This is a genomic window from Paenibacillus chartarius (genome assembly GCF_042432825.1).
Lineage (GTDB): Bacteria > Bacillota > Bacilli > Paenibacillales > NBRC-103111 > Gordoniibacillus > Gordoniibacillus chartarius.
On the sequence record NZ_JBHLWN010000077.1, the window covers coordinates 172,885 to 286,595 of the forward strand.

At 55.6% G+C, this 113,711-nt stretch carries 122 protein-coding genes, 1 tRNA gene and 1 pseudogene (2 of these 124 only partly in view); 21 read left to right on the forward strand and 103 right to left on the reverse strand.

Features of this window, described 5'->3' with window-relative positions:
- On the forward strand, positions 1-1,142 hold the 3' portion of the coding sequence (locus tag ACFFK0_RS20490; RefSeq protein WP_377472201.1) for an S-layer homology domain-containing protein. It extends 466 nt beyond the left edge of the window; 1,142 of the gene's 1,608 nt are visible here — the last part of the coding sequence; its start codon lies off the left edge, out of view; the stop codon is at positions 1,140-1,142.
- Positions 1,143-1,302: 160 nt separating this feature from the next.
- Here ACFFK0_RS20490 and ACFFK0_RS20495 read toward each other — a convergent pair.
- Both ACFFK0_RS20495 and ACFFK0_RS20500 read right to left on the reverse strand, forming a co-directional pair.
- Positions 1,303-1,836 (reverse strand): annotated as a pseudogene (locus tag ACFFK0_RS20495) (transposase); the annotation flags it as partial.
- A 286-nt stretch (positions 1,837-2,122) separates the two neighbouring features.
- Entirely contained in the window at positions 2,123-2,596 is a 474-nt protein-coding gene (locus tag ACFFK0_RS20500; protein ID WP_377472202.1) for a MarR family winged helix-turn-helix transcriptional regulator, read from the reverse strand.
- Positions 2,597-2,910: 314 nt separating this feature from the next.
- Between ACFFK0_RS20500 and ACFFK0_RS20505 the strand changes: the two genes are divergently transcribed.
- A complete protein-coding gene (locus tag ACFFK0_RS20505; protein WP_377472203.1) occupies positions 2,911-3,855 on the forward strand; it encodes an NADP-dependent oxidoreductase in 945 nt (314 codons plus the stop codon).
- 283 nt (positions 3,856-4,138) lie between these two features.
- Positions 4,139-5,062, forward strand: coding sequence for a LysR family transcriptional regulator (locus tag ACFFK0_RS20510; protein WP_377472204.1), 924 nt, complete (start codon positions 4,139-4,141; stop codon positions 5,060-5,062).
- Here ACFFK0_RS20510 and ACFFK0_RS20515 read toward each other — a convergent pair.
- Positions 5,059-5,877, reverse strand: coding sequence for a carbon-nitrogen family hydrolase (locus ACFFK0_RS20515; RefSeq protein WP_377472205.1), 819 nt, complete (start codon positions 5,875-5,877; stop codon positions 5,059-5,061). The two genes, ACFFK0_RS20510 and ACFFK0_RS20515, sit on opposite strands and share 4 nt — an antisense overlap.
- Before the next feature lie 228 nt (positions 5,878-6,105).
- Between ACFFK0_RS20515 and ACFFK0_RS20520 the strand changes: the two genes are divergently transcribed.
- The 7 genes from ACFFK0_RS20520 (at position 6,106) to mtnB (ending at position 13,673) form a co-directional block, all read left to right on the forward strand.
- On the forward strand, positions 6,106-7,287 hold the full coding sequence (locus tag ACFFK0_RS20520) for a pyridoxal phosphate-dependent aminotransferase (RefSeq protein WP_377472206.1): 1,182 nt from the start codon (positions 6,106-6,108) through the stop codon (positions 7,285-7,287).
- Between the two features lie 475 nt (positions 7,288-7,762).
- Positions 7,763-8,860, forward strand: a complete 1,098-nt coding sequence (gene proB / locus ACFFK0_RS20525; protein ID WP_377472207.1) for a glutamate 5-kinase — start codon at positions 7,763-7,765, stop codon at positions 8,858-8,860.
- Between the two features lie 60 nt (positions 8,861-8,920).
- Positions 8,921-10,168, forward strand: a complete 1,248-nt coding sequence (locus tag ACFFK0_RS20530; protein WP_377472208.1) for a glutamate-5-semialdehyde dehydrogenase — start codon at positions 8,921-8,923, stop codon at positions 10,166-10,168.
- A 23-nt stretch (positions 10,169-10,191) separates the two neighbouring features.
- Positions 10,192-11,052, forward strand: a complete 861-nt coding sequence (proC, locus tag ACFFK0_RS20535) for a pyrroline-5-carboxylate reductase (protein WP_377472209.1) — start codon at positions 10,192-10,194, stop codon at positions 11,050-11,052.
- 43 nt (positions 11,053-11,095) lie between these two features.
- Complete coding sequence (locus tag ACFFK0_RS20540; protein WP_377472210.1) at positions 11,096-12,343, forward strand: 2,3-diketo-5-methylthiopentyl-1-phosphate enolase; 1,248 nt, start codon at positions 11,096-11,098, stop codon at positions 12,341-12,343.
- An 8-nt stretch (positions 12,344-12,351) separates the two neighbouring features.
- The gene (locus tag ACFFK0_RS20545; RefSeq protein ID WP_377472435.1) at positions 12,352-13,017 is read left to right on the forward strand and encodes a 2-hydroxy-3-keto-5-methylthiopentenyl-1-phosphate phosphatase; all 666 of its coding nucleotides are present in this window, start codon (positions 12,352-12,354) and stop codon (positions 13,015-13,017) included.
- Positions 13,014-13,673 (forward strand): methylthioribulose 1-phosphate dehydratase, encoded by a 660-nt coding sequence (mtnB, locus tag ACFFK0_RS20550; RefSeq protein ID WP_377472211.1) that lies wholly within the window; start codon positions 13,014-13,016, stop codon positions 13,671-13,673. The genes ACFFK0_RS20545 and mtnB overlap by 4 nt, the downstream gene beginning before the upstream one ends.
- Positions 13,674-13,741: 68 nt before the next feature.
- On the opposite strand, the gene ACFFK0_RS20555 is transcribed toward mtnB, so the two are convergent.
- Complete coding sequence (locus ACFFK0_RS20555) at positions 13,742-14,638, reverse strand: TIGR01777 family oxidoreductase (RefSeq protein ID WP_377472212.1); 897 nt, start codon at positions 14,636-14,638, stop codon at positions 13,742-13,744.
- 235 nt (positions 14,639-14,873) lie between these two features.
- Here ACFFK0_RS20555 and ACFFK0_RS20560 point away from each other — a divergent pair, with 235 nt between their 5' ends.
- Both ACFFK0_RS20560 and ACFFK0_RS20565 read left to right on the forward strand, forming a co-directional pair.
- Positions 14,874-15,494 (forward strand): DUF47 domain-containing protein, encoded by a 621-nt coding sequence (locus tag ACFFK0_RS20560; RefSeq protein WP_377472213.1) that lies wholly within the window; start codon positions 14,874-14,876, stop codon positions 15,492-15,494.
- 18 nt (positions 15,495-15,512) lie between these two features.
- Positions 15,513-16,520, forward strand: a complete 1,008-nt coding sequence (locus ACFFK0_RS20565) for an inorganic phosphate transporter (RefSeq protein ID WP_377472214.1) — start codon at positions 15,513-15,515, stop codon at positions 16,518-16,520.
- 332 nt (positions 16,521-16,852) lie between these two features.
- Here ACFFK0_RS20565 and ACFFK0_RS20570 read toward each other — a convergent pair whose 3' ends face one another.
- A complete protein-coding gene (locus ACFFK0_RS20570) occupies positions 16,853-17,401 on the reverse strand; it encodes a TetR/AcrR family transcriptional regulator (protein WP_377472215.1) in 549 nt (182 codons plus the stop codon).
- A 207-nt stretch (positions 17,402-17,608) separates the two neighbouring features.
- Here ACFFK0_RS20570 and ACFFK0_RS20575 point away from each other — a divergent pair, with 207 nt between their 5' ends.
- The gene (locus tag ACFFK0_RS20575; RefSeq protein ID WP_377472218.1) at positions 17,609-18,658 is read left to right on the forward strand and encodes an NAD(P)-dependent alcohol dehydrogenase; all 1,050 of its coding nucleotides are present in this window, start codon (positions 17,609-17,611) and stop codon (positions 18,656-18,658) included.
- Positions 18,659-18,773: 115 nt separating this feature from the next.
- Positions 18,774-19,997, forward strand: coding sequence for a multidrug effflux MFS transporter (locus ACFFK0_RS20580; RefSeq protein WP_377472219.1), 1,224 nt, complete (start codon positions 18,774-18,776; stop codon positions 19,995-19,997).
- A 325-nt stretch (positions 19,998-20,322) separates the two neighbouring features.
- On the opposite strand, the gene ACFFK0_RS20585 is transcribed toward ACFFK0_RS20580, so the two are convergent.
- From ACFFK0_RS20585 to ACFFK0_RS20620, 8 genes are all read right to left on the reverse strand, one after another.
- Complete coding sequence (locus ACFFK0_RS20585) at positions 20,323-21,063, reverse strand: DnaD domain-containing protein (RefSeq protein WP_377472220.1); 741 nt, start codon at positions 21,061-21,063, stop codon at positions 20,323-20,325.
- A gap of 29 nt (positions 21,064-21,092) precedes the next feature.
- The gene (gene asnS, locus ACFFK0_RS20590) at positions 21,093-22,394 is read right to left on the reverse strand and encodes an asparagine--tRNA ligase (RefSeq protein WP_377472221.1); all 1,302 of its coding nucleotides are present in this window, start codon (positions 22,392-22,394) and stop codon (positions 21,093-21,095) included.
- A gap of 80 nt (positions 22,395-22,474) precedes the next feature.
- On the reverse strand, positions 22,475-23,728 hold the full coding sequence (locus ACFFK0_RS20595; protein WP_377472222.1) for an acetate/propionate family kinase: 1,254 nt from the start codon (positions 23,726-23,728) through the stop codon (positions 22,475-22,477).
- Positions 23,725-24,600: a 3-hydroxyacyl-CoA dehydrogenase family protein gene (locus ACFFK0_RS20600; RefSeq protein WP_377472223.1), complete on the reverse strand. Its 876-nt coding sequence runs from the start codon at positions 24,598-24,600 to the stop codon at positions 23,725-23,727. The genes ACFFK0_RS20595 and ACFFK0_RS20600 overlap by 4 nt, the downstream gene beginning before the upstream one ends.
- A gap of 211 nt (positions 24,601-24,811) precedes the next feature.
- The gene (locus ACFFK0_RS20605; RefSeq protein WP_377472224.1) at positions 24,812-26,323 is read right to left on the reverse strand and encodes an AAA family ATPase; all 1,512 of its coding nucleotides are present in this window, start codon (positions 26,321-26,323) and stop codon (positions 24,812-24,814) included.
- On the reverse strand, positions 26,316-26,849 hold the full coding sequence (locus tag ACFFK0_RS20610) for a hypothetical protein (RefSeq protein WP_377472225.1): 534 nt from the start codon (positions 26,847-26,849) through the stop codon (positions 26,316-26,318). The genes ACFFK0_RS20605 and ACFFK0_RS20610 overlap by 8 nt, the downstream gene beginning before the upstream one ends.
- Before the next feature lie 196 nt (positions 26,850-27,045).
- On the reverse strand, positions 27,046-27,540 hold the full coding sequence (locus ACFFK0_RS20615) for a cell wall elongation regulator TseB-like domain-containing protein (RefSeq protein WP_377472226.1): 495 nt from the start codon (positions 27,538-27,540) through the stop codon (positions 27,046-27,048).
- A 9-nt stretch (positions 27,541-27,549) separates the two neighbouring features.
- Positions 27,550-28,848, reverse strand: coding sequence for an amidohydrolase (locus ACFFK0_RS20620; protein ID WP_377472227.1), 1,299 nt, complete (start codon positions 28,846-28,848; stop codon positions 27,550-27,552).
- A gap of 144 nt (positions 28,849-28,992) precedes the next feature.
- Between ACFFK0_RS20620 and ACFFK0_RS20625 the strand changes: the two genes are divergently transcribed.
- Positions 28,993-29,613 (forward strand): DUF47 domain-containing protein, encoded by a 621-nt coding sequence (locus ACFFK0_RS20625; RefSeq protein ID WP_377472228.1) that lies wholly within the window; start codon positions 28,993-28,995, stop codon positions 29,611-29,613.
- 70 nt (positions 29,614-29,683) lie between these two features.
- Here ACFFK0_RS20625 and ACFFK0_RS20630 read toward each other — a convergent pair whose 3' ends face one another.
- From ACFFK0_RS20630 to ACFFK0_RS20695, 14 genes are all read right to left on the reverse strand, one after another.
- Positions 29,684-30,301, reverse strand: coding sequence for a redox-sensing transcriptional repressor Rex (locus ACFFK0_RS20630; RefSeq protein ID WP_377472229.1), 618 nt, complete (start codon positions 30,299-30,301; stop codon positions 29,684-29,686).
- A complete protein-coding gene (locus ACFFK0_RS20635) occupies positions 30,288-33,170 on the reverse strand; it encodes an ATP-dependent DNA helicase DinG, 3'-5' exoribonuclease type (RefSeq protein ID WP_377472230.1) in 2,883 nt (960 codons plus the stop codon). Before ACFFK0_RS20635 ends, ACFFK0_RS20630 begins: the two co-directional genes overlap by 14 nt.
- Positions 33,171-33,239: 69 nt before the next feature.
- The gene (locus tag ACFFK0_RS20640) at positions 33,240-33,860 is read right to left on the reverse strand and encodes a tetratricopeptide repeat protein (RefSeq protein ID WP_377472231.1); all 621 of its coding nucleotides are present in this window, start codon (positions 33,858-33,860) and stop codon (positions 33,240-33,242) included.
- 100 nt (positions 33,861-33,960) lie between these two features.
- Positions 33,961-34,344, reverse strand: a complete 384-nt coding sequence (panD, locus tag ACFFK0_RS20645) for an aspartate 1-decarboxylase (protein ID WP_377472232.1) — start codon at positions 34,342-34,344, stop codon at positions 33,961-33,963.
- 6 nt (positions 34,345-34,350) lie between these two features.
- On the reverse strand, positions 34,351-35,226 hold the full coding sequence (gene panC / locus ACFFK0_RS20650) for a pantoate--beta-alanine ligase (protein WP_377472233.1): 876 nt from the start codon (positions 35,224-35,226) through the stop codon (positions 34,351-34,353).
- Positions 35,227-35,243: 17 nt separating this feature from the next.
- Complete coding sequence (gene panB / locus ACFFK0_RS20655; protein ID WP_377472235.1) at positions 35,244-36,101, reverse strand: 3-methyl-2-oxobutanoate hydroxymethyltransferase; 858 nt, start codon at positions 36,099-36,101, stop codon at positions 35,244-35,246.
- A gap of 327 nt (positions 36,102-36,428) precedes the next feature.
- Complete coding sequence (locus ACFFK0_RS20660) at positions 36,429-37,397, reverse strand: biotin--[acetyl-CoA-carboxylase] ligase (protein ID WP_377472236.1); 969 nt, start codon at positions 37,395-37,397, stop codon at positions 36,429-36,431.
- A gap of 46 nt (positions 37,398-37,443) precedes the next feature.
- Positions 37,444-38,844, reverse strand: a complete 1,401-nt coding sequence (locus tag ACFFK0_RS20665) for a CCA tRNA nucleotidyltransferase (RefSeq protein ID WP_377472237.1) — start codon at positions 38,842-38,844, stop codon at positions 37,444-37,446.
- Positions 38,845-38,867: 23 nt separating this feature from the next.
- Positions 38,868-40,037: an N-acetyl-alpha-D-glucosaminyl L-malate synthase BshA gene (bshA, locus tag ACFFK0_RS20670; RefSeq protein ID WP_377472238.1), complete on the reverse strand. Its 1,170-nt coding sequence runs from the start codon at positions 40,035-40,037 to the stop codon at positions 38,868-38,870.
- A gap of 39 nt (positions 40,038-40,076) precedes the next feature.
- On the reverse strand, positions 40,077-40,775 hold the full coding sequence (bshB1, locus tag ACFFK0_RS20675; protein ID WP_377472239.1) for a bacillithiol biosynthesis deacetylase BshB1: 699 nt from the start codon (positions 40,773-40,775) through the stop codon (positions 40,077-40,079).
- Between the two features lie 35 nt (positions 40,776-40,810).
- Entirely contained in the window at positions 40,811-41,239 is a 429-nt protein-coding gene (locus ACFFK0_RS20680) for a methylglyoxal synthase (RefSeq protein ID WP_377472240.1), read from the reverse strand.
- 19 nt (positions 41,240-41,258) lie between these two features.
- Positions 41,259-42,062: a 4-hydroxy-tetrahydrodipicolinate reductase gene (dapB, locus tag ACFFK0_RS20685; protein ID WP_377472241.1), complete on the reverse strand. Its 804-nt coding sequence runs from the start codon at positions 42,060-42,062 to the stop codon at positions 41,259-41,261.
- A gap of 38 nt (positions 42,063-42,100) precedes the next feature.
- Entirely contained in the window at positions 42,101-42,625 is a 525-nt protein-coding gene (locus ACFFK0_RS20690) for a tetratricopeptide repeat protein (RefSeq protein WP_377472242.1), read from the reverse strand.
- A 60-nt stretch (positions 42,626-42,685) separates the two neighbouring features.
- The gene (locus ACFFK0_RS20695) at positions 42,686-43,027 is read right to left on the reverse strand and encodes a nucleotide pyrophosphohydrolase (protein WP_377472244.1); all 342 of its coding nucleotides are present in this window, start codon (positions 43,025-43,027) and stop codon (positions 42,686-42,688) included.
- A gap of 121 nt (positions 43,028-43,148) precedes the next feature.
- Between ACFFK0_RS20695 and ACFFK0_RS20700 the strand changes: the two genes are divergently transcribed.
- A complete protein-coding gene (locus ACFFK0_RS20700) occupies positions 43,149-44,018 on the forward strand; it encodes a YitT family protein (RefSeq protein ID WP_377472245.1) in 870 nt (289 codons plus the stop codon).
- 104 nt (positions 44,019-44,122) lie between these two features.
- Here the strand turns inward: ACFFK0_RS20700 and ACFFK0_RS20705 are convergent, their stop codons facing one another.
- From ACFFK0_RS20705 to ACFFK0_RS20755, 11 genes are all read right to left on the reverse strand, one after another.
- A complete protein-coding gene (locus tag ACFFK0_RS20705) occupies positions 44,123-45,001 on the reverse strand; it encodes a sporulation protein YpjB (RefSeq protein ID WP_377472246.1) in 879 nt (292 codons plus the stop codon).
- 63 nt (positions 45,002-45,064) lie between these two features.
- Positions 45,065-45,727, reverse strand: a complete 663-nt coding sequence (locus tag ACFFK0_RS20710; RefSeq protein WP_377472247.1) for a DUF1405 domain-containing protein — start codon at positions 45,725-45,727, stop codon at positions 45,065-45,067.
- A gap of 81 nt (positions 45,728-45,808) precedes the next feature.
- On the reverse strand, positions 45,809-46,696 hold the full coding sequence (locus ACFFK0_RS20715) for a c-type cytochrome (RefSeq protein WP_377472248.1): 888 nt from the start codon (positions 46,694-46,696) through the stop codon (positions 45,809-45,811).
- A gap of 19 nt (positions 46,697-46,715) precedes the next feature.
- On the reverse strand, positions 46,716-47,387 hold the full coding sequence (gene qcrB, locus ACFFK0_RS20720; RefSeq protein WP_377472250.1) for a menaquinol-cytochrome c reductase cytochrome b subunit: 672 nt from the start codon (positions 47,385-47,387) through the stop codon (positions 46,716-46,718).
- A 20-nt stretch (positions 47,388-47,407) separates the two neighbouring features.
- Positions 47,408-47,938 carry a QcrA and Rieske domain-containing protein gene (locus ACFFK0_RS20725; protein ID WP_377472251.1) on the reverse strand — a complete coding sequence of 177 codons (531 nt, stop codon included), beginning with the start codon at positions 47,936-47,938 and terminating at the stop codon, positions 47,408-47,410.
- Between the two features lie 238 nt (positions 47,939-48,176).
- Positions 48,177-48,614, reverse strand: a complete 438-nt coding sequence (locus tag ACFFK0_RS20730; protein ID WP_377472252.1) for a DUF2487 family protein — start codon at positions 48,612-48,614, stop codon at positions 48,177-48,179.
- Between the two features lie 97 nt (positions 48,615-48,711).
- Positions 48,712-48,900, reverse strand: a complete 189-nt coding sequence (locus ACFFK0_RS20735; protein ID WP_377472255.1) for an IDEAL domain-containing protein — start codon at positions 48,898-48,900, stop codon at positions 48,712-48,714.
- A gap of 131 nt (positions 48,901-49,031) precedes the next feature.
- On the reverse strand, positions 49,032-50,168 hold the full coding sequence (locus tag ACFFK0_RS20740; protein ID WP_377472256.1) for a hypothetical protein: 1,137 nt from the start codon (positions 50,166-50,168) through the stop codon (positions 49,032-49,034).
- A 98-nt stretch (positions 50,169-50,266) separates the two neighbouring features.
- Complete coding sequence (locus tag ACFFK0_RS20745) at positions 50,267-50,842, reverse strand: histidine phosphatase family protein (RefSeq protein ID WP_377472257.1); 576 nt, start codon at positions 50,840-50,842, stop codon at positions 50,267-50,269.
- Between the two features lie 82 nt (positions 50,843-50,924).
- On the reverse strand, positions 50,925-51,548 hold the full coding sequence (locus ACFFK0_RS20750) for an anti-sigma factor family protein (RefSeq protein ID WP_377472258.1): 624 nt from the start codon (positions 51,546-51,548) through the stop codon (positions 50,925-50,927).
- Positions 51,545-52,135 carry an RNA polymerase sigma factor gene (locus ACFFK0_RS20755; protein ID WP_377472259.1) on the reverse strand — a complete coding sequence of 197 codons (591 nt, stop codon included), beginning with the start codon at positions 52,133-52,135 and terminating at the stop codon, positions 51,545-51,547. Before ACFFK0_RS20755 ends, ACFFK0_RS20750 begins: the two co-directional genes overlap by 4 nt.
- A 349-nt stretch (positions 52,136-52,484) precedes the next feature.
- Here ACFFK0_RS20755 and ACFFK0_RS20760 point away from each other — a divergent pair, with 349 nt between their 5' ends.
- A complete protein-coding gene (locus ACFFK0_RS20760; RefSeq protein ID WP_377472260.1) occupies positions 52,485-52,982 on the forward strand; it encodes a cysteine dioxygenase in 498 nt (165 codons plus the stop codon).
- 245 nt (positions 52,983-53,227) lie between these two features.
- Here ACFFK0_RS20760 and ACFFK0_RS20765 read toward each other — a convergent pair whose 3' ends face one another.
- The 50 genes from ACFFK0_RS20765 to ACFFK0_RS21010 all read right to left on the reverse strand — a co-directional run bounded on the left by ACFFK0_RS20765 (position 53,228) and on the right by ACFFK0_RS21010 (position 95,321).
- Entirely contained in the window at positions 53,228-54,316 is a 1,089-nt protein-coding gene (locus ACFFK0_RS20765; protein WP_377472261.1) for a prephenate dehydrogenase, read from the reverse strand.
- A gap of 44 nt (positions 54,317-54,360) precedes the next feature.
- Positions 54,361-55,461 carry a histidinol-phosphate transaminase gene (hisC, locus tag ACFFK0_RS20770; protein ID WP_377472262.1) on the reverse strand — a complete coding sequence of 367 codons (1,101 nt, stop codon included), beginning with the start codon at positions 55,459-55,461 and terminating at the stop codon, positions 54,361-54,363.
- 153 nt (positions 55,462-55,614) lie between these two features.
- Positions 55,615-56,421, reverse strand: coding sequence for a tryptophan synthase subunit alpha (trpA, locus tag ACFFK0_RS20775; RefSeq protein WP_377472263.1), 807 nt, complete (start codon positions 56,419-56,421; stop codon positions 55,615-55,617).
- On the reverse strand, positions 56,418-57,623 hold the full coding sequence (gene trpB / locus ACFFK0_RS20780) for a tryptophan synthase subunit beta (protein WP_377472265.1): 1,206 nt from the start codon (positions 57,621-57,623) through the stop codon (positions 56,418-56,420). Before trpB ends, trpA begins: the two co-directional genes overlap by 4 nt.
- Positions 57,620-58,306 carry a phosphoribosylanthranilate isomerase gene (locus ACFFK0_RS20785; protein WP_377472267.1) on the reverse strand — a complete coding sequence of 229 codons (687 nt, stop codon included), beginning with the start codon at positions 58,304-58,306 and terminating at the stop codon, positions 57,620-57,622. The genes trpB and ACFFK0_RS20785 overlap by 4 nt, the downstream gene beginning before the upstream one ends.
- A gap of 10 nt (positions 58,307-58,316) precedes the next feature.
- The gene (trpC, locus tag ACFFK0_RS20790) at positions 58,317-59,108 is read right to left on the reverse strand and encodes an indole-3-glycerol phosphate synthase TrpC (RefSeq protein ID WP_377472268.1); all 792 of its coding nucleotides are present in this window, start codon (positions 59,106-59,108) and stop codon (positions 58,317-58,319) included.
- Positions 59,098-60,147, reverse strand: a complete 1,050-nt coding sequence (gene trpD / locus ACFFK0_RS20795) for an anthranilate phosphoribosyltransferase (protein ID WP_377472269.1) — start codon at positions 60,145-60,147, stop codon at positions 59,098-59,100. Before trpD ends, trpC begins: the two co-directional genes overlap by 11 nt.
- 11 nt (positions 60,148-60,158) lie before the next feature.
- Entirely contained in the window at positions 60,159-61,718 is a 1,560-nt protein-coding gene (gene trpE, locus ACFFK0_RS20800; protein ID WP_377472270.1) for an anthranilate synthase component I, read from the reverse strand.
- Between the two features lie 290 nt (positions 61,719-62,008).
- Positions 62,009-62,386 carry a chorismate mutase gene (aroH, locus tag ACFFK0_RS20805; protein ID WP_377472271.1) on the reverse strand — a complete coding sequence of 126 codons (378 nt, stop codon included), beginning with the start codon at positions 62,384-62,386 and terminating at the stop codon, positions 62,009-62,011.
- A gap of 3 nt (positions 62,387-62,389) precedes the next feature.
- A complete protein-coding gene (aroB, locus tag ACFFK0_RS20810) occupies positions 62,390-63,484 on the reverse strand; it encodes a 3-dehydroquinate synthase (protein WP_377472272.1) in 1,095 nt (364 codons plus the stop codon).
- Between the two features lie 26 nt (positions 63,485-63,510).
- Positions 63,511-64,668, reverse strand: coding sequence for a chorismate synthase (gene aroC, locus ACFFK0_RS20815; protein ID WP_377472273.1), 1,158 nt, complete (start codon positions 64,666-64,668; stop codon positions 63,511-63,513).
- A 167-nt stretch (positions 64,669-64,835) separates the two neighbouring features.
- Positions 64,836-65,000, reverse strand: coding sequence for a hypothetical protein (locus ACFFK0_RS20820; RefSeq protein ID WP_377472274.1), 165 nt, complete (start codon positions 64,998-65,000; stop codon positions 64,836-64,838).
- Positions 65,001-65,071: 71 nt separating this feature from the next.
- The gene (locus tag ACFFK0_RS20825; RefSeq protein WP_377472275.1) at positions 65,072-65,854 is read right to left on the reverse strand and encodes a CheR family methyltransferase; all 783 of its coding nucleotides are present in this window, start codon (positions 65,852-65,854) and stop codon (positions 65,072-65,074) included.
- A gap of 150 nt (positions 65,855-66,004) precedes the next feature.
- Positions 66,005-66,448: a nucleoside-diphosphate kinase gene (gene ndk / locus ACFFK0_RS20830; RefSeq protein WP_377472277.1), complete on the reverse strand. Its 444-nt coding sequence runs from the start codon at positions 66,446-66,448 to the stop codon at positions 66,005-66,007.
- 75 nt (positions 66,449-66,523) lie between these two features.
- Complete coding sequence (locus ACFFK0_RS20835; protein WP_377472278.1) at positions 66,524-67,498, reverse strand: polyprenyl synthetase family protein; 975 nt, start codon at positions 67,496-67,498, stop codon at positions 66,524-66,526.
- Position 67,499: 1 nt separating this feature from the next.
- A complete protein-coding gene (locus ACFFK0_RS20840) occupies positions 67,500-68,378 on the reverse strand; it encodes a menaquinone biosynthetic enzyme MqnA/MqnD family protein (protein WP_377472279.1) in 879 nt (292 codons plus the stop codon).
- Positions 68,371-68,976 carry a UbiX family flavin prenyltransferase gene (locus ACFFK0_RS20845; RefSeq protein ID WP_377472280.1) on the reverse strand — a complete coding sequence of 202 codons (606 nt, stop codon included), beginning with the start codon at positions 68,974-68,976 and terminating at the stop codon, positions 68,371-68,373. The genes ACFFK0_RS20840 and ACFFK0_RS20845 overlap by 8 nt, the downstream gene beginning before the upstream one ends.
- The gene (locus tag ACFFK0_RS20850; protein ID WP_377472281.1) at positions 68,973-69,845 is read right to left on the reverse strand and encodes a UbiA-like polyprenyltransferase; all 873 of its coding nucleotides are present in this window, start codon (positions 69,843-69,845) and stop codon (positions 68,973-68,975) included. Before ACFFK0_RS20850 ends, ACFFK0_RS20845 begins: the two co-directional genes overlap by 4 nt.
- Before the next feature lie 5 nt (positions 69,846-69,850).
- Positions 69,851-70,588, reverse strand: coding sequence for a demethylmenaquinone methyltransferase (locus tag ACFFK0_RS20855; RefSeq protein ID WP_377472282.1), 738 nt, complete (start codon positions 70,586-70,588; stop codon positions 69,851-69,853).
- An 11-nt stretch (positions 70,589-70,599) separates the two neighbouring features.
- On the reverse strand, positions 70,600-71,460 hold the full coding sequence (locus tag ACFFK0_RS20860) for a heptaprenyl diphosphate synthase component 1 (protein ID WP_377472283.1): 861 nt from the start codon (positions 71,458-71,460) through the stop codon (positions 70,600-70,602).
- 94 nt (positions 71,461-71,554) lie between these two features.
- A complete protein-coding gene (locus ACFFK0_RS20865) occupies positions 71,555-72,094 on the reverse strand; it encodes a hypothetical protein (RefSeq protein WP_377472284.1) in 540 nt (179 codons plus the stop codon).
- 104 nt (positions 72,095-72,198) lie between these two features.
- Positions 72,199-72,423 (reverse strand): trp RNA-binding attenuation protein MtrB, encoded by a 225-nt coding sequence (gene mtrB / locus ACFFK0_RS20870; protein WP_377472285.1) that lies wholly within the window; start codon positions 72,421-72,423, stop codon positions 72,199-72,201.
- A 65-nt stretch (positions 72,424-72,488) separates the two neighbouring features.
- Positions 72,489-73,427 carry a phosphatase PAP2 family protein gene (locus ACFFK0_RS20875; RefSeq protein ID WP_377472286.1) on the reverse strand — a complete coding sequence of 313 codons (939 nt, stop codon included), beginning with the start codon at positions 73,425-73,427 and terminating at the stop codon, positions 72,489-72,491.
- Positions 73,428-73,618: 191 nt separating this feature from the next.
- Positions 73,619-73,691, reverse strand: a tRNA-Pro gene (locus tag ACFFK0_RS20880).
- Between the two features lie 202 nt (positions 73,692-73,893).
- Positions 73,894-74,172: a non-specific DNA-binding protein Hbs gene (gene hbs, locus ACFFK0_RS20885; protein WP_377472287.1), complete on the reverse strand. Its 279-nt coding sequence runs from the start codon at positions 74,170-74,172 to the stop codon at positions 73,894-73,896.
- A 193-nt stretch (positions 74,173-74,365) separates the two neighbouring features.
- A complete protein-coding gene (gene spoIVA, locus ACFFK0_RS20890; RefSeq protein ID WP_377472288.1) occupies positions 74,366-75,844 on the reverse strand; it encodes a stage IV sporulation protein A in 1,479 nt (492 codons plus the stop codon).
- A 292-nt stretch (positions 75,845-76,136) separates the two neighbouring features.
- Positions 76,137-76,892 (reverse strand): YphF family lipoprotein, encoded by a 756-nt coding sequence (locus tag ACFFK0_RS20895; protein WP_377472289.1) that lies wholly within the window; start codon positions 76,890-76,892, stop codon positions 76,137-76,139.
- A 236-nt stretch (positions 76,893-77,128) separates the two neighbouring features.
- A complete protein-coding gene (locus ACFFK0_RS20900; protein ID WP_377472290.1) occupies positions 77,129-77,470 on the reverse strand; it encodes a 2Fe-2S iron-sulfur cluster-binding protein in 342 nt (113 codons plus the stop codon).
- A gap of 67 nt (positions 77,471-77,537) precedes the next feature.
- Positions 77,538-77,831: a 2Fe-2S iron-sulfur cluster-binding protein gene (locus ACFFK0_RS20905; protein WP_377472291.1), complete on the reverse strand. Its 294-nt coding sequence runs from the start codon at positions 77,829-77,831 to the stop codon at positions 77,538-77,540.
- Positions 77,832-77,850: 19 nt separating this feature from the next.
- The gene (locus tag ACFFK0_RS20910) at positions 77,851-78,030 is read right to left on the reverse strand and encodes a DUF2768 family protein (RefSeq protein WP_377472292.1); all 180 of its coding nucleotides are present in this window, start codon (positions 78,028-78,030) and stop codon (positions 77,851-77,853) included.
- A gap of 208 nt (positions 78,031-78,238) precedes the next feature.
- Complete coding sequence (locus ACFFK0_RS20915) at positions 78,239-78,520, reverse strand: stage VI sporulation protein F (protein WP_377472293.1); 282 nt, start codon at positions 78,518-78,520, stop codon at positions 78,239-78,241.
- A 77-nt stretch (positions 78,521-78,597) separates the two neighbouring features.
- Positions 78,598-79,653, reverse strand: coding sequence for an NAD(P)H-dependent glycerol-3-phosphate dehydrogenase (locus ACFFK0_RS20920; RefSeq protein ID WP_377472294.1), 1,056 nt, complete (start codon positions 79,651-79,653; stop codon positions 78,598-78,600).
- A gap of 13 nt (positions 79,654-79,666) precedes the next feature.
- On the reverse strand, positions 79,667-80,290 hold the full coding sequence (gene plsY, locus ACFFK0_RS20925; protein ID WP_377472295.1) for a glycerol-3-phosphate 1-O-acyltransferase PlsY: 624 nt from the start codon (positions 80,288-80,290) through the stop codon (positions 79,667-79,669).
- Between the two features lie 50 nt (positions 80,291-80,340).
- A complete protein-coding gene (der, locus tag ACFFK0_RS20930; protein ID WP_377472296.1) occupies positions 80,341-81,663 on the reverse strand; it encodes a ribosome biogenesis GTPase Der in 1,323 nt (440 codons plus the stop codon).
- A 126-nt stretch (positions 81,664-81,789) separates the two neighbouring features.
- Complete coding sequence (locus ACFFK0_RS20935) at positions 81,790-81,978, reverse strand: capping complex subunit for YIEGIA (RefSeq protein WP_377472297.1); 189 nt, start codon at positions 81,976-81,978, stop codon at positions 81,790-81,792.
- Positions 81,975-82,895 (reverse strand): YIEGIA family protein, encoded by a 921-nt coding sequence (locus ACFFK0_RS20940; RefSeq protein ID WP_377472299.1) that lies wholly within the window; start codon positions 82,893-82,895, stop codon positions 81,975-81,977. Before ACFFK0_RS20940 ends, ACFFK0_RS20935 begins: the two co-directional genes overlap by 4 nt.
- A gap of 1 nt (position 82,896) precedes the next feature.
- Positions 82,897-83,520 carry a YphA family membrane protein gene (locus ACFFK0_RS20945; protein WP_377472300.1) on the reverse strand — a complete coding sequence of 208 codons (624 nt, stop codon included), beginning with the start codon at positions 83,518-83,520 and terminating at the stop codon, positions 82,897-82,899.
- A 61-nt stretch (positions 83,521-83,581) separates the two neighbouring features.
- Positions 83,582-84,637 carry a type 2 isopentenyl-diphosphate Delta-isomerase gene (gene fni / locus ACFFK0_RS20950; protein WP_377472301.1) on the reverse strand — a complete coding sequence of 352 codons (1,056 nt, stop codon included), beginning with the start codon at positions 84,635-84,637 and terminating at the stop codon, positions 83,582-83,584.
- Positions 84,638-84,666: 29 nt separating this feature from the next.
- Positions 84,667-85,977, reverse strand: coding sequence for a 30S ribosomal protein S1 (gene rpsA / locus ACFFK0_RS20955; protein ID WP_377472303.1), 1,311 nt, complete (start codon positions 85,975-85,977; stop codon positions 84,667-84,669).
- 136 nt (positions 85,978-86,113) lie between these two features.
- A complete protein-coding gene (locus ACFFK0_RS20960) occupies positions 86,114-86,692 on the reverse strand; it encodes a lysophospholipid acyltransferase family protein (protein WP_377472304.1) in 579 nt (192 codons plus the stop codon).
- A gap of 2 nt (positions 86,693-86,694) precedes the next feature.
- Positions 86,695-87,375 carry a (d)CMP kinase gene (gene cmk / locus ACFFK0_RS20965; protein ID WP_377472305.1) on the reverse strand — a complete coding sequence of 227 codons (681 nt, stop codon included), beginning with the start codon at positions 87,373-87,375 and terminating at the stop codon, positions 86,695-86,697.
- A gap of 113 nt (positions 87,376-87,488) precedes the next feature.
- Complete coding sequence (locus tag ACFFK0_RS20970) at positions 87,489-87,743, reverse strand: hypothetical protein (RefSeq protein ID WP_377472306.1); 255 nt, start codon at positions 87,741-87,743, stop codon at positions 87,489-87,491.
- Positions 87,744-87,805: 62 nt separating this feature from the next.
- Positions 87,806-88,459, reverse strand: a complete 654-nt coding sequence (locus ACFFK0_RS20975) for a flagellar brake protein (protein WP_377472307.1) — start codon at positions 88,457-88,459, stop codon at positions 87,806-87,808.
- Positions 88,460-88,627: 168 nt separating this feature from the next.
- Positions 88,628-89,980 carry a germination protein YpeB gene (gene ypeB / locus ACFFK0_RS20980; RefSeq protein ID WP_377472308.1) on the reverse strand — a complete coding sequence of 451 codons (1,353 nt, stop codon included), beginning with the start codon at positions 89,978-89,980 and terminating at the stop codon, positions 88,628-88,630.
- A gap of 216 nt (positions 89,981-90,196) precedes the next feature.
- Positions 90,197-90,358: a hypothetical protein gene (locus tag ACFFK0_RS20985; protein WP_377472309.1), complete on the reverse strand. Its 162-nt coding sequence runs from the start codon at positions 90,356-90,358 to the stop codon at positions 90,197-90,199.
- A 47-nt stretch (positions 90,359-90,405) separates the two neighbouring features.
- Complete coding sequence (gene prsW, locus ACFFK0_RS20990; protein ID WP_377472310.1) at positions 90,406-91,104, reverse strand: glutamic-type intramembrane protease PrsW; 699 nt, start codon at positions 91,102-91,104, stop codon at positions 90,406-90,408.
- A 28-nt stretch (positions 91,105-91,132) separates the two neighbouring features.
- Positions 91,133-92,392 carry a Glu/Leu/Phe/Val family dehydrogenase gene (locus ACFFK0_RS20995; RefSeq protein ID WP_377472311.1) on the reverse strand — a complete coding sequence of 420 codons (1,260 nt, stop codon included), beginning with the start codon at positions 92,390-92,392 and terminating at the stop codon, positions 91,133-91,135.
- Between the two features lie 12 nt (positions 92,393-92,404).
- Positions 92,405-93,925: a DnaB-like helicase C-terminal domain-containing protein gene (locus ACFFK0_RS21000; protein WP_377472312.1), complete on the reverse strand. Its 1,521-nt coding sequence runs from the start codon at positions 93,923-93,925 to the stop codon at positions 92,405-92,407.
- 125 nt (positions 93,926-94,050) lie between these two features.
- Positions 94,051-94,659, reverse strand: coding sequence for a genetic competence negative regulator (locus tag ACFFK0_RS21005; protein WP_377472313.1), 609 nt, complete (start codon positions 94,657-94,659; stop codon positions 94,051-94,053).
- A gap of 203 nt (positions 94,660-94,862) precedes the next feature.
- Complete coding sequence (locus ACFFK0_RS21010; protein WP_377472314.1) at positions 94,863-95,321, reverse strand: hypothetical protein; 459 nt, start codon at positions 95,319-95,321, stop codon at positions 94,863-94,865.
- A gap of 181 nt (positions 95,322-95,502) precedes the next feature.
- Here ACFFK0_RS21010 and ACFFK0_RS21015 point away from each other — a divergent pair, with 181 nt between their 5' ends.
- A complete protein-coding gene (locus ACFFK0_RS21015; protein ID WP_377472316.1) occupies positions 95,503-96,402 on the forward strand; it encodes a polysaccharide deacetylase family protein in 900 nt (299 codons plus the stop codon).
- Positions 96,403-96,466: 64 nt separating this feature from the next.
- Here the strand turns inward: ACFFK0_RS21015 and ACFFK0_RS21020 are convergent, their stop codons facing one another.
- The 3 genes from ACFFK0_RS21020 to ACFFK0_RS21030 all read right to left on the reverse strand — a co-directional run bounded on the left by ACFFK0_RS21020 (position 96,467) and on the right by ACFFK0_RS21030 (position 99,015).
- Complete coding sequence (locus tag ACFFK0_RS21020) at positions 96,467-98,113, reverse strand: stalk domain-containing protein (protein ID WP_377472317.1); 1,647 nt, start codon at positions 98,111-98,113, stop codon at positions 96,467-96,469.
- Between the two features lie 99 nt (positions 98,114-98,212).
- Complete coding sequence (locus tag ACFFK0_RS21025) at positions 98,213-98,413, reverse strand: hypothetical protein (protein ID WP_377472318.1); 201 nt, start codon at positions 98,411-98,413, stop codon at positions 98,213-98,215.
- Positions 98,410-99,015, reverse strand: a complete 606-nt coding sequence (locus ACFFK0_RS21030) for a CPBP family intramembrane glutamic endopeptidase (RefSeq protein WP_377472319.1) — start codon at positions 99,013-99,015, stop codon at positions 98,410-98,412. The genes ACFFK0_RS21025 and ACFFK0_RS21030 overlap by 4 nt, the downstream gene beginning before the upstream one ends.
- Positions 99,016-99,116: 101 nt before the next feature.
- Between ACFFK0_RS21030 and ACFFK0_RS21035 the strand changes: the two genes are divergently transcribed.
- Positions 99,117-100,037 (forward strand): clusterin-associated protein 1, encoded by a 921-nt coding sequence (locus ACFFK0_RS21035; protein ID WP_377472320.1) that lies wholly within the window; start codon positions 99,117-99,119, stop codon positions 100,035-100,037.
- Here ACFFK0_RS21035 and ACFFK0_RS21040 read toward each other — a convergent pair.
- On the reverse strand, positions 100,034-100,357 hold the full coding sequence (locus ACFFK0_RS21040) for a rhodanese-like domain-containing protein (RefSeq protein ID WP_377472321.1): 324 nt from the start codon (positions 100,355-100,357) through the stop codon (positions 100,034-100,036). The two genes, ACFFK0_RS21035 and ACFFK0_RS21040, sit on opposite strands and share 4 nt — an antisense overlap.
- A 469-nt stretch (positions 100,358-100,826) precedes the next feature.
- Between ACFFK0_RS21040 and serA the strand changes: the two genes are divergently transcribed.
- Positions 100,827-102,410 carry a phosphoglycerate dehydrogenase gene (serA, locus tag ACFFK0_RS21045; protein WP_377472322.1) on the forward strand — a complete coding sequence of 528 codons (1,584 nt, stop codon included), beginning with the start codon at positions 100,827-100,829 and terminating at the stop codon, positions 102,408-102,410.
- 96 nt (positions 102,411-102,506) lie between these two features.
- Here serA and ACFFK0_RS21050 read toward each other — a convergent pair whose 3' ends face one another.
- The 11 genes from ACFFK0_RS21050 to ACFFK0_RS21100 form a co-directional block, all read right to left on the reverse strand.
- A complete protein-coding gene (locus ACFFK0_RS21050) occupies positions 102,507-104,345 on the reverse strand; it encodes an ATP-binding protein (RefSeq protein WP_377472323.1) in 1,839 nt (612 codons plus the stop codon).
- A 1-nt stretch (position 104,346) separates the two neighbouring features.
- Positions 104,347-105,060: a response regulator transcription factor gene (locus ACFFK0_RS21055; protein ID WP_377472324.1), complete on the reverse strand. Its 714-nt coding sequence runs from the start codon at positions 105,058-105,060 to the stop codon at positions 104,347-104,349.
- 35 nt (positions 105,061-105,095) lie between these two features.
- Positions 105,096-106,355: a cytochrome c biogenesis protein CcsA gene (gene ccsA, locus ACFFK0_RS21060; protein ID WP_377472325.1), complete on the reverse strand. Its 1,260-nt coding sequence runs from the start codon at positions 106,353-106,355 to the stop codon at positions 105,096-105,098.
- A complete protein-coding gene (resB, locus tag ACFFK0_RS21065) occupies positions 106,352-108,019 on the reverse strand; it encodes a cytochrome c biogenesis protein ResB (protein ID WP_377472326.1) in 1,668 nt (555 codons plus the stop codon). Before resB ends, ccsA begins: the two co-directional genes overlap by 4 nt.
- 10 nt (positions 108,020-108,029) lie before the next feature.
- A complete protein-coding gene (locus tag ACFFK0_RS21070; protein WP_377472327.1) occupies positions 108,030-108,557 on the reverse strand; it encodes a redoxin domain-containing protein in 528 nt (175 codons plus the stop codon).
- An 87-nt stretch (positions 108,558-108,644) separates the two neighbouring features.
- Positions 108,645-109,391, reverse strand: coding sequence for a pseudouridine synthase (locus ACFFK0_RS21075; RefSeq protein WP_377472328.1), 747 nt, complete (start codon positions 109,389-109,391; stop codon positions 108,645-108,647).
- A gap of 19 nt (positions 109,392-109,410) precedes the next feature.
- Positions 109,411-109,752: a hypothetical protein gene (locus ACFFK0_RS21080; RefSeq protein WP_377472329.1), complete on the reverse strand. Its 342-nt coding sequence runs from the start codon at positions 109,750-109,752 to the stop codon at positions 109,411-109,413.
- Positions 109,753-109,831: 79 nt separating this feature from the next.
- Entirely contained in the window at positions 109,832-110,365 is a 534-nt protein-coding gene (locus ACFFK0_RS21085; RefSeq protein WP_377472330.1) for a spore maturation protein, read from the reverse strand.
- Between the two features lie 6 nt (positions 110,366-110,371).
- Positions 110,372-111,001 carry a nucleoside recognition domain-containing protein gene (locus ACFFK0_RS21090; protein WP_377472331.1) on the reverse strand — a complete coding sequence of 210 codons (630 nt, stop codon included), beginning with the start codon at positions 110,999-111,001 and terminating at the stop codon, positions 110,372-110,374.
- Between the two features lie 9 nt (positions 111,002-111,010).
- Entirely contained in the window at positions 111,011-112,213 is a 1,203-nt protein-coding gene (locus tag ACFFK0_RS21095; protein WP_377472332.1) for a D-alanyl-D-alanine carboxypeptidase family protein, read from the reverse strand.
- A gap of 122 nt (positions 112,214-112,335) precedes the next feature.
- Positions 112,336-113,430 (reverse strand): HD-GYP domain-containing protein, encoded by a 1,095-nt coding sequence (locus ACFFK0_RS21100; RefSeq protein WP_377472333.1) that lies wholly within the window; start codon positions 113,428-113,430, stop codon positions 112,336-112,338.
- 188 nt (positions 113,431-113,618) lie between these two features.
- Here ACFFK0_RS21100 and ACFFK0_RS21105 point away from each other — a divergent pair, with 188 nt between their 5' ends.
- A protein-coding gene (locus ACFFK0_RS21105) for a hypothetical protein (RefSeq protein ID WP_377472334.1) crosses the window boundary here: on the forward strand, positions 113,619-113,711 show its beginning. It continues 396 nt past the right edge of the window; only the first 93 of its 489 coding nucleotides appear in the window; it begins with the start codon at positions 113,619-113,621; its stop codon lies beyond the right edge, outside the window.

Consider the following 113,711-nt stretch of genomic DNA (forward strand, 5'->3'; position numbering starts at 1 on the left):
GATCGCCATGGTATGCGCAAGCGATGAAGGATGCGGCGGCACTGGGCTTCGTATCCGCTCAAGCCGAAGGCGGTGCTGCGGCGAGCCGTGCCGATCTCGTCATCGGCGCGTATGCGGCAATTGAAGCTACGAAGCCATTGCCTGCGCCGGTCACTTTATCGATGCTGTCCGCTTCGGTTGTTGACGCCAAAACCGTAAAAGTCATCTTCGACCGTGAAGTTGACCGCAGCAAGGGCGTCCTGACGCTGAGCCGCGGCGATTCGAACGTAGCGACGGAAACAGAATGGGCCGAAGACGGGAAATCGGCGACGCTGAAGCTGAAGGATACGGCCCTCGTGACCGGTGATTATACGGTGAAACTCAGCGGCATTAATACCGGCATCGTAAAAATCGGTACGGCAACATTCAGCTATGCGGAGCCTACCGTCATGGAAGAGAAATACGTGCTGCCCGTTGCCATTACGACCGGAACGCAAAATGTAAGTTCGAGCGGAATTATAACAGGTGAAGTGGCCGGGGATCCGACACAAAGCAAGTTTGCCAAGGAGATCAAGGTTACGGCCAAAACAGCGTCCGGCGAGACGATTGCTCTGCCTGCGGGCGTGATCCAATCGGCCGTAGTAACCGATCCCTCCGTCGTCAAGCTCGCCGTAACGACCGATCATCGCGCTTACATACTCGGTCTGAAGCCTGGCACCGCCGAGGTTATGTATACGTATCAGCTGGGCGACGGCGTACTCCGGTCGGCAACAGCCAAAGTGGAAGTAAAGTCGGATAACGTTGCAGCTACACGCATCGAGGTCAAAAATACGAACTTCACGGAAACGGCAACCGTCGTAAACGGTGTGTACAGAAGCGAGTTCAACGCATTCACTTCAATGGGCTTGATCGTACACGACAATTATGGGAACAAATTCGAATCCATCGAAGCATACGATTATAACTTCGCATACCTAACATTTTTCTATGCGAGCAATGTTGTCGGAGACCCGGCAGAAGGCCCAGTCGGTACTGTCGATGCCTTCTATGGCGGCAATGTAAGAGTGATAGGCAACGTGACCGGCTTTGAACTTAGAGCCATTGCTCGTGAGACAGTCACCGGAGTAGTGGGTACTTCCTACGTTACCATTAAGAGAAAGTAGCGATAGCAACCGGCCCCTTCTTTGTGGAGGGCCACTGAAGAACTCTTGCTTTTTCTGGTGGAGACCGTTAAAGGACAAGTAAAAGACGACCATTATCCAGATATTTGGATAAAAGGTTGTCTTTTACTTGATCTATCTGGACCGTGGAATCGTTATCATACTTCGTTAGATTCACGATTCTCTTTAGGTTTACAGTGAATATGGCAAATGCACCTTGTAACTCCATGCCAATCTAGACCCGCGGAGAACGCTAAGTCATACCCTTGTCTGTGTTCAAGCTCGCTGTTCTTCGCTTCGATGTTTGTTGCGAAACGTTCTTGGCGTTCTCCTTGAAGTACTCGCTTTCTTGAAATGCCATTTGTTCGGTGTGTTCGGCGGATTTTATACTTACTGAGTTGGTTTTGCTTTTTGCTCCTTCTTTGTAACCCCCTTCTCTGAGTGGACATCTTTTGCACAAGCAGTACGTGTCCGTTTGATTTGTACCGACACCTATTGGCCGGTTCGCGTTTTCCGGATTCCATGTGGCCGGCCTCGCAAACATACATGCCATGCATCCTTGTTAAAGAGGAACTCATTTTCTTTCTTTCGGGCACCTTGTGTAATAAGCGGATTCAATTTAGCGATAAGTTCGATGTCATTGGTTCTAGTGTACCTGATGTTAGCTTTTTTCCGAACAGGCGGTGTCCCCGATTATAGGAACGATCGCATTTCTGCCGTTGTCCAAACAATAGTTTTCTTTCAATTCATCATATATAAACGAGAAGTCAGCCAGCTCGTTGATCTGCCGAAGCATTATCCTCGGGAAACACTAAGTTAGACAGTTCGATATACGGACTGAAGATTATCGTTTGTTGCTTTTGTATCAAGGTATACGCCTTCTCCCCAGCAATATACAGAAAAAAGGCACAGTCCCCTCAATATTCTTGAGTGACTGTGCCTTTCTTACATCAGGGGACTTTTCAGTGCCTCGCGGTATACCATTATTCTGCTGTTGTCGAAGTTGCGGCAAGCTTGTGTAAGATTTCGAACAATTGGCTTCGCTCCTCCGCAGGCAATGCGGCCAGCACCTTCTCGGCCGACTCGCTCATCGCGGCTCGAGCTTTGGCGATAAGTGGAGCCGCTGTGTCGGTCAGCTGGAGAAGCGTGGCGCGGCGGTCATACGGATCGGTAACGCGAACGAGAAGCTTCTCCTGTTCCAGGGCATCGACGAATTGAGTGACCGTACGAGGAGCGATGCCGCATTTGACGGCCATGTCACTCATTCGGATTTTGCCCGCTTCCGAGACAGTAACCAGAAATCGCAGTCTGGGACCGGTCAAATATTCGGGTATGTCATAGGTGGCTAGATGACTTTCGAATTGCAAGTGAAGCCGATGAGTGGTTTTGATCAGCATTTCCATCACTTGGCCGGCTAGAGGCGTAGCCTGGGAATTAGAAGCTATCGATTCGTTCATATTTGCAGAAAATCCTCCTTGACTGTAAAGATGATATTGAGTAAACTCAGTATCAAAACCATTTATTGTGTATACTCAATTTATACATACATCTAATCGCTATTTTATAAGTTAATTGGGCGAATGAAAAGGAGGAATGGCGAAATGACTACCTTATTCGTTAAAGCAAACAACCGACCGAACCAGTATTCCGTCAGCTTTACTATTGTATGAGGCTTTCAAACGAAGCTATTTTGAATCCCTCCGGATGATCCGGTAATTGAACTGGATTTGTACAAAGAACACTTGCCTTATAATGAAAGGGGAAATCGGGCATGTCGGAAAAAATGATGTACGCTGTCAGGTACCACGAGTTCGGAGGTGCTGACGTATTGATGCTGGAACAGGCTCCGCGCCCCGAGCCTCAAGCAGGCGAAGTGCTCGTTCGCGTGCGTGCCGCAGGCGTGCTGCCGGTCGACTGGAAAATCCGCAAAGGGCTGTTTCCGATTCCCGTTACATTCCCAAGCATTCCAGGTACTTCATTCGCTGGCATCGTGGAGGATTGGGGAGTCGGCGTAAACGGCTATCAGAAAGGTCAAGCGGTCTTCGGAAGAAGCACGAACGGAACGTATGCGGAATATACGACGGTTTCGACAGAATCCATCGCTCTCATGCCGCAGTCGATGAGCTTCGAGGAGGCGGCAACTTTGACGGGCGGCGCATCGACGGCTTGGCGGGCGGTTACGGACGCCGGAGTGAAGGCCGGCGACCACGTTCTCATTCACGGCGCCGCCGGGGGCGTAGGATTGTTCGCCGTTCAATTCGCCAAGTGGAAGGGAGCGTACGTCATCGGTACCGCCGGACCCGCGAATCAGGACTTCATCCGCTCCATCGGCGTCGACGAAGCTGTCGATTATACCCGGGATTCGTTTGAAGAGGTCGCGCAGGCCGTTGATTTCGTTTTGGACACGATTGGTGGCGATACCTTGGAGCGGTCTTGGTCAGTCTTGAAGCGCGGAGGCGTCCTGATCTCGATTGTGGGACGGCCGCCGTTGGAAAAAGGGAAAGAGTTTGGCATTCGGGTGTTGCCGTCCGGGTTGGCGACGAGCCAAGACTTGGCGGACATCGCAAGTCTCATCGACCAAGGCATGGTGCGGACCTTCGTACAGCAGGTGTATCCGATTCGCGAAGTCCGGCAAGCCCATGAACGAAGCGAGATCGGACATGGAAGAGGGCGCATCGTACTCCAAATCAGCGGTGATACCTATTCTTCGCCTTGATTTTATAGCGTTCCTTCGACTTTTTCTTAAAATAATCGTTTTCCTGGAACGCCAATTGCCAGGAGTGCATATTGGTCCTTAGGCGCACTCTCCTTCAAAAAAACTTGAAGAGAACTACGCCTTTTCAACTGGACATTTTCAGTGGCCTCTCTTTGTGGAGGGGCTGCTTTTGTGTTGCAGCAAGTTATTGAACATTAATTTCCCAAAAGAATTGACGAAATGTTTATAGGCAAATGCTATAATACCCTTATACACTTATATCACAATAGCGAGGTACATCTAGATGGAATTACGTCAGCTCCAATACGCCGTCCAAATCGCCGCCGAACGCAACTTCTCCCGCGCCGCCGAGAAGCTGCACATCGCCCAGCCTTCACTTAGCCAGCAATTGCTCAAGCTGGAGAAGGAACTCGGCGTGCTTCTCTTTCACCGCAGCACGAGCTCGGTTGAACTGACCCACGCTGGCACGGTGTTCGTCGACAAGGCGCAAGCCATACTGGATATGATCGAGCAGCTTAAGCAAGAGATGGAGGACATGTCGCAGATGAAACGGGGGCGGCTTGTCGTCGGATCGATGCCGATTACCGGGACGACGCTGCTGCCGCTTGTCCTCCCTGTCTTTCAAGCGGCTTACCCCGACATCGAGGTGACACTGCTCGAGGAAACGTCAGCCGAGCTCGCCCAGCTGACGGCCAGCGGCCAGACGGACATTTCGCTGCTGGCGCTGCCTTTGGATGAATCGCTTCACTACGAGACGCTGCTCGAGGAAGAGATCGTGCTCGCCGTTCCGCCTCAGCACCCTCTTGCCGCAAGATACGGGGGCGGTGTTCCGGCAGATGTCCCTTTGGATATCCTCCAAGCCGAACCTTTCGTTGCCCTCAAGAAAAGCCAGGGGCTTCGCCAGCTGACGCTCGAGCTGTGCAAGCGGGCCGGCTTCGAGCCGAATATCGCCTTCGAGAGCTCGAATATGGAGACCGTGCAAGCACTAGTCGCCGCAGGAATGGGCATCGCCTTTGTCCCTTCGCTGATCGCCCGCAACGCGCCGTCCCGCTTCGCTCCGGTGATCCTGCCGATTGCGACTCGACCTGCACGTACACTTGTCATCGCTTACCGTAAGGGACGCTACTTGTCCAAAGCGGCGGAAGCCTTCATCGGGGCGATGAAGGCGGTAACGGCCGAAGCGATTGCTTCGGATTGGAAATACTAGAACCCGGTCCGGTACAACCCGGGACGCCGGTCCTCGAAGATCGGGATCGTCTTGCGCACACGATCGACCTCGCTCAAATCGAGCGTCGCGTGCAGGATGCGCTCTTCCTCATCGCCTTCCGCCAGCGTTTCGCCCCAAGGATTCAAGACGAGCGAATGACCGAAGAAGTGCGCTTCGCCGCTGCGGCCGACCCGGTTGCAGGCGACGACGAACATTTGATTCTCGATCGCGCGGGCGGTAAGCAGCGTCTTCCAATGATGCAAACGCGGATGCGGCCATTCCGCCGGCACGAACAGCACCTTGGCGCCGCCAAGCGCAAGCGTCCGTGACAGCTCAGGAAAACGGATATCGTAGCAAATCATCATCGCTGCGGGAACGCCGTCCACCTGCAAGGTGCCGATCCGGTCGCCCGCGGCCAGATGCTTCTCCTCGTCCATAAGACGGAACAGGTGGATTTTGCTGTAGTCGTTCGTAACGTTGCCTTCGCGGTCGAAGGCGTAGATCGTATTATACACGTCGCCGCCGCGCTTCTCGGCAATGGAGCCCGCGATCACGTTGATGCCATGCTTGCGGCTGAATTCGCTGAGCAGCGATTTCGTCCGTTCACCCTGAGGATCGGCAAGCTCTTGAATGCGGTCCAGCGCGTAGCCGGTGTTCCACATCTCGGGAGCAATGATCAGATCCGGCTTGACCGGCGCCGCTGCGGCCTCCTCGAGCATCGACTCCAGCTTGCGGAAATTCGTTTCCGGTTCGCCGATGGCAATATCCATTTGTAAAATCGCGACATTGAGCTTCTGTTGTGCCGGTTGTGTCACTTTCGTTCGACTCCTTCTTGACGGGCCGCAAGCGCCCCCTGTTTCTATTGCTTACTATCATAGTTCAATGGGCATGCAAGTTCAATCATGCTGACAGCTTAGCGAGCAAACGAAAGTCTCCCCGTTGCGGCAATTCCCTGTACAGCACTCGGATTTCATGCTACATTAGGGATATTGTGCACAGTTTCGATTTTTTGCAGATTGTATTGGAGAGTGAGCGTCAGCGCCATGGAGAAAACATTTACCGTACGTCCGGCCGACCGTATGCAACAGCTGCCGGCGCAGTTTTTCGCGGGCTTGGTCCGTAAAGCGAACGAACAAATTGCAATGGGCCACGATGTCATCAATTTGGGGCAGGGCAATCCCGACCAGCCGACCCCGCCGCACATTGTCGCATCCCTGCAGCAAGCGGCCGTCAACCCGCTCTATCACAAATATCCCCCGTTTACCGGGTTTGCGTTCTTGAAGGAAGCTATCGCAAAGCGCTATAAGGAAGATTACGGCGTAACGCTCGACCCGGAAACGGAAGTCGCCATTCTGTTCGGCGGGAAAACGGGACTCGTCGAAATCAGCCAATGCCTGCTCAATCCGGGAGACGTCTGTCTCGTACCTGACCCGGGCTATCCGGATTACTGGTCCGGCGTGTCCCTGGCGGGAGCGGTTATGTCGTTCATGCCGCTGCGCGCGGACAACGCCTTCCTGCCGGATTACGGTGCGATCGCTCCGTCCGAGCTCGACCGTGCCAAGCTGATGTTCATCAATTATCCGAACAACCCGACGGCCGCTATGGCACCTTATGCATTTTATGAGGATACGGTCCGTTTCGCCGAGAAGCACGGCATCGTCGTGGCCAGCGACTTCGCGTATGGTGCGATCGGCTTCGACGGACAGAAGCCGGTATCGTTCCTGCAGGTTCCCGGGGCGAAGGAGGTCGGCGTCGAATTTTACACCTTATCGAAGAGCTACAACATGGCCGGCTGGCGAGTAGGGTTCGCGCTCGGTAACCGCGAAGTGATTCGTCTGCTGAATCTGATGCAGGATCATTATTACTGCTCCTTGTTCGGCGGCATCCAGGAAGCGGCGGCAACGGCCCTCACCGGTCCGCAGGACAGCGTCGCGGCGCTTCGCGCCACCTATGAGAGCCGCCGGAACGCCCTGTTTGGCGCCCTGCACCGCATCGGCTGGGAGGCAAAGCCTTCCGCTGGCTCGTTCTTTGCCTGGCTGCCGGTGCCTGCCGGGTATTCGTCCGCCTCGCTGGCCGATCGTCTGCTGCAGGAAGCGAAAGTCGTCGTCGCCCCGGGCATCGGCTTCGGCGATCACGGCGAAGGCTATGTACGGCTCGGGCTGCTCGCTCCGGAAGCGCGGCTGGAGGAAGCCGTGGAGCGGATCGGCAAGCTCGGCTTGTTCTGACGCTTCGCCGCCGGACAAGGCGCTTACGGCTTTACAAGACAAGGCCGACCGTGCTATCCTTGTAACAAATCAAGCAACGTAATGATGGGAATAGTAGGCAGCACCACCCCGCTCGCGTGCAGAGAGTAAATTCCGCCGGCTGCAAGAATTTACCGCGACGAAGCGCCGAACCCGCCCCTGAACGGTCAACGATGAGTTGAACAGGTGACTCCCTCCTGTTACCCGGGGAGCTCGTAAGCAGGAAGGCGTATGCCTCTGCAACATTGTCTTGGCGTTTGCATGGAAGATGCAGCCGCCGTTAGGCATATGCAGCAGCGTCTTCAAGTAAGGTGGTACCGCGGAAGCAGCAAGACTTTCGTCCTTATTCGGACGAAGGTCTTTTTTGTTTTTGCCCGCTCCGGTCACCTGGAGTATTCGTTCTCGTTTTCCCGAACCATCGAGCCTCCTCAAATTGTTCATAAAGGATGTGTTCTACATGCAGCAGCGAATCGTCGTCAAGATCGGATCTTCCTCTCTTACTTCCGATGAGGGCGGCTTGAACCGCGCCAAGATCGAATATTTCGCCGAGGAGCTGTCCGCTCTGCAGCGGCGGGGCTGCCAAGTGCTGCTCGTCACGAGCGGTGCGGTTGCCGCCGGCTTCCGCAAAATCGGCTACAAGTCACGCCCGAAGCTTTTACATGAGAAGCAAGCGGCCGCATCCGTCGGGCAAGCCCTGCTGATGCAGGCGTATCAGGAAGCGTTCGCCCGTCACGATGTCGGGGTCGCCCAGATTTTGCTCACCCGATCCGACTTCTCATCGCGCAAGCGCGGTCACAACGCCCAATCCACCATTGATGAACTGCTCGCTTACGGCGTCATCCCGATCATTAACGAGAACGACACCGTTTCGATCGACGAGCTCAAATTCGGCGACAACGACACGCTTTCCGCACTCGTCGCCAATCTCGTCAAGGCGCAGCGGCTCATCATCCTGACCGACACCGACGGCCTATATACCGACGATCCGCGCCGGAACCCGGACGCCGTTCGCATCGACCGCGTCGACACCATTAGCGACGAGCTGCTGCGCATCGCGGGCGGCTCCGGAAGCTCTGTCGGCACCGGCGGCATGCGCTCCAAGATCGAAGCGGCGCGCATCGCGATGCGCGGCGGCGTGCCGGTGTTCGTCGGCCGCGCGGCAGAGCCCGGCGATCTGCTGCTCGCGGTAGACGGCGCCGGTAAAGGCACGTACTTCGACACATCCGCGGGCGGCTTGTCGATGAAGAAGCAGTGGGTCGGCTTCCATTCGCTGCCCCAAGGCAAAATCATCGTCGACCAGGGCGCGGAGCATGCCCTGCTCGCCGGCGGCAAAAGCTTGCTCCCGGTCGGCATCCGCGAGCTCGAGGGCGACTTTCATCCGGGCGACGTCGTCGAGGTGCTGAATCTCGACCGGATCCCGATCGGACGCGGCGTCGTGAATTACGCCTCATGGCAGCTTAAGGCGGTTGCCGGCCTGTCGACCGAAGAAGTGCAGCGCCGCGTCGAAGTGCTCCGTATCGAGGTCATCCACCGCGACGAGTGGGTCGCGATATGAGGCAAGCGGCTCACCAGCCATATCCATAACCAAATCCTTTCTCCCTAGGAGGTAATACTTATGTCCGAAGTGATCCGCAAAGCAACCATGGCGCGCGACGCCTCCCCCCTGCTCTCTATCGTTTCTACCGAACGTAAAAATGAAGCGCTCCACCGCATGGCAGATAGCCTGCTGAAGCATGCGTCCAGCTTGATCGACGCAAACGCCGCCGACCTGGCCAGAGGCCGGGAAAGCGGCCTCAGCGCTTCCCTGCTCGACAGACTTGCGCTGAACATGAAACGAATCGAGGCGATGGCCGAAGGCTTGCGCCTGATCGCCGGCCTCCCTGATCCGATCGGCGAGACGCTGCAGCGCTTCTCCCGCCCGAACGGGCTGAACATCGAGAAGGTGCGCGTGCCGCTCGGCGTTATCGGTATCGTCTACGAAGCGCGCCCGAACGTCACTGTCGATGCCGCGGGTCTCTGCTTTAAAACCGGCAATACGGTCGTGCTGCGCGGCGGATCGGCGGCGATGGAATCCAACAAGCGAATTGTAGAAATTTTGCACGAAGTGCTGGCTTCTCTTGAACTGCCTGTCGGTGCCGTACAGCTCATCGAAAGCTCGGACCGCGCAAGCGTCGACGAAATGCTGCGCCTGAACGGCCTGATCGACGTACTCATCCCGCGCGGCGGAGCTTCCCTCATTCAAAATGTCGTCAAGAACGCCACCGTACCTGTCATTGAAACAGGCGCCGGCATCTGTCATACTTACATCGACCAATCCGCACGGCCGGACATGGCCCGCGACATCGCCATCAACGCCAAAGTGCAGCGCCCGTCCGTATGCAACTCGATGGAGACGCTGCTCGTCCACGCCGATTACGCGGCCCGCGAGCTGCCCGCTCTGGCGGCTGCCCTGCGCGCCCAGCAAGTAGAACTGCGCGGCTGCTCCCGCACGCTGGAGCTCATACCGGATATGAAAGCTGCGTCCGACGAAGATTGGGACACAGAGTATAACGACTATATTCTAAACGTGCGCGTCGTCGACAGCCTTGATGAGGCGATGGCCCATATCCGCGAGCACGGCACGAAGCATTCCGAATGCATTGTGACGGAAAATGACGACAACGCCCTCCGCTTCCTGAATGAAGTGGATGCCGCAGCGGTGTACCATAATGCGTCCACCCGGTTTACGGACGGCTTTGAATTCGGCTTCGGCGCCGAAATCGGCATCTCCACGCAAAAGCTGCACGCCCGCGGGCCAATGGGCTTACCGGAGCTAACGTCTTACAAATACAAAATCGCCGGCAGCGGGCAAATCCGCGGCTGACGCCAGTCAGGAGGAACAATCGCATGAGTACGACTCTCCAGGAGCTTCGCATCGCATTCGTCGGGGCCGGCTCGATGGCGGAAGCGATCTTTCGCGGCTTAATCGAGAATAAGGTTGCCGATCCGGACCGCATCGCCGTCATTAACCGGTCGGACCGGGATAAATTGGAACGGCTGCAGGCGCGCTACGGCGTTCAGGTCTCATTCGACACCGAAGGCAAGAACGCGCTGATCGCCGCCGCCGACATCGTCGTCCTGGCCATGAAGCCGAAGGATGTCGAGTCGTCGTTCGCCGAGCTGAAGCAGCACCTTTCGTCCCGTCAATTGCTCGTCTCCGTCATCGCCGGGTTGTCCATCGGCAAAATCACGGCCCTGCTTGAGACAGACGCACCGATCGTCCGCACGATGCCGAACACGTCGAGCACGATTGGCCTCGGTGCAACGGGTCTCTCCTTCTCCGCCGGGGTTTCGGCGGAGCAGCGGGGCCTGGCCCTGCAAATGTTCGAGTCCGTCGGCATCGCAACGGTCGTTGACGAACCGCTCCTCGACATCGTCACTGGCGTATCCGGCAGCGGCCCGGCCTACGTCTACTATTTCATGGAAGCCATGACGAAGGCTGCCGTCGAAGGCGGTCTTGCCGAGCAGGAAGCGCGGCGGCTTACGGTGCAAACCGTACTGGGAGCGGCGCGCATGGTCGAGCTGACGCAGGAAGATCCTGCTGAGCTTCGCCGCAAAGTAACGTCGCCCAACGGTACGACGCAGGCCGCTCTGCAGACGCTCGATAATCACCAATTCTGCGAAGGCATCGTACGCGCCGTGTTCCGTGCGGCGGAGCGCGCGAAGGAAATGGGCGAAGCGATTGCCCCCGGCGTGAACCAACGATAATGAACCGTCTCCACCATCGGCACATATAAGGAGTGAACCACACATGACTGCAACTTGTACGGCGACGTACCGCCTGTACGACGATAAAGCGGATTTCCACAAAAAAGCGCAAGGCATCGCCGTTGGACTTACGGTCGGCTCCTGGACGGAGCTTCCCGCCGCTCAGCAAGCGAAGATGGAGAAGCATCTGGGCAAGGTCGTTTCCGTCGACGTGGTTGAAGGCAGTGGCGCGGGGGAGCGTTATGCCGATATTCGCATCGCTTATCCCGACATCAACTTCAGCCGGGACATCCCCGCCCTGCTCGTGACGATCTTCGGCAAGCTGTCCATGGACGGGCGCATCAAGCTGATCGACGTTCATTTCTCGGGCGATTTCCTGTCGGCTTTCCCGGGTCCGAAATTCGGGATCGAAGGCGTGCGGGAGCTGCTCGGCGTGCACGACCGTCCGCTGCTTATGTCGATCTTCAAATCGGTGATCGGGCATGATCTGAGCGAGCTGCAGGAGCAGTTTTACAAGCAGGCTGCGGGCGGCGTCGACTTGATCAAGGACGACGAAATTTTGTTCGAGAACCCGCTGACGCCGATAGAACGCCGTGTAGAGGCTTGCCTGCAAGCCGCTGAGCGCGCCTCCCGCGAAACCGGCCAGAAGCTGCTGTACGCCACCAACCTGACGGGGCCGACGTTCCGGCTGAAAGATCAGGCGCGCAAAGCGATCGCCGCCGGTGCGAACGCGTTCCTCTTCAACGTGCTCGCCTACGGATTCGATGTGCTGCATGAGCTGGCCGCCGATCCGGACATCAACGTGCCGATCATGGCTCACCCGGCCGTGGCCGGCGCGATGTATCCGTCGCCCCACTACGGCATCGCGGCGAACGTGCTGCTCGGCAAGCTGATGCGCATCGCCGGCGCCGATATTGTCTTGTTCCCGTCGCCTTACGGCTCGGTGGTGATGCCGCGTGAGGAAAATATGGCGATCAAGCACGCGCTGCTGACGACGGATTTGGAAGCCGATTACGGCTCGGCCAAGCAGCCGCTCAAGCGCAGCTTCCCGGTTCCGTCCGCCGGCATCCACCCCGGGCTCGTTCCGCTCATCCTGCGCGACTTCGGCCACGACACGATTGTGAACGCCGGCGGCGGCGTGCACGGACATCCGCAGGGCGCCATCGCCGGCGGACAAGCGTTCCGCCAGGCGATCGACGCCGTGCTTGCGGGACAGAGCCTGCAGGAAGCGGCGGCATCGCATGCCGAGCTGAAGGCGGCTATCGACATCTGGGGGGTTAAGGAAGCGTGACAGCCGGAATGAAGCAGCGCGTCATTTTTTGCGATTTTGACGGCACGATTACGAACAACGACAATATTGTCGCGATTATGAAGCACTTCGATCCGGAGGGTACGGAACCGATCGTGAAGCAAATTATCGCCCGCACGATGACGGTGAAAGAAGGCGTCGGCGCCATGTTCGAGCTGCTCCCGACGAGCCGCAAGGAAGAGATCGTCCGCTATGCGATCGACAATGCGACGATCCGGGACGGCTTCGCCGAGCTGCTCGCCTACTGCAGGGAGCAGGATATCCGGTTTCTCGTCACGAGCGGCGGCATCGATTTCTTCGTCTATCCGCTCCTTGCGCGCTTCGGCATTCGGGAAGAGCAAATCTATTGCAACGCCAGCGACTTCTCGGGCGAGCGCATCCGCATCGAATGGCCGCATCCGTGCAGCGAGGAATGCGACAACTACGGCGGCTGCGGCATGTGCAAAACGACGATCATCCGCACGTACCCTACAGAGCAGTATGAACGTATCATGATCGGCGACAGCATTACCGACTTCCCGGGCGCAAAGCTGGTCGACACCGTCTTCGCCCGTTCGCATCTGATCGATCTGTGCGAGGAATTGAAGCTGAACTACTACCCCTTCGAGACGTTCCATGACGTTATCGCAAGGCTAAAGGAGCTGGCCCCCGTATGAGCCATTCGACTATTACACTGGAACAGAAGCAGCAGGCGTTCGCCGAGCTGCGCGACGTGAAATCCCTCTTCGCCTCGCGCGGCTGGTTCCCCGGCACGAGCGGTAATCTGTCCGTTCGCGTCGGCGATTATGCCGAGAACGATTTTACGTTCGCCATTACGGCCAGCGGCAAGGATAAATCCGTATCGACGCCGGAAGATTTTCTCCTCGTCAATCAGGAGGGCAAGCCGACGGAAGCGACGAAGCTGAAGCCGTCCGCCGAAACGCTCATCCATTGCGAAATTTACCGGAAGACGGGCTGCGGCGCCATTTTCCACGTACATACGGTGTTTAACAACATTGTTTCGGAATGGTATTGGAAGAAGGGGCTGAAATCGATTCCGGTCGAGGCGGTCGAGCTGATCAAGGCGTTCAATATTTGGGATGAGGACGCCCGCATCGAAATTCCGATTCTGCCGAACTACGCCGACATTCCGCGCATCGCCGAGCTTGTACCGGACGCCATCGCACCCCGGATTCCCGGCATCATTTTACGTAACCACGGCATTTACGCCTGGGGGGCTAACGCCTTCGAAGCGAAGCGTCATCTGGAAGCGTTCGAGTTCTTGTTCGAGTACGTGTACCGCTGGGATCTGCTGGCAGGTACGATCCGATAAGCAATCACAAATAAGGCGGCTGTCCCGGGGCTAATCCGGGGCAGTCGCCTTTTTAGCTCATCGATGTCCTACGCCTGCGCTTTTACGATGGCCTTGAGTGCCTGCTCCAAACGCTCATAGCGAAAACGGTACCCTTCCTGCAGCAGCCGCTCCGGTACGACCCAGCGGCTCTTCAAAATAAGCTCCGTCTCCGTACGCAGGAAGAACGCGCCAAGCTCCAGCATCCAGCGGGCGGCAGGCAAGCCGAACGAACGGCCCATCGATTCGCGCAGCAGCTGCATCAGCTCGCGGTTCGAGACCGGATTCGGTGCCGAGCAGTTGATGACGCCGCGAATATGCTCATGCTCCTGCAGGAACCGGATGATGCCGAACACGTCCTCGACGTGAATCCAGCTGAACTTTTGCCGCCCGCTGCCCTGCACGCCGCCGAGACCAAATTTGACCAAATTCATATAAGGAATCATCACACCGCCGCTCTCCCCCAGCACGATCGCGATCCGCAGCGCAACCTGCCGGGTGCGGGGCAGCTCGAAGGCGAAGAAGGCGCGTTCCCACGAAGCGGCGACATCGACGGAAAAGCCTGAGCCGATCTCGCCGGTAGCTTCCGTCATCGGACGATCCTCGGCATGCCGGTAAATCGTAGCGGTGCTGGAATTGAGCCATAGCGGCGGCGGATTCGTGCACAAGAGCAAGGCGCGTCCGAGAATTTCGGTCGTCTTGGTGCGCGATGTGAGAATTTGCTCCCGATTGCTCGCATTGTACCGGCAGTTGACGGACTTGCCCGCCAGGTTGACAAGCAGCTCCGCCCCTTCCAGGGCCGCAAGGATGGCGTCGGCATCCTGCCAAGACACATGCCCCGGCCGCCTGGAAATGACGACAACCTCATATCCGAGCTCGCGAAACCGATCCTGCAAATACTGTCCGATAAAGCCGGTACCGCCGGCAAGAACGATTTTCTTCGACATCGAATCTCCCCTTCGCGCAGATGTAACTTCATACTTCCATTTTTCAGCATGAAAAGCAAGTCCCCGCATAAAATCCGCAGTTTCCCACATCATAAAAAGAACCGTTTGCAGAGCCAGGATTGTTATGATAATTTTAAGATTGTGATTTTAAGGGTGGTTTTTCGACAGAAACACCCTCTAAATGTTAAGATATTATTAACAACTGCAATTCACGCCACTAAAGGAGTTCGACCAGATGAAACTATTTAGCAATGAAGACAATGATTTCCTAAATCTGCTCATTCGTGCGGCAGAGAATTCACTCCAAGCTGCACACCTGTTCCGGGAAGCGATGATGGGCGATAAACCGCCTGCGCAATATTTTCCCGAAATGAAGGATTTGGAAAACAAAGGTGACGAAATTACACACCGCATCTTTAAAGGCTTGAATCAAATGTACATAACGCCGCTGGAGCGGGAAGACATTATGGCCCTCGCGTCCATGCTCGATAATGTCATCGACGGCATCGAAGCAACGCTGGCACGGTTCGATTACTTGAATGTGGAGACTACCGACTCTTATATGAAAGACTTCTCCGCCGTATTCGTATCCTCGTGCCAGCACATTCTCGATGCGTTTAAGCTGCTTGCCAAGAAAAAATATTTGCAAATTACGCAGCACACGGTTCAGATCAATGCTTTAGAGAATGAAGGCGACCGGCTCATGCGCGAAGGGATTCGTCAAATCTTCATGCACCCCCGCGATCCGTATACCGATTTCAAGCTGAAGGAAATGTACGAGCGAATGGAGCAAACGACCGACGCTTGCGAGGACGTAGCGGACATTCTGGACAGCGTAGTCTTACGCTATTCATAATCGGAGCGTAAACAGACCATGTCAACGATTACCATAATGCTCGTCATCATTGTCGCGCTGGCTCTCATTTTCGACTTCATTAACGGCTTCCACGATACGGCCAATGCGATCGCTACTTCGATTTCGACGCGGGCGCTGTCTCCGAAATTTGCCGTAATTATGGCCGCTTTGTTAAATTTCGCCGGAGCCGTCGTCTCCTCCAACGTCGCCCAGACGATCGGCAGTAAAATCGCCGACCCGTCGAAGCTGCCCAACGGACCGGAGATCGTAATTGCTGCGCTGCTCAGCGCCATTGCCTGGAACCTGATCACTTGGTATTTCGGCATTCCGTCTTCGTCCTCTCACACGCTCATCGGCTCGATGGCGGGAGCGGTTCTGGCGGGTGCAGGCACCGGCGCGATTCATTGGGACGGATTTATCCGCATCATCCAAATTTTGATCTTGTCGCCGATCGTCGCCTTTGCAGCAGGCTATCTCATCATGATATTGCTGAAATTCATCATATTAGCAACGGGCAACACTTCCCGCTCCAAGCTGAATCAACTGTTTCGCAAGCTGCAAATTGTGTCGGCCGTTCTCCTCTCGTTCTCCCACGGAGGCAACGATGCCCAGAAAGCTATGGGCATTATTGTTTTCGCTCTGGTCGCCGCCGAAATGCAGAGCACCTTGGATGTACCGCTTTGGGTCAAGCTGTCGGCGGCGCTCGCCATGGGCCTCGGAACTTCGATCGGCGGATGGCGGATCATTAAAACGGTTAGCCGGAATTTGATCAAGATCGAGCCGGTTAACGGCTTTGCTTCGGATTTGACCTCATCGATCGTTATACAGACATCTACCCAGCTGGGTATGCCTCTGTCGACGACACACGTCATTTCATCGTCCATTCTTGGCACCGGCAGTGCGCTGCGCTTTTATGACATCAAATGGGTCACCGTCATTCGGATGGTCATGACCTGGATTATCACCATCCCGATTTCCATCGCATTGGCTTATGCAATCTATTACTTGTTGTTCGTTGTGCTGTAAGGGACTGCGAACACAAAAAAACGCTCTCGAGCTGTCCAGCCAGCAGCCCGGAGCGTTTTTTTTATCTTTCAAATCTATTCCCGCACGGGAGAACTTGTCCAACTCCTAACAATTTGATACAGCACAATACCGTTATAGAACGCCGCCATTGCGACTGCCGTGCCCCACAAGTAATACGTCCCGCATAATCGTTGCGGCCATACATCGGCAGTTCTTCACGCAGCACGCGAAATCCGCTCCAAGAAAAATTGCGGCCATACCAAGGGAAGCCTGTTTATATATGCTTTCAAGAAGCATCAAATATCGCCCGGTCATCAACTTGGAGCACATCACTATAGACTTCTCCCTAACAAAGCTCCGACCTGTTTGGCAATAACTTGCGGCGGATACGGCATTCCATTCCGAATCCACCATTCTATGACCCCGACATAGGCGTTCCCGGCATATTGCAGCAAAACCTCTTCACATAAATCCGTATTTTTGCCGCTCTCTCTGTCGATCTCGCCTTTGAATCCTTCGATGAAGGAAGCAAGCAGCCGAGTTCTGAAAGATGACGCCGTCCCTTTACTTGCCAGCATGGTCGAAAAAAATAAATAGTTTTTCTCAAAATATTCGAAATAAGGGATAAGCGCATCGCTCCAATCCCTCTCGCATGCCCACTTATCCATCTCCCCTAATTCGTTAATGTGTGTCTCGATGAGCTGATCCAACAAATCATATTTGTCCTGATAATGAAGATATATGGTACCGCGGTTTACGTTCGCCCGGTCCGCAATATCCCGTATGGTTATCTCATCGAAGGTTTTTTCAGTCATCAGTTCAATAACCGCTTTTCTCAACGATTCTTGTGTTTTCACAATTCTCCGATCCGTTTTGTTCATCGAACATGTTCACCTGGCCTTATGAGATAATTAACATTCTGGTTTACTTTGTTGAAATATCAACATTTCGCGAATTATTGACCATTGATTATACTTAACTTCATCCTATAATAATAGACATGAGTCGGTTAAACAATTTATTTTGTTTATCCGGTTCGTGTTGTCATGGTTCGTTTCGCTACATTCATGGATATCAGGAGGATGTATATGATTTCTGCTAATGCACGTGCTGTATTCAATCCGGAAGGCCCGTTCAAACTGACGACGATCGATCGCAGGGATCTTCAGCCGCATGATGTCCTCATTGAGATTAAATACGCTGGTATTTGCCATTCCGATATTCATACGGCTCGCGGCGAATGGGGGCCGGTGAACTATCCTCTCGTTCCGGGGCATGAGATTGCCGGAATGGTCACCGAGGTTGGTTCGGCAGTCACAAAGTTTGCCGTTGGCGACCGGGTAGGGGTAGGCTGCATGGTTGATTCCTGCGGAGAGTGCGTTAACTGTCATAACGGGGAAGAGCAATATTGCCTTAGCGGCAATACGGGCACTTATGGCGCCATCGACCGGTATGGGCAATATACGCAAGGCGGCTATTCCACCCACATTGTCGTTACCGAAGACTTCGTCGTTCGAATACCTGACGGCATGGAGCTTGACGTCGCCGCGCCGCTCTTGTGCGCCGGCATCACCACGTATTCGCCGCTGCGCCATTGGGGAGCGGCTCCCGGCAAGAGAGTAGCTGTCGTTGGACTTGGCGGGCTTGGACATATGGCGGTGAAGCTCGCACATGCCATGGGGGCGGAGGTTACGGTATTATCTCAATCCTTGAAGAAGAAAGAAGACGGTCTTCGGCTTGGCGCCGACCATTATTACGCCACGAGCGATCCGGAGACGTTCCGGAAGCTGGCCGGTTCGTTCGACCTCATCATCAATACAGTGAGCGCGAATATCGATATTAATGCCTATCTTTCGTTACTGGCGCTGGACGGTACATTGGTCAACGTCGGTGCGCCGGCGGAACCGTTGCCGGTACAGGTATTCTCACTTATTCCTCATCGTCGTTCGTTTGCCGGATCGATGATCGGCGGTATTCGCGAAACGCAGGAAATGCTTGATTTCTGCGCTGAACATGCAATATCTCCAGAGATCGAGGTGATCTCCGCCAACCGGATTGATGAAGCCTGGGAGCGCGTACTGGCTTCTGACGTACGCTATCGCTTTGTGATCGACATCAGCACAATGAACAATGAATAAAGCTTAACCCTTTTTGCAAAATATGGGGGCACGCCAATACCGGTGTGCCTCTTTGGTTCGAGTTCCCGACAAATAAAAAATATATAAAAACAGACTAGGAGAGAACCTCTGTATTATGACGAATAACAACAATCAGCAAGTGGTTAGACTGGCTTTGCTTTTGGGTTTATTTTCGACGCTAGGACCTTTCACGATCGATATGTATTTGCCGGCTTTTCCGGAAATTGCGAAGCAATTCACTACGACCGCTTCACTCGTTCAGTTCAGTCTGACCGCTTGTTTACTTGGACTCGGCGTAGGTCAGCTCGTGATGGGCTCGCTGAGCGACGTATACGGTAGACGAACCCCCTTGCTTATTTCCATGGCCGCTTATGTCGTCTCCTCATTAGCCTGCGCATTGGCGCCAAATATAGGGCTGTTGATCGTTTTCCGATTTGTGCAAGGCTTTGCCGCTTCAGCGGGCATTGTCATCTCTCGCGCAATCGCACGCGACCTGTTCAGCGGTAACGAGCTCACCAAATTTTTCTCGTTGCTCCTGCTTGTGGGTAATTTGGGACCTCTCGCTGCTCCCGTTGCCGGCAGCGGCGTTCTTTCGTTCACGACCTGGATCGGCGTCTTTATCGCGCTGGCGCTGCTGGGAACGTACTTATGGCTGATGACAAAATCGCGTTTGCAGGAAACCTTGCCGGTTGATCGCCGCAGTCCTACCAATTTCGCGCATCAGCTGCGCAGCTACGGAATGCTCTTGCGGGACCGCCAGTTTTTAGGCTGCATGCTGGCACAGGGCATTATGATCGCCGGAGTTTTCGCGTATGTTTCGGGAACGCCCTTCATCTATCAAAATATTTATGGGGTCTCCCCGACCGTCTTCGCTCTTCTTTTCGGGACGAACGGCATCAGTCTGATCATCGGCTCCCAAATCGTCGGACGGATGTCGCATCGCGTATCCGAACATACTTTTGTGTTATTCGGCCTATGGCTTGCCTTATTGGCAAGTGTCACTGTCTTGGTTGTAGCCATCGTCCATGGTCCGCTGTTCACATTGGTCATCCCCTTGTTTATTTTTGTAGCCGCAATCGGCATTACATCAACGGCTGCCTTCCCTCTCGCGATGGAGAATCAGGCTAACATGGCGGGTAGTGCTGCTGCGCTGCTCGGTGTCATTCCCTTCCTGCTAGGTGCGGTCGTCGCTCCGTTAGTTGGCATTGCAGGAGAGAACACAGCCGTTCCATTGGGCGTTATTATATTGGTGTCGAGCACAATTGCCATGCTCGCTTATTTCTTACTGGTAAGGCCTCAGCACGCCTCGACTTCCAAAGCTGCGGCTGATTCGCAGTAATTAGTAAGCAGTGGAGTGAAAGCTCCTCAGAACCCCGCGCAGGTTCACCGTAAGCATTTCCACGTGCTGCACGTTCTGGTCCAACAGCGCCTTGTTGATTTCTCATGAACCGTAATAAGGCAAATGTGTCTATTGTACTCGGGTACGTGAAAATTACAGAGCAGCTTTACTGAGATCGCAATTTTATAAGAAATTTCGTACTTTTTATACGAAAAGTCGTACCATGATGCTATGCTTGAAGCACTGAAATTTCATCTATTATCAATTTCCAAAAAAAATAGAGTACCCTGTCTGCATTTCCAGACAAGGTACTCTATTTATATGATCAGCCTCTCGCCGCTCCGCCGCGAAACCGCTGCGTATATTCACGCGCCTGCTCGACCGTTTGAATCCGGTTCCGGCTCCATTCCAGCAATATACGGTCAATGTAGCGAAAATGCAGCTTCCCCGAGAACACCGCCTCTTTGAGTGCGGCCAAAATCAGCTCTTCCTTGTATTTATCCCGGTCGATCCAGGCGGATATCGTCTCAAGCTCCATCGGCGTCAGCGGTCTGCCGAACTCGCTTTCGAACACGGAGAACATGTTCCGCGGCGAAGCCGCCCCGCCTTCCGGGCCTCCGGCACTTGCAGCGCCGCTCCCCCGCTTGCCGGCCTCCAACGCCGCCAGAGCCGCTTCCTCCGCGGCCAGCCTTTCGTCCGCCAGCACCTCCGCCAGACGTTCGAACAGCGGATCCAAATTGTAGCGCTCGTACAAAATGCCGGTCGCCGCTTCCTCCCGCTCCTCGATTTCCAGCAGACCCAGCTTCAGCAGCTTCTGCAGCGAAGCGATGACCGCTTCCGCCGCTACGGTCATCCGGGACAGCAGCTCCTCGATGGTCGGAAATTCGTTGCGCTCCTTGTCCGCATACGCCAGGAGATGAAGAAGCAGCATCACTTCCTGCTCGCCCAGCTTCAGAGCCTTGTATGATGTCAGCAGCGCATACGGTACCTGAACCGCGCTTCCGTCCCGAAGACCGGAAAGCACGAATCCGGCAAGCCGCTTGCGTTCGTTATCGTTTAACTTCACTTGGCGGCCCCCCTCTCCCTTACCAAGTTTTACGGATACAGCCGGTACAGCAGCCGCGGGAACGGAATCGTCTCCCGCACATGATCGAGACCGCAAATCCAGGCTACGGTACGCTCAAGGCCGAGGCCAAAGCCGGAATGCGGAACGGAACCGTATTTGCGCAGATCAAGGTACCATTGGTAAGCTTCCTTCGACAATTCGTGCTCCTGAAACCTCTGCTCCATCAATGCCGGATCGTCGATGCGCTGGCTGCCGCCGATAATTTCCCCATAGCCCTCCGGGGCGATCAAATCCGCGCACAAGACGACGTCCGGACGCTCCGGGTCCGGCTTCATGTAGAACGCCTTCAAGGAAGTCGGATATTTGGTAATGAACACCGGCTTGTCATAGCTTTGCGCAATCGCTGTCTCATGCGGCGCTCCGAAATCTTCGCCCCATTCGAATTCGAAGCCGTTGTCGTTCAGGAACTTTACCGCATCGTCGTACGAAATGCGCGGGAACGGCGCCTTCACCTGCTCCAGCTTGGACGTATCCCGCTCCAGCGTTTCGAGCTCCTTCTTGCAATTCTCCAATACGGACTGGACGATATGCGCCACGAACTGCTCCTGCACCTGCAGATTCTCCTCGTGATCGACGAACGCCATCTCCGGCTCGATCATCCAGAACTCGATCAGATGGCGGCGCGTCTTCGATTTCTCGGCCCGGAACGTCGGTCCGAACGAATAGACCCGGCCGAGCGCCATCGCCGCTGCTTCCATATACAGTTGACCGCTCTGCGTCAAGAAGGCGTCCTCGTCAAAATATTTCGTATGGAACAAATTCGTCGTTCCTTCACAAGAAGAAGGCGTTAAGATCGGCGGATCGACGAGATGAAAGCCGCGCTCATCGAAAAACTGCTGCACCGCGCGGATAATTTGAGCCCGGATGACGAGAATCGCCCGCTGGCGGGGCGAGCGGATCCACAGATGGCGGTGATCCATCAGAAAATCGACGCCGTGCTCCTTCGGCGTGATCGGATAGTCCGTGGAGATTTGAATGATTTCCACGTTCTCGACCGTCATCTCATAACCGATCTTGCTGCGCGTATCTTCCCGGATAACGCCGGTTATGTACAGCGAGCTCTCCTGCGTCAAGCGGGAAGCCGCTTCCCATACCGTTTCGCTGACTTCGTTCTTCACCGCGACGGCTTGCATGAAGCCCGTCCCGTCGCGAACTTGCAGGAATTGAATTTTGCCGCTGGACCGTTTGCCGTGCAGCCAGCAGCCGATCGTTACGGTTTCGCCGAAATGATGCTTCGCTTCCCCGATCGTCGTCTTTACAACTGTACTCATCGTTCGTTAACAGCCTCCTCGAAGTGCCGTTATTAGTTGCGGGTAACGCTTTTTATTGTACACCACGCGGTATCGGGATGTCATGAGCCGCGGCTTGGCACCTGCTCCGGCGTTACCGCTATCCCGTGCGGCTCGCCGCCGCTTACAAGCGCATACGTATCGCGAGCGATCATCCATTCCTCATTTGTCGGGATAACGAGGACGGCCACTTTGGAGGCGTCCGTAGAGATCAATCTTTCCTGCCCGCGGCCGGTACGGTTCCGTTCATCGTCGAATTCGAGACCGAGGAAGGTCAGCCCGCTGCAAACCGCCTTTCGCACCGCTTCCGAATTTTCTCCGATGCCGGCCGTAAATACGAGTGCGTCAATGCCGTTCATCGCCGCCGCGTAGGCGCCGATATATTTACGTATTCTGTACGTAAACATGTCGAAGGCGAAGCCGGCTATTTTATCGCCGCTCTGCATCGCTTCCGTCACTTCCCGCATATCGCTGGAAATACCGGAGATGGCCAGCAGCCCGGAATGCTTGTTCAGCATCGAGCTGACCTCGTTCACCGTCAAATCTTCTTTGGCCATAATAAACGGTACGACGGCCGGATCGATATCCCCGCTGCGAGTTCCCATCATCAGACCTTCCAGCGGCGTCATGCCCATGCTCGTATCGATCGACTTGCCGTTCATTACCGCGGCGCAGCTCGCCCCGTTGCCGATATGGCACGTCACGATTTTCAGCTCCTCGTATGGCTTGCCCAGGAATTGCGCGGCTCTCTCGCTTACGTAGGCATGGGATGTGCCGTGGAAGCCGTATCGGCGAATTTTGTGGCGGCGGTACAGCACCATCGGAATCGCATACAGGAACGCATGTGCCGGCATCGTTTGGTGAAACGCCGTATCGAATACGACTGCCTGAGGTACGTTCGGCAAATTTTGCTCCACGGCCTGGATACCCAGCATGTGCGCAGGATTGTGCAGCGGCGCGAGGTCGAACAGACGCTTGATTTGGCTCTTGACTTCTTCATTGACAATGACCGAGGAAGAGAACGCTTCTCCTCCGTGCACGACGCGGTGCCCGACCGCATGGACATCTTCGATTCGCTCCAGGACACCGTGCTCGGGATGAATCAGCATGCCCAGCACCTTGCGGATGGCCGTCGTATGCTCCAATATTTCGCTGACCTCGCGCACTTCATTTTTACCGGACGGTTCATGCGACAAGATGGCGGAATCCATGCCGATCCGCTCCACCTTCCCTTTGGCCAGCACCGACTCATCGCGCATATCGTACAGCTGATACTTCAGCGACGAGCTTCCTGCGTTAATGACGAGTATGTTCATGACAGCCGGTCACCATCCTTATCGTAACGGAAAAATCCTTCGCCCGTCTTCGTTCCGAGCCGCCCTGCGCGCACCATCTGCTTCAGCAGGAAAGAGGGCCGGTATTTAATATCCCCAAACTCGAGAAACATCCGGTTCAGAGCCGCCAAGACCGAATCAAGACCGAACCGGTCGGCCATCTCTAGCGGACCGTAGCCGAAGTCGTATCCGATCCGCATCGCGGAATCGATATCCTGCGCTGTCGCTACTCCTTCCGCGAGCGTGTGCATCGCCTCGTTGATAAGTGTGCAGATAAGCCGCGTCGATACGAAGCCCGGGGATTCGTATACCTGGATGCCGGTCTTCTGGATCGTCTCTTCAACGAAATGCTTCGCCTTCTCATAAGTCTCCTCCGACGTCTTGATCGCGCGAATAATTTCAACGAGATGAATTTTCGACACCGGATATATGAAATGCAAACCGATGACCCGCTCCGGGGAGCGGATAGATTCGGCCAGCTCCGTCAAGCTGAGCGTCGACGTATTGGAGGCGATAATGATCGGCGGGCGGCAAATCCAATCGAGCTCGCCGAGCACCGCCTTCTTCGCTTCAAGATCTTCGCTGATCGTTTCGATCACCATATGGCAGCCGGACACGGCCTTCAAATCGAGCGTCATATGAATCCTGCTGAGCAGCAGCTTCTTCTCCGCTTCCGTAATCGCCCATTTTTCCAGCTGCTTGTCCAGCGCATACTGGATCATCTGCGACGCGAGATCGAGCTTCTCCTGCGTTTTCTCCACTAGAACGACGTCCAGCCCTTTACCCGCGAGCATTTCCGCAATGCCCTGGCCCATCGTCCCGCCGCCGATCACGCCGATTTTTTTCATATCCATGGCGGCCATCACCCCTTCGCCTGCAAGTAGTAATTGAATAATCCACCATTAATCATACACGTTTTCAACATCCGTTTCACATTATTATGTACGTTTGTGCCGCTCGCCATTGTGTGATTGGTCACGGCAGCAAGAGAACGGAGCTTACGCCTCGCTTAACATGAAAAAACAGCCCGTGTCACGGACTGTTTTTTTGAAATCAAGCGGACTTTTATGCAGCGTCCTGACGTTTATCGTTCAACAGCGTACGGAATTCCCCGCCGGACAACACTTCTTCCCGGATCAAAATATCGAGGCACTGCTCAAACACGCTGCGGTACTGCTCCAGCAAGGCGCGCGTACGATTCGTCAAATCCTCGAGAATCGCCGCATTTTCCTTCATCAGCTCTTCCTTTGTCACCATGTTTCGGTCAATAATGCCAAGCGACGTCAGTCCGCAATCCATCATGTTGTGCACCAAATTCAAAGCTTGCTCGAAGTCGTTGCGCGAGCCGGTCGAACGGCCTCCGTAGAACATTTCCTCGGCTGCGGAGCCGGCAAGAGCGACCATGATCTGCTGCTCCAAGTACTCCTTCGTATACAAATATTGATCCTGCTGAGGGTTGTGGCGGACGAAACCGAGCGCCTTCCCTCGCGGACTGAGCGACACCTGCGATACCGAGCCAGGGCGCAGCAGCTCCGCAGCGATGGCATGGCCAAGCTCGTGATAAGCGACCCGGCTGCGCTCCTCGTTATTCGTCTCGCGGTCCGTCTTCTCGCCCATCATTACCTTGTCGATCGCCAGCGTCAGATGCTTCTGGCTGATCGTCTCGGACTCGTCGCGCATCGCATAGATGGCCGCTTCGTTCAGTACGCTTTCGAGATGCGCGCCGGAGAAGCTGAACGTTTGCTCCGCTATGAGCTCCAAATTTACGTCATCCGCAAGCGGCTTGTTTTTGGCATGAATGTTCAAGATGGCGAGACGGCCCTTCTTGTCCGGCAGGTCGACTTCAATATGACGGTCGAAGCGACCTGGACGAAGCAATGCGCTGTCGAGCATCTCTTTCCGGTTCGTAGCGGCCATTAACAGGATACGAGGCGTTTCCGCGGTATGAATGCCGTCCATCTCGGTCAAGAGCTGGTTCAACGTCTGATCGTACTCCCGGTGCTGTCCGCCGTCGCGCTTGCCGCCGATGACGTCGATCTCATCGATGAAAATAATCGCGCTATCCTTGTTTTCCTTCGCCGCCTTCTGCCGTGCTTCGCGGAACAAGTCCCGGATCCGGCTGGCGCCGACGCCGACGTACATCTCAACGAACTCCGAGCCCGAAGCGGCCAGAAATACCGAGTTCGTATAATGCGCCGCGGCTTTCGCCATGAGCGTCTTGCCCGTTCCCGGAGGACCTGTGAGCAGCATGCCCTTCAGCGGACGAATGCCCAGCTTGGCGATCTGTTCATGCTTCACGATAAAATCAAGCGCCTCCATCAATTCCTTCTTCGCCCGGTCCTGTCCGCCAATCTGTTCGAACGTTAAGAACGACGGCGCCTTTGCTTTCGTTTTACTGCCTCCGCTGCTGCCGCTCCCGCCGACGCCGAAGCCGCCGCGGGCCCGCGCCATGAAGAACAGCGACACGCCGACGACCGTCATCAGGACGAGCGGAACGACGTTCACTCCTACAAAAATCAAGAATGCGATCAACACCGGCACAATACCGATCAATATTTCTTTACCGAACTTACCCATTCACAAACACCCCCAACTTCGGCGCAACTCTCGGCAGGATGACGTACTTGCTCTTCTCACCGTCCGACAGCTGCACATAGACGTTATCGTCATCCATCTCCGTCAAGACCGTCAAACCCGGCAGCGACGACTTGTGCTGCTCCAGCACCTTCGGAATGTCGGCATACTGTTTCGTCTCCATCGCCTGCGCAACGTCGAACAAGGCAGACGACCACCAACGGTCGATTTCCGGGGAAGTCTCATTCGTCACTTCGACGTTGACCTTACGGTCGCCGATAATGGAAGCACCCTTCGTCTCGATCGTCTGATACACTTCCCGCAGCGAAGCTCCGGATCCGAGCCGCAGCGACACTTGGACTTCGTCGCGCTTCAGCTGCATCTGGGCGTCGGATACGCCGGGGATTTGCTCAACGATCGCTTTCATCGGATTTTCCATGGCAAAGCTATGATAACCGAACCAGCCGCCAAACAAGACTACGGACGATACGGCGACACTGACTACGATAGGCAAGAGACGCAATTTCACAGCAGCGTCCCCCTTTCTTTTTTTCAAATTATGATCATGATCGGAATCATCCATGCACTCAAAGTATGTCTCGCAATCTGTATAAAGAGTATATCACATCGTATATACGCATAGGGGATGTAATGAGTGGAAGGCGAGCCATGGAAGCAAGCCGGGCGTCATGCCGGAGCCCATGGAATGCAAAAAAACTCAGCCTCTAATTGAGGCTGAGTCGGTACGTATCGATATGAGCGCCGTCGGCAAACTTGACGTAATCGTACAAGTAACGGTCCTTGCCGTTTTCATGCCTGCGGTAAAACAACTCCCATACAAAATCGTCGTTCAGCTTGCCCGGCACTACCCGCAGCACCTCGACTCCCGGCGATCGCGCCAGCAGCGCCTCCTTCGCTTGATCGGCACTGATTCCGCTCGACGCTTTCTCGGCATGAGGGCCGTCCGGGCCTATCCAAACGACAAGCTTCTCTCCTTGAGCATCGGTGCCGATGACCGTCTTGTACGCCTCGCTGCCGTTAAACGCCGCTACACTTTCAATAGTCACGAGGCCGGCCTGCGAGGCGGCTATCCGAACGGCATCGTCCCGCTCCGCCCAATGATCGCGCTGAATGCCATAGAAGAAGCGGATCAGCATAATGATCAAAATCGCAAAAGAGAAAATCCCGAATGCCCATATGCGCCCGGTCCGTTTGCTCATAAGCTCACCTTACCTTGCTACCAGAGCCTCGAAGCGGCGGGAAAACTCGTGCTGAATCCGCTCCTCATCCAACGTCAGCACGCTTCGTTCCTTCATCACCCAGCGTCCGTTCACGCACATGTCGGACACGTCCTGCCCCGCGGCGGAGTAAACGATATGCGAGATCATATCGGTGCGGGGGAAGAAATGCGGCTGATCGATATTAATCGCAATGAAATCAGCCTTCCGGCCCGCTTCGAGCACACCGGTATGAGGCAGCCAAATCGACTCGGCGCCGATCGCCGTACCCATCCGCAGCGCCGTACGCGCAGGCACGGCCACCGGATCGCCGGAAACTCCTTTATGAATGAGCGCAGCAAGCCTCATTTCCTCGAACATGTCGAGATTATTGTTGCTAGCCGAGCTGTCCGTGCCAAGCGACACCTTCACTCCGGCCTTCATCAAATCGACAACGCGGGCAATGCCGCTGGCCAGCTTCAGGTTGCTGCCCGGATTGTGCGACACGCGCACATCATAGCGGGCCAGTGTAGCTATTTCTTCATCCGTCAAATGAACGCCGTGAGCGACGAGCGTCGGTCTTGTAAATACGCCGAGCTTTTCCAGATGCTCCACCGGCCGCGCGCCGTACTGCTCGACGTTCGCTTGCACTTCCCGGGCCGTTTCCGACATATGCGTGTGGATCGGCAAATCGAGGTCGTGCGCCGCCTGTACGAATCGCTCGATGTAATCGGGCGGGCACGTATAAGGCGCGTGAGGGGCGATCATCGTCGTGATGCGCCCGTCCGCTTCGCCGTTCCAGTCGCGGGCGAAACGGATCGCTTCCTGCAGCTTGTGCTCCTGAATGTCAGCCGGACACAGCCCGATGACCCCGCGCGTCAGCGAGCCGCGAATGCCGGACTGCCGCACGACGTCGGCCACCTGATCCATATGATCATACATGTCGACGAACGACGTCGTCCCGCTCTTGATCATTTCCAATACCGACAACGAGGTGCCCCAGTACACATCCTCGGAGGTGAACTTGGCTTCCATCGGCCACATTTTCTCTTCCAGCCAAATCTGCAGCGCCAGATCGTCGCCGTAGCCGCGCAGCAGCGACATCGCCGCATGGCCGTGCGTATTGACCAATCCCGGCATATACAGCTTGCGGCTTCCGTCAATGACATGGTCGTACTGCTCCAGCGGCAGAGGGGCCTTCTCGCCGATATATGTAATTTGATCGTCTTCAAATACCATGCAGCCGTGCACAATCGTATCGGCTTCGTTCGCCGTCACGAAAATTCCGTTAACAATGATTGTTGTACTCATCTCTTATTTCCTTCCATATGCCGAAGTAGAATGCATCCACCTCAATGTACAACGGAAACTTGCGAAAATCAAGGCGAAGCAATCATACTCCGGAAACCCGGATTATAAACTAGTAGTGTGTGCAAGAGTTAGGGAGGGATATTCATGAAATTGTTTCAGCGCCAAGAAACCGACTTCATGTCGTTACTCATAATGGCGGCGGAAAACTGTCTGCATGCCGCCCATTTGTTTCGCGAAGCGATGATGGGCGAAGCGGGGCCGGTACATCATTTGGACGCCATGATGCAGCTGGAGCACAAAGGCGACGAAATTACTCACGAAATTTTGAAAGGGCTCAGCCTGAAAATGCCGGCACCGCTCGAACGAAGCGATATCATGGAGCTGGCGTCCCGGCTCGACAGCGTCATCGACGGCATCGAAGCGACGCTGGCCCGTTTCGACTATTTGAACATTCAAATGAAAAATCCGTACATGCAGCAATATTCGATTATTATTGTCAACGCCTGCCAACACATTCTCGACTCCTTCAAGCTGCTTTCCAACAAGAAGTGGCTGCAAATATCGGAGCACAGCGTCCAGCTTCACGTTCTGGAACATGAGGGCGACAAGCTGATGCGCGAAGGTATCCGCGAAATTTTCACAAATCCGACGGACCCGTACAACGATTTCAAGCTGAAAGAGCTTTATGAACGAATGGAACAAACGACGGATGCATGCGAAGATGTAGCCGATGTGCTGAACAGCGTTGTGCTGCGGTATTCGTAGCATGTTCCAGCCGGACGAATCATGACAAAATGACCCTCATCGGCTCTTCGGCCGACGAGGGTCATTGCTGTTACAAATAATACGCCAGGCTCTGCAGCTCGGCCGTGAAATCCGCATGATGCACACGCACTTCACTGGGCACCTTAATGACGATCGGGGCAAAATTGAGCACTGCCTCTACGCCGGCAGCGACGAAGTTGTTCGCCACATTTTGCGCTTCGGCCGCCGGCACTGTAATAATCCCGATCCGAACGCCGAGCCGGGCGATCGTCTCCACCAGCTCCGACATCGGCTGTACCGTCAAATTGTTAATCGTCTCTCCCCACTTGGATGGGGATGCGTCGAACACGGCGACGATCTTCATCTCTTCCCGCAAATAAATATTATAATTGCACAGCGCACGGCCGAGATTACCCGCTCCGACAAGGGCGACCGGGATATGGCGGTCGAGCTTCAAGATTTGCCGAATTTTCTCAATCAAGTAGTTGACATCATAGCCGATGCCCTTCTTGCCGAATTCCCCAAAATAAGCAAGATCTTTGCGGATTTGAGCCGGATTCAGGTCCAGCTTCTGCCCGAGATCCTGTGACGATACGGTCAGCACGTTCTTCATCGCCAGCTCGTTAAGGTGACGCAAATAGATCGGCAGTCTGCGTACGACCGCTTCGGATATTTTAGGTGTTTTCAACCCGTTCCCCCTCCATCCACTCTTGGATCCGCGCCGTCAATTGCTTGCTCGGCATATGCTCGATCTTCGGCCCCGGCAGCGAATACAAGAAATATTTGCCGTAGTTCGTCTCGAGAACGCGGGTATCGTAAATAATGACGATGCCCCGGTCAGACGCTCGTCTGACAAGACGCCCGAAGCCTTGCTTGAAGCGAATGACCGCTTGCGGAACCGACAGCTTCATGAAAGGGTTCTGGTTGTTTTTCTTGATGAGTTCGCTCTTCGCTTCCGCTAGCGGATGATTCGGCGGCTGGAACGGCAGTCGAACGATCGCCAAACAGCTCAGCGCATCGCCCGGAATGTCGACGCCTTCCCAGAACGAGCTCGTGCCAAGAAGCACCGCCGCGCGGCTGTCCTGGAATTGCCGGAGCAGCTTGCTGCGGTTGCCGCTGTCGACGCCTTGGCCGAGCACGCCGATATCGTGCGGCTGCAGCCGCTCCTTCAAGCCGGCATGCACCTGCTTCAGCATCCGCGAAGATGTGAACAACACCAGCATGCGGCCGCGGGTGACGAGCGCCACCTCGGCCAGAGAATTCAGCAGCGCATCGACGAATATCGCTTCGCCGGCGGCTCCGCCTTTAATATTCGGGAAATCCCGCGGAATGACGACGAGCGCCTGCTTCCGGTAATTGAAAGGCGACGGCAGCTGAACCGTCTTCAGCTTATCCGTCCCGTTCTCCGCCTCGAATGCGGCCGAAAGACCGAGCTGTTCCCGCATATAGTCGAACGATTTATCGACCGACAGCGTCGCGGACGTAAGCACGATGCTGTCTTTCGTATCGAAAAAATGCTCCTGCAGCAGCGGGCTCACGTCGTGCGGAACGCTCACCAGCGTCAGCGAACGGCTCTTCATATAGGCTCCGGCTTCCATCCAATATACGTAGTCGGGATCCGGCAGCCGCATGAAGAAGCGCAGCGAGTCGCGGTAGCGGAACAGTTCCTTGAGCGTTCCGTTCAGGTCGGTTACGACGCTCTGCGCATCGTATTCGTCCTGCATCTCCTTCAGCTCGCCGACCAGCTTCTCCAGCGGCTTCACGATATCCGTGACCGTCAAATAAAAGTTATCTTCGAGAATTTGCAGCTCCGGCCATACGGAAGGCGGCGACTCGGGCTTGATACGGAGCACAAGCTGTCCGTTCTCGAATTGGGACGGATCGGAGCTTGACGCCGACAGCAGCTCATACAGCCTCTCGCATAGCGCATCCCACTGCTCCTTCGCCCGCACGGCCTTCGGTCCCATCTCTTCAGCCGTCTCGAGCCATTTGGCAGCCCGTTCGTCGCCGGCGTGCTGCTGCAGCCGGAATTGCAGCGTCGGCAATTGACCGCTGCGAATGTCCTTGTACAATCGCTGCAGTGTTCCGGTGACGCCGAAATAAGGAGTCTCGACGCCGAGATGCTTGGAGGCGACTTCCTCGAAGTGATGCGCCTCATCGATCACAAGATGCTTATACGCAGGCAGCAGCCGGTTTTCCGCCTTCATATCGGTAAACAAGAGGGAATGATTCGTAATAATAAGATCGGAAATATTGGCCTCATGTCTTGCCCGATGATAGAAGCACTTCTTGAACCACGGACATGCGCGGTTCAAGCAGGAATCCGTATCGCTCGCCACTGTATGCCAGAACGCTCCCCCGCGCTGCGGAAGGTGCAGCTCTTCCTCGTCGCCGTGCTTGGTTTCCCCCAGCCACACGATCATCTGAGCGGCAATCAGGATATCTTCCTTAATCGGCTCATAGTCCTGCGCATTGATTTTGTGCTCGAACTTGCGAAGGCACAAATAATGGCTGCGCCCCTTTAAGACGGACGCCCGGAAGCGGGCGGGAAACAGCTCCTGCAGCAGCGGAATGTCCCGGTCCCGAAGCTGCTCCTGAAGGTTGATCGTATGCGTGCTTACGACGACCTTCCGGTCGGTTTTGATGCCGAAATAGAGGGCCGGAATAAGGTAGCCGAGCGATTTTCCCGTTCCCGTACCGGCCTCGATCATGAGATGCTTGTCGCTCTTCAGCGCTTCCTCGACCTCGCGGATCATTTGCTCTTGTGCGGCACGATCCTCGTAAATTTCAAATTTGGTGCGCAGCGTATCTTTGAATTGGGCCATGAATTCTTCAAAATCGGGTGTCAGCTGCATCGCCTCGACTTCGTCGCGAAACGCTTCCTCTTCGTCCCAATTGTCGACATTTAGCGTGAACTGGCGGAAATAGCGTCCCGCTTCCGGGTCCGCTCCGGCCTGCTGCTCTTTAAAAGCGGCGACCTCCTGCAGCAGCCAGCTCATGTCCGTACCCGTTCCTTCGAACAGGTGATTCAAACGCTGCACCGTCAAAAGCGGCAGCGACAGCAGCTTGTGCAGGCAGACAAGCCAAATCTCCGCCGTTACCTCGGCATCGCTGTCCGCCTGATGCGGCCGTTCATGGTCGATCCCGAACGACCCGGCTACTGCCGACAGCTGCAGGCTGGACAGCGCCGGGAATAGAAAACGCAGCGCTTCCATCGTATCCAGAACGCGGCCGCCGAACGGTCGATACCCGGTTCGCGCGAGCGCTCGCTGAAGAAACCCGAAGTCAAAGGCGACGTTATGGCCTACAAGTACGGCGTCCTCGAGCAGCGGCTGCATCTCCGACATCACTTGGTGAAGCGAAGGCGCATCCTTGACCATCTCATCGGTAATGCCCGTTAGGGCCGTAATAGAAGCAGGTATACGCGTCCCCGGGTCCACCAAGGAGGTATACCTGTTCGTCAGTTGAAAATCATCTATAATGACCAGGCCGACTTGGATAATATCGTCCGTTTGTCCGCTGCCTGTCGTTTCGAAATCAAGCACAGCAAATTTCATGGTACATCCTCTCCCCAGCTTGCTCCCCTTAGCATACCAAATTTCGATGCAAAGGGATAGCGCTTCAGCCTAAGGAGCTTCTCCCCAATGGTGCTGAATCGGCTGCCAGCCGGCAAGCAGCGGCTCGACGCATTCCGGCGAGCTGGCATACGCCTTCTTGAAATATTCGCAAGCTTTGGCGACATTTTGATTGTGCATCTGGATGCAGCCCATGGCATTGTACGTGATCGCCTTCATTTTTTCGTTATCGGTAAGGGGCAGCAGAAATTGAAAATGCCGGTACGCTTCCGCCGTATCGCCGAAGCGCAAATACGCCATGGCCAAATAAATGCGGGCTAACAAGAAATCCGGCTCGACCTTCACGAGCTCCTCGAACTCCCGGATCGCTTCCTTGTACATCAGCAGCTTATAATACCCTTGACCGCGGGCAAAATGCTCCGACTGCTGGGCTGACGCATCCAGTTCGAGCAAATTGTTGTGCAGCCAAGTCGATGGATCGGCGTTCGTTTTCAGTACGGTGCCCATTTTCTCTTCGAACAGCAGCCACGACTCGATAAACTCGTCGCTCATCGTCTTCAGGACCTGCAGCTTATCGTCCAGCTCCTGCTTCTTGGCCCCGGCGGCTGTCGGATATTCCTTCGCAATCTCATCGAGTACTTCGTTCATTGTGGAGAACAAATGCTTGAACACGGGCATTCCTCCCACCTGCACGTAGTTGCTTGCGTCCTGTAGTTTCGTTTTCCTCATTGTGTGTTCCGGGCACGCATTTCATGCATGGGGAAGGCCGGCATTACAGAACGGTCGAATGCTCCTCTTCCTTGAGAAGCTGGACCACCTTGTTGCCCTCTCCCATAATCGCGACGACGGGCTTGTGACGGCGGGCTTCCTCATCGGACATGGACGCATACGATACAATAATAATTGTATCGCCCGTCTGCACCAGCCTTGCGGCGGCGCCGTTCAAGCAAATGACGCCCGAGCCGCGCGGCCCCGGGATGATATACGTTTCCAGTCTGGCCCCATTGTTGTTGTTGACAATTTGGACCTTTTCGTTCGGCAGCATGTCCACCATCTCGATCAGGTCCTGATCGATCGTAATGGAGCCGATATAATTCAAATTCGCTTCCGTGACGGTGGCGCGGTGAATTTTCGCTTTCATCATCGTACGAAACATGGTTCCTCACACCTTTCTCGGAATTATCGTATTGTCGATCAATCGCGTCGCACCGAATTTTACGGCGAGGGCGACGATCAGGTCGGAGCCGCCGTTCGGCGACCAGGAATCGACCGGTTCGAAGCCCGGAAATGTTACGGCTTCCGCGTAGTCAATGACCGCGAGCGGCGCCGTCCGGATATGCGATGCAATCAGCTGCTTCAGCCCGGCGATATCGATAGCGTCTTTGCTATTGTTGACGTAATCTTGGGCAAGGCGCAGCGCCTGCGACAGCACGACCGCTTGTGCCCGCTCCTCGGCGCTTAAATACACATTGCGGGAGCTCTTGGCGAGTCCGTCCTCTTCGCGCACCGTCGGGCAAGGAACGATCGTGACGCGAAAGTTCAGGTCATCGACCATCTGGCGAATAACGGCTACCTGCTGCGCGTCCTTCATGCCAAAATAGGCGAAATCGGGTTCGACGATATGAAACAGCTTGCTGACTACGGTAGCGACCCCGTCAAAATGTCCCGGACGCGATACCGCGTCCAAAATCGATGTCACCGGTCCGTTCACCGTTACCGTCGTGCGGGGCGGGTGAGTCGGATACATTTCGGCCACGGACGGCAGGAAGACCAAATCGGCGCCGGCGGCATCTGCGATGGCGAGATCCCGCTGCGTATCCCGCGGGTAGCGGGAGAAGTCCTCGGTCGGACCGAACTGCAGCGGGTTGACGAATATACTCAAAACAACGACGTCCGACTGCTCCCGGGCCCGCTCCAGCAAGCTGCGGTGACCTTCGTGCAAATAGCCCATCGTCGGCACGAACCCGATCGTACGGCCCTGCTCCCGCCGCGGGCTCAGCTGGCTGCGAAGCTCTTGAATCGTTTGAATGACTTCCATATGTGCTTAGGTCCTCCTTAGGACTTGCCGTATAACGACGTCAACGTTTCGTTGTCGCCCTGAAACGCATGCTTCTGCTGCGGAAATTTGCGCAGCTTGACGTCCTCTACATACTGTGCAATGCCGCCGCGGATCGTTTCGCCGATATTCGCGTACGTTTGGACGAACTTCTTGGCCGGACCGCCGGCGTCATACTTTAGCAAATCGTGAAATACCAGCACTTGTCCGTCGCAGCCGGCGCCTGCGCCAATGCCGATTGTCGGCACCGCGAGCTGCTTGGAAATCCATTCGGCGACATCCTCGACGACGAGCTCCAATACGATGGCAAACGCTCCGGCCTGTTCCAAAGCAAGAGCGTCCTGCAGCAGCTTTTGGGCCTGCTCCGCACTTTTTCCTTGCACCTTGTAGCCGCCGATTTGGTGTACCGATTGCGGGGTTAGCCCGAGGTGGCCCATCACCGGTATGCCGGCTTGAGTCAGCGTATGGACGGTTGGGGCGATCTCGGCTCCGCCTTCCAGCTTGAGCGCTTGCGGCATTCCTTCCCTCATCAGACGGCCGGCATGCTGAAGCGTCGCATCAATGCTTCCGTGGTATGTCAAGAACGGCATATCGGTTACAATGAACGTTTGCTTGGCGCCGCGTGTGACCGCCTTCGTATGATGAAGCATGTCTTCCAGCGTTACTGGAATGGTCGTATCATATCCGAGCACAACATTCCCCAGCGAATCGCCGACTAGAACGATGTCCGCTCCCGCTTCTTCGGCAAGCTTCGCCGAAGGGTAGTCGTAAGCCGTCACCATCGCGATCGGCTGCCGATCCTGCTTCATCTTCCGCAGCTTGGACACCGTGGCCGGTTTGCGGGCTTCTCCTGGCATATGCCATCCCTGCTTCCCTAGTAAAATAGAAAAACCCTTCCAGCGCGAGCCGTAAGGGTTCATTGGGCAGTAAGGTCATCATGAAACGTGACGTTGACCTTTTCTGTCTCGGTCCTTGCGGCTCAGAGCAGAATCCGACAATCTTCTTCGTACATACGTTATGCAGTTTCACATAAAATCGACGTGCTCCGAGTGCAGTTCCAGAAGATACCGCCTCTTGGCACGATTATAGCAGAGCTCCCAGGAAAAAGATACCCCCCGGGAGTTAAACGGATCGAAAGTCGCTCACCATTCGGCTGCCCGATTGGAACGGGGCTTTGTCCGCATTTAGCGCAGCTCGACCTCACCGGAAAAAATGCGGGTCTGCTGCCCGTCCGGCAAACGCACGACAAGTCCGCCGTGTTCGTCCAGCGCTTCCGCTACGCCCTCCAATTCGCCGTGCGGCGAAGCAACCCGGACCGTACGGCCAAGCGACGCCGAGCCCGCCTCCCAAAGCGTGCGAATCGGAGCGAATCCGGCTTCGTGGTACAAGTCGTACAGCTGCTCGAACTGCTCCAATACGGAGGCGATCAGCTGCTCCCGATCGATGCGTCGGCCCGACTCGATCGCAAGCGAAGTCGCCCGTTCCTTCAGCTCGGGCGGATAATCGTCGGGCTGCAAATTCACCGAAATGCCCATGCCCGCAACGATATAGCGGAGCCGTTCGTCCTCCGCACTTGTTTCGAGCAGGATGCCGGATATTTTTTTGCCGCCGATGAGCAGATCGTTCGGCCATTTAATCATGACCGGCACGTCGACGACCTTTTGAATGCCGCGGTTTAGGGCCACGGCGGCCAGCAGCGTGAGCTGCGGCGTAAAATGCAGCGGAATGCGCGGCTTCAGCACCAGCGTCATATACACGCCCGTTCCCGGCGGCGAATGCCAGCTTCGGCCCATCCGCCCGCGTCCCATCGTCTGCTGTTCGGCAATGACCAGCGTGCCTTCCGGCTCTCCGGCGGCGACGAGCTCATGCGCCTTCGTTTGCGTCGAATCCAGCGTTTCGAAGATGTGCAGCCTTCGGCCGAACGATTTCGTCCGGAGCAGTCCCTGCAGCCGGTCGGCCTTGATCCTGTCGGGCGTCTGCACAAGACGGTAGCCGCGCTTCGGTACCGCTTCAAATGCGTACCCCTCTTGACGAAGCGCTTCGATATGCTTCCACACGGCGGTTCTCGATACGTCAAGTCTACGGCTGAGCTCGCCGCCGGATACAAACCCGCCGCGGTGCTCTTCCATAATGCCTAATATACGATCTTTCATCGCGCGCCCGATCTCCCATCGTGATTGGAGTTATGCCCCTATTGCTCTAGCTAGAACGCTGCTGCTCGCGGAGCCTTCGGGCCTCGGTCAGCAGCGGCTCACGCTCGTTCCGCAGCTCGCCGAGCGCCACGCGCACGAGCAGCTTGTGCAGCAGCTCGCCGAGCCATGGGCCGCCGCGCTCGCCGAGCGCCGCCTGCACGTCCGCACCGCCGACGGCGAGCTCCTGCAGGGTGGCCGCCGGCAGCGCAGCCAGCCATACTGCGCCGCTGTGCAGCGCCTCGCGCTGCGGTCCGTCCGGCGGCGCGGCGGCTGCGCGGAGCGCCAGCCAGCGCCGCAGCGCCTGCACGCCGTAGCGAAGCGCCGCTCGCACCCACGCAGCGCGCACGGACTCGGCGTCCGCAGCCGCCTGCTGCGCGAGTGTGGCGTCGCAGGCCAGCACGGCCCCGACGGCCTCCATGCGCCTCTTGGCGAACACCAGCGCCTGCATCGCCTGCAGCGATGCGTCGCTGTCCACGCCAAGCAGCGTCCACAGCAGCGCCCACTTCGTTTCGGGCTCCTCCAGCTTCGTCCAGCGCGCCTCCAAGCCGCGCGCTCCCGCATCGGCCTCGTGGCCGGCCGACCGAATCGCAGCCGCCGGTACCGGCGGCCTAACGTCCTTTCCCGGCTCGTCCGGCCGGTGCTGCTCATTTGGGGCGCCTGAGCCGGCGCTCCCTCCGGCCAGCTCGCTCCCGCGGCCCCAATCGACGCCGGTCGGCACCTTGAAGTGCCGCCACAGACCGCTCTCCGCGAGCAGCTGCAGCGAACGCACCGGTGCGCGGCCCTCGACCATGCGCTCGAGCTCGGCGCGGCACCGCTCCATCGCGACATGCCGGAGCAGCGGCGCCTGCTCCTGCAGCGCGGCCCACGTGCCGGCCTCGATCTCGAGGCCGTAAGCGGCCGCAAACCGGACGCACCGCAGCATGCGCAGCGCGTCTTCGCCGAACCGCTCCCGCGCTTCGCCGACGCAGCGCAGAACGCCGCGGCCGAGGTCGTCCCGCCCGCCATACGGATCGTACAGCCGCCCGTCCGCATATTCCGCCATCGCATTCATCGTAAAGTCGCGGCGCTGCAAGTCCGCGTCTAGACTCGTCACGAACTCGACGGTTTCCGGGCGGCGATAATCGGCGTAGTCCCCTTCCGTTCGGAACGTCGTCACTTCGAACGCGGGACCGCCCCTCTCCGGTATGACCGTCACCGTACCGTGCTGCAGACCGGTCGGCACCGTATGCGCAAAAAGCGACATCACCTGCTCGGGCAGCGCGGATGTCGCAATGTCCATATCTTTTACCGGAAGTCCGAGCCAGCGGTCGCGCACGCAGCCGCCGACGAGAACCGCTTCATAACCTGCTCCCGTCAGTGTCCGCAGCACAGCGTGAGCGCCGCGCTCCATCTCGTACTCATTACTCACAAGCGAATCTCCTTACCAGCAAACTAGCAATCCAATTGTTGCTCCCGGATCGATTCCGGCAGCTCGCGCCCCAGCACACGGTAATAAATCTCCTCGTATTGTCGCGTAATCCGGTCGTTGCAGAACGTGTACCGCGCCCGATGCAAGCATGCCTCCCGTACACGGGCATACAGCGCCTCGTCCTGCAGCAGCTTGACCGCATAGGCGGCCATCGACTCGGTATCGCCGATGGCGGCGAGGAAGCCGGCTTCGCCATGCGTGACGAGCTCCGGAATGCCGCCCGCATTCGAGCCGACGGTCGGCACCCCGCAAGCCATCGCCTCCAAGGCGACGAGACCGAAGCTTTCCTTCTCCGAAGGCAGCACCATTAAATCCGCCAAAGAGATAATTTGCGCCACGTCGTCCTGCTTGCCGGCGAATATTACCTTCTCCGTCAAGTCCAATTCACGCACTCTAGCCATTACCTTCGGCAGGTCCGGACCTTCGCCGACAAACAGCAGCTTGGCCGGAACCTCCCGCTGCACCTTCTCAAACACGTCGACGACGTCGGTTACCCTCTTCACCGGCCGGAAATTCGAAATATGGATCAGCAGCTTCTCATCCGGACGGGCATAATCGAGCCGCAGCTCGCCGACGTCGCGCGGATAGTACACCCGCTTGTCCACAAAATTGTACGCAAGGTCGATGGGACGTACGATATCGAGCGATTCCACCGTCTCCCGAATCAAATCCTGCGATACGGCCGTTACCGCATCGCTATTGTTGATCGCATACCGAATCAGGTCGCTGATCGAAGCGTCTTGTCCGAGCACCGTTATGTCCGTTCCGTGAAGCGTCGTTACGACCTTCAGCTGCTCGCCGACCATCTGTTTCGCCAGCAGTGCGCATACCGCATGCGGAATCGCATAATGAACGTGCAGCAGGTCCAGCTTCTGCATCTGGGCGACCTGCGCCAGCTTGCTAGCCAGCGACAAATCGTACGGCGGGTAGCGGAAGACGTAGTAATCGCTGACCTCCACCTCATGATAAAAAATGTTGCGATCGAATCGTCCCAGCCGAAACGGCATACTGTGTGTAATGAAATGCACTTCGTGGCCGCGCTCCGCCAAAATTTTCCCCAGCTCGGTCGCAACGACTCCCGACCCGCCAAGCGTCGGATAACACGTAATGCCTATCTTGATTCTATCATTCACCCGAGTGCCTCCATCCAAACGTACTAAGCCGCCGGCAGGTCAAAACAGCCCGATCAACAGCGGCGCTTTCGACACGAAGCCTTCGGCATACGGCACCGAGCGCTTCTGTCCGAGCAGCCGGTCGCGCGCCTCAACCCGCTCTACATAGACTTGGTTCAGCGGCGTTTGCACCGTGTCGGACCCGGTCCGTTCGAATTGCGAGCGATACGCTCGAAGCGAAGCAAGCTTCTTCTCGTACACGTCCGAGACGTCCACCATTACGTCGGCAGCGGCTACATCGTTGATAAAATAAAAATAAACGTGTTCAACGTTCACCGCCGGCAGCTCCGGCATATACTTGCGGAGCTTCGCGTTGAACAGCGCCTCCTGTACGAGCTGAGAGCATCGAACGTGATCCGGATGACGGTCTTCCCAATACGGTGCGAATACGACGCGGGGTCTGCGCAGCCTGAGCTCGCGGACGATCGCATCGATCTGCGCTTGATCTCCTCGCAGCCCCCGATCCGGCATGCCTAAATTCGACCGCATCGCAAGCCCCAAAATGCCGGAAGCCTCGGAAGCTTCCTGCTGGCGAAGCAGCGGTGTCCCGTTCGAGGACAGCTCCGCATACGTCAAGTCGCATATGCCGACCTTGCGTCCGGCCGCCGCATGCTTCGCCATCGTACCGCCCATGCCGATTTCGACATCGTCGGGGTGAGCACCGAAGGCCAGTATGTCGAGCCCTTCCTGGATTTCCATGATCGACGCTCCTTCCGTTCCTGCGTAAATGGCTTTTACGCCGGCCCAAGTCCCGGCTTGTACTTCTCTACCAGCTCGCGCCAGCCCAGGTCGCCTCGCTCCAGCGCTTTAATAAGCAGCTCGGCCGTCGCCAAATTCGTCGCCACCGGAATGCCGTGCACGTCCGCAAGCCTCAGCAGCGCCGTAATATCCGGCTCGTGCGGCTGCGCCATCAGCGGATCCCTCAGGAATATAATGAGATCCATCTTATTCTCGGCAATAAGCGCGCCGATCTGCTGGTCGCCACCGAGCGGCCCCGACATAAAGCGATGAACGGTTAATTCCGTGTTGTCCATAATACGCTGTCCCGTTGTCCCTGTTGCATACAAGTGGTTACCCTGCAGTACCTGCTCATAAGCGATGACGAAATCGACCATCTCTTCCTTCTTTCGGTCATGCGCGATTAGTGCGATATGTATGCTCATCCCCCGTACCCCTTTTCCGTTAATCAAGAAAATGCTCGAAGCCGTACACCATGCCCGTCGTCTCCATCACCTTCTGTACGGCGACTTTGACGCCCGGCATATAACCGGCCCGTTCATACGAGTCGTGGCGGATTTTCAGCGACTGTCCGAAAGCGCCGAACATCACTTCCTGCTGTGCGAATACGCCCGGCAGCCGCACGCTGTGAATCCGGAAGCCGTTATAATAGCCGCCGCGCGCTCCTTCCAAAATTTCGTGCTCGTTCGGGTTGCCCTGCTTCAGCTCCTGCCGGTTTTGCGCTATCAGCTCGGCCGTCTTGATCGACGTCCCCGAAGGCGCGTCCAGCTTCTGGTCGCCGTGCGCTTCAATAATTTCCACATGAGGGAAATACTTCGCAGCCTGCGCGGCGAACCGCATCATCAGAATCGCTCCGATGGAGAAATTCGGCGCAATCAGCCCGCCGATGCCCTTCTCCCGGCACTGCTTGTCCAGTTCGGCAATTTGCTCCGGCGTAAAGCCGGTTGTACCCATTACCGGCCGTACGCCGTACTGAATGGCCAACTCCGTATTCGGCATTGCCGCTTGCGGCGTCGTAAAATCAACGAGCACATCCGGCCTCGTCTCGGCGAGCGCCTGCCCCAAATCCGCCGTTACATAGATGCCGCACTCCTCGAGCCCGACCATCCTTCCGGCATCCACAGGCCCCGCCGAGCGGGCTATGGCTGCTGCCAATTCCAAATCCGGATCCGTCAATACGAGCTTAACGACTTCCCGCCCCATGCGTCCGCTTGCTCCTGCTACTGCGACACGAATAGCTTGTGACATATAGTGGTGCACCTTCCCTTGTATCCATTGAATTCGAATTATGATTCCGTGCCGAGATATTGGCTTAGCTTGCGCTGTGCTTTTGGAAGCAGCGTCCGGGCCGCTTCGTGCGCCGGATCGAGACGCAGCGCCTCTTGGACCGATTGCAAGGCAAGTGCGTATTCGCCTGCCGCATCCGCCGCTACGCTCAGAAGCAAGTATGCCTCCGTATTGAGCGGATCCAGCGCGACGGCTCTCTTCAGCAGCTCTACGGCCAGATACGCCTTCGCTTCGGTTCCATCCAGCGTCCGTTCCGCTTCGTACAGCAGCTCCCTGGACTGCAGCGTCTCCAAATGCAGCCTGTAGTCCTCCCGGGAAGCATCGAGCTCTACCGCTTTCGCGGCGTGCAAGACAGCCTTGTTCAGCTTGTTGCTTCGGGCGAAAGTGATCGACAACCGGTAATGATAATCGGCATTGTCCGGTTCCTCCGCAATCGCTTGCTCAAACCAGGCTTCAGCTTGTTCATAATCGCTGTTTAGAATCGCTTCGTACGCTTTTTGCAATAAGTTGTGGCCGTCTTCCATCTGCACTATCCTCCTTTCCTGCTGCGTACCATGTATGCAGGAGAATAGTACAGCATATGATTAGGATTCCGCTTCGGTGTTGATTTTCGTCCACCTTTCGGCGTCTCTCGTCCGGAACTTGTGCATGATTTTGTCGTGAGCCTCCGTCAAATCGATGCCCAGCGAATTCGCCATGCAGATCGTCACGTACAAAATATCACCGAGCTCCAGCTCGATCGAGCCTTCGGCTTCATCCTTCTTCTTTTTCTTCGGTCCGTACTCGTGCATCACTTCACGGGCCAGCTCGCCGACTTCTTCCGACAGCCGGGCCATCAGCTCCATCGGGGTGAAATAACCTTCTTTGAATTGCGAAATATAAGCGTGAACTTCCGCTTGTAAGTCCTGTAAAGACTTCTCTGCCATCGATGTCATCCTTTCTTTCAGCACGCCCATCCCTTCCATGTTAAACCAAAGCCCGCTGGATGACAAATTTTTTTTAACAGGACAAAATAATCAATATCCGATCGACAGAGGAGACATGGAGATGCCTCAAACGACATGGCTGGAAAATCTGCGCAATCTCGTTATGATTGCCTTAGGTACCGCCGTATACGCCTTCGGCCTTCATTATTTCGTCATTTCGAACAAACTGATGGAAGGCGGCTTGACAGGGGTCGCCCTGCTGCTGAATTATGCGCTCGGATTCCCGCCTTCGATCACTACGCTCGTGCTTAATATTCCTCTATTCCTGATCGGCTGGAAAGCGTTCGGGGGCAGATCGATGCTGTATACGATTTTCGGCACCGTATCGCTGTCCTTCTTCCTCTGGATTGTTGAACGGACGATCGAACGAGGCTGGATTGTCCCTTTTACGACGACACAAGATTTTATATTGGCTACGCTGTACGCGGGAGTCACAATCGGCATCGGGCTCGGCATTGTGTTCCGCTACGGGGGAACGACGGGCGGGGCGGACATTATTGCGCGGATCGGCTATAAGCACCGCGGCTGGAGCATGGGGCAAATCATTTTGCTGATCGACATTCTCGTGCTGGGCACGTCCTTGCTCTACATACCGAAGGAGAAGGTGCTTTACACGCTGGTTGCCGTGTTCATTACTTCGCGGATCATCGATTATATTACCGAAGGAGCACAGTCGGCAAAAGCGTTCATGATCGTAACGACGATTGCCGAGGAGATGGCCGACAAAATCACGGCGCAGATGGACCGCGGCGTTACAATCATGCCTGCTCGGGGCGCCTTTTCCAAGCAGCACAAAGAGATCGTGTACTGCGTCATTTCGCGAAGCGAAGTGCGCACGCTGCAAAAGCTCGCTTTATCCATCGATCCACGGGCATTTATCATTATTAGCGACGTACATGACGTGCTGGGAGAAGGCTTCAAGGAAGCCTGATCGGATCGCTACCGAACGTCAAAACGACTTAGCCCAAGCTTTCGCTTGCTTGCGGCTAAGCCGTTTATCCATTACGAGATTCGCGGTACACTGCTTACCGGAGCTTATTCTTTACGCTTTAACGATACTTCCCCGCGGCCGTCCTGGAACATCTGCCAAGCGGCGAAGGCCAGGATCGCTCCGATCACCGAACCAAGCACGACGGTCCATAAGATCGGCTGACGTTGATCCACCACCGGCACGTAGGCGCTTTCGTCCTGATGGCCGAACAGCCGGTTCATCGCATCGCGAAGCTGATCCGCCCCCCGCTCCAGATTGTGCATCGGCAGCGGTTTCACTTGACTTTGTTCGGTGAGGAATGTCAGCAAGCTCTCCATGTTTACGTTAATTTGCGGCTCGCGGCTGATCAGAACCGCCGGTCGAATAATTTGGTAGTGGTGCTTCAGAGCCGCAATAGAGGCTTGCAGCTGCTTGGCATCCTGCGCTTGAATCGACGCTTCGACCGCCCTTGCATTTTCCTGCAGCACTTTATCGTATTGAAGCCACATCGGCTCGTTCTTGTGCGTCAGCGCATCCGTCGCCAGCTTTACTTTTGCCGCACGCAGCTTCGCTTCTTCGGGATCCGGCCGAACCGCATTGAACGACCGCTGCGCTTCACTTAACGTTTCCGTTAATGCCTGTACGCCTTCGATCGAAGTGACTCCATCATATCGGATGCGTGCGGCCTGCTGCCCAATATCGAGAAGCTTGGACCTCGCTTCCAGATAGCTTCCATTCACAGTCAGCTTGTACATGTCATCGGCCGACCTGGCCATTTGCTCGAGCTTCGCCGCATCTGCCGGATCGATTTTTATTTCCTGCTGCTGCGGTGCCGGGTTTGTATCGGTTGTTCGCTCCTGCCCGTTGCCGCAGGCCGCCAGCACGGCGATGAGGCCGATTGCGAGCGCGAGCAGTACGGGAGGTTTCATCTTCAAAGTAAACATGGGACATCCCTCCTCGATACTTACTTTATGAGGAGGCTGTCCCACTTTAGAACCGGATTCGATTTAATTTACATTGCTGCGTTCCTTCGAAGTAACATTAAAGGGCAGGCAAATCAGCGCAATGATGATCGTAATGACGCTTAAACAGCTTGTAAACCATCGAACCGAAGCTAACCGCTCGTCAAGCACCCTTGGCAGCGAAGGGTACGTCATCTTCACATAGTCCATATAATCGTTGGCAAACGACCAGATCGCGACAATGACGATATGCACGAAGCGGTACCGATACAACCTCGCAAACAACAATGCCTCGACGGCCATGGCGATATGTGAAGCGGAAAGCATATAATCCTGCCAATTGACCGGGTTGCCAAGGGCCGCTGCCGATACGATCATCACGACAGCCCATACGCCGTATTTGATCAGCGTTATGAGGCCAAACGCGTCGACAAAGCCGCGCAAATGCGTCCAAAATACGGATTTCTTCCAGCCATATTTCTGTTCAAACAGAATGAACAGCACAGACATGGTGAAAAACAAGCTCGCCGTCGGACTATCCGGCACGAATGGCAAATACCAGCGAGGCATCGTCTCTGCGGTAAAGACGAGCTGGTCCCCATACCAGTAATAACCGTAAGCCGTTCCGAGCAAGTTGCTCCAGAACAAGCTCCAGAGCAGCCACCGGCGCGTAAGGAAAGCTCTGGAAAACACATACGTTAGCGACATGACAGCATTGGTCCCCCTAAAGTTAGTGCGTCCCTTTTACCAAAAAGCATCCCGATCCTTAGGACCGGGATGCTGCGTTGTTTATTGAGCTTTCTGCATCGCAAGCCAGTTGGCCAGCTTATCCAGATCTGCATCCGTCAAGCCTTTCGCGATGTTCGCTTTGTATTGCTCGGTCATGTTGCCTTTGCCGTTCTTGATGACGCCGAGAATGTCATCCTTCGAAAGCTTGTCGCCGACACCAAGCAGCGCCGGAATACCGGAGCCCGGCATCCCTTTCAGTTCGCCGCCGTGACAAGCGACGCAAGTAGCCTTCTTGTAGATTTCAGCACCCGGATCGTCAGCAGCGACAATGGCAGCCTTCTTCGCAGCGCCGGCCTTCGGTGCGGCACCGCCGCCTCCGCCGCCTTTCGCAGCTTCCATCTCTTGCTCGCGCTTGATATGCTCCGGAATGATGTTCTTCGCTTTCAGCTCTTCTTCGTAGTGATGCCAGGAAACGTACGTCAAGTATCCGATAGCCAGCAGTGTGACGAACATCGTTGCCGACGTAATCGGACGCTTGTAGAAGCGGCGCTCCGGTCCAAGGTCAAGGAACGGCACCAGCATCAGTCCAAGGAACGCAATCGCCGGAACGACCGCCGTACCGAGTACGATGTACTGGTCCGATACGTAAGGGTATTTCAAGAACTGATAAAGAAACAAGAAGTACCAGTCCGGCATCGGAATGAACGCCGTATTGGTCGGATCGGCAGGATAGCCGAGCGGTGCAGGCTCCGACATAACAAGCGCCAAAATACCGACGAGCACGACGACGCCGACCATCCATTCTTTCAGCAGGAAGTTCGGAATGAAAGCTTCCGATTTGCCCGGATAAGCCGAGTAATCGGTAGGCTTCATTCGTTCCGTCTTCATACGAACGCGGGAATCCCCGACATAAACTATTTTCTCACCTGGTTTATGACCATGCGCCACGACTTGGTCCTCCTTTCGATTATAGCGGTCCGGAAATGCCTTGCTTACGGATCATGATAAAGTGTCCAGCGAGCAGGGCAAGCAATACCGCCGGCAGGAAGAACACGTGAATTGCAAAGAAGCGCGTCAGCGTTACCGCACCTACGACTTCGCCGCCTTGCAGAAGCGTCTGGATGTATCCGCCAACGAAAGGAACGGAAGCAGCGATCTTGATGCCTACTTGAGTAGCAAAGTACGCTTTATTATCCCAAGGAAGCAGGTAACCTGTAAAGCCGAGTCCGAGCATAACGCCGAAGATCGCCATACCGACTACCCAGTTCATTTCGCGAGGCGCCTTGTAGGAGCCCGTGAAGAACACGCGCAGCGTATGTAGGAACATCATTACGATAACGAGACTTGCACCCCAGTGGTGCATTCCGCGCACGATAACGCCGAACGCCACTTTATGCTGCAAGTAGTCGACCGACGCGTAAGCGTTAATAATGTCCGGCGTGTAATACATTGTGAGGAACATCCCTGACAAAATTTGTATCACGGTGATGAAGAACGTCAGACCGCCGAAGCAGTACACGAACGCCGAGAAGTGGTGAGCCGGGTTAACGTGCTCCGGCACCTCATGGTCGGCTACATCGCGCCACATCGGTGTAATGTCCAGACGTTCGTCGATCCAGTTGTACATCGATTTAAACATCCGACTGTAACGCCTCCTTATTAAGCTCTTGAGTTCGCATGCAGCTGACCGACGTATACGAAGCCTTGCTCAACCTTAACTGTGTACTCGTCGAGCGGAAGCGGAGCTACGGAAAGATTCTTACCGTCTACCGTGTACTTCGCACCGTGGCAAGGACACAAGTACTCGTGAGCTGCTGCTTCGAAGTTCACCGTACAGCCGAGATGCTTACAAGTCGGATTCAGCGCAAACACTTGGCCTTTGCTGTCCTTCGCGATCCACGCAGTTAAATCGACATCGCTTTCGTACCAGCCGTCCACTTGATGCATCTTGAACTGAAATGCTTTCGGCTCTGTCGAGATCTTGCTTTCCTCCACGACCTTAATCCAATCCGCCTTCGCCGCCGGCTGCAGCATCGGGTCGACAGCAAAGCGAAGCATCGGAATGACAATGCCCGCCGCCATGAAACCGCCTGCACCGCCGAGGGTATAGGAAAGGAATTGACGCCGGGACATCGGCTGCTTCACCGGCTTCGCCTTGTGATGCCCAGCCTGATTGTTGTGATCACTCATTACGCGTTCTACCCCCCTAGGCACACCTATGTTCACGTCGCATTCGACAATACCTTACACTCATTACTAGGACATTAATATAATAGCCTACGGCTATAGGAGCGTCAAGAATGGCACACTCCCGATGCGGCGTTGAAATAGATGTCCCGCTGCAAATTTTAACGAAATTGTCACATTCCATTCATCGACAGCTATGTATTATATTGAACCAAACCTTTTCCAACAATACGTGCGATTTTCATTCGTTTCCTTGCGCCCACATCGACTGGATCCGGGCCGTCACTTGACGCTTCACCTCGTCATAAGACGCCTGAAGCTGCTCCGGTCCGGCATAGATCTGCAAATCCGCCTCGGCCGGCAGCAGACCGCTCATTCTCGCTTCCGCCGTAACGGCAACAATGTACCGGAAGCCTGTCGCCCTGATAGCGGCGCATATATCCGTAAGCATCGCGGCAGAATAAGCTTGTCCTGGAACATATTGTACCGCCGGATAGGTGACAACCCGGCCATGAAACGGCACTTCGATCAGGTCCAGCGCGTCGCGCAGATCCTCCAGCCGGTCCCCGGCTTCCCAAGGCGGTTCCCCGCCCGTCAAGCCCGTTATCGGCAGAAGGCACGTATCGAGATACGGTTGTAAGTCCGTCCAGCTTTCCCGGCTAATTTCGCTGAATTTCATTGTATGCTCCCTCCCGCCCATCACTGTACCACAAAAAAAAGACATATGAAACGGTAACGTTCATATGCCTGGTTGGCATGCCGGGAATGAGGATGCTTTAACCTTGGGATTGCAGCGATTTGAGCTCGTTCGTCAAAGCGAGAAATGACACTTGGTCTCCCTTCGCTAAAGCGCTGTCGATCTCTTCATAGAGGTGTCTTTCTTTATATTTCCGAATGGCCTCATCCCAAACCATCTCCGCAAATAGACTGAGCAGCGCGTCACTCGTGGCGTTTGATTTTCCCATAGGACTTACCTCCGCATGGCGTCCAATTAATCGCCCTTCATAGTTCCAGGAATTTATAAAGGGTTATACCAGCTTATTCAGATGATCCGGCACTGCCTAAACATACGCCCCCTGTACGGAGGAATGTGCCATTACCCAGCGCCTTGCTCGATCATAAGCGGGATGCGGTCTTCCTCTGCGACGTAAGTTCCCTGGATGATGGAAGAGCCCAGTTTCGTCGTTTGCAGTACACGTCCGTAGCGGTCGTCCTCGCCTAACCGGAGCAAACCGAGATGCATCATCATCTGCACGACCCGCTGCTCGAAGATCGATTCCGACGTGTCGTAGTAGAAGGGCCGGATCAGCGGGCACAGCACCGCCCCCAGCGAGTCAACCGTTACCCAGTTGCGGCTTAATCGCTCCACCCATTGAACGATGGATTGCACATTCGGGATCGGATTTTTGTAAAGCTTCAGCCAAAACCGGTACACAGCGGACAAATCTTCGCGAATAGGGCTATCCGCCCTTTCCGCGCCTTGCTCGGTCACCTTCAGCTGTCCGGCGTTCTCCGAGATTAACCCGTTATAGAAGCAGTAATCATAGATGAGAGAGAAACGATTCGGGTACTCTTTGAACATCCGGCCATAGCCGAAACGGAACGCCGCTTTGCCGATCGGCTCCTCCCGTACCGACATCCGGTCCAGCACCTGCCCGATCGTCCTCTTGTACATCGAGCCCATGTCAGTAAGCGCTACTTCGTTACCTTTCACGAAACTGAGGAAATGTGTAATGTCGTCTGCCAAAAGCTTCTGCTCGTCCCGATACACTGCAGGCTCCGCGTCCATGTACGTCAGCTGCGCTTGAAATTTCTTGCTCAGCACGTCGCCGAAACGCTTCTTCAGATCGTTCGGCACCTGAAACAAGTATTTCGTTTGCTGGGAATAGCCGTTGAACAGCCACCCGTGCTGCTTGAAGCGGGCAATCATATCCCGGGGGTTCCAGCCTTCATCCTTCTCAGAACGCACAAATCTGGTTTGCTGAACGCGCGCCACAAGCTCCTCCAGGCTGAATGAGCTGCGGCTGTCAAATAGAAGGGAGTTCAGGAAGCGGATATCCTCCAGCGGCAGCGATTCCACTCGCGCATCGAATATGTCGCGGCGGCCCAGCTTGGCCAAAATCGATTGGATCAGCTCGTGCTTGGAATGGCCATTGCATTCGCATTCATACGTATCGGCGATACGGCTTAATTGCTCTATATCGGCGTAGCTTAACATATCGGCGAGATTCATCACTTATCACCTCTACCCCCATTATGGGAAATAGAGGAAGCGAATATACCCGGAGCAAACGAAAAGAGCTCCATGAAGGAGCCCTTTGCACGATTGCCTTATTCGGTTAGATGACCAACATCGTTATAGAGCTCCGTCTCCCACACATCGCCGGAACGACGAAGCACCGTTAGCGAGCTGTTGACGAGCAGCTGGTCCTTCCGTTCCAATCCCTTGAATTGGAGGATGCGGGCAATGAAGGCACCGTGTGTGACGACTAAAATCGGCTTATCCCCATATTGCCGCAGGAGCACATTCTCGTAGAAATCCATCCAACGCGCCCATACCGCTTCGTCGGTTTCCTGCCCGAGATCGGCTTGTCTCCACTCCGGTCCCCACCGGCTGACTCTTTCCTCCAAAGTCGTTCCTTCCATCTCGCCGAAGCTTTTTTCCCTCAGTCTCCGGTCCGCGCCAGGCAGCGGAATTCCCGCGTGCCCGGCAATCAGTTCGGCAGTTTCCTTCGCACGCTTCAGGTCGCTGCAGACGATGCCCTGCCACGGCCCGCCGCGCAGCGACATGCCAAGACGAATCGCCTGCCGCCGCCCTTCTTCGGTCAATTCGGTGTCGATTTGACCCTGCAGGCGGCCTTCTTGATTCCATGTCGTCGTACCGTGCCTTACGAAGCCAAGTTTCATCAGCCCTGCAACTCCTTATTCTCTGTCTCAAAATAAATACGCCCCTTGCGGGGGGCGCGTACGTATTTTGGCTATGTATCGGCTATGCTTTCGTGCGGGAAAACCAATTCATGATGAGGATCGTGCACGTTATCCCGAGCAGCGATACGACGAGCAGATAGTGGGAATACGAGTCCATCGGTCCGACTTGATACTTCAGCGGTTCGACCATCGGCTGTCCGATGCTGGCTACCGCCGTCATCATGTGGCCGTCCATCGAGCTTGCCTTGGCGCTGGCCGAAATGACCTGCGGAGCCTGCAAGCCGAACGTCGGCGATTCGGCAGTCTGCAGCACCGTCTGGCCCTCATACACGACCGAGAACAAGAAGCTCACGATAAATAAAGCGAGGCAAAACGATATCACAGCCGTGACATTGCGCCGCATCCGGTACGAAATGGCATACATCCGCTCTGTAATCGGAACTCGCCAAGACTCGTCCTTATAGATGCGATCCATCACCTTGCGGGAGATCGGGTACGGCTCTTCGGGCACTTCATCCGTAGCGGCAAACCGAATGAGCTCGCTCGTTTCCTTCCAGAATTGGAATTCCTCCGCGCAGGCGGGGCAGTGCTCGACATGCTTGTCGACGGCCTGCCGTCTAAGGTCGTCATTGGGAATATCCCAATACTGACCGAACAAGTCTTGAATATCGCTGCACTTCATCATCGCTTCATCCCTTCATACTCATCGAAGATCGGTTCTGAAAAATAAGGCTCAAGCTGCAGCTTCACGCTGGCCCGCGCCCGGAACAGAAGCGATTTCACCGAGCTCACTGTCTGCCCCAAGATGCCTGCGATCTCTTGATAATCAAGCTGATCGTATTCGCGCAATATGAGCGCCGAGCGCTGCTTTTCCGGCAAGCTGTTGATCGCTTCCCGTACCATCGTCACCTTCTCGTTGCGAAGTGCCGTTTGTTCCGGCATCGCATTGAAATCGGCATGCGGCGTAAGTCCGCTCTGATCAAGCGAAACTTGCTGACTCTTATTTCTGCGCAGCTCGCTGAGCACCGTATTGCGCGCAATCGTATAAAGCCATGTTGAGAACGAGGCTTCCACTTCGCGGAACGAGCTCAAGCTGCGATACGCTTTATAGAAAGTTTCATTGCACAAGTCCTCTGCCATCGCTTCAAGCTGTGAGCTCTTCAGCATATGGAAGATGAAAGCAAGGATCTTCCGTTCGTAACGACGCATAAGCTCGTTGTACGCTTGAACGTTGCCATCCTTGATTTCGCGAATCAACTGGGAATCGGTCATTACGAGGCGACCCTCCTTGGCGTAAGGTCTGCCTCCCAGCTCTATCATAGTTGTACTTCACCGGGAGGAAAAAGTTGCGGACATCCATTATTATTTTGCCGATGACGATTGGTAAGCGTTACCGTAACCGCTCGAAACGCTCCGAAGAGCCGGTTACATGCCTTCTATAATATTCGGTACGATCTTCCGAAATCCTTCTTGATTCGACAATCTTTTGGCATTTCGGCATGGGCACCGATTCGGGTGCCGATTCATACTATACGATTAGACGGAGCTTCTTCGTCAATTGTTTATTAGTTTTTCTTATGGATCTATAAAGTAATATTAATAAATCTGGAGGAGATTACAGATGAATACACTGGAGTCGCTGATGAATCGCCTTGAGCGCCTGCAATCGCCTACCGTTTCCGAGCTGCAAGGTATCTTGAGGCAAGTCCGTTTGTCCCCCGGGGACATCGAATGCTTCGTGGCGCAGCCGGAGAACGGTCGAAGCTACGGCCGGCAAGTGATTTTCCGCAATGCTGAGCTCGAGGCCATCGTTATTCACCTGCCCGCTTTGTCCCAAACGTCCATTCACGACCACGGCGAGTCGATCGGCTGCGCGCTTGTCGTCGAAGGCAAGCTGACGAATCAGCTGTATACAACAGCGGGTTACGGTATGGTCCATCCCGCCGGTTCTTATGAAGTAACGTCCGGCTCCTGTATGCTCGCCCCATACGGTCAAATTCACGAGATGCTTAACCGTACCGATGAGCGCATGATCTCCCTGCACGTCTATGCGCCGCCTTTGGCCGGTATGAAACAGTACGTTCCGGAAAGCAGCGCCGTTCTGGATTATGTCATCTAAAGTCGGGAGATTCTGGTATCCCTTTGACCATTGTAGCATATAGAAGACAACAGTAGATTAAAAATAGGTAAAAAAAATCCGCCTGAGCGAACTCAGGCGGGCGCACATAGTGCAATATCGGATAGGAGTGGAGAGAAACCATACTGTACTTTTATTATATGAATCCGTTTACATGATGTCAATACTTTTTTTGAAAACGTTTTATCTTTATTTGAATCCGATTTCAGCGCTTCCGCGTAGTTTTTCTACACATGTACCTCGTAATGCGTCCTAAGCAGCTCCGCAGCCCGATCTACATCCTGTTGATTGCGGAAGGAAATGCGCAGCACTCCAGGCACGTCCTCGCGGCTTTCGATAATTTGAATGTTGCTCAGATTTATGCGCTCATTACCAAGCAAGGAAGCGATCTGTCCGATGACGCCGGGATGGTCCGGGACATCGACGTATAAATCGTATAGAGACGTGATCATCCCTTTCCTGCGCTCCGGCAGCTCCTGGCGAAACCGTCCGGCTTCCGCGAAGCTCCGCTCAATCCCAACGCCGTCGCTGTTTTGCAGCATATGAATGAAGCTATCAATCTCATTGTTCCAATCGTTCAACAGACGAAGCATCACGTCGCGATTGTTGATCAGTATATCCCGCCAAATGTTCGGCTCGCTCGATGCGATGCGTGTAATGTCGCGGAAGCCGCCCGCTGCGAGCTGTTGGTACATGGCGTTGCCGTCATTATAACGGCGCACTTGATTGACGAGCGCAACGGCGATCATATGCGGCAAATGGCTGATAGCGCCGACGATGTCGTCATGCTGCCGCGCGTCCATCTTAACGATATGGGCCTTCGTATGACGAAGCAGCGACTCAAGGCGCTCCATCGCTTCATCCGGCGTATTCTCGTGCGGCGTCAATACATAATAGGCGTTCTCGAACAGGTGGGACGAGGCCGCCTCGACACCGGAACGCTCGGATCCCGCCATCGGATGACCGCCGATGAAATGAATATCGGGCCGCTTCAGCCGAATGGCGGCTTCTACGATCGAAGCTTTCGTGCTGCCGACGTCGGTAATAATGCACCCGGGTTTCAAATCGAACTGCTGCAGCTGATCCAGGTAGCTTTCCAGCATGCCGACCGGCACGCAGACGATGATGACGTCAGCCGCTTCGGCCGCTTCCTGCAGCGATGTCGTCGCATAATCGACAACTCCGCGTTTCATATACTTTTCTACGGATTCGGCACGGTTCGAATGACCGATGACGCGCAGCCCCGGCTTGCCCTTGAAGCAAAGCGCCAGCGAACCGCCGATCAATCCGACCCCGAATATGGCTATCGTCGTCAATGCCCTCAACCTCGTTTATAGGATTTCAAAGAAGAAGCCGGCGCTTATGCGCCGACCTCCACTTCGCTCAGTACTTGCTCCAATGCCGCTACGAACTTCTCGTTCTGCTCTCTGCTTCCGACCGTAACCCGGATCGAGGTCGGGAAATCGAGCGCATGGCCTCCGCGGACGATAATGCCTTTGCGCAGCAGCGCTTCGAACACGAGCTTGGCCGGCCGCTTCACGTCGATCATGATAAAGTTGCCGTGCGCCGGGAAGGCGCTCAGGCCAAGCCGCTGCAGCTCGCCGTTAATATAGGCGATGCCTTCGGCGTTCGCTTTACGGCACGATTCGATGAATTCCTGATCCTTAATGGCGGCAATGGCCGCCGCCTGGCCGAATCGGCTCGTATTGAACGGCTCGCGCACCTGGTTAATCGAACGGATGACGTCCGGATGACCGATTCCGTATCCGATACGCAGCGAAGCCAGACCGTAAATTTTGGAGAACGTGCGGAGAATGACCACATTCGGGAATTGCTTCAGCAGCTCCAGACTGCGAGGGTATTCGCCTGTCATGTTGTATTCGTAATAAGCCTCGTCCAGAACGACCAGCACATGCGGCGGGATCGCCTTCAAGAAGCTCTCCACCTCGTCGTGGCTTACCATCGTGCCGGTCGGGTTGTTCGGATTGCACAACCAAAGCACCTTCGTCTTCTCGTTCACCTTCGCCAGCATCGCCGGCAGATCGTGCGTGCCGTCCTTAAGCGGAACCTCAATGCAGACGGCTCCTTCAATCTCGCAATTGTGCTTGTACTGCGGGAACGTATGAGTCGCCATCACCGTCTCGTCCCCTTGAACCAAATAAGCGCGGGCGATCATCAGGATAATCTCGTCGGAGCCTGCGCCGTAAATCAGCTGATTCGTATCGACGCCGAGGAATTCGGCCAGCACTTCGGACAGCGCCACGCTTCCCCCGTCGGGATACAGCGAAATATTGGCTAGTTCCGCTTCAATCGCTTCTTTCACCTTCGGTGAGCTGCCGAACGGATTTTCATTCGACGCCAGCTTGATGACTTCGGTAAGTCCAAGCTCTCTCTTCACTTCTTCAATGGGCTTGCCCGGCTGATAGACCGGCAAGTGTACGATTGTCGATTTTGTCTTCATATGCAGCTTCCACCTCTTCGAGTTCATCACAGCGTTAAAGCATCAATTGATGAATGCTCCTCCCATTGTATATCAGAACCCGTCCGTTTGCCATGTGTATTTGCAAAAAAAGCCCTATCCAGCGCAGTGCGCCTGGCAGGGCCTCCAGCATTGTTACCCTTTCAATTCGAGCGTAAACTCGCGAATGCGGCGCAGACCCTCTTGCTGCGTGGCCGTATTTTCCAGCAGCTCCTGAGCCTCTTCAATGCGGCGGACAAGAGCGGATCCGACGACAACGCCGTCGCAGACCGACTCGAACTTCGCAACCTGTTCCCGGTTCGAGATACCGAAGCCAATCGCAATCGGCAGGTCTGTCGCCGATTTGACGGTGCGCAGAAACTCGTCGATCCCGGTGTGGAACTCCGAGCGCACGCCGGTAACGCCAAGCGACGATACGCAGTATACGAACCCTTTCGCCTGCTCGACAATGGAACGGATGCGGGCGTTGGACGTCGGGGCGACGAGCGGGATAAGGTGAATGTGATGACGTTCGGCTAGTGCGCGAACCTCTTCATTTTCTTCCATCGGCAGGTCGGGAATGATAATTCCGCTGATATCGTGCTCGGCGAGCAGCTCGAATGTACGCTCCAAGCCGAGCTGCAGTACCGGGTTATAGTACGTAAACAAAATGAACGGCAGCGTCACGCCGGACTGGCGGGCTTCCCTGGCTGTCTGAATGCAGCTTATAATGCTGATTTGGCGGCGCAGGGCGCGCTGCGAGGAGCCTTGAATAACCGGTCCGTCGGCCAGCGGGTCGGAATACGGTACGCCCAGCTCCACCAAGTCGGCGCCGCCGGCTTCAAGCTCCTTCAGAATCTCAACGGTGAGCTCCCGACTTGGATCGCCGACGGTAAGGAACGGGATGAGTGCGGTTTTGCCGGCGGCCTTCAGCTCCGCAAATTTGGTATCGATCTTGTTCATACGTTGCCGTCCTCCTTCGCCAGGTAGCCCATGATCGCTTCCACGTCTTTATCGCCCCGTCCGGACAAATTGACAATAATAATTTCGTCACGAGACATGGTCGGCGCCACTTTCACGCACTGGGCGATCGCATGGGAGCTCTCCAGAGCCGGAATAATGCCTTCCGTACGGCTCAGCAGCTGCAGCGCTTCGAGCGCTTCCGCATCGGAGATCGGAACGTACTCGGCGCGCTTGACCTCGTGGAGATACGAATGCTCCGGTCCGATGCCCGGGTAGTCGAGACCTGCCGAGATCGAATGCGCTTCGATGACTTGCCCGTACTCATCCTGCAGCAAGTAGCTCATCGAGCCCTGGAACACGCCGACGGTGCCCTTCGTGATCGAAGCCGCATGCTCGGACGTGTGTACGCCCTTGCCGGCCGCTTCGACGCCTATCAAACGGACGGAGCTGTCTTCAACGAACGGGTAGAAGATGCCCATGGCGTTGCTGCCCCCGCCGACGCAGGCGATAACCGCGTCCGGAAGACGGCCTTCCGTCTCCAGCATTTGAGCGCGCGCTTCGTCACCGATAACGCGCTGGAAGTCGCGAACCATCATCGGGTACGGATGCGGGCCGACGACGGAACCTAGAATGTAGAACGTATCGTCAACATGGCTGACCCAGTAGCGAAGCGCTTCGTTGCCGGCGTCCTTCAATGTGCGCGAGCCGCTCGTAACCGGCACGACCTCGGAGCCAAGCAGCTTCATCCGGAACACGTTCAGCTGCTGGCGCTGCGTATCGATCTCGCCCATGAACACCTTGCACTCCAGCCCGAGCAGCGCCGCAACGGTAGCCGTCGCTACGCCGTGCTGGCCGGCGCCGGTTTCCGCGATGACCTTCTTCTTGCCCATCCGCTTTGCCAACACCGCTTGGCCGATCGTATTGTTAATTTTGTGAGCGCCTGTATGGTTCAGGTCCTCGCGCTTCAAATATATTTTCGCTCCGCCGAGCTTCTCCGACAGACGCTCCGCATAGTAAAGCGGCGTCGGACGGCCGCTGTACTGCTGAAGCAGGTAGCGCACCTCGGCGATAAACTCAGGATCCTTCGAATAATGGCGATATGCTTCTTCAAGCTCGATGAGAGCGTTCATTAATGTTTCCGGTACGTACCGCCCGCCGAATTTGCCGAAGCGGCCGTATTGATCTGGCACTTGTCCGATCATGAGCGTTTCACCCTTTCTACGAACTTGCGAATTTTATCGAGATCTTTCGTTCCTTCGGTTTCAACTCCGCTTGAAACATCGACGCCGTCGGGGCCGAAGGACGAGACGAGGTTATCGACGTTGTCCGGTGTCAGTCCGCCCGCAACAAGCAGTTGAACGCCGGCTTCGCGCGCCCACACCTGATACGGCGGAATGCATTCCCAGGCAAACGTCGTGCCGGACCCGCCGCCATATACCGGGTCATGCGTATCGAGCAGTATCGCATCGACCGCCCCCCGATACCGATCCAGACGACCGGCAATATTTTCCGCAGAAGGAATGTCCCGGGATTCGCGCTCAAGCGATACAGCTTTGAATACGCGTACGCCAATCCGCTGCTTGACTGCAGCGCACAGCTCCGGCGACTCGCTTCCGTGCAGCTGGATGACATCGAGCGGCGCTTTGTCCATAATCGCTTCCAGCTGTTCCATGCTCGGATCGACGAACACGCCTACAGCGAGCGGTCTCTCGCTTTCGCCGCCGGACACGCCGTCATGAAGCTCGCGGATCAGCGCCCCCGCCTCCTCGGCCGACACCTGCCTCTTGCTCTTCGCGAATACGAAGCCGATATGGTCGACGGACAGCCGGCGCAGCTCCCGGACGGTTTCGGGCGTGCGGACGCCGCATATTTTTACAGTAGCCACAGCGTCCCTGTCACCCTTTCAAACCGTCCATCAAATCGCGAACCGCTTGCTCGACGGAAGGCTGGCGCATGAAATGCTCGCCGATCAGCACCGCCTTGGCTCCGGCCTCTTGCAGCTGAGCCATATCGGCCGGTGTGGAGATGCCGCTTTCGCTGACAACCGTACGGCCTTCCGGGATATGCTCGATCAGCTGGCGCGTCGTGTCCAAATCAGTGACAAATGTTTTCAAATTGCGGTTATTAATGCCGATCAGAGTTGCGTCGAGCTCAAGCGCGCGCTCCAGCTCCTCGCGGTCATGCACCTCGACGAGCACGTCCATGCCGAGCGCCCGCGCTTCGCTTAAATATTGTTTCATTTGTCCCGTTGTCAAAATGGCGGCGATCAGCAAAATCGCGTCCGCTCCGATCACCCGCGCTTCATAGACATGGTGAATATCGATCGTAAAATCTTTCCGCAGCAGCGGCACGCCGACCGCTTCGCGAACCGCTCCCAAATAGTCGTTGCTGCCTTGAAAATAGTCGACGTCGGTCAATACCGAAATGCAGTCCGTTTGAGCCCGTTCGTAGGCCTCAGCAAGAGCAACCGGATTGAAGTCTTCCCGGATCAGCCCTTTCGACGGTGACGCCTTCTTCACCTCGGCAATGAGACCGACCGGACGCTTGCGTCCTGTTGTCAAGGCCCGCTCGAAGCCGCGGCACGGCCCCAGCCCGGCGATCAGGCGTTCCGCTTCCTTTAGCGGCAGCCGCTCCTTGAGCGCTGCGAGCTCCTTTTGCTTCGTCTCTACAATTCGATCAAGAAACATAATTCAGCTCTCCCGTCACTTGAATGAGTTGGTCCAGCTTAGCCATCGCCCGCCCGGAATCGATCACGCTTGCCGCCAGCTCAACGCCTTCGCGCAAGCTTTCCGCTTTGCCCGTTACATAGAAGCAGGCCCCGGAGTTCGCGATAATGATGTCGCGGTAGGCGCCGGCTTCCCCGGCGAACACGCGGCGAATGATCGCCGCATTCTCCACGGCGTCTCCGCCCCGGACCGCACTAATCGGCGACTCAGCTAGCCCGAGGTCGGCAGGCGACACTTCGAACGTGCGCAGGTTGCCGCTCCGCAGCTCAGTCACTTGCGTCGGCGCCGACAAGCTGATTTCGTCCAGACCGTCCAGACCGGCCACAACGAGCGCCCGCTTCACTTGAAGCTCGCGCAGCACGCTCGCCATCGTTTCCGTCTTCGTCCGGTCCGATACGCCAAGCAGCTGCCGGTCGGCGCCGGCGGGATTCGTAAGCGGTCCGAGCAGATTGAACACGGTGCGGAAGCCAAGCTCCTTGCGCGGCGCAGCGGCATGCTTCATCGACTGATGATGCACCTGCGCGAACATGAAGCATAACCCGATCTGCTCCAGACAACGGGCCGCCTGCTCGGCATTCAACGTGATCGTAACGCCGAGCGCCTCCAGCACATCGGCTGAACCGCTCTTGCTGGAGGAGGCCCGGTTACCGTGCTTCGCCACGCGCACGCCGCCCCCTGCCGCCACGATGGCCGCAGCGGTCGAGATGTTGATCGTGTGGGCGCCGTCTCCGCCGGTACCGCACGTATCAAGCAGATCCGTCCGCTCCGTGCGCACGGAAGCCGCCGCTTGCCGCATGCCTTCGGCAAACCCGGTGATCTCCTCGGAGGTTTCGCCCTTCATCCTCAGCAGCGTCAGCAGCGAACCGATTTGAGCCGGTGTCGCGGTGCCTTCCATGACATGCGCCATGACGGCGCGCGCTTCGCTGCGCTGCAGCGACTCCCCGCCGAGCAGCTTCGCCAGCGCTTGCTGTACCGTAAACGTGTCCGTCCTAGTTTCCATGCTCAGACCTCCTACGCTCTGGGATTGACGAAATAATCTTGATTAATGATCGGCTCCGGGTCCGACTTCGGCTTCGTGCCGAACATCGCTTCCGCCATGCGGATCGCCTTCAGCATCCCTCTCGCCTTGTTCACCGTCTCCTGATACTCGCTTTCCGGAACCGAGTCCCAGACGATACCCGCTCCGGCTTGCACGTAAGCTTTGCCGCGCTTGAACACGATCGTCCGAATCGTAATGCACGTATCGAGGTTGCCGGAGAAGCCCAGGTAACCGATCGCCCCCGCATACGAGCCGCGGGCTTCATTTTCCAATTCCGCAATGATTTCCATCGCCCGCAGCTTCGGCGCACCCGAGACCGTGCCGGCCGGCAGGCAGGACAAGAACGCATCGAAGAAATCCTTGTCGTGTGCGAGCTGTCCGGATACGTTCGAGACGATATGCATGACGTGCGAGTAGCGCTCCACCTGCATGAACTGATCGCACTTTACCGTACCGAACTCCGACACGCGGCCGAGGTCGTTGCGGCCGAGGTCGACGAGCATCAGATGCTCCGCCCGTTCCTTCTCGTCGGCCAGCAGCTCGGCTTCGAGCGCCAAATCTTCGGCTTCGGTTTTGCCGCGCGGGCGCGTACCGGCGATCGGACGAGTCTCCACCCGCTCCTCTTCGACGCGAACGAGCAGCTCCGGCGACGTCCCGACGATCACTTCCTCCTCCATCTTCAGCACATACATGTACGGCGAAGGGTTCAGCGTGCGCAGCACCCGGTATACATGAAGCGGCGAGACGTCCGTCTCGATCTCGAAGCGCTGGGACAGCACCACCTGGAAAATGTCGCCGGCGCGAATGTACTCCTTCGCCGCATTGACATTGCCGATAAACTGCTCCTTCGTCACGTTCGAACGCAGCTCGCCGATATCGATGTCGCTGCCGATCGTGCTCGGCATCGCCGCCATCAGCTGCGGCTGCTTCAGCCTTTCGAGCGTCGCATCAAGCTTCGCGCATGTATGGTTGTAGGCTTCTTCGATATCGCGGTACGTTGCCTCCGGCGGGATATGCACGTTGGCGATCACCTTCAGCTGCTGCTTTACGTGATCGAAAGCGATGACCTGATCGCAGAACATGAACTTGACGTCGTCCATCTGCAAATCGTCGACCCGATGCGGCGGCAGCTTCTCATAGTACTGCAGCAAATCGTAGCCGAAAAATCCGACAGCCCCGCCGGTAAACCGCGGCAAATCCGGGAGTGAGGGGCTCGAGTACGAACGCAAAACCGATTTCAGCAGCTCGACCGGCTTCTCTTGGGAAGTGACGGTTTCCCGCTGCGTTTCGATCCGTACCGTGCCGTGCTTTGCGCGGAACATCAGGAACGGATCGGTTCCGATGAACGAATAACGCGCCCATTTGACTCCGCCCTCCACGCTCTCCAGTAGGAAGGCGTGCTTCTCCTCGTAAAAATGCTGGAAAATCCGAATCGGCGTCTCCGTATCCGCTAGCACATGCCGTACGATCGGAATCAAATTGTATTCACGGGCCAATTCGACTACTTGCTGAAGCTCGGGCGTTGTCGTCATGATGCATTCTCCTCTCCTCAATGTCGAAACATACGTGAGTCGCGAGAAGCCATAACAAAAGCCTCTACGCGAACGTAGAGGCTGGATTAGACAGCATATGGATAAGATAAAGAAAATGACGATATTGCAAAGCCGATCTTACGGCATAGACAAGCTCATGCCCGCCGCTTACCGGACTTTCATACGTACAAGTTCTCCGCTCTACTCCACTCAGCTCATCTCAATGCTCTGCTCTCTACTCGCTACTTGCCTGATACACTCACTCAACTACAATCAGTATACGATTCGACTCATCCGTTTGTCAATCTGACAATATCCGGGCGCAGGCTCATCGCTCTCTTTAAATAAACATGACGAATTTCGTCCTGTCGCTTTTCCGTGTTCACTTGTACCATCAGCCGGATACAGAGCGGCAGTCCGCCCTCGACCGGGATTTCGACCGAGCACATGAGCGGCACGAGCTCCCAGCCTTCCATCTGACGAATCGCCTTTGCCGGGAACGTTGCCGTCAAATCAGGCGTAACCGTAATGAATACGCTGGCGATGTCTCCCGGCGGAAAGCCGTTCTGCGAAACGATTTCCGCCAAGAGCTCCGTTGTCGCGGACAAAATTTCTTTCTCTTCATTGTTTTCTACCGTTGTTGCGCCGCGAATGCCTCTAACGTACATCGGTTACGACTCCCCTTTCAGCTCATCCACGATTTCCCGAACCCAGTCCGCTTGCACGGACTTATTGATTTCCACTTTGCCGATCGCCGTAGGTACGATGAATACCATTCGGCCTTCCTTAAATTTCTTGTCGTGACTCATAGCGGCCATGATCGCATCCGTATCGAGATGCGCCGGCAGCTGAACCGGCAGCTCAAATCGCTTCAGCAAACGCTTCGTTACGTCATAGATTTCGGAAGCGTAGCCAAGCCTGCCTGCCAGCTTCGCTGCGCCGACCATGCCGATCGCGATCGCCTCGCCGTGCAGCAGCTCGCCGTAACCCGCTACCGCTTCCAGCGCATGGCCGATCGTATGGCCGAGGTTCAAGATCGCGCGCAGATCGTCTTCCCGCTCGTCGGCGGCTACGACATGCGCTTTCACCTTGCATCCTTCATACAATCCGTATTGGAGCGCTTCCGGATCGAGTGCAAGCAGCTTCGGAGCGTTCGCATCCAGCCAGTCGACGAACGACGCATTCCAGATCAGTCCGTGCTTCACCATTTCGGCAAGCCCCGACCGCACTTCGCGCGGAGGCAGCGTCAACAGCGTCGCCGTGTCGTACAGGACTAGCTCCGGCTGATGGAAGGCGCCGATAATATTTTTGGCAAGCCGGTGGTTGACCGCCACTTTGCCGCCGACTGAGCTGTCGTGGGCCAGAATCGTCGTCGGCACCTGGACGAACCGTACGCCGCGCATGAACGATGCCGCAGCAAAGCCCGCCAGATCCCCGACTACGCCGCCGCCCAGGGCGACGATCGTCGATTTGCGGTCCAGTCCCGCTTCAAGCGCCGTCGCTACGATGGCATCGAGCATCTCAAGCGATTTGGACTTCTCGCCGGCTTCCACCGTATGCGTGGCGACGCGATAGCCTCCGCTTTGCAGCGCTTCGGTCAGAGCAGCCAAGTAATGAGGCCCAACCGCCGTATCGGTAACGACAAGCAGCGGAGATCCTTTGCCGATGCCATGCCGCTCGAACAGCTCGGCGGCACGGCTCAGCAGCCCGTCCCCGATATAAATCGGGTACGAACGTTCGCCAAGCTCAACTGTCAATTGTTTCATCGCGAGTGCACCTCCTGCACCAGGTATTAGTATTCTTTTACCTGCTGCAGGTAGCCTTCGTAGTTGCGGCGAATTTCTTCGAGCGAATCGCCGCCGAATTTGTCCAGGAACGCATTCGCTACTTCCCAGGCGATAACGTTCTCCATAATGACGCCGGCTGCCGGCACCGCACACGTATCCGAACGCTCCACCTGAGCGGTGAACGCTTCCTTCGTGTCGATGTCTACGCTCTGAAGCGGCTTGTACAGCGTGGAAATCGGCTTCATAACGGCGCGCACGACGATCGGCGCTCCGGTTGTCATACCGCCCTCAAACCCTCCGGCACGGTTCGTCACCCGGCGGAAGCTGCCTTCCTCGTACACGATTTCATCGTGCACCTTGGAGCCCGGCACCTTCGCAGCATCGAAGCCGATTCCGAACTCGACGCCTTTAAACGCCTGGATCGACAGTACGGCCTGCGCAATGCGGCCGTCCAGCTTGCGGTCCCACTGCACGTGGCTGCCAAGCCCGATCGGTACGCCTTCAATCACGACCTCTACGATGCCGCCGAGCGTATCGCCCGCTTCCTTCGCTGCATCGATTGCGGCGATCATGCGCGCTTCGGCGTCTTTATCGGTGACTCGGACCGGTGAGTCCTCCGTGACAGCGATCAGCTCGTCGATCGGCATCTCGGTGCGGTTCGCTTCCACATCGCCGATGCGCAGCACTTGGCCGGCCACCTTAATGCCGAACTCTTTCAGGAACTCGCGGGCTACCCCGCCGATGGCCACGCGCACCGTCGTCTCGCGGGCGCTGGACCGTTCCAGAATGTTGCGCAGATCGCGCTGATTGTATTTCAAACCGCCGTTCAAATCGGCATGTCCCGGGCGAGGACGGTTAACGCGGCGCTTCGCCTCTTCCTCTTCCACAGGCTCGATGCCCATAATTTTCGTCCAGTTTTTCCAGTCATTGTTCTCAACAACGATTGCAATCGGAGCTCCGGTCGTCTTGCCGTGGCGAACGCCGCCGACAATGCGGGCCGTATCTTTCTCGATCTGCATCCGGCGTCCCCGGCCATGCCCCTTCTGCCTGCGGGCCAGCTGGAAATTCACGGCGTCGATATCGATCGTCACATTGCTAGGAAAACCTTCAATGATAGCGGTAAGCTGCGGGCCGTGCGTCTCTCCAGCGGTTAAGTATCTCATCTACTCCTAATCCTCCCAAAACGCTTTAGCGCTTTCAAGTGCTAAGTACCTAGTGCTCATTATAGTATAGCCGTCAAGGTTTGACAACCAAGAAGCGCAAAAAACACGCTTGAGCCGCCAAACGCGGTCAAAGCGTGTTGATTTCTGCTGCCGTCCTTCAGTCCGTATCAGACCGACGCCGTCGTTTGCTTCAATGTGCGGGGCGTCTCGGCCAGCTGCGGATCGTTCATCATGCCCATAATCTGCACGGAGTCGATCCCGAGGATTTGCGCGCATTCCTGCATCGTGATGAAGCCCCGGCGGTACGCGGAAATGACTTTGCGTTTATCCATGTACACCCTTCCTTATTCCTAAGCTGTTCTAGTTCACAGTATAGGAACTTTTGGAAGATCTTATACGCAAATTATACCTTTTTCCGGTAAAAGAACGTTTCAGCAGGCTCCAAACCGTATTGACCCGGCGTGAAAATTTGCTCCGTGGAGCCGACAAACAATAATCCTCCCGGCTTCAGCGCGTTCGCAAACTTCTGATAAAGCACATGCTTGGCTTCTTCGGTAAAATAAATGATCACATTGCGGCACACGATCAGATCGAAGCCGGAATCGAAGCCGTCGAGCAGCAAATTTTGCTTCTGGAACTTTACGCTGCGCTTCAGCTCGTCGGAGACATGGAAAATCATCCCGTCCTGGCGGAAATACGTCTTCACGTACGTTTCCGGCACATCCTTGAGCGAGCGCTCCGCATAGACGCCCTTGCGGGCTTTGTCCAATGCGCCGTCGTCGATGTCGGAGGCGATCAGCTGCGCATCCGCAAGCGCCCCGTGCTTGGCCAAAATCATCGCGAGCGTATAAGGCTCTTCTCCCGTCGAGCAGGCTGCGCTCCAAATTTTCAGCCTGCGGTTTTTACGCAGCATCTCCGGAACGAACTTCTGCTCGACCAGCTCCCAGCGGTTCGGGTTGCGCCAAAACTCCGAAACGTTGATCGTCATACGATCCAGAAACTCATAGAACAGCGCCTTGTCCTTCATCAAACCGTCAAAGAACGAAACGAACGACGTATAGCCTTTTTTCGTCCACAAGGTCGTCAAACGGCGTTTCATCTGCGCTTCTTTGTATTGAGACAGGTCGATTGACGTGAATTCTTTGATTTTCTTAATAAACAGGCTGTAATCCGGATCTTCGGACATATCGACCGGCACCTCGGCTTCCATGAATAATGTCGTCTGAACCGTAAAATTCTCTATCGATTCGACAAATTCCTGCCGATTGCGTCAAACCTGCCAAAAAAAGAAGACGCTCCATGCCGATAGGCAGCAGGCGTCTTACGTCTTGATCGGTTAGATCCACTTTTGAATATCGCGGTTATACGTGACAAACTCTTCAGGCCGGAAGAAATTCGCAATTTCGCGGGCGGCGCTTTCCGGAGAATCCGAGCCGTGAATCAGGTTGAAGCGGGTATGCGAGGCGTAATCGCCGCGGATCGTTCCCGGGATCGCCTCCAGACAATTCGTCTTGCCCATAAGTATACGCGACAGCGCGATCACTTGATCACCTTCCCACACCATGGCGAACACGGGGCCGGATGTAATAAATTCCACGAGCGGCTCGTAGAAATCTTTGCCCTTGTGCTCGGCATAATGAAGCTCAGCCAGCTCCTTCGAAACCATCATCAGCTTGGCCGCGGCGAGCTGGAACCCTTTGCGCTCCAAACGTCTCATGATCTCGCCGATCAACCCGCGCTGTACGCCGTCCGGCTTCACCATCAGGAATGTCCTCTCCATATGCAGCAGCCCCTCTACTTTGAAAAATGTATGTAACATTTTCCATTGTATCGTTTCTTTCGAACGACCTCAAGTTTAGTAGTTGCGGTCCCCAATAAAATAAGCGATATCGATCAAATCGCGCTTCGCTTGGCAATCCGGGAGTCCGTCCAGGGCACGGATCGCTTTATCGATATAGCGGGACGCCAGCCGGTCCGCTCTTTCCATGGCGCCGCTGCTGCGAATCAGCTCAATGAACGCCGATACGTCCGTTTGGCCGTCGGCGGCTTGAATGCGCTCAAGCTCCCGGCGAAGCGGCTCCCGAATACCGGGAACCTGGAGGGCGTAAATAACCGGAAGCGTAATGTTGCCCTGCTTGACATCGCTGCCCGGCGGCTTGCCAAGCTCCTTCTCCGTACCGCGTATGTCCAGCACGTCGTCGCGAATTTGGAACGTCATGCCGACGTTGTAGCCGAAACGGTACAGGCGATTGGCCGTAACGTCGTCCGCATCCGAAGAAAGCGCGCCCAGCTTGCAGGAAACGGCAATGAGCAGCGCCGTCTTTCTGCGGATCCGCAGCAAATAATCGCGGATGCTCTGCTCGGTATCGTAGAAAAAACGGATTTGCTCCATTTCCCCGATGACCATCTGCACAATCGCTTTGGACATAATTTGATGCAGCTCCGGCTTCGGAATGCCGCTGATAATTTCCAGCGCTCTGGCAAATATGTAGTCGCCGGTATACATGGCGACGCGGTTATCCCATTTGGATCTGACGGTCAGCTGGCCGCGGCGCGTATTGGCGTCATCGATCACATCGTCGTGCACCAGCGACGACATATGAATGAGCTCCATCGGAACGGCAACATGCTTCATCCGCTCCAGATCGTAGTTGCCGAACTCGCCCGACAGCAGCACAAACACCGGTCGAATTCGCTTGCCGCCTGCTTTCAGCAGATGTGCGGCCGTCTCGCGAAGCAAGGCGTGATCCACGTTGATGCTTCGCTCCAGCTCCTTCTCGATGGCCGCAATATCTTTTTTCTTTCGGGCATATATTTCCTGTAATTTCATTCTATCCACGCACCGCCGTTTTGTCGGATCGTCCGGAGTCCGACCAGATTTGCAGCGGGACTCGCTCCGGCAGAAAGCCCAGCTCGTAGGCGTAATCATAGTACAATTGAAGTCCCGACCATTGAGGCGCTCCGAAATCGTAGCATAATCCCCCGAAATACCCTTCCCAGTAAGAACGCGTACCGCCGATCGTGTCTACGGCCTGCTGGATCATGCCGGCCGGGTCGGCCAGCGATTTGCGCTTGCTCTCGAGGAACGCCTCGAAGACGCGCTTCACGAGCTCGGGATGCCGCTCGGCGGTATCTTTGCGAATCGCCCACACGGCAAACGACATCCACTGTCCAGTCTGGCGCAGCCACTCGGCCCCCAAGTCGGTTACGCGATAGCCGTGGTTTTGCCACGAAGCGCGAATCGCGTCGTCCCCGATCAGCAGCGCTGCGTCGTTCTGTACCATCATGTCCGTTAGCGAAGGGGCCGCATACGAATATTGCGGCTTGCCTTTGTAATATTTTTCCATGATAATGCGCAGCAAATTCACCGAGGACGCCGACGATGTCGTTAGCGCAATGCTGCCGTTCGCTACCGATTCCAGCGGCTCACGATGAAACAGCAGGATCGACTTCACCTCGCCCAGCGCGCTGACCGACATGTCCGGGTACAGCAAATATTGTTGATAATTTTCCCCGTAGGCGTACGAGGATATCGGCCCCATGTCGATCTCGCCGCTCGCGATCCCGCGGTTGAGCTGGGTCGGCACCTGTTCTTCGAAATGCACGTGATCCCGCAAATCGGCGCGCCCGGTCGGAAAACGATAAAACAGCGGCCATACGTTCGTATATTTAATTTTGCCGATGCGAATGATGTCTTTATTGTCAGTCATGCGGTTCTCCCCATCTTCGGTACAGATCATGGTCGATATCCATCAAGTCAAGCACTTTGCCGACCAGAAAATCGACGATATCTTCAAGTGTCTGCGGCTTTTGGTAGAATGCTGGCATGGCCGGCACGATCCGCGCCCCCATGCGAGCGAGCCGAAGCATATGGTCCAGATGAATTTCGTGAAGCGGCGTCTCCCGCGGCACTACGATCAGCTTGCGGCCTTCCTTCAGCATAACGTCCGCGGCCCGTTCGAGCAAGTTGTCCGAAGCGGCGCGGGCAATTCCCGACAAGGTGCCCATCGAGCAAGGGATAACGGCCATGCCTTTCGTGCGGAACGAGCCGCTGGCAACGCTCGCCCCGATATCGGAATTCGGATGATACGTCAATTGTCCCGGCGATGCCCCGCCGAATTGCCGTTCGAGCGTGTCCGCCCGTTTCGCCGCATCCCAGCCGAGCTCGTCATGCAGCACCCGCCAGCCGGCATCGGTAACGATCAAATGCACGTCATACCCCGCACCGAGCAAAAACCGGCACAAGCGTACGCCGTAAGCCGCGCCGCTTGCACCGGTCATGCCAATAATCCAACGTCCCGCACTCATAGCCGCCGCACCAGCACATCAAAAAATGTAAACAAAAATACGACACAGCTGAGGATCCCGTTCATCGTAAAGAAGGCCGTGTTCAGCTTCGACAAGTCATCCGGCTTCACAAGGCGGTGCTCGTAAAATAAAATCGCATAAGCGATGAGAAGTCCGATCAAATAAATCCAGCTGAGCTTCGTCATGACAAACAACCCGACGAGACCGATAGCTGTCAGCACGTGAAATACGCGTGCCGTCAACAGCGCGTTCTTAATCCCGAATCGGCTTGGAATCGAATAAAGCCCTTCCTTGCGGTCAAACTCCGTATCCTGGCATGCATAGAGGATATCGAAGCCGGCCGACCAGAACACGATGGTGGCAAAAAAGACGAGCGCCGCCCACGTCATGCCGCCCGTTACCGCGACCCAGCCGCCCAGCGGGGCGAGGCCGAGCGTAATGCCGAGAACGATGTGGCACGCCCAGGTAAACCGTTTCGTGTATGAATAGATGACCAGGAAAAACACCGCAATCGGCAGCAGCTTCATCGCCAGCGCGTTCAAGTTCCAAGTCGCCCAGAACAGTAAAGCAAACGATAAGATAACGTAAATGAGTACTTCCCCGATGGACAGCAGTCCGGCCGGAATGGCCCGTCCCGATGTACGCGGATTTTTCTTGTCGATGGCCCTGTCGATGAGCCGGTTCAGCGCCATCGCCGCCGTTCTTGCACCGATCATCGCAAGCGTGATCCAGCCGATCTGCGCCCAGGACGGCAGATGGCCGTTAACGACTACCGAGCCCAGAATGGCCCCCATGAAAGCGAACGGCAGAGCGAATATCGAATGCTCGAACTTGATCATTTCCAAAAAGATGCGAATTTTTCTTAACATGACGGCTACACTCCCGCTTTATCTGTAGTTCCTTTGATGCCGATATGAAGCGCAGCGATTCCGCCCGTCAGCGGATATACCCGCACATCCTGCAGCCCCGTTCTGCGGAAAATATCGGCGAGCTGGCGATGGTCGGGGAATTGCTTGAGCGATTCCGGCAGCCATTTGTACTGCTCGTACCGATCGGCTACCAGCTTTCCGAGGAATGGAAGCAGCTGATTGAAATAAAAATAATAAATCGCCTTGAACGGCTGCCAGGTCGGCTTCGACAGCTCCAGCGAGACGACCATCCCGCCCGGCTTCACGACCCGCTGCATCTCCTCGATTACCTTCACCAGATCGGGTACGTTGCGCAAAGCAAATCCGATGGTGGCGTAATCGAAGGAGTTGTCCTCGAACGGCAAACTCATCGCATTGCCCTGAACCAGATCGATTTGATCGTCCAAGCCTAGCCGTTCGATTTTCGCTTCGCCGAAGTCAAGCATGTTTTTGCTGAAATCGAGCCCGACGATCGATCCGCTGCCGCTCGCTTTGGCGAGCGATATCGTCCAATCGCACGTGCCGCAGCATAGATCGATGGCTGACGAGCCTTTCTTGACGTTCATTTTGTCCATCGTGAACTTGCGCCACGCCCGATGCCGGCCGAAGCTCAATATGTCGTTCATCTTGTCATACTTGGGAGCAATGCTTTCGAACACCTCGTGAACGAACTGCTCCTTGGATTTCGCTTGACGCGTCGTCATGGTGCTTCACCTCAAATTTCCTCTATTGCCCGCGGCTTGTTCAGCATCCGGGCGAACGTATCGGTGCAAACGCGCAGCTCGTCCGCAAGCTTGCCCTGTCCGATCTGTCCGAGTACGGCATGCCACGCTGCGACCGCCGACTCCAGCATGGCGAACAGCTGGGGCTGAACATTATGCTTCAGCACGAGCGCCCGCATCTTGTTCGCATCCGGCTCATCCGACTGCAAGGCGCGCCGCTCTTCTTTGGTTCCGTTATGCATGATGTGCCAATAACCCCAGCTGCCGCGGAAATGCTCCATCGCCTCCGCCTTGAACAGCTCCTCGATCAGCACTTCACACCGGATAAAGCGGTCCAACACTTCGGGCCAGAGCTTGCCGGCCCCCTCGTCCATCAAGGATCCAAACGACAAAAACAGCCGTGAACGGATCGCCACGGATTGCCGGAAATAATCATCCGCAGACACCTTCAGCTGTTTCATCATCATATACAAATTCATCTTGAGGCGATTTACTTCGCAGATGGCCCCGGACATCGTTCGAATGAGCTCGATCTGTCCGGCCTGCGACAGCAAGTGGTAAAATCTTGAGGAGAAATAGTCTCCGGCCAATACTTTCAGCTGCCGGGAACGGGCAGCCTTCTTCTCCTTCAGATCGTTCGTCACGGTCACCATATCATGGGTATCGAGGCCCAGCTGGACGAGCGACGTCACCAGCGTGAACAGCTCGCTGGACTCCTGGATACGTTCTTGCCCGTTCAGGAAAGCAAACAGCAGGCGAGTCCTGTACTCCGGGAATTCCGGAAGTTCCGTATGCTTCTGGATCATATCGTAGTCGGTATATTTCTTGGCGATTTCCGGAATTCGGTATTTCATAGCGCCTCCGTGCACTCCGTGCTCTTACATGACTTCATCCTATCAAGTATAGCATACTCCGGCAGCGCGCGCACTTCAAACTTGTGACGGATTCCTAAAGAGGATATCGTTCCTTCCACTTGTCCGTGTAAGTAATTTCGAAGTGCTGTCGCAAATATTGTTCGAGAACGGCCGTCGTTTCATGTTCACCGGGCGGCGCCATATTTTTCCCCTTCTCCCGCGAAGCGTCCAGAAACAGCAGCATCTTGCCTCCGGAGCTTCGGGAAGCCGTAGAATAGTCCATCACCCGGACCATGATATCGCTGATATTGCCTGTAGCGGCAAACACTTTCTGAGTAATCGTATAGAGATCCCGAATGACCACTTCTTCGTCGGCGCTCCGCGGCAAATTGAGATCGACGGAAAGCGTCGAAGAGGTCACCTCCACTTTGCGGATGCGCAGCTGCAGCGGAACTTGAACGAGCATGTCCACGACATTGCGCTCCGTCAGCTGCCGGCCGCCCGCCGAGCCGAATGCGGGAGCTGCGCCGCCGGCGGAAAGCCACGTGCGTTGAAGCTCGGGAAGAAACGCAAGAGATAAAGCAATGGCTGCGGACAAAACGCCGGCAACTAGCAGACGCGGAATAACATGCATGGTGATCGGCACCTCCCTGGGGAGTCCGTCCTGCGGACGGCTTATCACCATTGTACAAACGAAAAAAGCAGGCTATGCCTGCTTTTTTCCATAAGAGCCGGGGATCATGCATCCGTCTCAATCGTGCCGTGCTTCGTCATGATGGAAGCTTTGCCGCGCACCTTGATCGCCGACGTATGCTCCGTAAACTGAGCGATCATCACTTCGCCCTTATCCAGCTTCTCAGTGTGATGAAACCGCGTGTCTTGGCCGCGGGTCAATCCGATCACATGAACGCCGTTCTCCTTCGCTTTAATTACGAAGTACTCGCCTTGCATCGATTCCGACATCCGGGTCCCCCCCTGTCTAATCATCTAGTAGCTTAATGATGCGCCATAAGGAAGCCCTTGTCAACTCATGCGGCGATCGTCTCCGTTTCCTGCTTTGGCTCCGCACTGCTGTAAAACAGCTTGAGCCGCGATGGAAGCAGCTTTGTGCTCCCCAGATGAAGGAGGAGATCGGCCAGCTTCACGACACCCCATGCAAACAGCATGCCCGCAATCACGTCGAGCACCCAATGAATCTGTAAATACAGCGTCGAGAAAATAATGGCGGCGCAGTAAGTCACCATCATCGTTTTGAAGATCGGATCCTTCTCCCGCAGCGCCAGCAGCAGCATAGCGAACGAAATCGACGTATGCATGCTCGGGAAGCAGTTCATCACCGCTACCAGCCTTTCATTTTCCGTCGCAAAGGTTCGATACAGCAAGTCCGGCTGCCCTTTCACCCACCATACTTCGCGAAGCAGAATCAAGTTGTAGAAAGGCAAAATGAGCGGGAATTGCAGCAAATGGCCGGACAATGCGTAAGACAGCATTTTTTTGATGCTTTTCGTCCAAAATGCGCGCACAATGCAAATCCATAATGACAGCACGAAGCCGTACAAGTATATCCACTTCATCACGGCGTCAAGCCACGGAGTACTGATCGCCCGAATCCAGCTCGCCGAATTGAGCGGAATCCCGTTCATCAGGTCGTCCCAACGCAAAATGTGGCGGTTGCTTTCGAATAATTTATTCGCGATACTATGCCAAAAGCCGCTGCCCGACCCGTAAAAATAATAAAATACGCCGAGCAGCGGAATGGAGAACAGAAAGAACCGCTTCCAATCGACGTCGATTTGATCGCGGCGCACGCCCATTAAGCAGACAAGCAGCAAAATCCAGCACTCCTTGGACCAGCCTCCGACCGTCCCGATCCGCCAAATGAGAAAGATTCCTGCGATAATGCCGTACATCGTCCAATCTTGAGCTTGGATAAAGCGATGCCAGCGATTTGCGGTGTTGTTGTTCAATGAAGCTCCCCCTTGCGTCCGTAAGCTGCAAATTTGCTTGGTGCCATGTTAAGGAATTGTAAATACATATGGCCTAGTATAGCAAAAATGCAGGCTGCCTGCTTTACATTTTTGAGGGAACGACGCAAAGGAAAAGACCGCCTGCTGCAGGACGAAGCCCTGTAGAAAGCGGTCTTTCGGAGTTTCACAAATCGGAGTAGCGGGATTTGAACCCACGACCTCATCCACCCCAAGGATGCGCGCTACCATCTGCGCTATACCCCGATGCTTTATGCTGCACCGCCCATTCTGCCAAAAATGGGGGCGATTGTTATTATAACGCGTGACGATAGGGGTTGCAAGCGGAAAAATTGAAATTTCACAACATGGAATAAGCCCTATCTTGAACAATAATGTTGCGCCAAAAAACGCCCGAACCAGCGATTCGGACGTTTCCTATGTAATCTTATTGCCGTACGGAGTGCGGTTATTCGTTCGTGCACAAGTCGCGGAGCGATTTGCCGGGCTTGAATGCCGGAATTTTGCTGGCCGGAATGTCGATCTCTTCGCCGGTCTGCGGGTTGCGGCCTTTGCGTGCGGAACGTTCACGAACTTCGAAATTGCCGAAGCCGACGAGCTGAACCTTATCACCGTTTTGCAGCGCTTCGGAGATGGCGTCAAAGACAGCATCGACCGCTTTCGTCGCGTCTTTCTTGGACAACTCGGATACTTCTGCCACCTTGTTGATCAAATCGGATTTGTTCATGCCATTCACCTCCCCTTGTCTTGGAGTGCCCAGCCTTTACTACACTGTTTTCACCGAATTGCATGAAAATATACGTGGGAGCTGGTAAAAACAACAAATTCATAGTAATACACAGAGCGGCGATTTTTCAAGGGGAACACCGAAGAAAACACTCTTGCGAGTGTTTTCCGGCCAAAGATATCCAATTAGCGCGTTACAGGATGATCGCGATCAGCCCGCCGGAGCCTTCGTTGATAATGCGTCCGAGCGTCTCCTGCAGCTTGTAGCGGGCGTTGTCCGGCATCATCGCAAGCTTGCCCTGGATGCCTTCGCGTACGATGGAGTGCAGGGAACGGCCGAAGATGTCGGACTCCCAAATTTTCAGCGGGTTATCCTCGAAGTCCTGCATCAAGTAACGCATGAGCTCCTCGCTCTGCTTCTCCGTGCCGATGATCGGCGAGAACTCCGATTCGACGTCGACGCGGATCATGTGGATCGAAGGCGCAGTCGCCTTAAGGCGGACACCGAAGCGGGCGCCCTGGCGAATGAGCTCCGGCTCGTCAAGCGACATCTCCGCCAGCGTCGGTGCGGCAATGCCGTAGCCCGTCGTCTTGACCATTTCGAGCGCTTCGGAGAACTGATCGTACTCGCGCTTCGCATGCGTGAACTCCTGCATCAGCTGCAGCAGGTGGTCTTTGCCGCGGATTTCGACGCCGACGATTTCCATCAAGATTTTGTCGTACAGCTCGTCGGGAGCGTGCAGGTCGATCTCGGCGATCCCTTGCCCCATATCCATGCCGGCCAGCGCCGCGCGATCGATGAAGTCATATTCGCCGAAGGCGCCGACGACGCGGTCGATGTCGCGGAGACGGCGGATGTCCTGCACCGTATCGCGGACGGAGCTCTCGAACTGGCTGCGCAGCCAATGCTTCTCTTCCAGCACCATCACCCAGCTCGGCAGGTTGACGTTCACTTCGTGTACAGGGAACTCGTAGAGCACCTCGCGCAGCACCTGCGTCATTTCCTCTTCGCCCATCGTCGCGACGCTCATCGCCACGACCGGCACGTCGTATTTCGACTGCAGCTCGGAGCGAAGCTCCTGAGCCGGCTCGCTCTCCGGCTTCAGCGTGTTGACGATGACGACGAACGGCTTGCCGACTTCCTTCAGCTCCTCGATCACCCGCTCTTCAGCGAGCACGTAAGACGAGCGCGGGATGTCCGATATTGTACCGTCGGTCGTCACAACGATACCGAGCGTGGAATGCTCCTGAATCACTTTGCGCGTGCCGATTTCCGCCGCTTCCTGGAACGGGATCGGTTCGTCGAACCACGGCGTGTTGATCATGCGCGGGCCATTCTCATCCTCGTAACCCTTCGCGCCTTCCACCGTATATCCGACGCAATCGACCAGACGTACGTTGACGTTCAGCCCTTCCGCCACGGAAATTTGCACCGCGTTATTCGGAACGAATTTCGGTTCGGTCGTCATGATCGTGCGGCCGGCGGCGCTCTGCGGCAGCTCGTCGGTGGCCCGGATGCGGTCGGCTTCATTTTGAATGTTCGGCAGGACGACGGATTCTACGAAACGTTTAATAAAGGTCGATTTTCCGGTGCGAACCGCTCCCACGACCCCCAGATAGATGTCGCCGCCGGTGCGCTCGGCAATGTCTTTAAAGATATCCACTTTCTCCAAGCGTTATCCCTCCCAGGTCAGAACTCGTACATTCCTTTGGACTAGTAAGAAATATATGTAGCATTACTAGAAATATGTCGTGAATTTATTCGTATTTTTACGTTTAGCCTACTTGCCCCCTTTACGTCCAACATACACGCACGCAGCCTTAGCCAATATATGAGCCACAGAGGCCCGATATTCAAGCAAAATGGAACTCATTCAAAGAAAATGCTACGCATGTTTTCCAAAATAAAAAAGACCGCATATGCGGTCCTCTTGACTCTCTATCGATTGGTTTCTAGCAACGAAGCTATGTTCCCGGCATATACGGTACCGGCTGGTCGCCGCTCCACTTGTAAGGAAATGAATGGCCGGGCACGAAGAACGATTCGCTAACGAGCAGTTCGCGCAAATCCATATTCGCCGGGAGCTTATCGGCGCCGCCCTTCGCCTTTACATACAGCATAATGTCCGGAGCATAGTCGATCGCCACCGTACCCGACTCATGAACGATATAATTGATGAATGACTGGCGGTTATAGACGCTTTTCACCTGCGGCGCTTTCTTGCCCAGCTTGGCGAAATCGACATAATACATATAAGGCGCAATCTCCCCGCCCTTCGGCAGCTGACCGCCGTTCTTGCGTTTGTAATCATCCACCCACGACTGCACGTCGCCGACGCTTTGATGCGACGTCAGCTCAAGCAGCTTGACCTGCGGCTTCGTTTCAACGCCGACGAGCACATAGATGAACGGACCTCCGGCTTCAAACGAGTTCAGCGGCGGGCTCGACAGCAGACCGCGATCCTGCAGCTTCTTGAAATCAATCCGGTACTTCTCATAAAGCGGTGTCGTCTCTTCGCTGTTCTTGATCGGCAGCACGCCGGTTTTCGTATGGTACTGCTCAACGGCATTTTGCGCCACCGTTATATATTCGGCCGGGTTGGCCGTATTCTGCTTGCGCTGATCGGCCGGGTACATGCAGCCGGTAAGAAGAAAAAGAAGCAGCGCAATAACGCCGGCCGCCCTCCTTCCGGCATTATCGCTGCGCTTACGTATCGTCATCTATTCATCATCCTTCAGTACGGCGTCTACATTGTTATCCCATCAATGAGCAAATATCCCGCTGAGGCATACTCCGCGCGCACGCGGATCCGTCACCTGCGACCCTTCGCGTTACCGATGCGAGCGTGAAGTTGAGCAGTGCGGGCGCCTGCCATTTATCTACCGAGGCCGACTCGCATAAGCAGCTTCAATGGCTCTAATCGCTGTCAGCTTCAGCTCATAGCTTTCAATATCTGTCAAAGAAAGTCATCGTCCTGCTGCTTGGCCAATTGGGCGCGAATTGCAGCTTTTAACGGGTCCTCGGGTATGACGGCGGTTACGCTGCCCTGCACCTTCGCTTGGCAGGCAAGACGCACCCCTTCGCCGATCAGCGGTCCGAGCTTGTTTCTCTCATTGATGTTCGGCGGTGCAAGACCGCTCTGGTCTTCGACCTTCACTTTGCACATCAGACAGGCCGCTTTGCCGCCGCAGCGGACGCGAATCGGCACTTTGGCGCGCCCTGCCGCATCGAACAGCGTCGTACCCGTCCGCACGTCAACGGACTTGTCATACGGCTGAAAGGTTACTTTCACGCCCATTCCTTACGCCTCCTTCAACAAGTCCTGTGCGTTCGTCGTATCGTATTCTGCAACTGCCGCTCTATATTTAAAAATACGGCTTATGCAGCACGACGATCGCACCGGCCTGCCTTACGGCCGCCTGGCAGCCGAGCCGGAAGCCGCGCTCCAGCTCCTCCGGCTCGAGGCGATCCTCTTCTTCTTCCGTCGGAGGCGCGAGATGCTCCATTCCTTCGGAGACGAGACAACGGCAGCGGGCGCACGTTCCTCTGACACAGGAGAATCCCCAATCCACCTCGTTCTTTAAAGCGTGATCGAGCAGCGTAAGGCCAAGCTCCGGCTCGATCGATTTATGTACTTTACGTCCTTTAAGTTCAAGCAAGGCGATCGTTTCCTTTCCGTTATGACATCGATGCCAGCATGTAGATCAGGCTGGGCACCAGCAATAAAAATGCGATCGTCGACAAAATGAAGCGGATCGGCCCCTTTGTCTTCGCGCGCGCGAATGTAATCAAAAGACACGCGACGGCCATCAGTCCCATTGCGGTGAAGGACGCCCACATTTTATCCAAGCTGCTCATGAATGCATTCTCCCGACTCTTCTAGACTTTAAAGCTAACCCTGATTATATCATATCGCAGCCGACAGGCGCCAAGCTCCGACCCAATCGACACAAAACTATCATGTTTTGAGCTGCGGTGAAGCAAGGTCGCGATGGGTGCTGCTTGCCGCGCACAAAAAAGACGAAAACGCGCACCTCCGCGTTTCCGCCTTTTCGCTTCGACAGCTTTATTTTTTCTTGCCCAGCATGGCGCTCATGAGCTGCTGCATGTTGTTTGCATCCAGGTTGCTGCTCTTGACCGCATGCACGATCTCTTGGATCGTCTGCTCCGACACCTTCACTCCGGCAAGCTGCCCGACTTGTTTAATGAGCTGGCGAAGCTGTGCTTCGCTCTGCACCGTCGACGGTTTCACGCCGCTGGCCAGCTTCTGGATATCTTTAGGCGCGATATTTTTCCCTGTCTTGCTCTTGACGACGTTCAGTACGTCTTTGGACAAATCTTTCGGCATTGTACGATGCGACCTCCTTCTTTAGGATGGAGTCCTAACTAAAGTATCGTATGTACAATGACCTCGGCCGGTGTCAATCAGAGACGCCCATGTTCGCCGCCGGAAAATAATGATGCAAGAGCCTGCTCCTCGATCTCATGCGTACGTACGCGGCCCATCAAATCAAGCGAGGCGGCATGCGCCGCTTTCCCTTCGAACAGCACGGCATGAAGCTGCTCGGCAATCGGCATCGATACGCCATACTTCCCGGCGAGACGCCATGCGGCCGCCGTCGTCTTCACACCTTCCACGACCATGCCCATCTGCTTCAGCACTTCGTCCAGCGACAAGCCTTGCGCGAGCAGCGAGCCTGCCCGCCAATTGCGGCTGTGGCGGCTTGTACACGTCACGACCAGGTCGCCGATTCCAGCGAGCCCAAGGAATGTAAGCGGATTGGCGCCCATCGCCACACCGAGACGGGTAATTTCGGCGAGTCCTCTCGTCAGTAAAGCCGCCTTCGCGTTATCCCCGAAATTCAATCCGTCACAGAGTCCCGCTCCAAGTGCAATAATGTTTTTTAGCGCGCCGCCGATTTCTACGCCGACGACATCCGGATTCGTGTAAACCCTGAAATACGAATTCATGAACAAGTCTTGAGCGGCTTCGGCCGCCTCCAGATGCTGCGAGGCAACGACGATTGTCGTCGGGCGGCGCAGGACGACCTCTTCCGCATGGCTCGGGCCGGACAAAACCACCAGGCGCTCCGGATCCGTTTGCGGCAGCTCAGCGGCGAGCACCTCTGTCATCCGCTTAAGCGTTCCGGCTTCAAAGCCCTTCGTCGCATGGACGAGCAGCGTCTCCCGGCGGAGCAGCGGCTGCAGTTGTCCGGCCACATCCCGCATCGCAGCCGATGGGGCCACGATAACGACAGCCTCGGCATCGCGGACGGCATCTTCCATCGAAGTTGTGGCCGTAAGACCTTCCGGCAGCTCCACGTCCGGCAGGAATCGGGAATTGCGCCGGTTATAATTGATATCTTGCGCCTGCTCTTCGCTCCGTGTCCACAGCTTGACGCTGTGACCGTTGACCGCCAGCACGGAGGCCAGCGCCGTGCCCCACGAGCCGGCTACAAGTACGGCAATAGGTTTGGACATCCGCTCTGACCCCTTATCCTTTGTTCACTTTGGCGCCCAGTTTGTTTTCTTTACCGGTCCATAATTTGACGATGTTGGAACGATGACGGATATAAACGAACAAACAAAGTATGACGCTGGCTGCAATGATTTCTGCCGGCCCCTTCATGACTAGCAGCAGCACGGGAATGAGCAGCGCAATGATCAAAGAGCCGAGCGACACGTACCGGGTCACGGCGATGACGACGACGGCCGCGATGCATGCGATCAAGGTCGGAATGAAAGCGAGCGTAGCCATTACGCCGATCGTCGTCGCGACGCCCTTGCCGCCGCGAAAGCCGAAATATATCGGCCAATTGTGACCGACAATGGACAAAAGCCCGCACAGAACCGGTACCCACAGCTGATCGGGCGCAGCGCTCCAATAGCCGATGGCGACAGCCCCCACACCCTTAAGCACATCGAGCACAAGCACCAGGATGCCGGGACCTTTGCCTAGCACGCGCAGTGTATTTGTAGCGCCGGCGTTGCCGCTGCCGTGTTGACGGATGTCGATGCCCCGGAACAACCGGCCGTACAAAAAGCTGAAATTTACCGCCCCTAACAAATAAGACACAATAATGGCAAGTGCGTTGATCAAGAAAATTGCCCCTTTCATAGCGAAAACGCAGACGTGGAGCGAAAGCCCGGCACGTCTGCGGATCGCATTTATTCGTCGTCGGACTTACGGCGGGTGAACAGGCGAATCGGCGTTCCTTCGAAACCGAAGGCGGCGCGAATTTTGTTCTCCAAATACCGTTCGTACGAGAAGTGCATCAAATCCGAATCGTTCACGAAGAAGACGAAGCTAGGCGGCTTGACCGACACTTGTGTCGCATAATTGATCCGCAGCCTCTTGCCGCGGTCCGTCGGCGGCGGCGTCATCATGACGGCGTCGGATACGACATCATTAAGCAGGTGGGTCTGCACCCTCATCGCATGCTGCTCGGCCACTTGATTGACGACAGGCAGCAGCTTGTGCAGCTTCTGGTGCGTCTTCGCCGAGACGAACACGACCGGCGCATACGTCATGAACAAAAAGTGGTCGCGAATTTTTTGCGTGAACTGGTGCATCGTCTTATCGTCCTTCTCGACGACGTCCCACTTATTGACGACAAAGATGGACGCCTTCCCGGCGTCGTGCGCATACCCGGCAATGTGCTTGTCCTGCTCGATAATGCCTTCCTCGCCGTTAATGACGACGAGCACGACATCCGCCCGTTCGATCGCTTTCATCGCGCGCATGACGCTGTATTTTTCCGTCGTTTCGTACACTTTGCCCCGCTTGCGCATGCCGGCCGTATCGATAATGACGTATTTCTGGCCGTCCTTCTCGAACGGCGTATCGATCGCATCCCGCGTCGTTCCGGCCACGTCGCTGACAATAACCCGCTCTTCGCCGAGAATGGCGTTGACAAGAGACGACTTGCCGACGTTCGGGCGGCCGATGAGCGCCACCTTGATCACTTCTTCGCCGTACTCTTCGTCCTTGTTTTCCGGAAAATGCTTCGCCGCCGCTTCCAGCAGGTCGCCGAGGCCAATGCCGTGCGAGCCCGAAATGCCGACCGGATCGCCGAAGCCAAGCGAATAAAATTCATAAATCTCGTCCTGCCGCTGAATATTGTCGACCTTGTTCACCGCAAGCACGACCGGCTTCTTCGAGCGGAACAGCATCTGCGCAACTTCTTCGTCGGCAGCCGTCACTCCCGCCTTGGCATCGACCATGAATATGATAACATCAGCTTCTTCAATGGCGAGCTCCGCCTGCATTCGTACCGAACGCATGATTTCGTCTTCGCCCTCGATCTCGATACCGCCGGTATCGATAATGCTGAACTCTTGATCGACCCATTCTCCAATCCCGTAAATGCGGTCGCGGGTTATCCCCGGTTTATCTTCAACAATCGCCAGCCGGTCGCCGATAATCCGGTTGAAAATCGTCGATTTACCGACGTTTGGCCGACCGACGATGGCAACGATAGGTCTTCCCATGGTGCTGTTCACTCCTTGCTTCTATGTCTTGCATCAACGAAGGATGCCAAACCTTTCCTTGTGCACAAACTCCATCATAGCAAAAAAAAGGCGTGGGCGAAAGCGCCAATCGAATCGGATGTGCATTTATTCCCCGTTTCCGTGATCCACGATGATCATCAGACCATTCTTTATATCGTGGGCGTTCGCATCTAAGATTTTCTCCAAAGAGAAGGCGACTTGCTCCTGCTCTTCGCGGGAACCGACGATAAAGATCGGAGCACCGCCCGCTATTTGCTCTTTGTTTACGGCGACGACGGCCAGAATCTTGCTCATGCTCGTCCCCCCTCTCCATGACTTTTCTGCGCGGCGGATTCTTTCGGCAGTCTTACTGCGCTTTCCAGAACCGGTACCCGCTTGGCCGCTTCCTTAGCCTTCTCCGAATCCCGCTCATACGGCAGCAGGAAAACACCCATCCGGCCTTCATTCATGTTCAGTCTGCACATCGGATTGAGGGCCGGCTCCCCTTCATCTTTGTATAATCCGAGTACGGACGATACGTCATGGAGCAGGGCTTGACGCTGGCCCGGGTTGGTAATCGCAATCCTGGCGCCTGCCGACCTGGGTGTAACCATCAACCCGACGGCATGCTGTACGATGGCTCTTCGATCTTCCCGCAGCCCTATGTTCATGATATAAATATCGCCGACATACAAGTCCGGCCCGTCAATCCGCACTTCCGCCGGCTCGATGTCCGCGATATCGCCGAGGCTTTTGCCGGATTTGAAGCGAATGGCAACGATCAGCGCTACGATCCCCGCCAGAGCGCCGCCGTACCAGCCGAATGCCAGCGTACACGCCGAGGAGAGGAACGACACAAAGATGACCAAGTAATTGCGGCCCTCGAATACCATGGCGATGCCCTCGATGTACGTTGTTCCGCGCGGCACAAGCTCCATCTCGTCGATCCTGGCCAAGCTTTGCCGCTCCATATTGCGTACGTCCCGGAACTGCTGTGCGGCAACGCCAAGAAAGGTGAACGCCGTGTAGTTTTTGTCAAGCAGCGTAGGTGCCGCTACGGCTCCGAGCCCGGCGGCGATAACGCCTAGCGAGATGTGAATGATTTTACCGTGCGGGTAGGTCGGGTATTGACGGTAATCCGTCTGAAGCATCGCAATTCGAGCTGCAACGCCGAACGCAATGCCGATCAAGATGCCCAATGTGTGCGATTCCGTCAAAAAAGTCCAGTTCATGTTATTCGCCGCCCTTTCCTCGCCCCGTCAATAAATGTAATAAGCCTTTGCCGGCCGCGGCCCCGCCTTGCACAAACAACGCACCTCCCCGGGCCACAAATAATGCCACCCACCATTGATCGCGAAACGAAGCGGAGCCGAGCACGCTTGTTCCAGCTTTATGCGCCCATATGACGCCGTACAGCTCGCCAAGCACAAGACCCATCGACAAGCAAGCAAGCTGCAGGGCAACGCTGCGCCGCAGCAGGACGGCGACAAGCCCGAGCACAACCGCAATGTCGACATCCGGCCTCGACACGATCAATACTGGATCTTTGCTAAGCAGCTCCTTCAGCAGAAAATAAAAAGATCCCAGCAGCAGCCCGATCGACACCACATGCAGCTTTGCCAGTACGCCTGAGGACCGAAGCAGCAGCGTAACCGCAAGTCCGGCGATAAGAATAAACGACAAATTCAGCTTGTACGTGTCGTGTGAAACGGTAATTCGCGACGTGCCCAGCCAGAGCACAAAAAAAAGAAGTATCCCCTTATGCGATATACTTCTTAAAATGACGTCCTTCCAGCCGCTCGCAAGCAAAATAAGAGCGATTACGAGAAGAACGAGTGAGAGAATGCCGGGATTCATGCGGATCCCCCTACATAGGAGCTTGTTCGATTTTCCTTAGTATGGCTCTTATAAGCAGGTTTTAGTCGAGCTTCCTCACTCTGGCATATTCAGTTGTATTGATCCCCCTGGCAGCACACCAGGCGGCGGTTTCTCCGCCGATGACTAAGGGGACCGTCCATAAATCCGCAATCGTATGCGCCCCAAGCGCCGTCATAATGATACGGAGCCCATCATGAAGCTCATCCGCTCGTTTCATTGCAGCTTCCGTGCCGTCCTGCATAAGCACTCGAAGGAATGCCCCCGCCATACCGGCTGCCGCTGCGCCGAGGCTGAGCGCCCGAATCACATCCAAACTCGTTTGAATGCCGCCTGAAGCGAGTACTTGACCCCGCCCGTAAACGGAAACGGACTCAATCAGAGCACAGCTTGTCGAATGTCCCCAGTCGTTGAGCCAATCAAGCGGGATATCGCGCCGCGCATTCTCAATCGCCGCAAAGTTCGTTCCGCCGGATCCCCCGACATCGACGACAGGGACCCCGACCGATTTCAGCTTCGCAGCGCCTTCCGCCATAATGCCGAAGCCGACTTCCTTCACGATCACAGGAACGTTCAGCCGATCGACAATGGCGGCGATGCGGTCCAGCATCCGGCGAAAATCCCGGTCCCCCTCCGGCATAATCAGCTCTTGCATCACGTTCAAATGAATTTGCAGCGCATTCGCCTCAATCATCTCAACGGCCCGCTCCGTTTGCTCCACCGTCGCCTCGCTGCCGAGATTGGCGAATACGATACCCGACGGGTTTACTTTCCGCACAATCCTGTAGCTGGATGCAACTTCACTGTTTTTAATCGCCGACATTTGCGAGCCGACCGCCATCGCCATCCCTTTCTCTCTTGCAATGACAGCCAACTCTCGATTGATCGCTTCCGTCTCCTGCGCGCCGCCGGTCATCGCATTAATAAAAATCGGCGAGCTCATAATGAGATCGCCGATTCGGGTAGTCAGTGCGATGGAATCCGTCGAGGCGCCCGGCAAGCAATTGTGCACGAGCTTAATGTCCGCTAGTCCGGTCCGGCCGTCTTGGCCGATCTCGAGTGCGTGGCGGACATGCTCCATCTTGCGTGACATCCGCATGGGAGCCTGCCTCCTTCCGGTCCTGCAGCTTATTTAAATTTGGAGAGCTTGTCGCCGAAGCGCTCGCCGAGCGTCATGCTGAGGCCTTCACGGCTCAGCGAGACGTTCTCGTTGCCGGCAATGTCCTTCGCCAGGTTGGCGGTGTTATCGCCGCGAGGTCTGCGCTCGCGAGGCTCGCGGTCACGGTCGCCGCCGCGGGACTCGCGCTCAGGCTTCGCTTCTTGCGGCGGAGCTTCTTCGGTTTCCTTGATCGAGAGGGAAGCGCGCTTCTCGGCAGCGTTAACTTCCAGGATCTTCACTTTGACTTCTTGGCCTTCCTTCAGAACCTCGTGAGGAGTGCCGATGTGACGATGTGCAATTTGCGAAATATGAACGAGACCCTCCACGCCTGGTGCGATTTCGACGAAGGCGCCGAACGCAGCAAGACGCTTCACTGTTCCCGGAACGATATCGCCGCTCTTGAACGTGTTTGCCGCCTTCTCCCAAGGACCTTCTTGTGTCGCCTTGATGCTGAGGGAGATCTTCTCCTTCTCAGGATCCAGCTTCAGCACTTGCACCTTCACTTGGTCGCCTTCCTTCACGACGTCGGAAGCTTTCTCAACATGGTGCCATGCCATTTCGGAGATGTGTACGAGACCGTCGATGCCGCCGATGTCGACGAATGCGCCGAACGGAGTCAAACGCTGCACCGTACCGTCCAGCACCTGGCCGATTTGCAGGCTGCCCATGATTTCGAGCTTTTTCTTGTCAAACTCTTCGTCCAATACGTCCTTCTGCGACAGAATGACCTTGTTCTTCTCACGGTCCATTTCCTTTACGCGCAAACGAAGCGTACGGCCTTTGTAATCGCTGAAGTCTTCCACGAAATGACGCTCGACCATGGAAGCGGGAACGAAACCGCGCAAGCCTACGTCAACGACAAGACCGCCTTTGACGACTTCGGCTACAGTCGCTTCAAGAATTTCTTTATCTTCCATCGATTTGTGCAGGCGATCCCATGCTTTCTCGCTGTCGATCGCACGCTTGGACAGGATCAGCTCTTCACGGGCGTCGTTGTTGCTGACGACCTTGAGTTCAACTTCCTGACCGACTTCCACTGCTTGCGAAGCGTTGTCGATCGAAACCGAAGAAAGTTCTTTCACCGGAATAACGCCATCGTATTTATAGCCCACATCGACGAACGCTTGTTCAGCATCCACTTTAATAATTTTGCCGCGGACGGTATCGCCTTTCTTCAATGTGGTAGCGTTCGCCATCGCCTGCTTCGCATCTTCGTCGCTTGCGGCTTGTGCGCTTGCTTGCTGCTCTTCGTTTTCTTGAACTTTGACTTCATCTGACATTGGGTATGCCCTCCTTGGATCCACTGCTATCATAATTTATTTCATCTGCATAATCCTAATAAAAAATTACGCAGCGTTGCTTACTTGGATTATGGTTAGTATGATGCCGGCCAGACCTTTCCATACATAATGCGGTTTACTTCGAGTGGGTCTCCAGCAATTCTCGAATCGCGCTCATAATCCGCTCGGTAGCGAGCTCAAGCTGCTCCGAAGATCCGCTGTCGTATTCGCTCAAATCTAGCGGCTTGCCGTAAACGACCGTCATGCGCCTGAACAATCGATATTTACCGACAATAGCTATCGGTACAACGACAGCCCCCGCCTTTAGAGCGATGCTTGCAGCGCCCTTCTTGCCGACTGCGGATAAATTGTTTCTCGTTCCTTCGGGGAAGACGCACATCACCTTGCCTTCTTTAAGCAAATTGATGGCCCCGCGAATCGATTCCTTGCTCACGCCGCCGCGTTTGACCGGGAACGCTCCCAGATTACGGATCAGCGCAGACAAGATCGGAACATGGAACAATTCGGCCTTCGCCATAAAATGCACTTGACGCGGCACCCTGGTGCCAAGAAGCGGCGGGTCCAAGTTGCTAATATGGTTAGAGCACAGCATGACCGGGCCCGATTTCGGAATGTTGTCCACTCCAACCGCATGCAGCCGAAAAAATGTTGTAAAAAACACATCGCAAACGACACGGCCGATCCGATATAGCATCCCTACTGCCCTCCCGGCGCCTGCACGCGGCAAAGCTCCAGAATCCGGTCCACGACTTCGGGAATCGTCATGCTTGTACTGTCGACCAGCACGGCGTCCGGAGCCTTCACAAGCGGAGAAAATTCCCGTTCCGCGTCGATCTGGTCGCGGCGGGCAATGTCCTGCTCCAGCTGATCGATCGTGAGATCCGGCTGGCTGGCCTTCAGTTCAAGAAAGCGCCTTTCCGCCCGAACTCGCGGCGATGCAGTCAGAAACACCTTCACTTCGGCATCGGGAATAACGTGGGTGCCGATATCCCGGCCGTCCATGACGACGCCCTTCGCCCGGGTCATATCCTGCTGCATCTTAACCAGCAGCTCCCGAACTTCGCGAACTTTGGCGACGTCGGAGACGTTCGCGTTGATTTCCGGTGTTCGAATATGACCGGTAACGTCTTCTCCGTTCACAAACACCTGCTGGCCGTCTTTCCCCGGCCTCAGTTCAAGGTCCATTGAACGTGCAGCTTCCGTTACTCCGGCTTCGTCCGTTGGTGAAATCCCTTGCTGCAATACCCGCCAAGTGACGGCACGGTACATCGCGCCCGTATCGACATAGATGAAGCCGAGCTGTTCGGCCACCTGTCTCGCAATCGTGCTCTTTCCCGCACCGGCAGGTCCGTCAATGGCGATGTTGATCCTCTTCAACCGGTAATCCTCCTAATGAACACATCCGCTGCACTGAACAAAAAAGCAGGCAGGCGCCTGCTTGCGTGTAAATTATACCATAGCCTTCGGAACAAATGCAAAACATTCGGCCTTCAGCTTTCACCCGGGGCTGACGAAATGACTGCCTCGACGGGGACGCCGTTTAGACCGCCATGCCGGTAAGGTACGCCTTCCAGCCGATCGATGCGGGTCACGGCGACGCGTATGGCCGGAATTTGAAGCAGCGCCTGCAGAAGAAGCATCAGCACCGCAGCGGCGGCGATGCATCTGACGAGCCACTTCTCCACTTTCGTGCTCAGCTCGACAAACAATTTTTCATATTCGTCGCGAAACGGTTTATCGGACATAACGGTAGATCACCTCTCGCCGTGATGTCCGCTAGTATTTCCATTTCGTGCCCGGGTAACCGTCAACGTTTGCGGAAATCCATTTGCCTCTCGAAGCAATACCGGATAATTTTCTGACGCTCCCGGTCCGTAATATCGATGAATCTTGTCATAGCCAGCTGTTTGCCTGTTTCCAGCTGCTTCACCCGTACGATCTCCCCCTTGAACGGGACGTGCTCGATAGAGCCGTTCTTGTAAGGTATGAGCAGCCAGCAAGAAACGGGTGCAGAGCTGGCAAGCGGTATGTATCCGTCGCAGATAAAGGAAATTCCACCTCCGCCGACATCCTCCGTCAATGCTACGAACTGCAGCTGCTCCGTATATTTCACTGCAATTTCCAGCTCGGCCGGTACACGCAGGAAGCTTCGGCGCTGCACGCGGGTAATCGCATCCGCTTCCGGCTTCTTGATTTGAATCAGACGAACCGTGTCTTCCGTGAAACCGACGACGGACGAACTGAAATAATTTTTGACTCCGCCATCCGTCAAATAGTAAGCGTTAATTTCGTCGCCTTGGTACAGTCTCTTAAGACGCCCGGTTTTCTCGTCGAGAGGCACCTCGATGGTGATCGTAGAATCGTTCATATCGGCGATACGAGATTTATATTCAATCTTCGCCTCTTCCTCGTCGATGGAATTCACTTGCAAAAAAAGCACCTGACTAATCTTCGGAAGCAAAATTCCGCACCCCCACGAAAGTTCGAGCATGCTACGAAAGCACTATAGACATGATTATAGCACGATGCATTAAATTAGAAAGCACTAAAATGTAAAGTGCATGGCAAAGAGCCGTCTTCAACGGTCGAAGAACGGCTCCGCCGGATGCCGGACTTTCATGGATAGAGTTTACTTGGCCGCCTGCTCGTCTTCCGGTTTAATCACTTCAATCCGCTCTTCGGCGCCATTATCACCGTTCACGTATATTCGGTACATATGCCCGTTCAAGCGGCCTACAAATTCATGACACAGCACTTCCTGATCGAGCTCGTTGCGAATAAGCGCCAGCGAATTCCCGCTTACTTCGAACTTCGGATTCAACGTCTTGCGGGCTTCCTCCTGTGTCAGCTTAGGTGTCGCAATTTGTCGATCCTTATGATCATAGGCGTAGTCCGTTGCGTTCACTCCGACTACGTCGCCGTTGTCGAGAGCGATTCGAACCGTGATTTTCTCCGGATAAATCACGACATCGTTTTGTCTTCGCGCATAGACGATCGTCGCCCGATTCAAATATTGGTCATAGCTGATCGCTGACATGCCTTTGAAACCGTGCTCGTCCAAATATTGCGCCCCGATGTCTCGCGCTTCGCGGATCCCCAGGCGGGCTTCAGCCACCTCGCGGGGAGCCTGCAGATTAAGCAGCTTTCCGCCCTTCTTGGTGAAATCCATATAAACGTCGTTGCCGCCAGCCTGCGCTACACGTACTGAGTACGTTTGGAGGTTCGTATCTTTCCCGTTTTCCGTTACCTCCATCGCCTGGGTGCTCACTCCCGTGACAAAGCGGGCTGCCAATGCCTTCACATCCTCGGGCGAAACATCCGGACCCGACAGCATTTGCACCCGCCGCTTCTCGTCATTCATCCCCGCCATCGTTCCCCAGTTCAGCTCGGAATACTCGCTCACCTTCTTGTCGACCGTCTGGAAGCCGTCGATGATCGTGTTGTCCTTCGGCTCCTTCTGCGTCGCCAGCGCCGTCTCCACGTCCATCCAGCGCAGGTTGTTGACGACGACCTTGTCTTGGACGCCCCGCAGCTGGTCGCGGATTTCTTGCGCGCGAGTGTAGAGCTCGTTCAAGGTTTTCATCTCATCCTCGCTCAGCGGCTGTTTATTCATATCCCTCACAGCCGCCCGGTATGAGAAATTGGCCATGTTCGCCAGAAACTCTTCGGTATGGTTGAAAGGAAGAAGCGTCAGCGGCAGCTGGTTGATTTCGTTCTGCGCCTGGCTCGTCAGGCGCCATACGTTCGCGAGCCCCCGATGATACGCATCGTGCGAAGCGCTGCTCAGCGTCAGCGTGTTGCCGAGCTCCGACTGCAGCTTATCCATATGAAACGTAAGGTCATGAAAGGCCCTCTGATACTGGTTTTCCGCCTTAATCAGAATCGCATTCTTTTCCCGATGTTCTTGATAGCCCCAAAAGCCCGCTCCCACTAACGCGACGGCGAGAATCGGAAACAGCACCATGCTCAGTCTGCTGTACATAACTACGGACGATCTCCTTTCGTCAGCCAAGGTTGCCAGTAGTTTCTGCCTGTCACAGCCTGATTATGCACAGCAGCCGATCCACCGTAAGTGACGAATGCAATCGAAGCTTATTCCGATTACGTTTCGGGGAGTCCCCTATTTTCCCATGGAAAATTGCTTCATACAAATTTCCGGCAGCAAAAAAGACCTTGCCGCCGCAAAGTCTTTTTCATTCTAATAGTCTTCGGTATTGATATCGAAATCCCGGTCGTTGCTGCAAATGCACTGCTTAAAGCCGGTATCGACGCGTCCCTTGTCCCGCCGGCCCTTCAATATAAACCGTTCGCCGCACTGCTTGCAACGAATCGTGACCTTCACCCGGTTCGCCGTTGTCATTCCTGCCTCCTGATCGTAGTCTGCTACTACCAGTATAGGCATGAACTCTATAATTTAATCTTGTCGTCGGAACCGGCGGCAACGCTTCGGAACGGCGATCGGTCGTTGGCCCGATGAACGCGGCCGAGCGCCCGGATCCACAGGTACAGCATAAGCGGCACCATTATCCAGAGCCAATTCGACTTGGCCTTCAGCAGCACCAAATCGTACACGCCGTGCCACAGCAGCGGCAGCAGCAAGGAAACGGCCAAATACCAGCCTGCCTTGTCCTTCGTAAACTTCGCTTTTCCTAAGTAGTATCCCATCATGACCCCGAACAGCGCATGGCCGGATACCGGCAGGAACGCCCGAAAGAGCAGCGACGAGATTGATGAAGAGCCAAGAAAGGCGTAGAAAATGTTTTCCAGCGTAGCGAAGCCCAGGCTTACAGCGGCGGCGTAGACGATACCGTCGTACGGCTCATCGAAGGAAGCGTGCCTGTAAATCAGCTGCACGAGCAGAAACCACTTGAGCCCTTCCTCGAGGCCGGCGGAAGCGACGAACGACGTAAACCAGCTGCCTTCGCCGAATTCATATTGCAGCCCGTGCTGGATGACGATCGCAGGCAGCACCAGCACCATGCCGAGCAAAAACATTTTGGCCACGAGGTGAATCGGCTCCGTCTCGTAGCGGTCCTTCAAATAAAAATAGGACAGCAAAGCGATACCTGGAGCGATGGCGGCCATCAGCACAGGTAAAATCGTCACTCTGCAGCCCTCCTATGGTAGTCGTTAGTTACACCCAGCCTCGGAAACGCGCGGCTTCGGCCATCTTGCGCACCCCGATCATATATGCGGCCAGACGCATGTCGACGCCGCGGGTGTTATGAATATTATAGACGTTTTCGAACGCCTTTTCCATGACCTCTTGCAGCTTGGCATGAACTTCGCTCTCGTTCCAGTAATACCCTTGATTGTTCTGCACCCATTCGAAATATGAAACGACAACGCCGCCGGCGTTGGCGAGCACATCGGGAACAAGGAACACGCCGCGGTCGGTTAATATTTTCGTCGCTTCAAGGGTTGTAGGTCCGTTCGCCGCCTCGACGACGATACTGGCCCGAATGCGGGCGGCGTTGTCGCGGGTAATTTGATTTTCTACAGCGGCCGGAACGAGGATATCGCACTCCTGCTCCAAAATCTCGCGATTCGACAGCCTGTCGGGAAACAAGTTCGTCACGGCTCCAAACGAATCTCTGCGGTCCAGCAAATAATCGATGTCAAGCCCGTCTGCATCATAAAGCCCGCCGTGTACGTCGGAGATGCCGACGACCTTAGCCCCCGCTTCGTGCATGAACTTGGACAAATAGCTGCCGGCGTTGCCGAAGCCTTGAATCACGACTCTCGCCCCCGTCAGCGGGATGCCCTTCTTCTCGAGCGCTTTGTTAATGGCAATGGTTACCCCTTTGGCCGTAGCCGTTTCGCGCCCGTGCGAACCTCCCAAGACGAGCGGCTTGCCGGTAATGAAGCCCGGTGCGTCGAATTCCCGAATGCGGCTGTATTCGTCCATCATCCAGGCCATAATCTGCGAATTCGTCATCACATCCGGCGCCGGTATATCCTTCGTCGGACCGACAATTTGCGAAATGGCGCGCACATAGCCGCGGCTCAGCCGCTCCAGCTCGCGGAACGACATTTGGCGCGGATCGCAGATGATGCCGCCCTTGCCGCCGCCGTACGGCAAATCGACGATGCCGCATTTCAGACTCATCCACATCGACAGCGCCTTCACCTCGTCCTCATTCACGTCGGGATGAAAGCGCACCCCGCCCTTCGTCGGACCGACAGCGTCGTTATGTTGTGCCCGGTAGCCGGTGAATACCTTTACTTTGCCGTCGTCCATACGAACCGGGATGCGGACGGTCAGCAGCCGCAGCGGCTCCTTCAGCAGCTCATACATTTCTTCCGAGAAGCCGAGACGCTTGATCGCTTCCTCGATCACGACTTGCGTCGCCTGCAGAACGTTCACATTTTCTGTAGCATTCGGATTGGCCAAAAAGATCCACCTCTAGGTAATAGTATCGTCCCGAAAGACAGCTTGATGATTGTAAAAGGTGAGGTCGATGCGGCTAAGCGGCCCGTTGCGGTTTTTCGCCAGCTCCAGCTCCACCGGGTGACCGTCAGCAGCAGGCTGCAGCGGACGAAGCAGCATCACGACATCGGCGGAAGCCTCTATGGCTTCTCCCGGCGCTCTCTGTCCTCCGTCCAGCGGTACGGCGGCCACGACCGGCGTATTCCGCTCGCGCGACCACTGCTTCAGCTTATATGCGACGGCCGCTTGATGCTGCGCTACGGTTGCCGGATTGCCGCCCGGCTCCGCCGATGACAGCGGAATGCGCTGCAGGTGGTCGATGAACAGCACCGGCTCGCGTCCGGCAATGGCGGCTACGCGCTCAACGGATGACGCTACGCGGTCGAACGTCGTTTCCAGCGAGCATTCGACCGTCCATAGCATGCGGTTGTAGCCCGCGTACGTTTTGTTCGCCTCGGCGATTCGTTCCGGCGCCACTTTGCCCGCCAACACCTGCTGCGGTTCGACCGAGAGCAGTCTGGCAATGGAGCGCGCCCACAGCTCGAAGCTCGTCATGTCCCAAGAAACGTAAACGACCGGAATATTTTGTTCGGCTATATGATCCGCCATCTGCTTCATCAGCATACTCTTGCCGCTCGAGCCCGGACCCGCGAGTACGTACAGCCCGCTGCCCAAACCGCCAAACAGCGCTTCATCCAGCTTGGAAAGACCGGTCCGGATCGAGGATACCTGACCGCGATGACGTTTCATGTATTCTTCCATGTACACGGTTGCATTCTTGTTATCGGGAGCAACCGGTATAAGCAGCGATTCCTCCATCGTCCGGTTGATGATTTGGACAAACACATCAAGCGGATTCTGAGCGCGGAGGAACAAATCGTTCACATCCTTGACGGCTTCCGGAAGATGGACGATATAGGTTTCTTTAGCTTGCTCTTGCAGCAGCGATTCTATGCGGCCGCTCTCGCGGCGGCCGATCTCGTCGTTGCCGAGACAAATAAATACCCGTTTCTCCTTCAGCTTCCGGGCATGCTTCTCTTTGAAAGGCAAGTAGCCCGGCACACAGACAGCCGGAATACGCGCTTGAGCCAACGTCAGCACATCGAATACGCCGTTGCATAACACGACGTCCTCGGCATCGGCCAGTGCAGCTTCATTGAACAGCACCTCGTCCATACCGTACAACGATTTATATTTCGGCTCCCGATGGTCGTCCAGGCATCGTCCGAGTAAATCGACGGGAGTACCGTCGGCATCGATAATTGGAATAATGATCCGGTTGTCGAAATAATCGCCAAGCGGATTATCTTGAACGTAGAACCCGATTTTGCCGGAGGCGTAGCCGATGCGGAACTGCTCCACCGTCTCTTCCGATAACCCTCTGCGCTCCAAATAGACATAGGCTTCTTCACGAAGCTGTTTGCGGTAATATACGAGCATTTCCTCAATATCGGGCACAGGCCGCACCGAATGAATGGACAGCTTATCTGCAGTCAAAGTCAACGACTCCTCGGTTATCATGATGAATATCCGCACAACAAAAAGAAAGCATCTACCAAAAACACGTTCGTTTTTGCAGATGCTTCTTCTTTATCTGATCGGCTCCTTGCGGAGCCATGCGCCTACGATTGGAAATACCGGCAAAGCACCTTGACCGCATCATCGGAAATAATCTTGTTGCCGTATTCATCAAGCACCGCGTCCGTAATTGAAGTCGCTTCCCCGTATTCCGACAACACGGCGATCAGCGTCTGGTAACGCTGTTCCTCCATATCGATCGGCTCCAGCCGCAAAATATAGCGGTTCTTATACGAATACAACGTTCCCCCATCGATTAGCAGCGGATTGATGATCTTAGCAACGCACAGCAAATCTTCAAAATCGCGGAAAGCGTAGGCGATCTCGTCGCTTTGCTCTAAAGTTACTTCCATTTCATACATTTCTTCCGCTTCGTCTTCATAGTCCTCGTGAGTGTACGACTGCAAGTCCATCTTGCCGCGTGTCACTATGACGACCATGCCTTGCGCCGGAAGTGCGAACACTTCGACCGCCAGGGGACCGGAAGGGTCGAAGCCAAGCTCGGTGTACGCTTGATCCATCATTTCACCAAACAGCTCGTGAACTTTTGGGATTTCGCGCCACATATCGTCCTTCTGAATGCCGCGCTCCGTCAAGTCGTCGAACGTAAGGAAAATCCGTATCTTATCCTGGCTTAACCGTTCAATCTTCATGATAGGATCCTCCTTTACATGACACCTTCTTAACTTACAAGGTATGATGTGGGTAATGAAAAGGTGTATCCCAATATGGCGCATTCTGACTGATGCCCAAGCAGATGCTTAGCCTTCTTTTATGTTATCACTAAATGCTTGGAAATGCACGCAAAAAAACCGGAGGCCTATGCCCCCGGCTTCGAGCCGAATTTCAGCTGCATTTATTGAAGCGTTGCGCCCGTTTTGCCGCTGTCGGACAAAATCTCGTTAACGGTCCGCTTCAGCTCCGGATCCTGGTTGACGATGTTCTGAACTTGGTCGAGGCCGCCCTGGCTGCTGCCGCTCGATGCGTTCATGCTGGCCGGGGAAGCCGAATTGGTTCTCGGTGCCGTCGATGTGAACGATGTTGTAGTGGTTGTAGACATTGGAGACGACGACGATGCCCCCGCCCCGGAATTGAATGCACTCGCGGAAGAACCGCTCTTGCCGCCAAGACCGGCGCCGATCGTTGCATTCATGATCGTATCCATTGCCTTATCCTTCGTCTTGTTCAGCATTTTGCCTAAAGAATCGGGATTTGCGATTGCTTGAAACATCATCGAACGATTTTGTTTATCGCTCAAGTAGATAACCGTCGCCGCTCCAACGATACCGCCTAGCAAAAATGTACCGATTCTCATCTGATCTCCTCCATTATGCTGGGATAGCCTTCGTTGATAGCTTGCGTTGCCCGCTTGGCTGCCATGCACCCGTACGACAGGGAAACGAAGGGATCCCCAAAAGGGACTAATTGCCCGCGTGAGCGCAAACGTTATATGCTACAATAGTTTCACAACCGACAGAACAGGAGTACGAAACAGCATGAAAAAAACTTTCGTTACATTGTTTTCCGCCGCCCTGCTCCTCTCGGCATGCGGCAGCACCGTTCAGCCTCCGGCACAGTCTTTATCCCCAAGCAGTTCGTCAGCCCCTTCTTCAGACACGGCAGCCGGTACAGCTGCGCCGGTGAAGCAAGAAGCCGCGGCGGCTCCGTCGCCGGCGGAACAAGCCGTACAGAAGCCCGCCGCCGAGCAAACACCGGCTCCGGTCCCTTCCCCGGCGCAAGCTGCAACGGAAATCAAAAAAGAATATAAGATGAATAAAAATTACGATATCGTGCCGATCGACGCTTCGGGCAACAAGAAGGTCGTTCTGCTTACTTTCGACGACGGCCCTAAGGAAAAGGAGCTGCTCGATTCCTTGTTCGACACGCTCGATAAGCATAAAGCGAAAGCGATCTTTTTCATGAACGGCTACCGAATCAAGTCTCATCCGGAGCTGCTCAAGCTTGTCGACGAGCGCGGCGGCATTCTCGGCAATCATTCCTACGATCATATCGATCTCAAGAAGCAAACCAACGAGAAGGTTGACCAGCAATTGGACGACGTGAATAAGCTGATGAAAGACATTGTCGGCAAGACGCCGCAATTTTTCCGCCCGCCGTTCGGATCGGGCTCGGACTATGTGAAGGAAAAAGCGAAGAAGGAACACATGCTGTATATGACCTGGTCCAACGGCTCCTTGGATTGGGAGATGACCAACGCCAAGAACGATCCGAAAGCGGTTGTCAAGAACGTACTCGACCAGCTGCATGCCGGAAGCAACATTTTGATGCACGAGCTGCCGTGGACGGCGCAAGCGCTCGATCAGCTGCTGGCGCAGCTCGAAGAGAAAGGTTATTCGTTCGTCGACCCGCGTGCGATTGAGGTTGACGTGCAATAGACGTGCAATAATGGAGACAAATAAAAGCTGCACGGATCCGTAAGATCCGTGCAGCTTTTATTTGTTAATATTTGATGGTGACGGAGTGCGCAGCGCTGTTGTATTCAACCGTAGCGCCCAGCACCTCCGAAATCAATCGCACCGGCACCATCGTATTGCCCTCGATCAGCTTCGCCGGCGCGTCCGTCGGCTGGTCCTTGCCATCTACCGCAACCATAGCCTTTGTCGTATAAAGCTTGATCGAACGGCCATTTTTCGTATATATTGCCGCCATATTCGCCTCGTCCCAATCCACCGCAGCGCCCAACGCCTGAGCTAAGTCCCTTACCCATAAATAAGACGTGCCGTTCTCGATATACGGTTTCACCTTCATCGGGAACGTGACGTTATCAAGCACATACTCGCTGTCGTTCAAGCCGAATACCGCTATATGCGATACCGGATTCTTATCGGCCGTCATCTTGCGCTTGTAATTTTCCGCATAGCTGTGAAGATTTCGTTTGCCGAGTCCGTCCAAAGGCTCCGTATGGAACGTCCACTCCTGCTCGAATGCTTGCGTTCCGCCATTCCGCAGCTCGGCGATCAGCTTGACCTTCATTTTGTAGGAGGAATCATAATTCAGCGGTTTTTCCGGCATCATAATCACTTCGACGTCGAGAGCTTCGTCAGTCGCCGGCGAGTTGTTCAGCAGCTTGATTTCCCGCCCTTGTTCGTCGGTAAGCTTTGCGGAGGACAGCGTTACTCTCTTGATATTTTCCCCCGAAACCGCGGCCATGATCGGATAGCCGACCGGATATTTGCTTGACGTATGCATTCGAAGCGGGTCGGGCTCCTCGTTCCCGTCAAATTGTATTGGCACATATGCATCCCCCGGAGCAGGCGAAACGATCATCCGGGGCTCTTCGGTATGATGGTTTCCGAATTCGATGACCGTAAACGGCCCGACCTTGGCAATCCCGATCGCTATCGACGAAGGGTCCAGAAACGGCGTGCGATGATAGGGGGCGTCAAACAACTGGTCGACCGCTTCGACAATCGATCCGGAGGAGTAAGCGACATCCTCACCCATCCCGTACATATAACCGACGAACTGCTTGCGCTCCGCAACGGTTTTACCGGTATAGCCCGGCAGCGACGGGTCTTCGTTATGCATCGATACGGTTTCGAGATCGATTCGGTCCTGGTTCGTATTCAAATATTCGGCATGCTTTTGCGCCGCCGCCATGAGCTCGGCGCTCACAGGCAAAGCGGGCAATCCGTAGATGAGACGGTAATCGTTGACCGCATTGATCCCCTGCTTCTGCTCATCGGAATATGTGCTGGGCAGCTCCGTCAAGGGGTTCGGCACAATTGTGAACTCCCATGACCGGACAATCGGCTCATAGCCGGGATATTGAACTTCCAGCCGGGCTTTATACGTCCCGGAAGCCATAATTTCCTTAGACGTGTAGACGAACCTGTCTCCCGTAAACGTGACAGGCACATCGCTGCCATTGATTTGCAGCTTGTACGACAAAGGCGTCATGGAGTTTCCGATCAGATCCATCGTGACGCCGATTGACGGCTTGGCGATGCCGATCTTGCCCTTCGGGAATTCATTTACATAAAAGGTAATCGACGCCTCGGCACGGGTTGCAGGTACTGCAAACAAGCTAAGTGCCAGCCAAAGTGCAGCCAAACCGAGAAGCCTGGATGTCCATCTCTTCTTCATAACCACGCCCACTCCTATACTTGATTGGAATCTACTAACAGCTCGATTCTATCATACCGGATTACGAAGGGAGCGGGCAAATGGAAGGATCATGCACGTTCAGGCATCGACCTTGAAGCCCCACACGAACAAAGCCGCCGTGAGCAGTACGAGCATCCAAATGAGCGTCAAATAAAATCTGCGGGTCCATTTCAATCTTTCGGACGGATGGACCGTCTTCCGCGGCGGCAAGTACGTATCCTCTTCGGCTTCCGGTACCGTCTGGTCGCGGGGAGCCGGTTCTAGACCGCGCTTGGTCATGACTCGCTGTCCTCCTCTTTACCGTAGCGTAAAATGCAGCCCATTACCAAATCGATAATAAAATGGGCGGCAATAGGCGTCCACAGTGTGCCTGTCTGCTCGTATATCCAGCCCAGGCCGTAAGAGATGCTGAAGACAAGCCCCGTCATCAGCCAATGCCGTAAATAGCGGAAGTGAATTGCGGCGAAGAGAATGCTGGTCCAATATGCCCCCCAAGCATGCTGAACGGCACCGCGGAAGAGCGTTTCCTCGCAGACGGCTACGATGAACGACAGCAGCACGATATGCCACAGCGGTCGTTTGCCGAAAATTTTATCATTGACGCCGCCGTCATCGGTTACTTCCTTCGGCACCCAGCGCGATACGATCATATCGACGACCAGAACGGCTACTGCGAAAGCGGCGCCCCACAGTAGGATGCGGAGCGGTTCCCGCATTACAAACAACGCCGGGATATGAACTCTTTCAAAAAACAACACGATAATGCCGATAATAAGAGTAAGGGCTTGCGTCACGTATAAATTCAGCAGAAGCGCGCGATCCGACAAATCGGCTGCGTTCACCTGCTTCAGCTTAATCCGGTTCCAGTCGAATCGTTTCATGTCGAGTCTTGTCGTTCCTCTCTGGTACGGCGTATTCCCTTTTAGGGCTTTATCCCCTATACTATTTTCATGATATCAGCACGATAAGGAGCCTGTCTTCAATGGAGAAACGTTTAACGCGCACGGATTATTTATTCGCTCTGCTATTCATTGTCATGCTTGTCGCAATTGTCGGAAGCTTCTTCTTCGGCATGCGCACCGGCCAGAACCAGATCGAAGCGAAGTATCAGAAGCTTCTCGCCCCGAAGCCCGATGCAGCCAAGGAGCCGGGCGCCTACGAGCAGCAAGTGCTCGTGTCATTTTACCATACCATATATTCGCCTTACATGGAATTTGAGCGGAAGTGGTTCCAGGCGATGAACGACATCGAGCTCAACAGCACGACGATCGATTCGGCCGCACAGCTTCGCGAGCTCGGCAAGATCGCGTCAAGCCAATACGATTCCCTGCAGGCGAAGCCGGTACCGGCAACGTCGCCGCTGCTCGTCGAAGCCCAGCAAAATTATATGAAGGGACTCAAGCTGTTCGGCCAGGCGGCCAGTGAAATGACAAGCAGTGCGAACACGATGAAGGGCGCCGAGCTGATTGCCGCTCTTGAGAAAAATTCCTTCTATACGCAAGCCCGCGATTTCGTGCTGCTCGCGCAAAATAATTATTACGATTCCATCGTCAAGTGGTACGAATCGATCGATACGAACTATAAGCCCGTCGACGCCGGCAAGAAGCTGACGCTCGACGAATGGGGACAGCTGTCGCTGATCAGCAAGAACGATTACATAGCGGCCATGATGCTCAATCAGAAGTGGTTCCGTCCGTTCAAGCCGCAGGACTTGGCGCTCCGCATCGACGAGTTCATCGCCGGCGGCCAAGCCAAGCAGCTCGGCGTGAACGACGTTCAACAGGCAGTGCAGCTCATGATCTCCACGAATGCAGTCCGGTCCGGCGATTTCATTCGCGGCAAGACGAAGTATTATGGAGGCGAAACGCTGCCGCAGCTGCCGTTCTTCATCGAGCAAACTTAATCGTACTCGAAGCCCCGCTGCGCCGCGACGGCCGCCATGCCGCCGATTACATTGATGGCATTGTCGAAGCCCTGTTGTTCGAGATAAGAGATAACACGCTGGCTTCGAACGCCGTGACCGCATACGATATAGACGTCGCGGTCATCCGGGACCTCGCTTAGCCGGGATACGAATTCGCTCATCGGAATGAGCTTCGCTTCATCTAGGTGATAGAAGTCCCATTCCTCCTGCTCTCTAACATCGATAATGTGAAGCTGACTGCCTTCCTCGCTTTGCAGCAGCTTCACGAATTGTACCGGATCGATATGTTTCATTCTCATGCCCCTTTCTTCTTCATGTAGAATACCAGATGAGCAGATTAAGCGGCAAGCCATGTCAAAATCCGAACATTCATGAAGAAAACGTGAAGATTGTTCGATATGTATTGACATATTTACTGAGGACATGATACAGTTATAACAATACTACAGCACACTAAAGCGTTGACGGAGCCAAGGATACGAGGCGGCTTCCAGAGAGCCGGTGGCAGGTGCAAACCGGCAGCCTCCTGTATGCGGAGCACTCCAGAGTTGATTGGCTGAACCCGGCCCAGACCGTGCGTAGGCCATTCCGGCGGGAACCCGTTATTGTTCCGGGTCTTATACATAAGACCGTGAGGCCGTGCTGCGCGAGCAGACGGTAAAGTTAGGGTGGTACCGCGAAGCGAACTCTCGTCCCTATGGCTATTTGACCAAACTAGCCGGGGTTCGGGAGTTTTTTGATTTACCTATAAATAGGAGGAGAGAGCTTATGTTTAAAGTGTTAGTGTCGGATCCGATCAGCGATCAAGGTATTGGACTGCTGTATGAGGCTCAGGATGTCGAGGTGGAGAAGAAGACCGGCTTGTCCGAGGATGAGCTTGTCGCCATCATCGGCGAGTACGATGCGCTGCTCGTGCGCAGCCAGACCAAGGTTACGGAGCGAATCATGAACGCCGGCGACCGCCTCAAGGTGATCGGCCGGGCCGGTGTCGGCGTCGACAATATCGATTTGGAAGCAGCAACGAAGCGCGGGATCGTTGTCATCAACGCCCCGGACGGCAATACGATCGCCACATGCGAGCATACGTTTGCAATGATGATGTCGGTTGCCCGCTCGATTCCTCAAGCATACAAGAAAACCGTCGGCGGCGAGTGGGACCGGAAAACATTCGTCGGCGTCGAGCTGCGCAACAAAGTTCTCGGCGTCATCGGCATGGGGCGTATCGGCTCCGAAGTGGCCAAGCGCGCCAAAGCGTTCGGCATGGACATTCTCGGCTACGATCCGTTCCTGACGGAAGAGCGCGCTGAGAAAATCGGCGTCAAGCTGGCAACGGTCAATGAGATTGCCCAGCAAGCCGACTTTATTACGGTGCACACGCCGCTGACGCCGGAAACCCGTCATATTCTCGGACCTGCCCAATTCGCCATGATGAAGAAAGGCGTTCGCGTGATCAACTGCGCCCGCGGCGGTATCATCGATGAAGCTGCGTTGGTTGACGCCGTGAATCAAGGCATCGTAGCGGGAGCCGCCTTCGACGTATTCGAGGAAGAGCCGCCGACAGCGGACCACCCGTTCCTGAACAATCCGAAAATCATCGTTACGCCTCACCTTGGCGCATCGACGGTCGAAGCTCAAGAGAACGTGGCGATCGACGTCTCGGAAGAAGTGCTTCATATTCTTCGCAACGAGCCGTTCAAGAATGCCGTCAACATGCCGGCCGTACCGGCGAACGTACTCAATAAGCTGCAGCCGTATTTCGACCTCGGTGAGAAGCTGGGCCGCTTCCTAGGTCAAATTACGGAAGGCGCGATCCGCGAGATCGTCATTAACTATGCCGGCGATCTGGTAGACGTGGACACGACCCCGCTGACCCGTTACATTGTACGCGGCGTGCTCGGCAACCGCTTGGAAGGCGTCAACATCGTCAATGCGATGCATCTGGCGAAGACGCGCGAAGTGAACATCGTCATTCAAAAAGCTACGGCCGTAACGAGCTTTACGAACCTTGTTACCGTTACGCTGAAGACAAAAGCGGAAGAGCGCGTAGCGGCAGGCACACTGCTCGCCGGCTATGGCGACCGCATCGTACAGATCGATCAGTATCCGGTCGACTTCGCTCCTGCAGGCAGCATGATGCTGATTTCGCATAACGACAAGCCGGGCATTATCGGCCGCGTCGGCACGCTGCTCGGCTCAAACGACGTCAACATCGCCACGATGCAGGTTGGACGTAAAGTGGTTGGCGGTTCCGCCATCATGGTGCTGACCGTCGATAAGCCGGCTTCGCAGGACGTTCTGACGGAACTCGCCAAGCTGCCGGAAATTGTAGGAGTTCGCCAGTTCACCATTTAATTGTTTCACGGGAAGCAACATTCCCCTTCCCGATTCATCAAACAAGGGCGCTTTCCGCCGTAATCCGGCAGGAAGCGCCCTTGCTGTGTCGAGACGTTATTTGGGAATCCGGATAGAAAATGTCGTTCCTTGGCCGAGTGCGCTTTGCACCTTTACCGAGCCCTGATGCGACTCTACGATATTTTTCACGATGGCAAGCCCCAAACCGGTTCCCCCGGAAGTCCCCCGGGTACGAGCTTTATCGGCCTTATAGAAGCGTTCGAACACATAAGGCACGTCTTCACTTGGAATTCCTTGCCCCTCGTCGGCAACCTCGATAAGTACAACCTCTTTTTCCCCTGAAGCGCGTTCGAGCTTCGCCCGCAGATGGATGGCGGCACCGCCGGGCGTATGTCTAAGCGCATTGTCCAGCAGATTCGTCAATACTTGCTCCAGCCGGTCTTCATCGGCATGCGGCAGGATGATCGACGGCTCCGCTATTTGTAAGCTCAGCTGGACGTTCCGATCCTTCGCCAGAGCGCCGAATTTGCGGTGTATTCGTTTAAGCAGGCCGGCTACGTCGATTTCGCGGAAATTCATTTCCATATGGCCGGCTTCCATTCTTGCGAGATCGAGCAAGTCGTGAACAAGCCGGCCCATTCGAAGCGATTCGTCATAAATGACCTGCGCAAGCTCCTTCCGCTCCTCCGGCGTCGCCGCGATGTCGTCGATAAGCGCCTCGCTGTAGCCCTGCAGCATCGACAGCGGCGTTCGAAGCTCATGCGATACGTTCGCGACGAAGTCCTTCCGCAGCTTATCGAGCCGATGCTCTTCCGTGACATCCCGCAGCACGGCGACAGCGCCGCGCACTCCGTCCCACGAATACAGCGGCGTCAGGACGATCGACCAAACTCCGTTGCGAACGTTCAGTTTGGACACATGCTCGCGGGCGTCCTCCACGACAAGATCGAACAGCGGCTGGAGCGGCTCCGGAATGTACAGAACGCTATCTTCGGCATTTTCCGATTCATCCTGCTTATCAAGCCATTGGATGGCGCCCCATTCGCGGACGATTCGCTCCCCTTGCGGGTTCGTCAGAATGACCCGGCCGTCCGCATCCAGCGTTATGACCGCATCGGTCATACTGCCCAGTACACTGGATAAATGCTCCTTCTCGTGATGAAGAGCTTGAATCGTTTCCAGCAGCTGATCTCCCATCCGGTTGAAGGTTCTCGCCAGCTCGCCGATTTCGTCCGTGGACATGATCGGAACGCGGGAGCCATACTCGCCCCTGGCGATCAATTCCGCCGCTTTGTTGAGCTGGTTCAGAGGTCTCGTGATCCTCGAGAACAAGAAGAACGCAAAGAACGTTGTCATCAGAAAACCGATCAGCGATACGTAAGCGAACAGTCTCATGACGTAGTACTGGGTGTCTTCAATCGACCGCAGCGATTGATACAGAACGACCGCGCCCAGCGGCGAGCCCGTTGCGCCAATCAGCGGCACCGCCACGGCCATATAGGCCGATTCGCGGTGCAGCAGGCTTCCGGCTTCGGCAGTCGGACTGATCGACAGCTTCTCTCCCTGCATGACACGCTGCAGCTGAGCCTGCGAGAAGAAATCGGAGGCCCGGAATGTTTTCAGCCCTTCCTGCGCCGTCTCCGGGCTCGTCAGCGACCGTTCCTCGAACGCAGGAGTCACTACGATCATCCGGGCATCCTCGAAGCTGAGCAGGTCGTTCGCGAGCTCGTAAAACGAATCGTTGTCGTAATGGCGCGACGCTTCCGCCGCCAGCTTGTCCGCAAGGCTGGTCAAGTTGTCCGCCTGGTCCTGCGATTGGGCGAAATAGGCCGTTAAATACTGATTGAGAAAAAGGCCCAGGATCAACAGCACGACCGCAACAAGGCCGATGATCGTGAGCCACAGCTTACCGACGACAGTTCGAAATATAAACACGTTACTTCGGCACCTCGAGCTTGTATCCGACGCCCCATACGGTCGTGATCATGGCCGCAGCTTCGGCGGAAACTTTGTTCAGCTTTTCCCGCAGCCGTTTGACATGCGTGTCGACGGTGCGCAGGTCTCCGAAAAATTCATAATTCCACACATCCTTGAGCAGTTCCTCACGGGAGAACACTTTGTCCGGCGAGACGGCCAAGTAGTGCAGCAGCTCGTATTCCTTCGGCGTCAGTGCAACTTCCTGCCCTGCGGCCGTAACGCGGTGCGCGTCGTGTTCGATAACCAAGTTCGGGAACACGATGTTGTTGCTCGAAGACACGTCCTTATGCAGGAATGCCGTCGCCGAGGAACGCCGCAAAATCGCCTTCACCCGGTATATGACCTCGCGCGGCGAGAACGGCTTCACCACATAATCGTCAGCCCCGACCTCGAAGCCTTGAACCCGGTTCGTTTCTTCCCCTTTGGCCGTCAGCATAATGACAGGTGTCGCCTTCATCTGCCGCAGCCGCGAGCACACTTCAAGCCCGTCGATACCGGGGAGCATCAAGTCCAGCAGCACCAGGTCGTAGTCCTTCTCGGTTGCGAGCCGCAGCGCGGCTTCGCCATCCTCCGCTTCATCGATGATATAGCCTTCCTTCTCCAAATACATCCGAAGCAGGCGGCGGATGCGCTCCTCGTCATCGACAACCAGAATATGCGATTTCAGTTCCATAGTCGTACCTCCTTGGCAGCGTTGTAGTCCGCAGCTTATACGCCGGAGTAGGAATGAAGTCCGGCAATGATCAGATTCACTCCGACCAGAGTAAACATCACAATAATGAAGCCGATAACCGACAGCCACGCCGATTTCTTGCCGAGCCAGCCGCGGCCGAGGCGTAAATGCAGATAAGCGGCGTAGAAGAGCCACGTCACAAGCGCCCATACTTCCTTCGGGTCCCAGCCCCAGAACCGGCCCCACGCCTCCTGCGCCCAAATCATGGCAAAGATCAGCGCGCCGAGGGTAAAGATCGGATAGCCGATCGCAATCGCCCTGTAGCCGATCTCGTCCAAATCCTCCGGATCGAGGCTCTGCAGCAGCGGCGAAACGACCGCGCCGAGCGGCTTGCGTGCGATCAGCCGGAGCAAGCCGTACAGCAGCGCCCCGCCGATCAGCGACCATACGACCGTGTTCAGCTTCCTGCCGGCGTTAACCCCCTCCATCCAGGATGGGGCGGTTAATAGCGGCTTCGACATACCCAGGAACGGGGTCATCGTAACGGTCTCGGCATTCGCGGGAGCGAAGATCGGCGGCAGCACGTACTCCACCTTCTGCGTAACGGTCTGCTCCGCGCCGGATTTATCCGTAACGATCGATTGCTGGGCAAATTCGGCCCGGTACCCGGCGGAGTTGAAAATGAATATCGAGCTGACGAAAGCTACCAAAGTAACGATAACGAACAGCGTAACTTCGACACCCCGGCGTTCTTTGCGGTCGGAAGGTTCGCCGGAACGATAATCTACCGTACGCAGCAAATACATAAGCCCGCCCGCAAACCCGACCGCGAAGAACGCTTCCCCCAAAGCCGCCGTCGTCACATGAATCTTGAGCCAGACGGAGCTGAGCGCGGGAATGAGCGGCTGCACCTCGCTGGGAAATACGGCGGCATAGGCGATAATAATAATGCCGACCGGCATAGCGAACATGCCGAGCACCGACGTCTTGTAAATCAAATGAATAATGAGAAACGCAGCGATGACCATCATGCTGAGGAACGTCATAAACTCGTACATGTTGCTTGTCGGAATATGGCCTCCCTCCGCCCAGCGCGTAAAAAAGTAAACGAGCTGGCACAGGAAGCCGACTACGGCAAGTCCGAAACCGGCGCGCCCCCAGGCACGCTCATGCGACTGCGGTTCGCGTCCCTTCCACTTTTTCCCGACCTGGGCCAAGACAAAGACGAGAAACGCCACATTGTATACAATGAAAGCCAATAGCAAGCTTGTCGAGCTGATCGAACCGAAATTCAAGAGCGGTCTCCCCCTGTCTCCAGCGCCTTCTGCGCCACAGTAATGCCTGTTTTCCCTAGTACGGACGCAAGCTCGGAGCGCAGGCCGTACCAATTCTTATTCGTATGGGCACCGATGGTCACCTTGCGCCCGTCGATGCGGAGCCAAATTCGGCGGTGCTGCCAGTAGAAGCCCATCACCAGACCGATCATCGATATGGCCGCGCCTGTCCAGATGAACGGCATCGCCTTTGCGACCCGAATATTCAGGTAGCTTGTATAGGCGGCGATCTTGACGTCCTCCATGGAGCCGACGGAGATGTCGAACAGTTCGCCCATTCTGCCGTTAATTTCTTGTTCGCGATACTCCGCCTTATCGATTTGTCTCGCTAAATATAAGTAAGGCTCGCCCTCCGCAGCAAGACCGGGACCGGTTATCGTGAAAATGTACGCCGGCGCTTTCGGGTCGTTCGATACCGTCGTAGGAAGCCCCTTCTCGTCCAGCGCGAAGTCCGGATAGAAGCCTTTTACCTTCAGCGTATAAGGACCGGCCTGATACGAATCGCTCGGATTCGTTGTCGACAGCTCGAAGGAGCCGTACGTTTCTCCGGTTTGCCGGTTTTTCAAGCTCGGCTTCAGCGACAAAATCATCGGCGTTTCCCGGTAATCGAACTGATAGGCAAGCAGCCCCTTGTAATTGAGGGGCTTGTTCACTTCGATCCGCTGCCGGTGCACTTCCTCCAGCTGCGGATTAGCGCTGTCGCAATTCGCCGTACAGCGATACACAACGGCATTCGTCGCGTACAGCTTCGGAATGATCCGGTCGCGGGCGCGGAATTCCTCCGTCATCTCTTCGGGCTTGTAAAAGTCCACTTCGAACTTCTCGTTCAGCAGCCACAAATCCGTCTCCGGAATACGCGTTGGCTTGCCTTCCACGAAGCCGATGTGCTGGTCCATGCTCCAGCCCGGTATGCCGAGCATCAATACGCCAAGCAGGAAAATGATAAGTCCGATATGATTAATGTATGGTCCCCACCGGCTGAAGCGATGCTTCTCGGCGAGCAGCGCGCCCCCGCCCTCTTCCATATGTACGCGGTAGCCTTTCTTCCGGGCAGCGCTGCCAAACTGCGCCGTCCAGCCTGCCGCATCGCCCGCTTCCTCCGGCAATTGACCCTCATAGGAGGCCTTCTGGCGCACCAGGAAGCGCGGATGCTTGCGGATCTGCTGCTTCGAGAGCGCCCGATAAAGCGGCAGTACGCGGTCGAGCGAGCAGATGACGAGCGAGGTTCCGATCATGAACAGCAGCCCGACGAACCACCAGGAGCTGTACGTCCGGGACAACCCGAGCTTGTAATACAAATCCCCGAGCGTTCCGTACGTCTCTTTGTAATAAACCGAAGGATCCAAATTGAGGAATGTCGATTCCTGCGGATAGATCGTACCGAGCGCTGCGCCGATAAACGTAATGACGATCAAATAGATGGCGATTTTGACGGAAGAGAAGAAGTTCCAGATTTTGTCGATCCATGATGGATTTTCTTTCTGCGAACGTCTGGCTACCCCGTCGTAGCGCATTTCCAGCAGCTCGCCCGAATCCACGTCTTCAAGCGGCTTGCCGCAGGACTCGCACAGCACGGTGCCGACCGGATTTTGATGACCGCATTCGCATTTAGAGTTCGTAATCATGCTGTCCGCCTCATTTCTTCACCAGCTCCGCGAGCGCAGACTCGATATAAGCATCGGTCATCCCGCCCACCTGCTTGCGTGCGATCCGGCCGTCGGCCGAAATGAAGAACGTGGTCGGATATTCGCTGACTCCATATTGCTTACGAACGGTTTGCTCCGGATCCATCCAGATCGGCAGCGTCAGCTTGTTCTGATCCATAAACCCTTTGACCGTAATCGCATTCTCGCCGATATTGGCTCCGACGTACTCGACGCCTTGCGCCTTCCACTTGTCGTAAGCGCGCTGAAGCGCCGGCATTTCGTCCTTGCATGGCGGACAATAGGTCCCCCAGAAGTTGAGAATGACGGACTTCCCCTTCAGATCCGACAGCTTGTACGGCTTGCCGTCCAGCCCCGTCAACGAGAAATCGGGCGCCTTATCCCCGACTTGCGGATATTTGACAGGCCCCGACGATAGATTGCTAATAATGGTAAACAGCCCGATGACCGCAATGACGGCCAGAATAACGAGCTGTGTCGTACGATTACGCGCTTTCACGGCAGCTCTCCCTTACCTGTTAACATATAGCATAGCGATTGTGATCGGAATCACTATCTATATTATAGCGAATAAGCGAGAGGCTCCTTATTCACTTTTTTGAATGTTTTGTGTCGACAAAGCGGATTCCCGCAGCATGGCGACCTCATCGGACTTCAGGTGGCGGAATTTGCCGCGCGCGAGGCCGGACAGCTCGATCGGACCGTATTTGACGCGCTTTAATCGGATGATGGGAAAATGAACCGCCTCCAGCATCCGCCGCACTTGCCGGTTGCGTCCCTCGTGAATCGTGATCGACAGCACGCTTTGCTTCTTCTCCGTATCGACGTCCAAATATTCGACCTCCGCCGGCGCCGTCATGCCGTCCTCCAGCTTGATGCCGCTGCGCAGCTTGTCCAGCACGCTGCCGTGGGGCACGCCCTCGACAGTCGCATGATACGTGCGCGGGACGTGATATTTCGGATGCGTCAGCATATTGGCCAGCTCGCCGTCGTTCGTCAGCAGCAGCAAGCCTTCGGTATCGTAATCGAGACGGCCGACAGGGAATACCCGTTCCTTCACGCCGTGCAGGAAATCGGTTACGACCTTCCGGCCGCCGGGATCGGAAGCGCTTGTAATGACGCCCTTCGGCTTATGAAGCAGCAAATATACTTTGGATTGTCCGCTGATCGGCTTGCCGTCGACTTTTATGACATCGGCTGCAGGGTCAACCTTCACCCCGAGCGTCGTCACCACTTGATCGTTAACCTGGACTCTGCCCGATGTAATCAGCTCCTCGCTCTTGCGGCGGGAAGCGATACCTGCTTCGGCGAGTACTTTCTGTAATCTTTCCATTAGATGGTTCACCTCAAAGCTAATGATAACCATCCTGCGCGGAAATCACAAGTTCAGTCCAAGGAAAATGGCCCCCGGGACAATCCTCGTTATGCGGAAGCAGCGCATTGGCCGCAAACCCGTGGCGGGCCGCCAGGATGAGAAGCAGCTTCTGCGCGACGAACAGCTGCTCCTGCAGCTGCTGCGACATCGCATGCGGAGGCGCATGGAAGTCCCCTTCGATGCAAATATGGATATACTCGGGGGAAGTCGGCTCGGAGCCGGGTATGATCCCCCCGCTCCTGGTGATGAAGTAATCGTAGCCCTTGCCGTTAATGGAGGGACAGACGGAATGATGAAGAATGACGCCGACGACCGGCATGCAGATCACCTCGACTTGGGTGGACTGCTACTACTGTATGCCGGCGCCCGGTCAGGGGTTCGAGAGTGCGGAGAAACAATCAGGAGAAGACGAGGTAGCAGACGATGATCGAAGCGATAAAGCCGACCGCATCGGAGATAAGGCCGACTTTGAGCGCATAGCTGGCTTTGCGTATGCCGATCGCACCGAAATATACCGTGATCACGTACAGCGTCGTATCGGTGCTGCCCTGAACGGTAGAGGCGATGCGGCCGATCATCGAATCCGGGCCGAACTGCTTGATCAAGTCGGTCGTGAAGGCGAGCGAGCCCGCCCCGCTAATCGGCCGCAATATAGCCAAAGGCAATATTTCGCTCGGGACGCCGACCCGGTCCAGGAGCGGACGCATCCAGCCGAGCGCGAGCTCCATCGCGCCCGAGGCGCGGAATATCGAAATCGCCACCATCATACCCACGAGATGGGGAATGATTTTGATCGCCGTATCAAAGCCGTCCTTGGCTCCTTCTACGAACGATTCGTAAACGGGGACCTTCCTGTACGCCGCATACAGCGGAATGAAAACGATAATGACGGGAATCGCCCAGGAGGAGATAAGGCTGACGAAGGCGTACACGGCGGGTCACCCTTTCTGGATCGTTTGCGTATCGATTGGCGGCGGAGCCGGCGGTTTGCGGGCGTGCACCCGGCGGTACCAGCGGTCGACGACGATGGCCGCGCCGGTTGATATTACCGTGGCCAGCAGCGTAGTGCCGACGATTTCGGCCGGATTCATCGAATCATAATTCATCCGGATCGCGATCAGCGTCGTCGGAATGAGCGTAATACTGGCCGTGTTCAAGGCAAGCAGCGTACACATAGCCGGTGAGGCGACTTCCTTGTTCGGGTTCAGCTTCTGCAGCTCCTGCATCGCTTTAATGCCCATCGGAGTCGCTGCGTTGCCGAGGCCGAGCACATTCGCGCTCATGTTCGACATAATGTATCCGATCGCCGGATGGTCCTTCGGCACCGAAGGGAACAAATAGCGTACGATCGGCTGAAGCAGGGATGCGACCTTCTGCAGCAGCCCGGCATCCTCTGCGATGCGCATCATGCCGAGCCAGAACACAAGAATGGAGATGAGACCGAAGCAGACGGTCACGCCGCTCTTGGCGCCGTCCAGCGCCGCCTGCGTAACCGCATCGATATTGCCGTTCACGGCGGCGACGAGGAAGCCGACGACGATGAAAAATAACCATATCCAGTTAATCATCGGTTTCGGTCACCTGCCTGTTGGAGAAAATTCGAACATCGCCCGCAGCGTTAGCTGCACTGCTTCGGACAGCCGGCTCCACATCGATGTGCCGAGCCGCAGCGCCTGAGCGCCGAACGCGGAACGGTCCGGTTCGAGCAGCCGCGGATCGTTCTTCATATATAACGGAACCGAGCCGATCTTGCGGCCTTCCAGATAATACTCCAAAGCGCCGAGATCCCCTAGCCGGTAAGCCGCGGAGTTCGGATCCGTCGGTAGGACCCGGCTCGTCACTCCCGACGCTTCGCCCGCGGCGAACGGGTAGCGCAGCGTGGCGCCTGCCGCAGCCTGCAGCTTTGTGCCGTCCGCATCGGCTGAGCCGGGCAGATCGACCGGATCCCCCTTGCCGATCAGCTTCTCCAGCGGAAAATATTTGAACCCGTAATCCAGCAGCCGCTGATGATCGTTCCAGTCATCGGAGTCGTTCAGCGTAATCACGGCAAGCTGACGGCCGTCGCGCGTCGCCGACGAGGCCAGGCAGCGCTTCGCCAGCTTCGTGTAACCGGTTTTCACGCCGTCCGCTCCCTCGTACAATGTCAGCATTTTGTTTTTATTTTTCCACTGGTAATCCCACTTCTCGTTCGGGTTCGGGGCGGTTTTCATCTGCGTCTTCACGATTTCGCGGAACGTCGGATTTTGCATCGCGTACGCCACCAGCTTGGCCATATCGTTGGCAGTCGAATAGTGGCCGTCCTGATTCAGTCCGGTAGGATTCTGAAACTGCGTTCGCTCCATACCGATCAGCCGGGCCTTCTCGTTCATCATATAGGCGAAGCCAGCCTCGGAGCCCCCGATATGCTCGGCGATCGCCGTCGCCGCATCGTTGCCGGAGCGCAGCATCATGCCATACAGCATGTCGCTGAGCTTCATCTCTTCGCCCAGCTTCAAATAGATCGACGAGCCTTCTTTCCCGAACGCGTTCTTGCCGACTTTCACCTTGTCCGACAAGTTGCCGTGCTCAATGGCGACGATGGCCGTCATGATTTTCGTCAGGCTGGCAATCAGCATCTGCTTGTCCCCTTGCTTCGAATACAGCAGCCGCCCGCTCGTCACATCGATGAGCGCCGCCGCCTGCGCCTGCGTCGATATCTCCGGCGCCGCCGCCGCGCCGCCAGGCTGCCACCACGCCACTATCATCGCCAGGGCCAGCCCCAGAAGCATCGCTCGTCTCATGTTGATCCTCCCTTGTCCTGTCCAACATATGGTACAAGTATATGCGGTAGGCCCGAGAGTATGTCCCATGCGGCAAGCTTGCGAACGAAGAAAAGCGCCGCCCCCTGAGGGACGGCGCCGAATTAGCCCGCTGCTGCATCTACATGATCGATCATTATCGTCAGCTTCTGGGTCAGATCCACTTCGTACGGCTGAGCGAGGCGCTCGCCGGCGGGGTTAAACAAAACCCTGACGACCGGCCGCTGCGGAGCCGCAGGATGAATATCGGTAACGACCCCCTTCTCGCCGGTGCTTAGCGTTACGGTAATGCCCATCGGATAAATAGCGACATGATCGCGGAAGAAAGCTATTTTTTTCTGATCGTATAAAGTACCTGCTCCGGTAAACAATATTTCCATCGCCTGATGCGGCAGCATCGCTTCGCGGTGAGCTCTATGCGTCGTCATCGCATCGTAGGAGTCGGCAATGGCGATCCACTTCGCATACTCGTGAATCTCCGCTCCTTTGATACCGCGCGGATAACCGCTGCCGTCTATACGCTCATGATGCTGGAATGCGCAGTGCGCCGCAATAAGCGGCATATTCGGCTCATCCTTCAGCAGCTTGAAGCCGAGCTCCGTGTGCGTCTGGATCTCCTTGTACTCTTCCGGGGTCAATACCCCCGGCTTGCGGAGCAGCGCCCAGTTGATTTTCGTCTTGCCGATGTCGTGCAGCAGCGAGCCGAGCCCGAGCACCGTCAGCTCCTCCCGCGTATAGCCGAAAGCCATCCCGAGCATCACGGTGTAAATGCTTACATTTAAAGAGTGCTGATAGACGTAATTGTTCAAAACGTTCATATTCATCAGCATAATTAAAGCGCCTTGATTTTCTTTCAGATCGTCGATGATCATCTGCATCAAGTTTCCAAACGACTTGCCGAGTGCGGGTGCTCGCGAAAACTTCTTTTTGGCCGAGTCTTCCATGAAAGCCCCGAAATGCGTACGTATTTCAGTAAGCGCTTTCCGCCTTGTCTCGTCGCTAAGCGGGTCGTTCACATCAATATCATCTGTGTCGGGATCCTCGATGTAAAGAAAATCGACGCCAAGCTGTCCCAAGCGAATGATGAGAGCCTGACTTAATTCGACATGGCGCCCAAGCAAAATGACGCCGTCCTCGTTAAAGACCGCTTTCGCAAGCCGCATGCCCGGAACGCATGATTTCGTTGGCAGCAGCCGCATAAATCCGTTATCTCCCCCGCTTTCCCGATACCTCTCCTTATGATAAAAGAAAGCGAAAAAAAGAGCAATATGGCATGGGTCGGAAGTCCCTGTTTTTTTTCGTGACCACTGGTTTAAAAAGTACGGCGAAGGACACGATAAATGGCGATAAGCCTTCTACAATCTCCTTTAACTGCGAGGGACCGCCCATGCTCCATCGATACCGCCCGCTCGTCGCCGCCGTCTGGTCCGCCGCGATACCCGGCTTCGGTCAAATGTACAACCGTCAGCTTGGCAAGGCC

Coding starts and splice junctions, on each gene's coding strand:
- ACFFK0_RS20500 (WP_377472202.1), bottom strand. CDS start 2,596: ATGAACGAATCGATAGCTTCTAATTCCCAGGCTACGCCTCTAGCCGGC.
- ACFFK0_RS20505 (WP_377472203.1), top strand. CDS start 2,911: ATGTCGGAAAAAATGATGTACGCTGTCAGGTACCACGAGTTCGGAGGT.
- ACFFK0_RS20510 (WP_377472204.1), top strand. CDS start 4,139: ATGGAATTACGTCAGCTCCAATACGCCGTCCAAATCGCCGCCGAACGC.
- ACFFK0_RS20520 (WP_377472206.1), top strand. CDS start 6,106: ATGGAGAAAACATTTACCGTACGTCCGGCCGACCGTATGCAACAGCTG.
- proB (WP_377472207.1), top strand. CDS start 7,763: ATGCAGCAGCGAATCGTCGTCAAGATCGGATCTTCCTCTCTTACTTCC.
- ACFFK0_RS20530 (WP_377472208.1), top strand. CDS start 8,921: ATGTCCGAAGTGATCCGCAAAGCAACCATGGCGCGCGACGCCTCCCCC.
- proC (WP_377472209.1), top strand. CDS start 10,192: ATGAGTACGACTCTCCAGGAGCTTCGCATCGCATTCGTCGGGGCCGGC.
- ACFFK0_RS20540 (WP_377472210.1), top strand. CDS start 11,096: ATGACTGCAACTTGTACGGCGACGTACCGCCTGTACGACGATAAAGCG.
- ACFFK0_RS20545 (WP_377472435.1), top strand. CDS start 12,352: ATGAAGCAGCGCGTCATTTTTTGCGATTTTGACGGCACGATTACGAAC.
- mtnB (WP_377472211.1), top strand. CDS start 13,014: ATGAGCCATTCGACTATTACACTGGAACAGAAGCAGCAGGCGTTCGCC.
- ACFFK0_RS20555 (WP_377472212.1), bottom strand. CDS start 14,638: ATGTCGAAGAAAATCGTTCTTGCCGGCGGTACCGGCTTTATCGGACAG.
- ACFFK0_RS20560 (WP_377472213.1), top strand. CDS start 14,874: ATGAAACTATTTAGCAATGAAGACAATGATTTCCTAAATCTGCTCATT.
- ACFFK0_RS20565 (WP_377472214.1), top strand. CDS start 15,513: ATGTCAACGATTACCATAATGCTCGTCATCATTGTCGCGCTGGCTCTC.
- ACFFK0_RS20570 (WP_377472215.1), bottom strand. CDS start 17,401: ATGAACAAAACGGATCGGAGAATTGTGAAAACACAAGAATCGTTGAGA.
- ACFFK0_RS20575 (WP_377472218.1), top strand. CDS start 17,609: ATGATTTCTGCTAATGCACGTGCTGTATTCAATCCGGAAGGCCCGTTC.
- ACFFK0_RS20580 (WP_377472219.1), top strand. CDS start 18,774: ATGACGAATAACAACAATCAGCAAGTGGTTAGACTGGCTTTGCTTTTG.
- asnS (WP_377472221.1), bottom strand. CDS start 22,394: ATGAGTACAGTTGTAAAGACGACGATCGGGGAAGCGAAGCATCATTTC.
- ACFFK0_RS20595 (WP_377472222.1), bottom strand. CDS start 23,728: ATGAACATACTCGTCATTAACGCAGGAAGCTCGTCGCTGAAGTATCAG.
- ACFFK0_RS20600 (WP_377472223.1), bottom strand. CDS start 24,600: ATGGATATGAAAAAAATCGGCGTGATCGGCGGCGGGACGATGGGCCAG.
- ACFFK0_RS20605 (WP_377472224.1), bottom strand. CDS start 26,323: ATGGGTAAGTTCGGTAAAGAAATATTGATCGGTATTGTGCCGGTGTTG.
- ACFFK0_RS20615 (WP_377472226.1), bottom strand. CDS start 27,540: ATGAGCAAACGGACCGGGCGCATATGGGCATTCGGGATTTTCTCTTTT.
- ACFFK0_RS20620 (WP_377472227.1), bottom strand. CDS start 28,848: ATGAGTACAACAATCATTGTTAACGGAATTTTCGTGACGGCGAACGAA.
- ACFFK0_RS20625 (WP_377472228.1), top strand. CDS start 28,993: ATGAAATTGTTTCAGCGCCAAGAAACCGACTTCATGTCGTTACTCATA.
- ACFFK0_RS20635 (WP_377472230.1), bottom strand. CDS start 33,170: ATGAAATTTGCTGTGCTTGATTTCGAAACGACAGGCAGCGGACAAACG.
- panD (WP_377472232.1), bottom strand. CDS start 34,344: ATGTTTCGTACGATGATGAAAGCGAAAATTCACCGCGCCACCGTCACG.
- panC (WP_377472233.1), bottom strand. CDS start 35,226: ATGGAAGTCATTCAAACGATTCAAGAGCTTCGCAGCCAGCTGAGCCCG.
- panB (WP_377472235.1), bottom strand. CDS start 36,101: ATGCCAGGAGAAGCCCGCAAACCGGCCACGGTGTCCAAGCTGCGGAAG.
- ACFFK0_RS20660 (WP_377472236.1), bottom strand. CDS start 37,397: ATGAAAGATCGTATATTAGGCATTATGGAAGAGCACCGCGGCGGGTTT.
- bshB1 (WP_377472239.1), bottom strand. CDS start 40,775: ATGGAAATCCAGGAAGGGCTCGACATACTGGCCTTCGGTGCTCACCCC.
- ACFFK0_RS20680 (WP_377472240.1), bottom strand. CDS start 41,239: ATGAGCATACATATCGCACTAATCGCGCATGACCGAAAGAAGGAAGAG.
- dapB (WP_377472241.1), bottom strand. CDS start 42,062: ATGTCACAAGCTATTCGTGTCGCAGTAGCAGGAGCAAGCGGACGCATG.
- ACFFK0_RS20690 (WP_377472242.1), bottom strand. CDS start 42,625: ATGGAAGACGGCCACAACTTATTGCAAAAAGCGTACGAAGCGATTCTA.
- ACFFK0_RS20695 (WP_377472244.1), bottom strand. CDS start 43,027: ATGGCAGAGAAGTCTTTACAGGACTTACAAGCGGAAGTTCACGCTTAT.
- ACFFK0_RS20700 (WP_377472245.1), top strand. CDS start 43,149: ATGCCTCAAACGACATGGCTGGAAAATCTGCGCAATCTCGTTATGATT.
- ACFFK0_RS20705 (WP_377472246.1), bottom strand. CDS start 45,001: ATGTTTACTTTGAAGATGAAACCTCCCGTACTGCTCGCGCTCGCAATC.
- ACFFK0_RS20710 (WP_377472247.1), bottom strand. CDS start 45,727: ATGTCGCTAACGTATGTGTTTTCCAGAGCTTTCCTTACGCGCCGGTGG.
- qcrB (WP_377472250.1), bottom strand. CDS start 47,387: ATGTTTAAATCGATGTACAACTGGATCGACGAACGTCTGGACATTACA.
- ACFFK0_RS20725 (WP_377472251.1), bottom strand. CDS start 47,938: ATGAGTGATCACAACAATCAGGCTGGGCATCACAAGGCGAAGCCGGTG.
- ACFFK0_RS20730 (WP_377472252.1), bottom strand. CDS start 48,614: ATGAAATTCAGCGAAATTAGCCGGGAAAGCTGGACGGACTTACAACCG.
- ACFFK0_RS20735 (WP_377472255.1), bottom strand. CDS start 48,900: ATGGGAAAATCAAACGCCACGAGTGACGCGCTGCTCAGTCTATTTGCG.
- ACFFK0_RS20740 (WP_377472256.1), bottom strand. CDS start 50,168: ATGAATCTCGCCGATATGTTAAGCTACGCCGATATAGAGCAATTAAGC.
- ACFFK0_RS20745 (WP_377472257.1), bottom strand. CDS start 50,842: ATGAAACTTGGCTTCGTAAGGCACGGTACGACGACATGGAATCAAGAA.
- ACFFK0_RS20750 (WP_377472258.1), bottom strand. CDS start 51,548: ATGATGAAGTGCAGCGATATTCAAGACTTGTTCGGTCAGTATTGGGAT.
- ACFFK0_RS20755 (WP_377472259.1), bottom strand. CDS start 52,135: ATGACCGATTCCCAGTTGATTCGCGAAATCAAGGATGGCAACGTTCAA.
- ACFFK0_RS20760 (WP_377472260.1), top strand. CDS start 52,485: ATGAATACACTGGAGTCGCTGATGAATCGCCTTGAGCGCCTGCAATCG.
- hisC (WP_377472262.1), bottom strand. CDS start 55,461: ATGAAGACAAAATCGACAATCGTACACTTGCCGGTCTATCAGCCGGGC.
- trpA (WP_377472263.1), bottom strand. CDS start 56,421: ATGAACAAGATCGATACCAAATTTGCGGAGCTGAAGGCCGCCGGCAAA.
- trpB (WP_377472265.1), bottom strand. CDS start 57,623: ATGATCGGACAAGTGCCAGATCAATACGGCCGCTTCGGCAAATTCGGC.
- trpC (WP_377472268.1), bottom strand. CDS start 59,108: ATGTTTCTTGATCGAATTGTAGAGACGAAGCAAAAGGAGCTCGCAGCG.
- trpD (WP_377472269.1), bottom strand. CDS start 60,147: ATGGAAACTAGGACGGACACGTTTACGGTACAGCAAGCGCTGGCGAAG.
- trpE (WP_377472270.1), bottom strand. CDS start 61,718: ATGACGACAACGCCCGAGCTTCAGCAAGTAGTCGAATTGGCCCGTGAA.
- aroH (WP_377472271.1), bottom strand. CDS start 62,386: ATGTACGTTAGAGGCATTCGCGGCGCAACAACGGTAGAAAACAATGAA.
- aroB (WP_377472272.1), bottom strand. CDS start 63,484: ATGAAACAATTGACAGTTGAGCTTGGCGAACGTTCGTACCCGATTTAT.
- aroC (WP_377472273.1), bottom strand. CDS start 64,668: ATGAGATACTTAACCGCTGGAGAGACGCACGGCCCGCAGCTTACCGCT.
- ACFFK0_RS20820 (WP_377472274.1), bottom strand. CDS start 65,000: ATGGATAAACGCAAAGTCATTTCCGCGTACCGCCGGGGCTTCATCACG.
- ACFFK0_RS20825 (WP_377472275.1), bottom strand. CDS start 65,854: ATGTCCGAAGATCCGGATTACAGCCTGTTTATTAAGAAAATCAAAGAA.
- ndk (WP_377472277.1), bottom strand. CDS start 66,448: ATGGAGAGGACATTCCTGATGGTGAAGCCGGACGGCGTACAGCGCGGG.
- ACFFK0_RS20835 (WP_377472278.1), bottom strand. CDS start 67,498: ATGAAATTACAGGAAATATATGCCCGAAAGAAAAAAGATATTGCGGCC.
- ACFFK0_RS20840 (WP_377472279.1), bottom strand. CDS start 68,378: ATGACTGACAATAAAGACATCATTCGCATCGGCAAAATTAAATATACG.
- ACFFK0_RS20845 (WP_377472280.1), bottom strand. CDS start 68,976: ATGAGTGCGGGACGTTGGATTATTGGCATGACCGGTGCAAGCGGCGCG.
- ACFFK0_RS20850 (WP_377472281.1), bottom strand. CDS start 69,845: ATGTTAAGAAAAATTCGCATCTTTTTGGAAATGATCAAGTTCGAGCAT.
- ACFFK0_RS20855 (WP_377472282.1), bottom strand. CDS start 70,588: ATGACGACGCGTCAAGCGAAATCCAAGGAGCAGTTCGTTCACGAGGTG.
- ACFFK0_RS20860 (WP_377472283.1), bottom strand. CDS start 71,460: ATGAAATACCGAATTCCGGAAATCGCCAAGAAATATACCGACTACGAT.
- ACFFK0_RS20865 (WP_377472284.1), bottom strand. CDS start 72,094: ATGCATGTTATTCCGCGTCTGCTAGTTGCCGGCGTTTTGTCCGCAGCC.
- mtrB (WP_377472285.1), bottom strand. CDS start 72,423: ATGTCGGAATCGATGCAAGGCGAGTACTTCGTAATTAAAGCGAAGGAG.
- hbs (WP_377472287.1), bottom strand. CDS start 74,172: ATGAACAAATCCGATTTGATCAACAAGGTGGCAGAAGTATCCGAGTTG.
- ACFFK0_RS20895 (WP_377472289.1), bottom strand. CDS start 76,892: ATGACGATACGTAAGCGCAGCGATAATGCCGGAAGGAGGGCGGCCGGC.
- ACFFK0_RS20900 (WP_377472290.1), bottom strand. CDS start 77,470: ATGGGCGTGAAAGTAACCTTTCAGCCGTATGACAAGTCCGTTGACGTG.
- ACFFK0_RS20910 (WP_377472292.1), bottom strand. CDS start 78,030: ATGAGCAGCTTGGATAAAATGTGGGCGTCCTTCACCGCAATGGGACTG.
- ACFFK0_RS20915 (WP_377472293.1), bottom strand. CDS start 78,520: ATGCCGAAAGATTTGTCCAAAGACGTACTGAACGTCGTCAAGAGCAAG.
- ACFFK0_RS20920 (WP_377472294.1), bottom strand. CDS start 79,653: ATGTCCAAACCTATTGCCGTACTTGTAGCCGGCTCGTGGGGCACGGCG.
- plsY (WP_377472295.1), bottom strand. CDS start 80,290: ATGAAAGGGGCAATTTTCTTGATCAACGCACTTGCCATTATTGTGTCT.
- der (WP_377472296.1), bottom strand. CDS start 81,663: ATGGGAAGACCTATCGTTGCCATCGTCGGTCGGCCAAACGTCGGTAAA.
- ACFFK0_RS20935 (WP_377472297.1), bottom strand. CDS start 81,978: ATGAGCAAGATTCTGGCCGTCGTCGCCGTAAACAAAGAGCAAATAGCG.
- ACFFK0_RS20940 (WP_377472299.1), bottom strand. CDS start 82,895: ATGAACTGGACTTTTTTGACGGAATCGCACACATTGGGCATCTTGATC.
- ACFFK0_RS20945 (WP_377472300.1), bottom strand. CDS start 83,520: ATGAATCCCGGCATTCTCTCACTCGTTCTTCTCGTAATCGCTCTTATT.
- fni (WP_377472301.1), bottom strand. CDS start 84,637: ATGCGGATGTCACGCAAGATGGAGCATGTCCGCCACGCACTCGAGATC.
- rpsA (WP_377472303.1), bottom strand. CDS start 85,977: ATGTCAGATGAAGTCAAAGTTCAAGAAAACGAAGAGCAGCAAGCAAGC.
- ACFFK0_RS20960 (WP_377472304.1), bottom strand. CDS start 86,692: ATGCTATATCGGATCGGCCGTGTCGTTTGCGATGTGTTTTTTACAACA.
- ACFFK0_RS20970 (WP_377472306.1), bottom strand. CDS start 87,743: ATGTCCGATAAACCGTTTCGCGACGAATATGAAAAATTGTTTGTCGAG.
- ypeB (WP_377472308.1), bottom strand. CDS start 89,980: ATGTACAGCAGACTGAGCATGGTGCTGTTTCCGATTCTCGCCGTCGCG.
- ACFFK0_RS20985 (WP_377472309.1), bottom strand. CDS start 90,358: ATGACAACGGCGAACCGGGTGAAGGTCACGATTCGTTGCAAGCAGTGC.
- ACFFK0_RS21005 (WP_377472313.1), bottom strand. CDS start 94,659: ATGAAGATTGAACGGTTAAGCCAGGATAAGATACGGATTTTCCTTACG.
- ACFFK0_RS21010 (WP_377472314.1), bottom strand. CDS start 95,321: ATGAGAATCGGTACATTTTTGCTAGGCGGTATCGTTGGAGCGGCGACG.
- ACFFK0_RS21015 (WP_377472316.1), top strand. CDS start 95,503: ATGAAAAAAACTTTCGTTACATTGTTTTCCGCCGCCCTGCTCCTCTCG.
- ACFFK0_RS21020 (WP_377472317.1), bottom strand. CDS start 98,113: ATGAAGAAGAGATGGACATCCAGGCTTCTCGGTTTGGCTGCACTTTGG.
- ACFFK0_RS21025 (WP_377472318.1), bottom strand. CDS start 98,413: ATGACCAAGCGCGGTCTAGAACCGGCTCCCCGCGACCAGACGGTACCG.
- ACFFK0_RS21030 (WP_377472319.1), bottom strand. CDS start 99,015: ATGAAACGATTCGACTGGAACCGGATTAAGCTGAAGCAGGTGAACGCA.
- ACFFK0_RS21035 (WP_377472320.1), top strand. CDS start 99,117: ATGGAGAAACGTTTAACGCGCACGGATTATTTATTCGCTCTGCTATTC.
- ACFFK0_RS21040 (WP_377472321.1), bottom strand. CDS start 100,357: ATGAGAATGAAACATATCGATCCGGTACAATTCGTGAAGCTGCTGCAA.
- serA (WP_377472322.1), top strand. CDS start 100,827: ATGTTTAAAGTGTTAGTGTCGGATCCGATCAGCGATCAAGGTATTGGA.
- ACFFK0_RS21055 (WP_377472324.1), bottom strand. CDS start 105,060: ATGGAACTGAAATCGCATATTCTGGTTGTCGATGACGAGGAGCGCATC.
- resB (WP_377472326.1), bottom strand. CDS start 108,019: ATGATTACGAACTCTAAATGCGAATGCGGTCATCAAAATCCGGTCGGC.
- ACFFK0_RS21075 (WP_377472328.1), bottom strand. CDS start 109,391: ATGGAAAGATTACAGAAAGTACTCGCCGAAGCAGGTATCGCTTCCCGC.
- ACFFK0_RS21080 (WP_377472329.1), bottom strand. CDS start 109,752: ATGCCGGTCGTCGGCGTCATTCTTCATCATTCCGTCTGTCCCTCCATT.
- ACFFK0_RS21090 (WP_377472331.1), bottom strand. CDS start 111,001: ATGATTAACTGGATATGGTTATTTTTCATCGTCGTCGGCTTCCTCGTC.
- ACFFK0_RS21095 (WP_377472332.1), bottom strand. CDS start 112,213: ATGAGACGAGCGATGCTTCTGGGGCTGGCCCTGGCGATGATAGTGGCG.
- ACFFK0_RS21100 (WP_377472333.1), bottom strand. CDS start 113,430: ATGCGGCTGCTGCCAACGAAATCATGCGTTCCGGGCATGCGGCTTGCG.